Here is a 110,175-nt window from a genome sequence, read left to right on the forward strand (position 1 = left end):
CGGTCAGCATGCCCGAGTCCCTCGGACAAATGAGAGATGTAACGATTGAACTCCTTGGCTGCGTCCATAAAGCCTCCGGTCAGAATTGATGCTATTGAAATAATAGCATATTTTATGACACAGTAAGACTAGGAGCCTGTCACGTTGAAACGGGAGGCGAGGAACGCGATGGACGGGGTCCGATGCAAGACGCAAAGCACAACGATGTCCCAGGAGTGCGTTTTTGGAACAGGCTTGATCTTAGAAAAAATTTAGAGCACCGTTGGAACACGGAGGCTGCAAAAGAAAAAAGGGTTTGCTTCTATTTTCATAGCCGCAAACCCTGATGTCTGGCGGAGCGGACGGGACTCGAACCCGCGACCCCCGGCGTGACAGGCCGGTATTCTAACCAACTGAACTACCGCTCCTGGTAGTGACAACTTTCGCTCTTTCGAGCCAAGTCGCCTGCTTTCGCGGGCTTGTTGTCAACTTGTGCCTTGGCTTCACATTGCTGTGAAGAATTCTGGCGACCCCACGGGGATTCGAACCCCGGTACCTACCGTGAAAGGGTAGTGTCCTAGGCCTCTAGACGATGGGGTCTTAACCTTGGAACTTCCGGCAGCAGGTTTTTGCGTTAAACAATTACCTGCCGAAAAAATCTGAAAACTCTTCAACAATTGAATGGTGGAGGTAAACGGGATCGAACCGATGACCTCTTGCATGCCATGCAAGCGCTCTCCCAGCTGAGCTATACCCCCCGTATCAACCAAGCAGGTTCCCCTGCAACTGTCGAGCCTTGAATTATAGCCCGAAATTCAGGCGCTATTCAATCGCTCCAAACGCGAAATCACCTTGGCCCTGTCCATCAGTGACAAAAGCGCATCCAGCGACGGGGTTTGCGGACGCCCGGCCACCAGCACACGCACCGGCATGGCCAGCTGCGGCATTTTCAGGCCGGTCTCGCCCAGCACCTGCTTGATCACGGCGGAAATGGCCGGCTTGCTCCACTCAACGCCCTGCAGCAACTCGGCGAGCCGGGCCACCGCAGGATGAACCTCGACAGGCACGTGCGCCTGGATCTCTTCAGCGGCCACCGGCTCGTCGCTGACCAGCACAGCCAGCCACTCGGCCAGCTCGACCAGCGTGCTGCAGCGGTCCTTCAGCAGCGCACAGGCCGCCACGCGGCGCGGCGCATCGAGGCCGGCCAACGTGCGCTCGTCCATGAAGGGCACGACATGTCCGGCCAGCTTCTCGTCGGGCATGGCCTTGAGATGCTGGGCGTTGACCCAGCGCAGCTTGGCCTCGTCGAACTGCGCGGCGCTTTTGCCGAGGTGGTCAAGGTTGAACCACTGCAGGAATTGTTCGCGGCTGAAAATTTCGTCGTCGCCGTGACTCCAGCCCAGACGCGCCAAGTAGTTGACCATGGCGTCGGGCAGGTAACCTTCTCTGGCGTACTGCGTGACGGCCTTGGCGCCATTGCGCTTGCTCATCTTCTCGCCCTGCTCGTTGAGCACGGTCGGCAGGTGTGCGTACACCGGGACGTCCTTGCCCAGCGCGCGGAAGATGTTGATCTGGCGTGGCGTGTTGTTGACATGGTCGTCGCCGCGGATCACATGCGTGATGCCCATGTCCATGTCGTCGACCACCACGCAGAAGTTGTAGGTCGGCGTGCCGTCGGGCCGTGCAATCACCAGATCATCGAGTTCGTCGTTGCTGATCTCGATGCGGCCCTTGACCTTGTCTTCCCAGACCACCGACCCGCCCTGGGGGTTCTTGAAGCGCAGCACCGGCAACACGCCTTCGGGCACGGCCGGCAGTGTCTTACCGGGCTCGGGCCGCCAGGTGCCGTCGTAACGCGGCTTCTGTTTGTCAAGCATCTGCTGCTCGCGCAGCGCATCGAGCTCAGCCACACTCATATAGCAGGGGTACACATGGCCGGCGGCCTGCAACTCGGCCAGCACCGCCTTGTAGCGGTCCATGCGCTGCATCTGGTAGTACGGGCCTTCGTCATAGTTGAGGCCCAGCCAGCGCATGCCTTCGATGATCACATCGACAGCCTCCTGCGATGAACGCTCGACATCGGTGTCCTCGATGCGCAGGATGAAGTCGCCGCCGCTGGAACGCGCAAACGCCCAGGGGTAGAGCGCCGAACGGATGTTGCCGAGGTGAATGAAACCGGTGGGAGAAGGTGCGAAGCGGGTGCGTGTCTTGAGGGTCATGCCAGGGTGTCCAGACCACGCAGCAGGTCGGCCTTGATGTCGTCGATGTGGTCCAGCCCGACCGCCAGGCGTATCAGGCCCTGGCTGATGCCGGCGGCCTGGCGCTGCTCTTCGGAGAGCCGCCCGTGCGAGGTGGTACCGGGATGGCTGATGATGGTTTTGGTGTCGCCGAGGTTGGTGGCGATGCTGATGACCTGCGTGCTGTCGATCACGTGGAACGCATTCTTGTGCGCAGTTGCAAGGTCGTCGCCGCGCAAATCGAAGGACAGCACCGCACCGCCGAGGCCGGACTGCTGGCGCATCGCCAGATCATGCTGCGGGTGTGATTCGAGGCCGGGGTAATAAACACGCACCACCTGCGGCTGCTGCTCCAGCCACTTTGCCACGGCCAGTGCATTGGCCGACTGCGCCTGCATGCGAATGCCCAGGGTCTCCAGCCCCTTGAGCACCACCCAGGCGTTGAAGGGCGCCAGGGTCATGCCGGCTGTGCGCACCACCGGGCCAAAGACGTCAACGATCAGCTTCTTCGGGCCGCACAGCGCGCCGGCCATCACCCTGCCCTGACCGTCGAGGTACTTGGTGCCCGAATGCATGACCAGGTCAGCGCCAAACTCGATGGGTCGCTGTAGGGCGGGTGAACAAAAGCAGTTGTCCACGGCCAGCAGCGCGCCAACGCTGTGCGCCAGATCCGCCAACGCGGCGATGTCACACACCTCGGTCAGCGGATTCGTCGGCGTCTCGGCAAACAGCAGTTTGGTGGTCGGTCGCAGCGCGGCCTTCCATTCAGCCACATCGGTTTGCGACACAAAGGAGGTCTCGACACCGAACTTGCCGAACTCGCGGCCGATCAGCGCAATCGTCGAGCCGAACATGGAGCGTGAACACAGCACATGGTCGCCGGCCTTGAGCAGGCCCATACACATCATCAGGATGGCGCCCATGCCGGTGGAGGCGCCTATCGCGGCCTCGGTGCCCTCCATGGCTGCCAGGCGGCGCTCGAAACTCGTGACCGTGGGGTTGGAGGTGCGGCCGTAGGTGTAGCCTTCCTCGGTGCCGGCAAAACGCCGCGCCGAGGTTTCGGCATCGGGCTGCACAAAGCCGCTGCTCAGGTACAGCGCTTCGGAGTTTTCGCCATGCTGGCTGCGGTCCAGCGCAACACGCACGGCCAGCGTGTCGCGGTGCAGATTGTCGGGAAGTTTCCGCTCGCTCACGCTTATGCCTCCTGCGGGTTGGGCAGGGCCAGGCGCGAGACATCGACCTCGTTTTCTTCGCTGCTGTCGACGCGCCCGGCGTTCATTTTTGCGATGCTTTCGGGCGTGATGTCGCCGGTGATGTAGACGCCGTCGAAGCAGGAGGCATCGAAGCCGTCTAAGTTTTTGTTGAGCGAGCCGATGGCGCGTTTCATGCCTTCCACGTCCTGATAAATCAGCGCGTCGCAGCCAATCGCAACGCGGATCTCCTCGACCGTGCGGTCATGCGCGACCAGCTCGTCGACGGTCGGCATGTCGATGCCGTAGACATTGGGGTAACGCACCGGCGGCGCAGCGCTGGCGAGGTAGACCTTCTTCGCGCCGGCATCACGCGCCATCTGCACGATCTCGCGGCTGGTCGTGCCGCGCACGATGGAATCATCCACCAGCAGCACATTGCGGCCCTTGAACTCGCTGGCGATCACATTGAGCTTCTGGCGCACGGATTTCTTGCGCACGCCCTGGCCCGGCATGATGAAGGTGCGGCCGACGTAGCGGTTCTTTACAAAACCTTCGCGGTAGGGAATGCCCAGCAGGTGCGCCAGTTGCGTGGCGCTGGGGCGGCTGGACTCGGGGATCGGGATGATGACATCAATCTCGTTGGGCGGCACGGTGGACACCACGCGTTTGGCCAGGGTCTCACCGAGGTTCAGGCGTGCCTGGTAGACCGAGATGCCATCAAGCACCGAGTCGGGTCGTGCCAGGTAGACAAATTCAAAGATGCAGGGCTTGAGCTGCGTCTTGACGGCGCATTGCTCGGCGTGCACCGTACCCTGAAGGTCCACAAACACCGCCTCGCCCGGCGCGATGTCGCGCACAAACTGGTGCGAGGTGCCTTCAAGCGCCACCGACTCGCTGGCCACCATCACGGTGTTGCCGCTCTCGTTCTGGCCGCAGCCCAGGCACAGCGGGCGGATGCCGAAAGGATCACGGATGGCCAGCAAACCGTGGCCGGCGATCAGTGCGACCACGGCATAAGAGCCCTTGACACGTTTGTGCACACCGCGCACGGCGGCAAACACGTCAGCCGGCGTCAGCGGCAGGCCGCGCGTGGTTTTTTCGAGCTCGTGGGCCAGCACGTTGAGCAGCACCTCGGAGTCGCTGTCGGTGTTGATGTGGCGGTGGTCGGTGGTAAACAGCTCGGCCTTGAGCTCGGCAGCGTTGGTCAGGTTGCCGTTGTGCGACAGCACCAGGCCGAAGGGCGCATTCACGTAAAAAGGCTGGGCTTCGTCCTCGCTGTAGGCATTGCCAGCGGTCGGGTAACGCACCTGGCCCAGGCCCACGTTGCCGGGCAACGCGCGCATGTTACGGGTGCGAAACACGTCACGCACCATGCCCTTGGCCTTGTGCATGAAAAACTTGCGGCCCTGCTGCGTGACGATGCCAGCCGCGTCCTGCCCGCGATGCTGCAGCAGCAGCAGGCCGTCATAAATCAGCTGGTTCACCGGGGCGTTGCTGACAACACCAACTATTCCGCACATAGAGTTCCGTTCATAAAATCGATCGACACGAAGTGCGCCGCGCGGGGCCGCCCTAAGCAAGCATAGCCCCAGTACCGGGTGCCAGGGGCAGCGCACCGCCGAAGGCCCACGCAGTGACAAGCGTGGGGGCCCATCAACCCAGGTACTTTCCGAACTGTTCGGGCAGCACCGGCTTGAGCCCCTTGAGTGCGGCGGTCAGTACCTCGGCGCCACGTGACTCCTGCCACCACACGGCGCTTTTGAAGGCGGTCATGTTGATCACCACGGTCACCGCCAGCAGCAAAATCACCCCACGCACCAGGCCAAAGGCCGCGCCCAGTGTGCGGTCCACCGGCCGCAGACCGATGGCGTCCACCAGCTTCTTGATCAATACCGCCAGCAGGCCCGCCGCAAACACGGCCGCAATAAAAACCAGCACAAAAGCCGCCGCGTAGCGCACAGGTTCCGAGGCGCTCTGCAAGGGCAGCAGCAGCGCCACATCCGGCGCCATCCACTGCGCCAGGTAAAACGACGCCGCCCAGCCCAGCACCGACAACACCTCGTACACCAGGCCGCGCCAGGCGCCTATCAGCAGCGACAGCGCCAGCACCCCCAAAAAAACCAGATCGACAACGGCCACGCTACAAAGTCAGGATGGCCGCAGGCAAATCAAGGTCCTTGATCTTGCTGGCCGCCTTGTCGGCGTCCGCCTTGGTGGCAAACGGCCCGACCCGGACCCGGATGCGCTTGCCGTCCTTGGTATCGGCTACCTGGGTATAGGTTTTCAGCCCCGCTCTTTCGAGCTTCTGCCGCACTTCGCGCGCCTTGTCTTCATCGGCAAACGCGCCCACCTGCACCACCAGCCGGCCTTCGGTCTCGGGGCTGGCCACTTTGGCGCTTGCTGCAGGCACGGGCGCCACCGGCTTGCCTTCGAGCAAGGCCTTGGCACGCGCCGCTTCGGCGCCGGACGCAGGTACTTGGGTCACCGCTTTGGGCTCCGATTTTGCTTCTGTTTTGATAGCGGGTTGCGCAGGCGTGGCAGGGGCTGCAGGCTTTTCTGGCAAGATTTCTTCGCGCGGAGAGAGGCTGGACGGTAGCGCCACTTTTTCGCTGGCAGCAGCAGGCGCACTGGCCGCGACCTTGGACGCGGGCGCCGGCATCACCAGCGGCTTGACGGTGTTTTTGCCGGGGATTTCAATCGGGATGTCGACCGCCACCGGCCGCGGCTGGGTGTCGAACAGCAGCGGAAAACCAACCACGCCGATCAACACCAGCACCACGGCACCGATCAGCCGGTGCTTGGCGCGCTTGCGCATGGCTTCGACACTCTCGGCGGGGCCGGCCGCCCCGGCAGCGGTGGTGGATGAGCCCCGGCGAAAGTTGAAAAACGGCATGGTGGTGGCGGTGTCCGTTAGGTGTCGTTGGATGAGGAAGCGGGACGCCCAAGCATGGCGTGCGGGGCAAAAAGACGGGGCAGGCCCTCTTTCAACACAGCCCCCACCGTGTAGAACGATCCGAACACCACAATTCTATCAGCGGGGTCTGCGGCGGCCACTGCCGCCTGCAGGGCCTGGACCGGGTCGACGAACACCTGCGCGGCTGCGTCCGGACGCCGGTTGCCGGCCTGCCAGCGCGCCATCAAACCGGCACCGCTGGCGGCACGCGGCGTCGGCAAATCGGTGAAGTACCAGCGATCCACCATGGGGCCGACACGCTGCAGCATGGCCGCCAGGTCCTTGTCGGCCATGGCGCCGAACACCGCATGGGTGCAGGGGTAAAAACCCATGGCGTCCAGGTTTTCGGCCAGCGCTGCGACCGAGTGCGGGTTGTGCGCCACGTCCAGCACCAGCGTCGGCTGGCCCGAAATAATCTGGAAGCGGCCCGGCAACTCGACCATGGCCAGCCCGTTGCGCACCGCCTGCGCCGTCACCGGCAATCGGTCGCGCAGCGCCGTCAGTGCCGCCAGCACGCCCGAGGCGTTGACCAGCTGGTTGGCGCCGCGCAGGGCCGGGTAGGCCAGGCCCGCATAGCGCCTGCCGCGCCCCGCCCACGCCCACTGCTGCTGGTCGCCAGAAAAGTTGAAGTCCTGCCCCAGGCGCCACAGGTCAGCGCCCACTTCGCCGGCGTGCCTGATCACACTGTCCGGCGGCACCGGGTCGCTGATCACCGCCGGTTTGCCGGCGCGCATGATGCCGGCTTTTTCAAAACCAATGCTTTCACGGTCCTTGCCCAGCAGCTCGGTGTGGTCGATGTCGATGCTGGTGATCAACGCACAATCGGCGTCGATGATGTTGACCGAATCGAGTCGCCCGCCGACGCCGACCTCGAGGATGACCACGTCCAGCTTCGTCTCGGCCAGCAGGCTGAAAATCGCCAGCATGGTGAACTCGAAATAGGTGAGCGAGGTGTCGCCGCGCAGCGCCTCGACGCGCTCGAAGTGCGGCAGCAGCGCAGCGGCCTGCACCATCTCGCCGCGCACCCGACAGCGCTCCTCGAAATGCACCAGGTGCGGGGAGGTGTAGACCCCGGTGCGGTAGCCGGCCTGTCCCAGAATGGCCTCAAGCATGGCGCAGCTTGAGCCCTTGCCGTTGGTGCCGGCCACGGTGATCACCGGGCAGTCAAAGGCCAGGCTCATCCTGAGGGCCACCCTGCGCACCCGGTCCAGGCCGAGGGCAATCGCGGTGGGGTGCAGGCGCTCGCAGTACGCGAGCCAGTCGTCCAGGGTGTTGAGCTTGTCCATACAGGGCGCTATTGTCGCCGCTGGCGCCCCGGCGCTGTCTCTGCGTCAGAGTGTCACCTGTTCCGGCGCAGTTTAATTTGCTATAAAATTAATAGCTGCTTGCGCCCGTCGGTCATGGGCTGGAGCATGATTTGGTGCATAAATTATGCAAAAATCCCGGAATGATCACTGTTTACGGTATTTCCAACTGCGACACCGTCAAAAAGGCCCGCGCCTGGCTGGTGGCCCAGGGCCTGGCCCATCAATTCCACGATTTCAAGAAGCTGGGCGTTCCGGCCGGGCGGCTGCCGGTTTGGGAACAAGCCGTCGGCTGGCAAAAACTGCTGAACCGCCAGGGCACAACCTGGCGCAAGCTGGACGCCCCCGTACAGGCCAGCGCCACGGACGCTGCGGGCGCGCTGGCCGTGATGCAAACCCACGCCAGCGTGATCAAACGCCCGGTGGTCGAGTGGCCGGGCGGGCAGATCACGGTGGGTTTCGACCCGGAGACCTGGGTTGCCCTGGCCTGAGTCGGCACGGCCCGGCTTTACAGTGATTTACCTGAACTTGTGTCCACCCAAAGTGCTCTGAATCATTAAACTGGAAGCTGTTAGTTTGGCCATTGCCCCAAAGCACCTTCCCGCCGCCTGAAAAGTTTGAACATGAAAAAATTACTTGTTTTGTCGACAGTCGCGGCGGCCTCTGGCCTGTTTGCCGTGAATGCCTCCGCCATGGACATCCTGGCACGCGTCATTTCCAGCACGCCGGTGGTGCAGCAGGTCAGCGTGCCGCAGCAGGTCTGCACCACGCAGCCGGTGGTTACGCAGTCGCCAGGCTCAGGCGCAGGTGCCGTGATGGGCGCGCTGGCTGGTGGCGCCATGGGCAATGCCATCGGCGACGGCGGCGGTCGCGCGCTGGCCACCATGATCGGCCTCGTCGGCGGTGCCATGATCGGCAACAACATCGAAGGCAACCGCAACCAGGTGCAAAACCTGCAGCAGTGTGGCACCCAGACCAGTTACCAGAACCGCACCACGCACTACAGCGTGGTTTATGAATACGCCGACAAGCAATACACCATCCAGATGCCGAGTGATCCCGGCCCGTACGTCCGGCTGCAGGTCACACCCGTGGGCGCCATGCCGTCGCCGCAGGCCTCGATCCAGCCCGGTTTTACCCAGCCCCAACAGGTCCAGCCGGTGTATGGACAACCGGTTTATAACCAACCGGTGTATTCGCAGCCCGTGTATAGCCAGCCCGTGTATAGCCAGCCGGTGTATAGCCAGCCGGTGTATAGCCAACCGGTGTATTCGCAACCGGTCTACAGCCAGCCGGTCTATGTGCAGCAAGTACCGGTCGTGGCTTACCCCGGTTATTACTCGCGGCCTTATTACCCGCCCATCGGCCTGTCGCTTAATTTCGGCTACAGCCGTGGTGGCTACGGACATGGGCACGGTCACTGGCGCTGAATCGCCGATAAAGCAAAAAAAACGGGGCCTGCCCCGTTTTTTTACATCCAGGCTTTGTTGAGTTGATCGCCCACACCGGCCATCACGCTGTCCCAGTCGCCAGGCCGGAGCTGGCGGCACAGGGTGGCACTCGGGTACCACGGGCTGTCCGACCGCTCCAGCATCCAGCGCCAGTCCGGGTTGAAGGGCAAGAGCAGCCATAGCTTGCTGCCCAGCGTCCCCGCCAGGTGGGCCACGCTGGTGTCGACGCTGACGACGCCGTCCATCAGCGCGCACAGGGCGGCGGTGTCCGTGAAGTCATGCAGTTCGTCGCCAAAATTCAGCATCTCCGGATGCGCTTGGAGGGTTCTCCTGTCCGCATCGCGAACGTCCTTTTGCAGGCTCACGTACTGCGGGCCCGGCGGCAGGTGTTCAAGCAAATCGGCCAGCGCGATGCTGCGGTTCTGGTCGTTCATGTGGGAGGCATTGCCGCTCCATACCAGGCCCACGCGGGGAGCACGTTTTGGCGCCAGCCTGGCCTCCCAGGCGGTCCTCCTGTCGTAACTGGCAGGCCCGCTGGTCAAGATCGCCGCAGGCGGGGGAATGCCGGGCAGCCGGGTGTTGAAGGCCAATGGCAGGCTCAACAAAGGGCAGTGGAAGTCAAACAGCGGCAACGGCTGGCCCCTCGCGACCAGTTCATCCACCCCTTCCAGCCCCTGAAGCAGACTCGCCAATGTTTTTTGCACTTCGAGAATCACCCGCGCGCCCAGGCCACTCACCTCCCTGGCATACCGGCAAAACTGCAGTGTGTCGCCCAACCCCTGCTCCGCGTGCAGCAGAATCGTTTTTCCTTCCAGCGGCTGCTGTCCCAACCACAAGGGTTGCGCAAAGCCCCGCAGGTCGGCGGGTTCGAGTTTTTTTTGCTTCCACCGCCACTCATATTCGTGCCAGCCCCGCTCGAAATCGCCGAGTTGCAGTTTGCAGAGGCCGAGGTTCCAGTGCGCTTCCGCGTTGGCGGGATTGATCGCGATGGCCTGCTCGTAACTGGCCGGCGCTTCGGCATGGCGTCCCAGTTCGGTCAGCGCAACGCCGTGGTTGTTCCAGGCGTTGTACCAGGCCATGGCGCGGGACGGCGCCACTTCAATGGCGCGGTCATAACTTTCAATGGCCTCCGCATGGCGCCCCATCTCACTCAGCGCAATGCCGCGATTGAGATGCGCCGCAGCATGGTCAGGCTTGAGCGAAAGCGCGCGGTCGTAGCTCTCCACAGCCTCTGCATAACGCCCCAGATCGTGCAAGACCAGGCCGCGGTTGTCATAGGCGTCGACAAACGAAGGATTCAGGGCCAGGGCCTTGTCGCAACTCTCCAGGGCCTGCGCCTGCCACCCCATCTTCCTGAGAACATTGCCGCGGTTGCTGTAACAGTCGGGCGTCGGCTGGACATCAAGGGCCTTGTTGTAGCTGGCGAGTGCGGCCTCGGGCTGTCCCAACTCCGCCAGGGCATTGCCGCGGTTGGTCCAGACTTGCGCGTACGCGGGCCGGGCCACCAGCGCCTTGTCATAACTGTCCAAAGCCTCGCGGTGCCGCTTCAGCACGCTCAGCATAACCCCGGCCGAAGCATGCGCTTCGGCAAATCCGGGGTTCAACGCCCCGGCGCGAAGATAGCTGTCAGCAGAAGCCTCCTGTTGCCCGAGCGCGCCAAGGGCGATCGCATGGTTGTAGCGCGCGTTGGCGTTGTTCGGGTCAATCGCAAGCGCGCGGGCTATCAGCTCCGCCGCGCTCTGGAGTTGCCCTGTGTTGAGGTCCACCACGCCCATCAGGTGAAGCGCATCAAAATTATCTGACTGCACCTCAAGCACCTGTGCAAACAAGGCTCTGGCTTCTGCCATCTTTCCCTGCTGCTGCAAGCCAAGCGCCTGGACAAGTATGGCGTGAATCCGCGCCGCCTGACTCACGGGTTGTTGCGGCTGGGGAATAAGTGTCGGGGCTCGGCTCATACCGGATTGTGAGCATCGAAATGCCCAGGGGTCAAAATTCAGCGGAGAGGCCATACCCTCTCAGCTCAGTGCGCTGGCCAGGTCCTCGCCCACCGTCTTCAGCACCGCCTCCCAGTTTCCGGAGAGCTCCTGGCGGTAGAGAACGACATCGGGGTACCAGGGCGTGTCGGTGCGTTCCAGCATCCAGCGCCAGTCGGGGTTGAAGGGCAGCAGCACCCAGGTCTCGCACCCAAGCGTGCCGGCCAAGTGGGCGACGCTGGTATCGACGCTAATGACCAGATCCATCAACCCGCACAGTGCTGCGGTATCGGTGAAGTCCTGAAGTTCGTCGCCCAGGTGAAGGATGTCAGGATGCGCGGCCAGCGTTGCAGCGTCGGCTTCGCGCACTTCCTTCTGCAGGCTGACGTACTGCACGCCTTGCGGCAAGGCCGCCAGCAGGTCGCTCAGTGCGACGCTGCGGTTGTGGTCGTTTTTATGCGTCGGGCTTCCGCTCCAGGCCAAGCCCACGCGGGGACGGGTTTTCACCCCGAGCCGGACTTCCCAGGCCCCCGTCCTGCCGGCGACGGCTTTCGCGCCGGAAAGACCCGCCGCAGCCGGAGGAATACTGTGCAGCCGCGTTTTAAAAGCCAGCGGCAAGCTCATCAGGGCGCAGTGGCAGTCGAACGGCGGCAGCGGGTGACCCCTGCCCACCAGTTCGGTCACGCCCTCCAACTCCCGCAGCAGCCCGAGCAGGGCCGGCTGCACTTCGAGGATCACCCGCGCACCCAGCCCGGCCACTTCTTTCGCATACCGCTTGAACTGCAAGGTGTCGCCCAGCCCCTGTTCGGCATGCAGCAGGATGGTTTTTCCCTCCAGCGGCTCCGCACCCGACCACCGGGGCTGCGGAAAGTCGCGGATTCCAGCCGGGTCCTGCTGCGTGCACTTCAAGCGCCATTCGTACTCCGGCCAGCCCCGTTCAAAGTCGCCGGACTGCAATGCACAGATGCCCAGGTTCAAGTGCGCTTCCGGGTCGCTTGGGTCCATCGCCAGCACGCGTTCATAACTGGCGAACGCTTCGGCATGGCGCCCCAGGTCTGTCAATGCGACGCCGTGGTTGCTCCAGGCGTCCGCATAGGCCTGCCTGACGGCCAACGCGCGTTCATAACTCTCCAGCGCAGCCTGGTGCTGCCCCAGGCCGCGCAAGGCAATGCCCCGGTTGTTCAGCGCCTCGGGGTGCAGTGGCTGGAAGGCCAGCCACTGGTCGTAACTGGCCACGGCTTTCTCATACAGCTTCATCGCGAGGAGGGACAAGCCACGGTTGTAGTACGCCATGGCATAAGCCGGCCGCAAGGAGATGGCGCGGTCATAGCTGCCGACGGCCTCGCCATGGCGGGCCATGGCCTGAAGCGCACTGCCCCGTCCGAAATGGGCCTGAGCACGATCAGGGTTCAGGGCCAGGGCGCGGTCATGGCTTTCGACCGCCTGTGCAAGACGTCCCGCAGCATGCAACGCCAGGCCGCGGTTGTCGTGCGCATCGACGAAGTCCGGCTGGAGTTCGATGGCCTTGCCAAAACTGGCAAGTGCAGCCTCGGATTGCCCCAATGCCGCCAGGACATTGCCGCGATTGTTCCAGACCTGCGTCAAGTCAGGGCGGACGGCCAAAGCGCTGTCATAACTGTCGCGTGCCTCCTGGTGCCTGCCTAGCATTGCCAGCGCATTGGCGGCAGCGCAATGCGCGTCTGAAAAACCGGGATTGAGCGCTGCGGCACGCAGGTGACTTTGTGCGGACGCTTCGTGCTGCTGCAGTGCAGCCATCACCGTGCCATGGTTGTGGTGCGCAGGGGCATTGTTGGGGTTGACCATGATCGCGCGGCCAATCAGATCGGCCGCTTTTGCCGGTTGACCGGCGCTGAATTCCACCACCCCTAGCAGATGAAGCGCATCGAAATTGGCCGGCTGCATTTGCAGCACCTGGGCATACAGCGCGCGGGCTTTATCCAGTTTTCCCTGCCGCTGCAAGGCCACCGCCTGCATGAGCCTCTCCTGGACCTGCGCTGCCGGGCCGGCGGCTTTTTGCGGCTGGGGAATGAATTTCGGGGCTCGGCTCATACCGGATTCTGGGCGTCAGACGGCCCACGGGTCAACTTCATCCCCTCAACACTCAGCCGCGACATACCGACCGCCAGGCGTCAGAGCGGTGTCTGGATCAGTGCGCCCGAGAACAACACCGGGCCGGTCGGGCCGCTGCCAGCCGGCGCACCGCCTCTGGGCTCCAGGCTGACCGCCAGCGCAGGAACTTCCGCCAACGCATCACGGCCGGCGGGCAGGCGCACAACCTGGCCGTCGCCCAGCACACCCAGCGACTTCGGACCGCCGCCTTGAGGCAGCGCCCACAGCTGCAGGGACTTGTCTGCCGCCGCCTGGAAGCCGCCGACGCGCTTGAGCTGGAGCTGGCTGTGTTTTGGATCAAACGTGACCAGCATGGACGGCGCTGCCTTGCCGTCGGCCAGCACAGCCACGTAGCGGATTTCCGGCGTAGCGGCCAGCCGGGCGCTGAGTTCCTGCACCTGGCCGTTCAGCGCCGTATTCAGGTTCAGGCCGGTGACCACCGCCACCACGGCAGCCATCGCGCCGGCAGCCGTGGCGCCGCGCCACAAGCCGAGGCTGACCCACCAGCCACCCCCCGATACAGCGGCAGGCGCGCGCCGCGCGGCAAGCATGGCCTTGGACTCTTTTTCAGCGTTGACCAGATTTTCAATGCGCTTCCAGACCGCCGGGCTGGGCGCGGCCTGCGGCTGCAACTCGGCCACCGAAGCCATCCGGCCCTGCCAGATCAGCGCGGCCGCGCGCACCGGCGCATGGGTGCGCGCCAGTGCCTCAAAGCGGCGACGGGCACCGCCCCGCAGCGTACCCAGCGCGTAGCTGGCCGCCAACTGCTCGACCAGCGAGGGGTTGCGCGTGATATTCATACCTTACCTTCTTCCAGAAGTTTCCCGTCACCATCGGCGGAAACAAACAAAATCCAATCCATGCAGCTCATGCAAAGCGCGCCATGCAGCCGCGCAATTGCTCCAGCCCGCGGCGTATCCAGGTCTTCACCGTGCCCAACGGCAGCTTGAGCTGCTCGGCCAGTTCACCGTGGCTCAGGTCCCGCATGTAGGCCAGGCTCACGACCTCGCGCTGCTTGTTGTCGAGCTGGCTCAGGCACTGGTGCAGCGCCCAGGCCTGCTCTCCAGCCAGCGCGGTGTCCATCGGGTTGGGCGAATCGCCTTCCACCGTTTCGGACAACACATCGTCGAGTTCCAGCGCCGCATCGGCCCGCTCGGAGGTGCGGCGACGCAGAAAATCCAGCCCCCGGCTGCGCACGATCAGGCACATCCAGGCCATGGGCGGCGACAGGCTGGCCTTGTAGTCACCCGCGATGCGCCAGATGTTGATAAAAGCTTCCTGCAACACGTCCTCGGCCCAGCTTCGGTTGGTGACCACCCTCACCGCCACGCCATAAAGTTTGGACGAGGTCATCTCGTACAACTCTTTGAGCGCCGATTCGTCGGCCAGTGCAACGCGATCAATGAGCGCGATCAATTGGGTATCCGGGCTTTCTGCATTCATGGACAGCATTGTCCTGCATTACCCGATACGTCTGAAATCGGCAAACGGATTCAGGCGGCTACAGGCTTGGGCGGGCCGTGTGACCTAAAATCAATGGTTTTTCAGCCTCTGCCGCGCTGGCGGCCCACCCCTGACATTTGCCCACCACCCATGATCACCGACCACATCGCCAACATCAGCGTCACCACCCAGGCCAACGTCTATTTCGACGGTAAATGTGTCAGCCACGGCATCACCTTTGCCGACGGCAGCAAAAAGTCTGTCGGTGTGGTGCTGCCTTCAACGCTGACTTTCAACACGGGTGCCCCGGAGATCATGGAATGTGTAGCGGGCGCGTGCGAGTACAAACTGGCCGGCAGCGAGGCCTGGCTCACCTCCACCCCGGGTGAAAAATTCAGCGTGCCTGGCAACTCGAAGTTCGACATCCGCGTGACGCCTGCCAACGAGGCCTACCACTACATCTGCCACTTCGGCTGATCCCCGGACCTACCGCCATGAGCACCATTCTTCAAAACCTTCCCGTCGGCCAGAAAGTCGGCATCGCCTTTTCGGGCGGCCTGGACACCAGCGCTGCCCTGCACTGGATGAAACTCAAGGGTGCGATTCCCTATGCCTACACCGCCAACCTCGGCCAGCCCGATGAGCCGGATTACGAAGACATTCCGCGCAAGGCGATGCAGTACGGCGCTGAAAAAGCCCGCCTGATCGATTGCCGCAAGCAGCTGGCTGCCGAAGGCATTGCGGCGCTGCAATGCGGCGCCTTTCACATCTCGACCGCCGGTGTGACCTACTTCAACACCACGCCGCTGGGCCGCGCCGTGACCGGCACCATGCTGGTCTCAAGCATGAAACAGGACGATGTCAACATCTGGGGCGACGGCAGCACCTACAAGGGCAACGACATTGAGCGTTTTTACCGCTATGGCTTGCTGACCAACCCCGACCTGAAAATTTACAAACCCTGGCTGGACCAGCTCTTCATCGACGAGCTGGGCGGCCGCGCCGAAATGTCGGCCTTCATGACCGCGGCCGGTTTTGGCTACAAGATGTCGGCCGAAAAAGCCTATTCGACCGACTCCAACATGCTGGGCGCCACGCACGAGGCGAAAGACCTGGAGCATTTGAGCAGCGGCATGAAGATCGTCCAGCCCATCATGGGTGTGGCCTTCTGGAAAGATGAAGTCGAGGTCAGGCGCGAGGAAGTCACTGTGCGCTTTGAAGAGGGCCGGCCGGTTGCGCTCAACGGCAAAACCTGTGACAGCCTGGTCGACCTGATCCTGCAAGCCAACCGCATCGGCGGACGCCACGGCCTGGGTATGAGCGACCAGATCGAAAACCGCATCATCGAAGCGAAAAGCCGCGGCATTTACGAAGCCCCCGGCCTGGCGCTGCTGTTCATCGCCTACGAGCGCCTGATCACCGGTATCCACAACGAAGACACGATTGAGCAATACCGCATGAATGGGTTGAGACTAGGTCGCTTGCTGTATCAAGGCCGCTGGTTCGACCCGCAGGCCATCATGCTGCGCGAAACGGCACAGCGTTGGGTGGCGCGCGCCATCACCGGCGAAGTGACGCTGGAACTGCGCCGGGGCAACGACTACAGCATCCTGAACACCGAAAGCCCCAACCTCACCTACGCGCCCGAGCGCCTCTCCATGGAAAAGGTGGAAGACGCGCCGTTCAGTCCGCTGGACCGCATCGGCCAACTCACCATGCGCAACCTCGACATCATCGATACGCGGGCCAAGCTCGGCATCTATGCTCAGAGTGGCTTGTTGTCGCTGGGCAAGGATGGGGACTTTTTGAAACTCGGTGGCGGCAGTAGCAAGTAAATCGGGGTTCGCTTTAGCGGCGAGTGTTGCTTTGAAGCAGGCGGGTTGTGCCTGGCAGCCTGGCGCTCATACGCTTCGCTTTTTAAAATCGCGCCAGCCTGCCAGACCCAACCCGCTTTCGGGAATTGACCGTTCCGACCAGCTTCAATTGGCTGCGTGAGACTGGAAGCGGACGCCCAACGGACCAAGGTAACCGGCGCGCCAGCGAGACGCACAACGGAGCGAACACGCGGGCACCCGTGATACGGCAGAAGGGACGCCGACGGCGCGTCCGGGTTGACCGCCGGGTTAGGCCGCATCTTCGATCTCACCTTGCAATCGCCGCATAAGTCCGTAGACATCTCCTAACACCCAAAGGTCTCGAACGAGGTCGCCATCAAATGTAAAGATGGGTGTGCCGTACCACCAGACGTGACGTCCGGTTGGCGGAACCCCTAACAGTTCTCCTCGGTGGTATCCATGAAATCTGAGCTTGCCAAAGACCTGCGACCCTTCCTCACCGAGGGCCAGAATGTCAGACGTGTACTGACCGAGCGCGCGGGTTACAAGCTCGACGTATTCAATGAATTGCTGGTGACCGAGGAGCCGCGGGCCGAGAGATCCTCGGAACGTGAAGTCAGGATGAAAGATCTGAGGTACCAATGCGGTGTTGGCATGGTCCCACATCTCCTTGTAGAAGACGCGCACAACCTCCTTCTGCCTCGACCAGGCGACTTGTGTGAGATTCAGAGGCGAGTCGTGCATGCGCGTAGCGTCTTATGCGGCCTAACGTAAAGTTCAGCGGTGCGCGGTACCGGCGCGCGTCCGTTGGAACGGCAAGTTAGAAGCGGTCGCTTCAAGGCGTTCAGCAAGCCAAACCTTAATCACGGACTGCCGCGTAACGCCTAGTTTGCTGGCTTCGCGATCCAATGAGTCAATCATCCAAGTTGGAAAATCGACATTCACGCGCTTTTGCTCCTGCAAAACACGCTTGGCTTTGGATAAATCCAAAGAAGCTGTGAGGTCGACACCTTCATCAAACCGTTGCTCGAAGTCTTTAGCTTTCATACAGTGCCACCTCTTCTGCGCGTGCGCGACGGACGGATATCAATCGAATAGTTGTGCCTCGGTAGGTCATGACAGCTGACCAATGCTTCCCATCAATAAGCCCAATTACCAGATATCGAGGTTCATCTTCAGTTTTTGCCGCAATCTCCAGCAGCATCGGGTCGTTCCAAAGAAGCTGAGCCTCAACAAAGTCAATGGTGTGCTTAACGAGGTTGGATTTACTTTTTACTGGGTCAAACTCAAAAGCATGCATGGTATATAAATCATACCTTAATTGGTGCTATTAGAGAAATTGAATTGGGCTTCTAACGTTCGCCATAACCGGCAGTGAAAAGCGGGGCGACGAAGGCGCGCCGCTTTTCACTGTCCGTGTTGATGGCGTGGTTATGCCTCATTTTAATAGTTCGATTTGGCGTAACCAAAGTTTATTCTTGTGGCTATCCCAGGCCGTCATTATTAGGGCACTGCGATTCTTTAAAATGAAAAGGTAGGTCTTGATGTCATCGAAACCGTAAATGTTCTGAGTTGGTATTTCGCAGGCTGAAAGGAATTCCATCTCCTCTACGTTTTCAGACTTTGCTAAATCTGTAATGGCCTCTAAAAACAAGATTTCTATTGGAAGGGATGGCTTATCTCTTGTAATCCAATTCGCAAGCGCCCCAATTTCGTCTTTTATCTTTCCCCATTCCTCGATAGCCTCGCGAACTTTTTTGTGAGCAGCAGGAATACCGAAAAATACAACCCCACCGAGAGAGATCAGAGAAACGGTGATCGTTACTAGATCAGCTCCTCTTCCGTGATTTGTTTCACGAACGCGATGTTCAACAGCAGGGCCAGAATACGTTGCGAGTCTCGACTTGTATTCCGCAATTTTTCCAGCAACGGCTGACTTCCATTCGTCGTCGGGTAGTTCCCCAAATGGGCTATAGATAATGTCCATGCTTCTGCTCATGAGGCATAACGTTCGACATGAGCGGCGGGCCAAAGGGCGCGAAGCGGCCTTTGGAACGTCCGCTCGATGGAGGGTTGGGCGGCACGCCGCCAATGGCACACACAGGCTTGGCTATTGAGTGGAGGTCGGAAACATTAGCTCGAAGAGCGCCTTCGTCCGGGGCGTGAGGTTGTCCGGATCGGGGCGCAGCATGTCTCCCTCAGGCACGAGAACCTTCCCATAGACCGCCTCAAATATCCGCTTCACGGCACCATCCCTCCCAACCTCGCGGTCGTAGCCAGGAGCGAAGCCGACCAGTTGATAGCCGGCACGTTCCAGCGCAACCTGCATGTGCGGGACTTTGAGAGTGGCCATCGTGTAGACGAACTCGGCCCCGCAGGTACGACAGATGCGCTTAGTGCCCGACATGCAGCCAAGGGCCACCTTTGAGCCGCGGTGCTCCGGCGCCACAATCAGTAGTCGCCCATAGATCGACAAGGCATCGGGCTCACGCTCGTAAGACCACATGCCAACGATTTCGCCGGCGAACTTGATCAATAGGACGAAGACATCCCGTTCAGCCTCATTCGCGAGGAAGGCCTTGTCCAGATAGAACTGTTCTCGGATGTAGCAACTGCCTGCGCCAATCACAATGTCTGGGTGCCACTGCTGGACTTTCGCTGCCAGCTCCGGGATTTGGCTGCGGCTCAACTGCTCAAACGCGTACCCAGCGGGTAGCGGTATGAGGTCATTCGCTTCTGTGACGGTCGCCCACCTCATGTCTCGTCTCCTTCTGATTTGCACATAGTGCGTGACTTTGAGTCGCGGCAAGAATGCGACTGTTGGTTGTGCCGCCTAACGTCGGAGATAACCGGCGGCCCGACGGGCCGTCCGCGTTGATTGACCTGTTAGAGGTCTAGCGACTCTCATCGCCGATCAACAATGCTGGCTCACGACCACGCCAGCCGCCCTCGGACCGCTCAATCAAGCAACGAGTGAATGAAACGCGAGGCTTTTCACTTCCTGCTTTATAGAACTCCATTGCAGCGCGATGCGAGTCAGTCCGATAGGCCCATGTCTGCGCGGCGCGTTCGTTGCGCCAGATGGTGATCGTGAACAAATCAGTGGCCATAGGGGGATAGGGAACAAGCAGCATCTCGTGAAGAAGCCCCTCCGCCTGCAGCAAAGACGAACGGGAGCAGTGAGCCCGCTGGAACGCCGTCAGAGCATCTTCCTCCCGGGAATACGGGCCGATGGTGGTGATGATGACGATCGGTTCGTCGCTTCGTGGTCTCGTGTCATGCGGCGCAAGCGGCAATATCTCGGCACCTCGTTGCATGTACGGGACAAGCTTCAAGCGCCACAGTTCGCTCGCAATCCCCAGTGCGGGCACATGCGTGGTCGGAGCAGACAAGAACGAGTCGACCTCCGATTCGTTCGTCCAGGCCGACAACCAATGGCATTCGGTCCTTCGCCTCTCGAGCATGCCTGATTCCAGAATCTCCGCGTCTGTTCCGGCAAACCATGCAGGGAATTCGGCGGGAGCTCCTTCAATCACCATTTTCCGGTTCGCTCCCTCCGGAAACCGCGCGGAAATCAAAACAAGGTGTGTGCTGATCGTGCTCATGGAACCTCTAACAATTAGCGTTTATCTGCCGCACCACAAAGTCGGCACAAGGCGAGGACATAAATCGCGGCAGATAAACCATGTTGGACTGAACCGCCCGTGAGGCGGTAGTTTTTGGGGATTTTGGCATCAAAGGGGATTTGAAACGACCCCCCTGTTCTTCGCACAGATTATGGCGGATGCAGGCGTGTTTGCCCAACGTTCAATTACCCAAACCTCTTGCCCAAGTCCTGCCGGCGGCTGTGCAGGCGTTCCACCCGGTCATGGTTTTGGTCCGAATACGGCAACCGGCGCAGCCCGGAATAATGGGCGAATAATGGGGGTCAGATTCCAATTTAATCCACACGGAACCGACCCCGCGAACCGAGCAGAAAGTGCGGCGCAAGTGATATCTACTTTGATAGACACCACTCTTGAGCAAGGAGCCCGTCATGACCCAAGTCGCCAAAATTTTCACCAACGGCCGCAGCCAGGCTGTTCGCCTGCCTGCCGCTTATCGTCTTGATACCAAGGAAGTGTTTATCCGCCAGGACGCTGAAACCAGCGATGTCATCTTGTCGCGCCGGCCGACACCCTGGGATGATTCTTTGCGGCGCTCCAGGAGTTCTGGTCATTGCGCTTGAGGCGTATGTCTATCTGGTGCCTTACGTTGAAGAGCCAGACTATTACTTTTTGAAAACCGTGATTCCCAGCAGAAAAGCAACCCGGGACTACCTACTGCGGAGCAATCCAGATGAAAAAACCTGATCTGTTTGAACAAGACGTCTTGAATGCCTATGAGAAAGGCGAACTCAAGTCGACGTCTCCTTCCAGAGCCAAACTAGCCAAGTTCAAGGCTGCCGCAAGCGCTACGTTCCTGAAAGAAAAACGGGTCAACATTCGCATTTCAACGCCGGATTTGATGGACATTCAGGCTCGCGCGCTTGAAGAGGGAATGCCATACCAAACGCTGATTGCCAGCGTTTTGCACAAGTATGTGTCAGGGCGTTTTGTGGAACCGTCTTCGAGTTTGAAGTCACGCTCAAGTGGCGCTCGTGAGAAACGGCGTGCGCCGTGAGGCTTTGCCGGCCTGCAGCCTTTATTTAAGAGACAAATCACCCTCTAACCCTGGTATTACCTGCGCAAGCAGCTACTAAATTAATAGCGATTGTGGCGCGAACCGAAACCTCAAACCACGACCGGCTCATGCTCCAGCAGGATGCCGAAGCGTTCATACACACTGGTCTGAATCGCCTTCGCCAGCGTCATCACTTCGCCACCTGTCACCGGCTGCATCGCGCCGCCACGGTTCACCAGCACCAGCGCCTGCTTGTCGTAGACGCCGGCATTGCCGATGGTTTTGCCCTTCCAGCCGCAGGCGTCGATCAGCCAGCCTGCCGCCAGCTTGACCGAGCCATCAGCCAGCGAGTAATGAACGATTTTCGGTTCGCGCTGGATGATGTCTGCGCACTGCTCGGGCGTGACGGTGGGGTTTTTGAAGAAGCTGCCGGCATTGCCAATCACCTTTGGGTCGGGCAGCTTGGCGCGGCGGATCTCGCAGATCCAGTCGTAGATTTGCAGCGCATCGGGCTGAATGGACGGCGATTGCGCCATTTTTTTCTCGATGTCGGCATAACCGAGCACCGGCTTCCAGGCCTTCGGCAGCGCAAAACGCACGCGCGTGATCAGCGCCTTGCCGGCCAGACCCAAACCGTTGGGGCCAGTGCTGCCGTGTTTGAACACCGAGTCGCGGTAGCCAAACGCGCACTGCGCGGCGTCCAGCGTGAAGCTTTTTCCGGTGCTCAAGTCAATCGCATCCAGCGAATCAAAACGGTCCTGCAACTCCACGCCGTAAGCGCCAATGTTCTGCACCGGCGAGCCACCGACGGTGCCAGGAATCAGCGCCAGGTTTTCCAGCCCGGGGTAGCCCTGGTGCACGGTCCAGTCCACGATGTCGTGCCAGCTTTCGCCGGCGCCGGCCTCGACGATCCAGGCTTTGGCGGTCTCGCCAAGCAGCTTTTTGCCCATGATCTCGACCTTGAGCACCAGCGGCTTCACGTCGCCAGTGATCACGATGTTGCTGCCGCCGCCAAGCACAAACTTGGGCGCCCCCCGCAGCGCCGGGTCGGCCAGCACCGCAGCCACGTCGAGCTCGCTGCGGATGCGCACCAGGGTCAGGGCCTTGGCCATGATGCCAAAGGTGTTGGAAAACTGCAGGGGAACGTTTTTCTCGACTAACATCACGGGATTGTCGCACCCCGACATCTCCGCAACGCAACCCCGGAAGCCGGAAAACCATGCCCTCTTTTGACACCGTCCTCGAAGCTGATCTGGTCAAGGTCAAAAACGCCGTGGAAAACACCGGCAAGGAAATCGGCACCCGGTTTGACTTCAAAGGCACCTCTGCGGCCATCGAGCTCAAGGACAAGGAAATCACGCTGATCGGCGACAGCGACTTCCAGATCGACCAGATCACCGACATTCTGCGCAACAAGGCGACCAAAAGCGGCGTCGATGTGCGCTTCTTCGACGCCGGCAAGGTCGAAAAAATTGGCGGCGACAAGGTCAAGCAAATCACCAAGGTACGCAACGGCATCGAGACCGAACAGGCCAAGAAAATCTCGCAGCTCATCAAGGGCAGCAAGGTCAAGGTGCAGGCCTCCATCCAGGGCGACGCGGTGCGGGTGACTGGCAAAAACCGCGACGACCTGCAGGAGGCCATGGCCATGATCAAGGCCGAGCTGCCCGACATGCCCTTGAGCTTCAACAACTTCAGGGACTGAATATGGCCCCCACGCTCCCCACTGCGTGTGGTTCGCTGCACCTTGCAGGCCGCCGCTCGCCAGAGGCGTCGCTTCTGCCGCCAGTCCAAAGCTGCTCAAGCAGCATTGGAGCCGCAGGCTCCAGCCCCGAGGGGGCGCTGCGCCTGCGGCCCGGCGAAGCCGGTTCTGCGGCCCCGGCTGGAATGGGATGGGGATCTCACGCTCGCCACCTCGCGCTGTGGTTCGTAGCGCTGACGGCTTTTAGCGGCATGGCGCACGCCCAAAGCGTAGCTTTGGCCGGCATGCTGGGCAACAAGGCGCTGTTGGTCGTGAACGGTGCGCCGCCCAAGTCGGTGGCAGCCGGCGAAACCCACATGAATGTCAAAGTGATTTCCACCTCCGGCGATCAGGCTGTGCTTGAGCTCAACGGCAAGCGCCATGTGCTGCGGGTCGGCGACGCGCCGGTCAGCGTTGGCGCCGGCGGGGGGGCAGGCGGCGGAGCGGGCAAGAGCAACCGCATCGTACTGAACGCCGGCAGCGGCGGGCATTTCATGACGTCCGGCCAAATCAACGGCCGTGCGGTGCAGTTCATGGTGGACACTGGCGCCACCAGCATCGCCATGAGCGCGGCCGACGCTGAACGCACCGGCATCAGCTACAAGGACGGCCAGCCGGTCCGCATGAGCACCGCCAATGGCATCACCCAGGGTTTTCGTGTGAAACTCAATTCGGTACGGGTCGGGGACGTCGAGGTCTATGACGTGGATGCCGTGGTCTCGCCGCAGCCTATGCCCTACATGCTGCTCGGCAACAGCTTTCTGACACGCTTTCAGATGCTGCGCGAGAACGAGCAGATGATTCTGGTCAGGCGTTATTAGGCGTGACCCCGCCCCGGCTCAGCGTTTGGCCTTGCTGCCCAGTCTGGACTCCTCGCCCCTGAGCAGTTTGTTGATATTTTCGCGGTGCCGGTAAGCGAGACAGGCACTCATCACAAATATCGCCAGCGTCATGGTTTTGTCTGCGTACCAGAAGCTGCGGTCGCCCACCAGGTAATACCAGGGCGCAAACAGCGCGCAGGCCAGCGAGGCCAGCGACGAGTAGCGCGAAAAGAAGGCGACGATGACCCAGGTCGCGAGCGTGGCCAGCCCCAGCACCCAGTGCACACCAAACAACACGCCAGCTGCGGTGGCCACGCCCTTGCCGCCCTCGAACCTGAAAAACACCGGGTACAGGTGACCGATGAAGGCCGCCAGCCCGACCGCCGCCAGCGTGCCTTCCCGCAGGCCGTAGTCGCGGCCGAACCAGGTCACCAGCGCCATCGGCAACCAACCCTTGAGGCCGTCCAGCAGCAAGGTGGCAACGGCGGCCGCCTTGTTGCCCGAACGCAGCACATTGGTCGCGCCCGGATTCTTGCTGCCGTAGCTGCGCGGATCGTTCAGACCCATCAACTTGCTGACAATGACCGCAAACGACAGTGAGCCCACCAGGTAGGCCGCCACGACGGCGAGGGCGGAATAAAGGTAGTCCATGGTGTTCTCCAGATATTGTTATGGCGTCAGTCTTCGAGCGCGCAGTTGACGGATTTTGCACCCAGCAGCGCGACACACACCTGCGGGTCCAGTCCCACGAGGTAGCCGCGCCGGCCACCGTTGATGGCGATTTTAGGCAAGGCCAGAATGCTTTCCTCGATATACACCGGCATGAGCTTGCGCGTACCGAAGGGTGAGGTCCCGCCGACCAGGTAACCGCTGTGCCGATTCGCCACCTCGGGCTTACAGGGCTCGACCGACTTGGCGCCAATCTGGCGCGCCAGGTTTTTCGTCGAGACCTTGCGGTTGCCGTGCATCAGAACCAGCAGCGGTTTGGCGTCCTGGTCCTGGATCACCAGGGTCTTGACGACGGTGAAGGGATCAAACCCCAGCACCTCGGCGCTGTGCTGCGCGCCGCCGTGCTCCAGGTACTCGTAGGGATGCTCGGTGAAAAGTACTTTGGCGGCCTTCAGCAACTGCGTGGCCAGTGTCTCCGACACGTGGTCTTTTTTGCTCACTTCGGCGATTCCGTCAGAGCGCCGGGTCGCGCAACTCCCAGCGAATCCCGTCGATGGCGGCCAGCAGTTCCGGGGGCAGCTTGGTGCCCCAGGCGTCCAGGTTGTCGTCGAGCTGGGCGACCGATGTCACGCCGATGATGGTGCTGGCGACCTGCCACTTGGTATAGCAGAACGCCAGTGCCATCTGTGTGGGCGTCAGGCCGTACTCGCGAGCGAGCGCGTTGTAACGTCGCGCCGCGACCAGTGCCTCGGGCCGGCCCCAGCGCTGCTTGCGCACGCTTTCGAATTTGGCAATGCGCCCTTCGGCCGGCGCATCCGGACCGGTGGTTCCGCTCTTGTCATACTTGCCGGTCAGCAGGCCGAAGCCCAGCGGCGAGTAGGCCAGCAAGGACACGCCAAGTCGATGCATGCTTTCGTCCAGGCCGTTTTCCACGGTGCGGTTGACGAGGCAAAAAGGGTTTTGCACCGTCGCGACTTTGGTCAGGCCATGCTGGTCGGCCAGGCGCACAAACTCGTGCACACCATAAGGCGTTTCGTTGGACAGGCCAATGGCGCGCACCTTGCCGGCCTTGACCAGGCCGCTCAGAGCTTCAAGCTGGTGCTGAATGCTGCTGACCGGCTTGTCTTTGGCCGGGTCGAAATACACCATGCCAAAAGCCGGCACATGGCGTGCCGGCCAGTGGATCTGGTACAGGTCGATGGTCTCGATATGCAGGCGCTGGAGGCTGTCCTCGCAGGCCTGCACGATGTCTTTGGCCGTCAGGTCCGGGCTGCCCTGGCGGATCCAGTCCATGCCGCGCGCGGGGCCGGCCACTTTGGTCGCCACCACCATCTTTTTGCGCGCACTGGGGCGTTTGACCAACCAGTTGCCGATGATGGTTTCGGTCGCGCCAAAGGTTTCGGCGCGGGCCGGTACCGAATACATTTCCGCCGCATCGAGAAAATTGACGCCGCGCTCCAGCGAGCGGTCAAGAATGGTGTGGGCGGTGGCTTCATTGACCTGCTCACCAAAGGTCATGGTGCCCAGGCAAATGGGGGTGACCTGCAGGTCGCTGCTGCCGAGTTGGACTTTGTTCATGGGTTCAATACAAAACAGGTAGAAAACGGAGATGCGGAGGGGGTGGGACTAGTTTATAGGCACAGTTACGACCTCGGCGCTCAGTGGGTCGGGCATTTGCCCTACATGCGGAAGAAGCCAGCGGGCCTACCATCGATCAGCAAGCGGGCCACCGCGCGCTTTAAAAAATTCAAACACTTCTCCGGAGAATTTCCATGAAACTGGTCCTCACCACCCTCGCTTGCGCCGCCCTCTTCCTCAGCGGCTGCGCCAACATGAATGAAACGCAGCAGGGCACGGCCAAAGGCGCCGGCATCGGTGCTGTGGCAGGCGCTGTGCTCGGCGCAGCCACTGGCGGCTCCAAAGGCGCGGCCACCGGCGCTGTCCTTGGCGGCGCTGTGGGCGCTGGTGGCGGTTATCTGTGGTCGCAGCGCATGCAGCAACAAAAGGCTGCCATGGAACGAGCCACCGTCGGTACCGGTGTGGCCGTGAGCCAGACAGCCGACAACCGCCTGAAGCTGGACATTCCTTCGGACATCTCGTTTGCCACCGGCCGTTCGGAGATCAATTCCAGCTTCGCGCCCATCCTGACGCAGTTCGCCACCAGCCTGAACCAGAACCCGGTGACCACCGTGACCATCATCGGTCACACTGACAGCACCGGCAGCGATGCCATCAACAACCCGCTGTCGATGGACCGCGCCAACAGCACCCGCAACTACCTGGTCGGTCGCGGTGTGGCCGCCAACCGCATCGGCACCGACGGCGCCGGCTCACGCCAGCCTGTGGCCGACAACAACACCGCTGCGGGCCGCGACAAGAATCGCCGCGTGGAAATTTATGTGGCTGAACCCGTCCAGGCGGCTGCCCGCTGACCAACTGCGTTTCCAGACACCCCCGGTCCTGGGGGTACTGATGACAAAACTCTTCGGGCCACCGGAGGGTTTTTTTTTGCCGGTCAGACACGCACTGTGGTGCCTGACGCTTCTTCACCAAAGGGCTCATCATGCGACTTTCAACCCACCTGCGTGCGAACGCGCAAGACATTCTTGCGGCCTGGGACGCCTTTGCCGCCACCCTAGTGCATGACGGCAGCCTGCTGGACCAGGCTACCTTGCGGGATCATGCCGGCGAAATCCTCGCGGCGATCGCCGACGAGCTTGATCGCCCGCCCGCCAGCGAGAATCCGGACACACCCCCCGACGCGGGCAAAGGGCCCTCGGAAGATCTGGAGTCAGCCGCCGAGACCCATGCCGACACCCGCATGGTCTCGGGTTTTGCGATCGATACCATGATTACCGAATACCGGGCATTCCGGAGCAACGTGGTCCGGCAGTGGGTGGACGCAGGCGGCGGGCGGGACCAGCCTCGGGACATGGAGGACCTGGTCCGTTTCCACGACGCGATGGACCAGGCGATTGCCGAGTCGGTGGCCCGCTACACCGACCAGACCCGCAAATCCACCGACCTGTTCATCGGCATCCTCGGCCACGACATCCGCAACCCGCTGGGCACCATCTCCATGTCGGCACAGTACCTTGTGCGGTCCGGGCAACTCGCCGCCAACGCCGCAGAGCCCATCATCAATAGCGTGGTCCGCATCAACAGCGTGATCGAACACGTGGTCGACTTCACACGCGCGCAGTCAGAAGGATTGATGCCCATCAATCCCAAGCCAGGCAATCTGGTGACCCAGTTTTCCAAGATCATGGAAGAAACGCGCGTGCGCAACCCGCAAAGCATCCTGCGCATGGACAGCAGCGGAAGTTTCGAGGGCAGATGGGATGAAGGGCGCATGGGGCAACTGCTGTCCAACCTGCTTGCCAACGCCATCTCCTACGGCGCCCGAGGTGAGCCCGTTACCGTGCGCCTCTGGGAGCTGGCCGACCAGGTGGCTTTTTCGGTCCACAACTTTGGCGCACCGATTTCGGTTGAGGAGCAGGCGCGGATTTTCAAGCCCCTGGTTCGCGGCTCGGCGGCAGAAAGGGGCGAACGCAGGGTGCCCAACGGGCTGGGTCTGGGTCTGTTTATTTGTCAGGAAATTGTTCGCGCCCACGGCGGAACCATCCACCTCACATCGGACGAATCCAGAGGCACTTCCTTCATCGTCAAACTGCCGCGTGGCTAAGTTCACCCCTATCGGCGCTCACTGCGTGTAGCGCCCTCTCCCCTTCCAGGGGACGGCGCCTGCGGCCTGGCAAAGCCAGTTCTGCGGCCCCTGCTGGTAAACAAAAAAGCACCCTTGCTGGGTGCTTTTTATTCGGTGCGCATTGAATCTGCCAGTGGGGGCCATGGATCCGGCTTTGCCGGTCCATAGGCGCCCGCCCCCTTGAGGGGGAGGCACTCACGAAGTGAGGGCCACGGGGGTGTTTCTATATCGTTCTTCTTCCTGCAGCCTGAGCACACGCCGCTGCACCTTGCCGGTGGTGGTCATGGGCAAGGCATCAATGAATTCGATCTCTTTGGGGTACTCGTAAGGGGCCAGCAGCGCCCTGACGTGGGCTTGCAGTTCTGCCACCAGTTTCAAGTCAAATTGGCCTGTAGCCCCCGTCTGTTGTGCGCGAGCAGCTATGAAATCAGGAGCAAGTACCACATAGGCCTTGACCACCGCGCCGCGCTCGCTGTGCGGCTTGGGCACCACGGCGGCATTGGCCACCGCCGGGTGCTTGACCAGACAGTTCTCGATCTCGCCGGGGCCGATGCGGTAGCCCGCCGCCTTGAACACATCGTCGGCCCGGCCTTCGTACCAGAGATAACCGTCTGCATCACGCACGGCCAGGTCGCCGGTGCGGCACCAGTCACCTGTGAACTTGGCCTGCGTGGCGGCTTCTTTTTTCCAGTAACCCAGAAAAAAGATCGGGTCTGGGTCGCCGTGAATGTCAAAGCGGTTGACCGCCACATCGCCCGGCACACCGACCGGGCATTCATGCCCTTCATCATCGATCACCGCGACCCGATGGCCCGGGTAGCCCTTGCCCATGCTGCCTGGCTTGGCCGGCCAGAGCGCAGAACAATTGCCAATCACGTAGTTGATCTCGGTCTGGCCAAACATCTCGTTGACGGTGACGCCAAGTTCATCGCGGCAGTACGCAAACACTGCGTCGCCGACCGCTTCTCCCGCGCTCATCATGGCTTGCAGCTTGAGGGTGAACTGCTGGCGCGGCTGCGGGTAGGCCTTCATCATGGCTTTGAGCGCCGTAGGGAACAGGAAGGTGTGCGTCACGCCCTGCTCTTGCATCAGCGTGAAGGCCAGCTCGGGGCTGAAGCGCCCGTTGAAGGCAACGATGGGCCGGCCGAAATACAGCGTGGGCAACAAGGCGTCGATCAGCCCGCCGGTCCAGGCCCAGTCTGCGGGGCTCCAGAAGACAGCGCTGCTGTCGTCCCTCACCCCAACCCTCTCCCCCGGGGAGAGGGAGGTATAAGCTCCCTCTCCCTCACCCTCTCCGTCTCCGTCTCCTTCTCCCTCTCCCGCTTGCGGGAGAGGGTTGGGGTGAGGGTCAGGGTGAGGGCTGAACCCAAACCAGTTCTGGCTGCAAACAAAACCCGGCAGGTTGCCGATCAGCGCGCGGTGCGCCAGCAGCGCGCCCTTGGGCGGTCCGGTGGTGCCACTGGTGTAGATCAATATGGCCGCATCGTCGGCTTTGGTTTTGACGGCGGTGAAGGCACGCTGTTGCGCGGCCAGGGCAGTGTCGTAATCGAGGTCGCCCCGCCCCGCCGCCGCACCAGCGGCGATCACCGTGCGCAGGGCCGGGCAGCGGCTGCGTATCGCCTGGATGTTGGCCATCGAGCTCTCGTCGCAAATCGCCAGCACCGCGTCGCTGTCCTGCAGCCGGTATTCCAGCGCCTCGGGTCCGAACAGCATGGACAGCGGCATGGCCACGGCACCCATCTGGAACACCGCCATGTAGGCGACGGCAGTCTCAAAGCGCTGCGGCATCACGATGGCGACCCGGTCGCCGCCTTTCACGCCGAGCTGCACCAGCGCATGGCTCAGTGCATCGGCCCCCTGCTGAAGTTGCAAATAGGTATAAAAAGTGGTCTCCGCCCCCGGCTGGTGGGCGTGGATAGCTACTCTTTTAATAGCATTTTTACCACCATCGGTGTGCGCCCAGCGCCTGCAGCAGACCTCGGCAATGTTGAAGTCGTCATCGACCTGCCAGCGGAAAGCGCCGTGCAGGGCGGCGTAATGATCGGGTGGCGCTGCGGACGCGATGTCCCTGCCTTGACTGTGTTGCGTTGCAAGTCTCTTTATCATCACTCCAATGTACAAAGAAAAGCGCCTCTCCCGCAGCGAGTTAGTCCCTATACGCGGCATCGACTACCACGTTCGTCACTGGGGCGAGGCTTCAAGCAGCCTGCCGCCGCTGGTGCTGGTGCACGGCTGGATGGACGTGGCCGCGTCCTACCAGTTTGTGGTCGATGCCCTGTCCGATACCTTCGTGCAAGGCCGCAGCATCATCGCGCCCGACTGGCGTGGTTATGGAAAAACCGGCAACGGGGGCATCCTTCGACAAGCTCAGGACGAACGGACGGATGCAGTGGGGAGCGCGGGAGCACCCGATTGCTTCTGGTTTCCCGACTACCTGGCCGACCTGGATTTTCTGCTGGATCATTACGCCCCCGGCCAGGCTGTAGACCTGGTCGGCCACAGCATGGGCGGCAATGTGGCCATGTTGTACGCCGGCGTGCGGCCCGAGCGCATTCGCAAACTGGTCAACCTCGAAGGTTTTGGCATGCCGGCCACGCGGCCCAGCCAGGCAGCCGGGCGCTTTGCCAAATGGATGGATGAGCTCAAAAGCCTGCACAAGGGCGAGCTGGCGCTCAAACCCTATAAGGACGCCGACGGCGTGGCCAGGCGCCTGATGCGCACCAACCCCAGGCTGCCTGCAGACAAGGCCGACTGGCTGGCGCGGCATTGGGCTGCGCCGGACGCGCAGGGCCAATGGAACATCCTGGGCGATGCGGCCCACAAAATCGTCAACGCGCAGCTCTACCGCGTCGATGAGGTGCTGGAGATCTACCAGCGTATCAGCGCCCCCACGCTGGCCATTGAAGCCTCGGACGACTCGCTGGGCAAATGGTGGCAGGGCAAATACACCTTGGCCGAGTACCATGAACGCCTCAAATCCGTGCCGCAGGTCAGTACCGCCGTGGTTCAGGACGCCGGCCACATGCTGCACCACGACCAGCCCGAACAATTGGCCGAATTGATCACCGGTTTTCTGGGCGAATAAGGCTGAGTCACGCAGCCCTATGTGGGCCAGCGCACATAAGAAGTTTCGCGCTTAGCGCATACTCGAAGCTTTGCAGCGCCTGGCGCGGGGACCCACGATGAGCGAGCCAGTCCATAACCCGCAGGACCACCTGCGCCGCACTCTGACGCGCAACGTCAGCCTGCCGCTGGCGGTGGGCACTTTCAGTGCCGCCGTTTTTGTCAGCCTCATCTTCTACCTGCTGTCCGCGCTGAGCGGTGTAGGGCAGGCCGAACGCGCCATCAGCAGCGCCAACCAGATCGCCAAGCTGGGCGCCGACATGGAAGCCAGCATGTACGGCTACCTGGTCACGGGTGAAGAGCCCCTGCTGCAACCATTTGAAATTGGCAAACCGCGTATTGCCGCAGAAACCGCCACATTGGCCGAGCTGGTGCGCAACAACCCGCCGCAGGTCAGCCGGCTCAGGCGTATTGCCGCCTTGCAAACCCAATGGAACGAGTTTGCACAAAACATTGTGGACCTGCGGCGCAAGGACCTGGACTACCAGGCGCCGGTGCGGTCCGCAGGCGGCAAAAGCCTGACCGATGAAATCCGGCGCGAGTTCACCGGGTTCATCAGCACCGAAGAGCGCCTGCTGCAAGAGCGCAACGCACAGGCTCGCAACAACACCGCCTGGGGCATGGCAGGCTATCTGCTCCTGAGCCTGGGCATGAGCGGGCTGCTGGCGCTGTTGGGCCACCGTGAGTTGCAACGTTTGTCCGACTCTTACGGCGCGGCAGAACAAAAACAGGCGGCTACCGCACTGCTGCTGGACCAGCAGCTCTGGCTGCGCACCGGTCAGCGGCAACTGGCCGAACACACCATTGGTCAGCAGGCGCTGGAGTCCCTGGGCCGCAGCGTGCTCGAATTCGTGGCGCGGTATCTGGACGTTGCCGTAGCCGCGCTGTATGTGCGGGAAGACAATGGCGACCTGCGGCGCGTGGCGGGTTACGGCTTCAGTGCCGGCGACGAAGCCAAAGGGCACAGCTTTTACAGCGCCGAGGGCATGGTGGGTCAGGCAGCGCTTGCAAACCAGGTGATGCAACTTGACAACCTGCCTGACAACTACCTGAAAATTGTCTCCGGCCTGGGCAAGGGTTCACCGCGCCATGTGCTCTTGATACCCGTGCACAACGACGGCCAGGTCAACGGCGTGGTCGAACTCGGTTTTCTGCGCGCGCTGGGCGCGCGCGACCTTGAGTTCGTCAACATGATTGCCAACAACATCGGCAACTCCATCCACGCGGCGCTGTACCGAAGGCGGCTGCAAGACGTGCTGGCAGAAAGCCAGCAGCTCAATGAAGACCTGCAGTCGCAGCAGGAAGAGCTGCGCAGCGTCAACGACGAACTCGAAGAAAAATCGCGCGTGCTCAAGGAGTACCAGGTTAATCTGGAGAACCAGCAAGCCGAGCTGGAGCAGACCAATGAGCAGTTGTCCGAACTGGCCACCTCGCTGGACCAGAAAAACGGCGCTCTCAACCAGGCGCAGACCCTGCTGGAAGAACGCGCCGAAGAACTCAGCCGCGCCAGCCGCTACAAGTCGGAGTTTCTGGCCAACATGTCGCATGAGCTGCGTACACCGCTGAACAGCTCGCTGATTCTGGCCAAGCTGCTGGCAGACAACCCCAAGGGCAACCTGAACGAAGAACAGGTGCGGTTTGCACAATCAATTTACTCTGCCGGTAACGATCTGCTGAACCTGATCAATGACATTCTCGACATCTCCAAGGTCGAAGCCGGCAAACTGGAGCTGATGCCGGAAGACATCCTGCTGAGCCATCTGGTGAATTCGCTGAAAAACACCTTTGAGCCCATGGCCAACCAGAAGCAGCTGAAGTTCGAAATCACCATCAACCCCGGCACGCCCATCACCCTGGTCAGTGACCGCCAGCGCGTGGAGCAGGTGCTGAAAAACCTGCTGTCCAACGCAATCAAGTTCACCGACGCAGGCAAGGTCAGCCTGAATGTGTCGCAGCGAAGTGATGGGCAGATTGCTTTTGCAGTGCAGGACACGGGCATAGGCATACACCCCGATCAGCAAAGCATCATTTTCGATGCCTTCCACCAGGCCGATGGCACGACCAGCCGCCGTTATGGCGGAACCGGCCTGGGCCTGTCGATTTCACGCGATCTCAGCGGTTTGCTGGGCGGCTCCATCACGCTGCAAAGCCGAGAAGGCCAGGGCAGCTGCTTCACGCTGCTGCTGCCCACCGTCTGGACGCCAGCCCAGGTGCTGCCGTCTGCGCCAGCGCCGCGCCGCCCCGCCCCGCCCGCGCGCATGGCCATGCCCGCAAGCCCCTTCGGCGGCGCGTCCTCGGCGACGGATATCTCGCCCGTGCCGGTGTTCGCCGATGACAGGCACAAGCCGCTGACCAGCCGGCTGGTGTTGGTGATTGAGGACGATCCCACCTTCGCACAAATCCTCTACGACCTGGCCCATGAGCTGGGTTACGACTGCCTGGTCGCACATGGCGCAGAACACGGCCTTGCGCTGGCCACGCAGTTTTTACCGGCCGCCATTTTGCTCGACATGGGTCTGCCCGATCGCAACGGCCTGACGGTGCTGGAGCAGCTCAAACACAACCCGCTGACCCGCCATTTGCCGGTGCATGTGGTGTCGGGTGAAGAGCCACGTGAGCCCGCCTTGCAAATGGGCGCCATCGGCTACACCATCAAGCCCACCACACGCGAGCAGCTCCAGGCGGTGTTCAAGAAGCTGGAAGACAAACTCACGCAAAAGGTCAAACGTGTGCTGCTGGTGGAAGACGATGCCTTGCAGCGCGCCAGCGTGACCAGCCTGATCGGCGACGACGACGTGGAGATCACAGCGGTGGAAACCGGCGAAGAAGCGCTGGTGCTGCTGTCCCAAACGATCTACGACTGCATGATCATTGACCTGAAGCTTCCCGACATCCAGGGCTATGAGCTGCTGCAGCGCATGGCCACTGAAGAGATTTCATCGTTCCCGCCGGTGATTGTGTATACCGGGCGCAACCTGTCGCGGCAGGAAGAAGCCGATCTTCTGAAATATTCTCGCTCCATCATCATCAAGGGCGCGCGCTCGCCCGAGCGCCTGCTCGACGAGGTGACGCTGTTTCTGCACAAGGTCGAAGCCGACCTGTCGGCCGAGCGCCAGGTCATGCTCAAGGCCGTGCGCAGCCGCGACAAGGTGTTTGAAGGCCGCCGCGTGCTGCTGGTGGACGACGACGTGCGCAACATCTTTGCATTGACCAGCGCGCTGGAGCAAAAAGGCATATTGGTCGAGATCGGCCGCAACGGCTTTGAGGCGATCAGCAAGCTCAATGAAGTCGAGAGTATTGACCTGGTGCTGATGGACGTCATGATGCCCGGCATGGACGGCCTGGAAGCCACGCGCCGTATCCGCCAGGACCCGCGCTTCCAGAAGCTGCCCATCATCGCCGTCACCGCCAAAGCCATGAAGGACGACCAGGAGCAATGCCTGAAAGCCGGTACCAACGACTACTTGGCCAAGCCGATTGATCTGGACCGCCTGTTCTCGCTGTTGCGCGTCTGGATGCCTAACGTGGAACGGGTTTGAGCGTGCCCAGAAAGAGCGCTACGCCAAAGCCGGTTCTGGCCACAGCATCGGCCCATCATTCGCGGGCCAGCGTCAGCGAGTCCGAGCTGCACCTGCTGATGGAAGCGATTTACCTCACCTACAGCTACGACTTCAGAGATTATTCCGGCGCATCGCAAAAGCGCCGCCTTCTGCAGGCCATGGCCCACTTTGAGTGCCCCACCGTTGGGACGTTGCAGACCCTGGTGCTGAAGGACGCCACACTTTTCATGGAGTTGCTGCAGTACCTGACGATCCCGGTCAGCGAGATGTTTCGCGATCCTGCGTTTTTTCTGGCGCTGCGTCAGAAGGTCATGCCGGTGCTGCAAACCTACCCGTCGCTCAAGATCTGGATTGCTGGTTGCAGCACGGGGGAAGAGGTGTATTCGCTGGCTATTTTGCTGCGTGAGGAAGGTCTGCTGGACAAGTCGCTGATCTACGCGACAGACATCAATCCAATGGCGCTGGAAAAGGCCAGGCGGGGCATTTTCCCCCTTGGCAGTATCAAGGGGCACACGGTCAACTACCAGCAGGCTGGTGGCAAGCAGGCATTTTCTGACTACTACAGCGCCGCGTACGACGCCGCCGTTTTTGACCCCTCACTCTGCGAAAATGTCACATTCTCCGACCACAGCCTGGCCACCGACAGCGTGTTTTCCGAAACGCAGCTGGTGCTGTGCCGCAATGTGCTGATTTATTTCAACAAGACCCTGCAGAACCGCGCCCTCGGGCTGTTTCATGAATCGCTGAGCCACCGCGGCTTCATGGCCCTGGGCAGCAAGGAAAGCATCGAGTTCTCGGCTTATGCGGACCATTTTGCAGTGCTGGACAAGCCAGCCCGGATTTTCCGCAAGCTCAAGGTGGCGCCGATCTGAGCACCATGAAAGCCACGGCAAAAAAAAAGCAGGCCATCGAAGCCGTCGTCATCGGCGCTTCTGCCGGTGGTGTGCATGCCTTGCTGGTCGTGCTGGCAGATTTGCCGCGCAGCTTTCGCCTGCCGCTGATGGTGGTGATACATCTACCGGAAGACCGCGAGAGCCAGTTGGCCGAGATTTTTCAGTACCGGCTGCCCATCGCCGTTCGCGAAGCCGCCGACAAGGAAAGCATCGCCCCGGCCACCTTGTATTTTGCCGGTTCGGGGTATCACCTGTCGGTGGAGATGGACCGCACGTTTTCACTCAGTTGCGAAGAGGCCGTGCACTATTCGCGCCCCTCGATCGACGTTCTGATGGCGTCCGCGGCCGATTGTTATGGCTCCGCCTTGGCGGGTGTCGTGTTGACGGGCGCCAACGAAGACGGCGCTGCCGGCCTGGCACGCATCAAGCAGCAAGGCGGCCTGACTGTGGTGCAGGACCCCGCCGAGGCGGAGGTGTCTACCATGCCGGAGGCGGCTATCGCCAGGCTCAAACCAGATGTCGTTCTCAAGCTGGCTGGCATCCGTGATTTACTGTTTAGACTTGGCAGTCCATGATGTTTGAGCGCCGTACCTCAAATACCTTGTGTGTGTTAGCGCACAGACGGTCTATTTGCTAACTTGCACGCTTGGGAAAAACACCCATGAAACTTTTCATCCCTATTTTGGCCCCACAGGCCACGCAGTCCCCATGACAATGGCCAGTTTTGACACAGCGCCTACCCACTCACCGCCGGAGCCGCCTCTACACTCGAAGAAATATCTGCCCCCGTCTGAGTCTACGGACCCCCAGCTCATGGTCGAAGAAAATACCACCCGCATCCTCATCGTCGACGATTTGCAGGAGAACCTGCTGGCCCTGAACGCGCTGATCCGCCACAAGGACCGGACGATTGTCCAGGCCTCGCGCGGTGAAGACGCGCTGAACCTGCTGCTGGAGCACGAGTTTGCACTGGCGATTCTGGATGTTCAGATGCCAGGCATGAACGGGTTTGAGCTGGCCGAGCTGATGCGCGGCACCGAGAAGACCCGCCATATTCCGATCATTTTTGTGACGGCCGCCGGCAAGGAGTCCAACTACGCTTTCAAGGGTTACGAAACCGGTGCGGTGGACTTTCTGTACAAGCCACTGGACATGGAGGCCGTCAAAAGCAAGGTCAGCGTGTTCGTGGAACTTCATCGCCAGCGCAATGAAACCCGCCGGCAGGTGCAGGCCCTGGAAAAAAGCCGGCTGGCGCAGGAAGCCTTGTTGCAAGAGCTGCAAGCCTCCCAGGCAGAGTTGCAGGCATCCATACGCATGCGCGACGACTTCATGTCCATGGTGGCGCATGAGCTGCGCACGCCGCTCAACACCCTGTTTCTCGAAGCGCAGCTGCGCAAGATGCAACTGGACCGGGGGCGCACCGACCTGTTTGACCCCGCGTACCTGCAAACCATGGTGGCGCGCGACAAACGCCAGGTCCAGGCCATGATGCGGCTGATCGACGACATGATGGATGTCGCGCGCATTCGCAGCAACCGGCTGTCGATCCGGCCTGAAATGGTCGATCTGCCCGCCTTGCTGGCCCGTGTGGTGGACAACCTGTCCAACCAGGCCCTGGCTGCAGGCAGCGCCATCACGCTGCATGCCGATGTGCCAGTCACGGCCCTGTGGGATGAATTCCGGATTGAACAGGTGGTCATCAACCTGCTGACCAACGCCCTGCGTTACGGCGAAGGCAAGCCGGTGTCCGTCAGCCTGAGTTTGCTGCCGCAGGGCGCCTGTATCAGCGTGCGGGACCGGGGCCGGGGCATCTCCGCGTCTGACCAGCAACGGATTTTCGAGCAGTTCGAGCGCATCGCCATCAATGACGATACCGGTGGCTTGGGCCTGGGCCTGTACATCACCCGGCAACTGGTGGAAGCACACGGCGGCAGCATCAGCGTGCAAAGCACGCCCGGCGAAGGCTCTGTCTTCAGCATCATTCTGCCGCTGAATTCGAGCGTTGAACCCCCGGCCTGAAAAAGGCAGGCTGCAGCCTGCCGGCAGGGGCAAAATGCAGGCATGCAACACCTCCGTCGTCCCGCATCGCCGTCTCCACGCTCTGCAGTTTACTCACTTTTTGATAGCTATCTACGCCCACTGGATATGGGCAGGAGCTCGATTTGGCTTGTAATTGTGGCTCTGGCGGCGCTGACTGCCCAAGCCGCCGACGCATTTGACCTGCAGGGCCACCGCGGCGCGCGCGGCCTCGCGCCGGAGAACACCCTGCCAGCCTTCGAGCGGGCACTGGCTATCGGTGTCAGCACGCTGGAGCTGGACGTCGGCCTGACTGCGGATGGCGTGGTGGTGATCGCGCATGACCCCTACCTGAACCCGCTGATCACGCGCGACGCTGGTGGCCAGTGGCTGGCCGCCAGCCGCGGCCCGCTGATCCGTTCGCTGAGCTTCGCGCAATTGCAGGGCTATGACGTGGGCCGCATTCAGCCGGGCACGCCCTACGCCACCACCTTCAGCAACCAGCAGCCGCTGGATGGTGCCCGCATCCCGACGCTGGCCGCGCTGTTCGAGCGTGTGAAGTTGATGGGCGCTGGCAATGTGCGTTTCAACATCGAAACCAAGCTCAACCCGGAGCAGCCGGACGATACCGCGAGCCCTGAGTTGATGACGGAAGCACTGCTGAAGGTCGTGCGCGATGCCGGTGTGCTGGAGCGCGTCAGCATCCAGAGCTTTGACTGGCGCGCGCTGCAAATTGTGCAGCGGCTGGAGCCAAGCGTGCCCACGGTTTACCTGAGTCTGCAGAGCGCCAACAACGACACCATTCGCAACGGCGCCTGGACGGCGGGTTTCAAAATCGCCGAGCACCCCAGCGTGCCGGCCATGGTCAAAGCCGCCGGCGGCGCGGTCTGGTCGCCCAATGGCGGCGCGGTGACACAGGCGCTGGTGCAGCAAGCGCAGGCGCTGGGCCTGAAAGTCATTCCCTGGACCATCAACCAGGCGGCCGACATGGAGCGGCTGATAGGCTGGGGCGTGGACGGGCTGATCACCGATTACCCGGACCGCCTGCGCGACGTTTTGCGGCAGCGCCAATTGCCGCTGCCGCAACCCCTGACGCCATTGAAAAAATGAGGACTTGCGGAGCATGAGAAAATAGCTGGTTGACCCCAGACCACACAGGATTTCCCATGGAAGCAGAACGCATCAACACCATCGCCAATCAGCTCGCCGACCTGAGCAACCGGGTCAACGAGCTTCGGGGGTATCTTTGACTACCCTGCCAAAGAACGTAAATTAAACGAGGTCAACGCCGCACTGGAAGACACGAAAGTCTGGGACAACCCCAAACGCGCGCAAGAGCTGGGCCGGGAAAAGAAATCGCTGGAAGACGTGGTGTATGTGATCGACCGCCTGAGCGCCGAGCTGGCGGACAACAGCGAGTTGTTCGAGATGTCCAAAGGCGAAGGCGACGAAGCCGGCATGATCTCGATTGAAGGCGAGACGGCGCAGGTCGCGGTAGAAGTCGAAAAAATGGAATTCCGCCGGATGTTCAACAACCCGGCCGATCCGCTCAACGCTTTTCTGGACATCCAGGCCGGTGCTGGCGGCACCGAAGCCTGCGACTGGGCCAGCATGCTGCTGCGCCAGTACCTCAAATACGCCGAGCGCAAGGGCTTCAAGACGCAGATTGAAGACGAAACCGCCGGCGACACGGCGGGCATCAAAGGCGCCACCATCAAGATCGAGGGCGAATACGCCTTCGGCCTGCTGCGCACCGAAACCGGCGTGCACCGCCTGGTGCGCAAGTCGCCGTTTGACTCATCGGGCGGTCGTCACACCTCGTTTGCGTCGGTGTTTGTCTATCCCGAGATCGACGACTCGATCGAGATCGACATCAACCCCTCGGACGTGCGTGTGGACACCTTCCGCGCCAGCGGCGCCGGTGGCCAGCACATCAACAAGACCGACTCGGCGGTGCGCCTGACGCACATTCCGACCGGCATTGTGGTGCAGTGCCAGGACGGCCGCAGCCAGCACAGCAACCGCGACGTGGCCTGGAAACGCCTGCGCTCACGCCTGTATGACTTTGAGCTGCGCAAACAGCAGGAAGCGCAGCAAAAGCTGGAAGACACCAAAACCGACGTGGGCTGGGGCCACCAGACCCGCAGCTATGTGCTGGACCAGAGCCGCATCAAGGATTTGCGCACCAACTACGAGACCTCGGCCACGCAGAAAGTGCTGGACGGTGACTTGGACCCGTTCATAGAGGCTTCGTTAAAACAAGGCGTGTAAGACATACCCAGCCTATAATCGTGACACGATATTAACAATGGTGACACATTATGCAAACCATCAACGTCCGCGAGCTTCGCAACACCATTCCGCACTTGCGCGAAACGCTGGAACGTGAGCACGAGTTGCTGCTCGTGTCTAACGGCGAGCCGATTGCACGCATTTTACCGATCACAAAACGGCCAAAGCTTCAGTCACTCAAATGGTTGCGCGATCAGATGGGCGGCATGCAAACCGACTCCACCGCGATGATCCGCGAGGAACGTGACAGGCGCGGCACATGATGCCTGTGGCTTACGTGGATACGAGCGCGTTTCTTAAACGCTTTCTGTTAGAGCACCGCTCGGCCGAGATGGAGGCTTTTGCGACCTCCAGCCAGTATCAACTGGCAATCTCATCCCTGACGGTGACCGAGTTCCGTTCAGTCATGAAACGAGGCCAGCGTCTGGGGACCACAAGCGCCGAATTCACGCACAGGGCAACCGAGCAGTTACTGCAAGAGATAGCCAGCGGTGCCTTGCGTTTTCACACCATCGACGCGGCCATATTTAGCCTGGCGGGTGAGCTTATCGAAGGGCTGTCTTCTCCACTCGGCACGCTCGATGCGATCCACCTGGCTTGCGCCAAGGCAACCGGCGCTGTTCTGATGGTCTCCGCCGACCGTCAGTTGCTACGCGCCGCTGAGGAGTCTTCCATGGAGATTCTGGACTTGAGCCCGCAAGCTGCATCTTTCACCTGAGGCGCTCTACGCTTCAGGACACCCCTTCAGCGCTCCATCCGCACATCATCCGAAAGAAAAAAATGCTCCGAGAAGGCCAACCCGCCGTCATCCACCGCGCCGACTACACCGCCCCCGCCTACTGGATTGACACCGTCGATCTGTCATTTGACCTGGACCCAGCCAAAACGCGCGTACTGAACAAAATGACGCTGCGGCGCAATCCGGATGTTGCGATGCAGCCGCTCCAGCTCGACGGCGAAGAGCTCAACCTGGCGCGCGTGCTGGTCAATGGCCAGGGTGCGTCCTTCCGCATGGAAGGCGACAAACTGGTGCTGGACAATCTTCCGGATACTTTCGAGCTGGAAATTTTTACCACCTGCGCGCCTGCCAAAAACACCAAGCTGATGGGCTTGTACGTCAGCAACAACTCTTTCTTCACGCAGTGCGAGGCCGAAGGCTTCAGGCGTATCACCTACTTTCTGGACCGCCCGGACGTGATGGCCAGCTACACGGTGACGCTGCGCGCCGACCCAGCGGCCTACCCGGTGCTGCTGTCCAACGGCAACCTGGTCGAGCAGGGCACTCTGGATGATGGCCGCCACTTTGCCAAGTGGGTAGACCCGCACAAAAAACCCGCCTACCTGTTTGCCCTGGTGGCCGGTCAGCTGGTTGCGCGCGAACAGCGCATCACCTCACGCGCCGGCAAAGACCATTTGCTACAGGTCTATGTGCGGCCCGGTGACCTGGACAAAACCGAACACGCGATGGCCTCGCTGATGCATTCGGTGGCCTGGGACGAAGCGCGTTTTGGCCTGAGTCTGGACCTGGAGCGTTTCATGATTGTTGCCACCAGCGACTTCAACATGGGCGCGATGGAAAACAAGGGCCTGAACATCTTCAACACCAAGTACGTGCTGGCGAGTCAGGCCACCGCCACAGACACCGATTATTCGAACATCGAAAGTGTGGTGGGTCACGAATACTTTCACAACTGGACCGGCAACCGCATTACCTGCCGGGACTGGTTTCAGCTGAGCCTGAAAGAGGGCCTGACTGTTTTCCGTGATCAGGAGTTTTCGCAGGACCTTTGCGCGGCACCGTCGGCCCGCGCCGTCAAACGCATTGAAGACGTGCGTGTGCTGCGCACCGCGCAGTTCCCCGAGGACGCGGGCCCGATGGCGCACCCGGTACGGCCTGACAGCTATATCGAGATCAGCAACTTCTACACCGTCACGATTTACGAAAAAGGCGCCGAAGTTGTGCGCATGATGCAAACGCTTGTGGGCAGGGATGGTTTTGCAAAAGGCATGAAGCTCTACTTTGAGCGCCACGACGGCCAGGCCGTGACCTGCGACGACTTTGCACAGGCGATAGCCGACGCCAACCCCGCATCCGACCTGGCAGGCCTGTTGCCGCAGTTCAAGCGCTGGTACAGCCAGGCCGGCACGCCGCGTGTGTATGGCACGGGGGTGTATGACGCCGCCGCGCGCACTTACACGCTGACCCTGTCGCAAAGCTGCGCGCCCACACCGGGCCAGGCCGCCAAGGAACCCTTTGTGATCCCGGTTGGCCTGGGTCTGCTCGGCGCCGACGGCGCTGACCTGCCGCTGCAGCTCGAAGGCGAAGCCGCGCCAGTGGCCGCGCCGCGCACTTTTGTGCTGACCGAAGCCAGCCAGGCGCTGAGCTTCATCAACATGGATGCGCAACCCGTGCCATCCATCCTGCGCGGCTTCAGCGCGCCGGTGGTGCTGGAGTTCGACTACAGCGACGCACACCTGCTGCACCTGCTGGACAAGGACATCGACCCCTTCAACCGCTGGGAAGCCGGGCAACGCCTGGCGGTTCGCAGCGCTATCAAATCCATAGCTGCCAGTGCTTATCCGGCAGGGGCTGAGCCGCTGAATGATGCTTATCTCGAGGCCATGCGCAGCGTGCTGCGCGACCCTGCACTGGACGCCGCCTTCAAGGATCTGGTGCTGACGCTGCCGGGTGAAACCTACATCGCCGAACAGCTTGACGTGGTGGACCCGCAGCGCATTCACGCGGTGCGCGAAGCCATGCGCGCACAACTCGCCACCGCGCTGGCCGAGGACTGGGCCGTGGTGTACGCAGCCAACCAGGACAACGGCGCCTACACGCCCGACCCACTGTCTTCGGGACGGCGCGCGCTGGCCGGCATGGCGCTCACGCACTTGTGCCTTGCCGCCGTCGCCAGCGGCGATACCGTCTGGCCCGGCAAGACCTTCCAGCGCTTCAAGGACGCGGGCAACATGACCGACCGCTTCAACGCGCTGGCGGCGCTGGTCTCCAGCGGCCACCCGCTGGCGGACCAGGCCCTGCCCCGCTTCCACGCCATGTTCAAGGACGAAGCGCTGGTCATCGACAAATGGTTCAGCTTGCAGGCCGGCGCGCCGGACCGCAGCGGCAACATCCTGCCGGCCGTCAAGCAGCTCATGAAACACGCCGACTTCAGCCTGCGCAACCCGAACCGCGCGCGCAGCGTCGTCAGCACCTACTGCCAGGGCAACCCGGCGGCTTTCCACCGCGCAGACGCAGCAGGCTACGTCTTCTGGAGTGAGCGCGTGATTGAGCTCGACGTGATCAACCCGCAAGTCGCCGCCCGGCTGGCGCGCGCGCTGGACCGCTGGAGCAAGCTGGCTGAACCGTATCGCAGCGCCGCCCGCGAAGCGATTGCCCGGGTTGCCGCCAAGTCTGATTTGAGCAAGGACACGCACGAGGTGGTCTCGCGCGCTTTAGCCGACTAATACAACCCGTCAGTGCGGACTTGATCCGCAATCCATGGATCCCGGATCAAGTCCGGGATGACAAACCGAGGAGCTTCACGATGTCTTCAAAAGTATCTCTCACGCGTTATCTGGTCGAGCAGCAACGCATCGACGGCCACATTCCCTCGCAGCTTCGTCTGCTGCTCGAGGTAGTCGCCCGCGCCTGCAAAAGCATCAGCCAGGCTGTCAACAAGGGCGCGCTGGGCAGTGTCATGGGCAGCGCCGAGAGCGAAAACGTGCAGGGCGAGATCCAGAAAAAGCTCGACATCATTGCCAACGAGGTGCTGATCGAAGCCAACGAGTGGGGCGGCCACCTGGCCGGCATGGCCAGTGAAGAAATGGAAGGCATCTACGTGGTGCCCAACCGTTACCCGCAAGGTGAATACCTGTTGCTGTTCGACCCGCTCGACGGCTCCAGCAACATCGACATCAATGTCAGCATTGGCACCATCTTCAGCGTACTGAAGATGCCCGAAGGTGACCGGGGGGTGGACGAGTCTGATTTTTTACAAGCCGGCAACAAACAGGTCGCCGCAGGTTATTGCATCTACGGCCCGCAGACCACGCTGGTGCTGACCGTCGGTGACGGCGTCGCCATGTTCACGCTCGACCGCGAGCAGGGCTCGTTTGTGCTGATCGAAGAGAATGTGCAGATCCCGGAAGACACCAAAGAGTTCGCCATCAACATGAGCAACATGCGGCACTGGGACGAACCGGTCAAACGCTACATCGACGAGCTGCTGGCCGGCAAGGACGGTCCGCGCGGCAAGAACTTCAACATGCGCTGGATCGCCGCCATGGTGGCCGACGTACACCGCATCTTGTGCCGTGGTGGCGTCTTTTTATACCCGTGGGACAACCGTGAGCCCGACAAGGCCGGCAAGCTGCGCCTGATGTACGAGGCCAACCCCATGAGCTGGCTGATCGAGCAGGCCGGCGGCGCCGCCACCAACGGCAAGCAGCGCATCCTGGACATTCAGCCGACCAAGCTGCATGAACGTGTGAGCGTGATCCTGGGTTCGAAGAACGAGGTGGAGCGGGTGACGAGCTACCACGCCAAATAGCCCCAGCTATAATCGCAGGCTGTATTCAGGAAGCGCTGAATAAGTCCTTGTGGATGCGCGGCAGGCGGATTGGGATGGGATGCAAGGCGGATTTCGCAGCCAATAGTCAGCTATTGGCAAGAAGTTCAACGAAGCAGGCCGCCCAAGCCCGACTGATGGCGCGCCGCAAGGGGCTTGTTCAGCGCTTCCTCCAAAAACGCCGGTGTAGCTCAGTCGGTAGAGCAGCTCATTCGTAATGAGAAGGTCGGGTGTTCGATTCATCTCTCCGGCACCAATGAAAAGGGGGTAGGCTTCCGGGTCTATCCCCTTCTTCACGTAGTCAGTACGTAACCGCTGGCTAATTACGATCCCAACTCGATTTTTTGTTCAAGCCGAGCGTTCGACGTAAGGCTGAGCGGCGTACGTCCACTGAGACTCGGTGCGACGCAGGTTAGGCGTCAGCGCGTTATTGATCGCACAGTTCATTGTTTTCTGATTCTTTCGAACGGCGCAGCGCATTCGCCATTCCAAAAGCCCTTCAGGTCAAAGTCCTTGCGCTCGGAGTCCCACCACAATACAGCGTCAGATTTCCAAAGTTCGGATTTGGCCACCGGAACTTTAGAAATGCGTTCAAACTTCTCCAGAAGTTGATATGCATTCGGCTCGTATTTCATACTGAATCCAACAATGGCGCAGATGTAGACGTTTGAGATTCGACTATTTTTATCCATGAATTCGCTGGATTTGTAGTCAATGGCACCGCACACTGCCGATGTGAACAAGAGCGTAGCGATGGCGGCAAATCGAACACTTGGCAGAAGAATCAATTTCATTTCTACGACCTTTTATCCAATTTTTTGGATGCTGCAATCTAGAGCGTGAGCGTTAAGCTTTTTTTCCGGCCGCAATGAACTCGCCATCTGGCAAAGTCTTGCGCCAGCCATGATCAACATTCTGAGGGGGATAAATATTCAAATAGTGCCAAACGTGATATTTTGCGACCACCATTCCTTCTGCGTTTACTTCTTCGTAAAAGTCATCATCGTTGTCCATACCCTTTCGCTGTGCGGATTTCGCATCCGTGAGAACGAGCGTATTACCGGGTTCAACAGGCAGGAACGGTAGCGTCCTCGGATCGATTGCAGTCATATGATTTGGAGTATCTTGAGTCAAAACGTTGAAGAGGAACGAGTGCAGCTTTTTATCAGTGAGTCTAGCCGACTTGCTGTAAATTGAAGCCCTTCCAGCGCAACGTGTACATAACGCTCCACCATAGATTGGGTTTTCCAGCCGCCCAGCCGCTGAAGTTCATGCGTCGGCGTTCCGGCCTCGCGATGCCATGTCGCAAAGGTGTTCCGTAGGTCATGCCAGCGAAAATCCTCGATGCCCGCTCCCTGCAAAGGATTGCGCTATGTCTTCGCGTTGACTTGGATAATTGGATTACTCGCACCGGCTCAGCGGGGAAAGAATGATTGACAATACAGTAGTCTAAAAACTACAATATATCCCGATGATCGAGTTAAAGCAAACCGAAACATTCAAGAAGTGGCGGACAGAGCTCAAGGACGCACGGGTGGGCGCTTTGATCGCATCCCGCCTGGACCGTCTTGCTTTTGGATTTGTGGGCGATGCGGAGCCAGTGGGTCAAGGCGTCAGCGAATTGCGCGTCCATCATGGCCCGGGATACCGCATCTACTTCCGCAAAAGGGGGAACGCGATCATTGTTTTGCTGTGCGGGGGAGACAAAAGCACGCAGGCAAAGGACATCAAGATGGCAAAGCACCTGGCTGAAGAATGGAGTGAATGACATGGCTGAAAAACTGACCCCCTACGATCCCGCCGAGGACCTGACTTCTGACGAAGCGATTGCAAGCTTCATGGCGGAAGCGTTCCAGACGAACGATGCTGGCTACATCGCGCACGCGCTGGGGGTTGTCGCCCGCGCCAAAGGCATGACCCAAATAGCTGGGCAAACCGGGCTTTCCCGCGAACAGCTTTACCGCTCTTTCAGTGAGAACGGCAACCCTACCCTGAAGACCACTTTGGCAGTCATGCAAGCTCTGGGCATCGAGCTGACCGCCAAAGTTTCGGCTACCGCATAAGACCAGCGCGGCAGCAGGATCGTAGATCGTCAGTTTTTTTCAGTCATCTTGTTGACTCCGTTCTTTTGCACGCCCACGGGGATTTCGATCCAGTCCGGGCTGACACCCTAGAAAACCCTGGGACGGGCTTCCCCACTGACCTTACGAACAAAATCGACCTCCAGCCCTTATCTGACGGGCGTAGGCAGCTATTAATAATATAGCAACTGGCAACGCCCGCTCTGGCCAGCTACAGGCGCAGAAAGGCGAAATTTCACGCCTGCGCCCGCACCCAGCTTTTCAAGACGTCGTTCATGCGGGTTTGCCAGCCATCACCCGATGCCTTGAATTTCTCCACCACCTCCACGTCAATGCGCAGGGTGATCTGCGTTTTGCTGCCACTGCCCAGCGGGCGGCCACGACGCAGCAGTGGTTTGACTTGCAACCATTCGGCATCCGTGAAGGGGACGGCGTCAGGGTCTGCCAGGGCGGCGGCAGTGATGGCGGCGTCCTCGGCAGGAGTGGGAAGGATGATTCCGGTTTTAAGTTTTGGCATAACGTTTCACCTCTCGTGTGTTGGCTTTTCTCAAGCTGATGACGCGGCGCTCTGTGGGCAGCTCGGGTGGGCGGTCAACGAACACCACAACCATGATGCGCAGGCCGATGTAGCCCAACGCCACCATGCGGGCCTCGTCATACACGCGTCGCTTGTCAGGCCACACCACAGCAGCCTCCCATTCAAAGCCCACAGCGTCCAGCAATGAAAAGCCATGCTTGGCCAGATTCGCGGCATCTTTGGCTGGGTCAAACGTCACATTCACAATTTATTGTAGTTACGTTTATTTGAATTGCAAGGAATATTTGTAGTTACGATAGTTCCAGCCAGCCGTCAAGCGTGGTGCAACGCGGCCGGTGCGGCTTCGATACCTAAAACACGGCGTCGCGGTAGCCGCAAAGCAAAACGCCGAGGGCGTTTGCCCGCTCCTGGAAATATATCTGTCGATCAGATCCGACTAAACGCCGCGCGCCCGCCGCGCCAGCGTTTCCATGGCCGCCAAGCGCATCGCGCCGAGTATCTCCAGCTGCTCTGCGGAAACCTGCTTTGCTTTGACGTCATAGATACACAGCGTGCCGACGGTGTGCCCATCAAATGCCAGCCGCGCGGAGGCGTAGAAGCGGATGAAAGGTGCATTGACGACGAGGGGATGGTCGGCAAACTGTGCGTCGGCGGTGGTGTCGGGGATCACGAGGAAGTCGTCTTCACAATGAAAGAGGATTTCGCAAAATGAAGTCTCGGCCGGCGACTCGGTGAGGGACACGCCTATGCATGACTTGAACCAGTCGCGGTCTGCGTCCAGCAGACTCACCATGGCGATGGGGACATCGAAGGCCTTGGCAAGCGTACGGGTCAGGTCGTCATACGCCACCTCGGCGGCGGTATCTAGCAATGCAAGGCTTTTCAGAGCCTGTAGACGCTCAGGATTTTTACGCATGACAAGCGCAAACGGTGGGCGCCACGCGTCAGGCGTCGAGGCGCGCTGCGGCCTGTTTTTTGCTCAGGCTTCGCAGTGCGGCAATCGCCGGAAATTGGCTGGCACGGGGCCGTGTTTTGCCGTTTTCCCATTTATAAACCGACTGGTCCGACACGCCAAGCAGGAGGCCGGCTTCAGCCGCTGACAAGCCCAGGCGTTTTCTCTGCGCCAGCAGGCCGCTGGCGCTGAAACGGAAGGAACCAGCTGCCAGGTCGTCAGACAAAGCCTCTGCTGGCTTTTTGCCAGCAGCTTTGCCCAGGCGACCGACCAGTTGTTCCAGCGCGGCAATGCGGCGCTTCAGCGCGGCGATGTCTGACCGGAAGTGGGCCGAGGACTTTTTCAGCTGTTGTGTTTCAGCGCGTGCTTCTTTGCGGGAAACGCGGGCAATTTCTTCTTTCAAAACGCTTGCTATATTGGGCATGGGCCTTTGTTCCAGATAAAAGAAACACCTATCTTACGGTGCCAAGCTACCTCATCCTGATTCACGGGCTTCGCGCAAGGGGTTCAGGCCATCGCCCGGCCCGCTCAAACACACCTCTGACCAGAGCATACAACGCCCAGAGCAGCAGCAGCGGAATCACCAAAGTCTGTAGCAAAAAAATCACGATCAACCGGATGATGTGTTCGGTCGCCTGCTCGGCCGCCAGCTTCAGGGCTTCAAAGCGTGCCTTCACATCGGCAGTGTCGGACAGCCAGCCCTTCATCCGGTCGAGCACGCCGGGATTGTCCGGTACCGCCACGGGCGGGCCGAGGCGGGCGGCCTGGGTGGACGAGGTGTCGATCTGCAACTGGCTGGCTGCGTAGTCGGGCGCCAGGAATTTTTGCCACAGCAGGTCGGTACCCAGCGTCACCACGGGAACCGCGAAGCGCAGCATCAGCAGGATCACCAGCACGCGCGACAACCAGGGCGGCGGCGCTTGCCGCCTGAAGTGCACCCACGCCCAGCCCAGCGCCACGGCCGTCAGCGCCAGCGAGATCACCCAGTAGCCGCCCATGGCAATCAGCGCTTTCTGCACACCAAAAGCCACACTGGCCGCCAGCATCAGTGTGGAGAACTTCTCCACCAGGTCGTTAACCGGATCGAGCAACTGACCCGGCGTGAGCGTGACGCCCACACCCAGCGGCTGCACCGACAGTGCGGTGCCCTGCGCCACCGAGATCACGGCATTGAGGGCGCGTGCCGTGGCAAAACTGACCAAAGCGCGCTTCAAGCCGGCATCGACCTGCGCCATCGCTGGCGCATCCAGCGGCGCGAACCATGAACAGGCCACCGCAGCAAGCATGAACAGGGCCAGGACAAAACGGCGGATGCTGGGCATGAGAGCTCCTCGGAAAAAAGTCGGGCTGCTTCAGGATACCGCGTCCGCAGTGGCCCGTCGCAGGCTGGGCAGTGCGCACAGCCACCGCTACAATCGCGCTGCCTGAAGCGGCCCCGCACCAGGCCTCTTGCCACTTCCAAGGTTCAAGCCATGACCGCCATCAAAACCCTGTTCGTGTTGTCCACCGCTTGCCTGATGCTGGGCTGCAACACCCTGGGCAATGCGCCGATTGCCAACGACAGCACGGTCAGCGGCAACACCGCGAAACAACTGGCGGGTGATGTGCCGCTGCCGCAGGGCGCGGTGATCAAACAGCAGGACACGCTGGTGATGGGCACGGGCAGCTCCTGGACCGGGCGCCTGAGCCTGACGGTGGCGGGCGAGCCGCAGTCGGTGTTTGCCTACTTCCGCGACAGCCTGCCAGGCGCCGGCTGGACGCTGACGTCAAGTTCTTTTTCAAAACTGAGCCTGCTGACCTTCACCAAGGCAGAACGCATCGCCACGGTGCAGATGCAAGGCTCAGGTTTTGGCGGTGGCAACGAAGTGCTGATCACCGTGGCCCCGGCGGTCAAGCCGGCCAGCCCCACCAGCCGACCCTGATCCACCTGGTTTCAAGCCGCCTCGTTTTTGGGTGACCGCGCGTCGGAGATGCTGCTGACCAGCACCTTGTCGATGCGTTTGCCGTCCAGGTCCAGCACTTCAAAACGCCAGTCCGCCGCCTCGACGCACTCACCGACGGCCAGCAGCCGCCCCGACACGCTTTGGAGCAAGCCGGCCACGGTGTTGTAGCGCCCCTTGTCCTCGTCGGGCAGGTCCTTGATGTCCAACCTGGCCTTCAATTCGGACACCGGCATCACGCCGTCAATCAACCAGCTACCGTCGGGCCGCTGGGTGGCCCAGGCATCGACCTGGGCGCCGGGTTGCAACTCGCCGGTAATCGCCTCCAACATGTCCATCGGCGTCATCAGCCCCTGGACCACGCCGTATTCATCGACCACAAACACGATGCGGGTGGAGCGCTTGCGAAACTGCTCAAGCAACTCCATGCCGGTCAGGGTTTCGGGCACAAACACGGCGGGAATGGCATAGACATCGATGCGGTCGGCCAGCGTGGGCGTGGTGCCCGTGCCAGTGCTTTCACCCACCGGCTGGATCCGACCGCGCAGCGCCAGCAGCTTGGCGACGTTCACCACCCCGACCACATCGTCGAGGCTGCCGCGGCATACCGGGTACCACGAATGCCCGGTGGCACCGGCCTTGGCAATCGCCTGGGCCACGGTGTCGTTGGCGTCAATCCACTCAATGTCCGAGCGCGGCAGCATCAGTGACGTGAGAAGCCGGTCGTCAAGCAAAAACACGTTCTGCACCATCTGGTGTTCGTGCTCCTCGATCAGGCCGGCGTCCAGGCCTTCTTCCAGGCTGGCTGCAATTTCTTCATCGGTCACGGTGCGCTCGCCGGCGTTGTCCACCCGCAGCAGCTTGAGCACGGCATGGGTACTGAAGGACAGCAGGCGCACAAAAGGCTTGGTGCCGGTGGCCACCCACATCATGGGCCGTGAGACCAGGCGCGCGACGGTTTCGGGGTAAAGCTGGCCGATGCGCTTGGGCACCAGCTCGCCGAACACGATGGTGATGAAGGTGATGATGGTGACCACCAGTGCCGTGGCCGAAATGTCGGCGGCACGCACGGACGCGCCGAAAGACTGGATCCACGCCGACAGGTCGTCGCTGAAAGCCGCCTCGCCGATGATGCCGTTGAGCATGCCGATGGAGGTGATGCCGACCTGTACCGACGACAAAAACTGGGTCGGGTTGTCCAGCAGCGTCAGCGCCGCGCGTGCGCCCTTGTCACCCGACTCCGACATGGCATTAAGTCTGGCCTTGCGGCTGGAGGCCAGCGCCAGCTCCGACATGGCGAAGACGCCGTTGAGCAGCGTCAAAAAGGCAATGAGGATGAAATCCATGAATCCGGAGGCAGAATGAACACATGGCACTTTACATGATCGGCGACCTGCAAGGCTGCCATGACCCTTTGCAGCGCCTGCTGCGCAAGATTGACTTCTCCCCCAGCCGCGACACGCTCTACCTGCTCGGCGACCTGGTCAACCGCGGCCCTGACTCGCTGGCGGTGCTGCGCAGCCTTGAACAACTCGGCGACGCGGCGCAATGCCTGCTTGGCAATCACGACCTGAACCTGCTCGGCATCCGCCACGGCCTGCGCAAACCGCATCGCGGCGACACCGTGCAGCAGGTGCTGGACGCACCCGACAGCGAGGCGCTGCTCGACTGGCTGCGGCATCGCCGCATGGCCATGTTTGCGCGCGGCTGGCTGATGGTGCATGCCGGCGTGCTACCGCAATGGAGCGTGGCGCAGACACTGGCGCTGGCCGGCGAAGTCGAGCGCGCGCTGCGCGGTCCAGACCTGGCCGGTTTTCTGCACGGCATGTACGGCAACACGCCAGCCCGCTGGGACGATTCACTGGCAGGCGCCGAACGCCTGCGCGTGATTGTCAATGCGCTGACGCGTATGCGTTTTTGCACGGCCGACGGCGCGATGGAATTTGCCAGCACCGGCGGCACACAGACCGCGCTGCCCGGCTACCTGCCCTGGTTTGAGGTGCCGGGCCGGCAGACCACCGGCGTGCCCATCGCGTTTGGCCACTGGTCCACACTGGGTGCCGACACGGCGGCAGCCGGCGGCGGCCTGCTGGCCAACACCTTGCCGCTGGACACCGGCTGTGTCTGGGGCGGCTGCCTGACGGCCGCGCGTATCGGCGACGCGCCCGGAGCGTTCGAGCTCATTGCGGTGAGATGCGAGTGGGCACAGGCGCCAGGCTGACGGGTTTTCAGGCATTTTAGGCCTCCAGCCCATACCCGACGGGCACAAGCAGCTATGAATTCAATAGCGCTTTTGACTTGCCTGGGAGCTTGTTGCCAGCTCCCCCGCCTTGTTGGCCGCGTGCAGGGCGGCCTCGTCGGACAGGCTGCGCGCCACGCTGGCGGACAGCAGCAGCACCGCCGATGAGAAATAAATCCACATCAGCAGCACCACCAGCGAGCCGGCCGCGCCATAGGCAGACACCACGGCAGCGGTGGACAGGTACAGCGCCATCAGGTACTTGCCGAGCGAAAATAAAATACCGCCCGCAATGCCGCCCATGACCAGGTAACGCAGCGCAGGTTTGGGCCCGGCACTCATGCGCATCAGAGCCACAAACAATGCAGCCGAAAAGCCCATGGACACCAGCTCGTTGACCGCCACGGCAATGCGCTCCAGCGGCATGTAGGAGCCGGCCCAGGTCGTGAAGAAACTCAATATTGCGGAAATGGCCAGGGACACCATCAACAGAAAACCGAAAGCAAGGATGTAGGCAATCCCGCGCAGCCGCAGCGAGGCGCTGTACCACCACTTCTGCTGCGGCGCCACGCCGGTGTCATGGCGCCAGAGCCGTTCAAAGGCATCCTGCAACTCGGCAAACACCCCGGTCGCACCCGACAACAGCAAGACAAAGGCGATCAGCGACGCAAGAAGACCATCGGCGGGTTCCTGCGCACTTGCCAGCGCCTGCTTGATCAGCTCCGCGCCCTGCTCACCAATCACGCCGCCTATCTGCTGGATCAGGCCGGTCTCGATGTAGCTGCGGTCCAGCCACCAGCCCAGCACCGCGACCAGCAGCACCAGAAGCGGCGCGAGGCTGAGAATGCCATAGAAGGACATGGCGGCACTCATGCGCAGGCCGTCCGCATCGATCCACAAGCCAATCGCGCGACGCGCGGGGCGAATCAGCATGGGAACAGTAGACTTCTGGTAGGCCTGCCGCAGTGCAGTGAACTGGGTAATCATGGCAAGATCTTAGGCCGGCAGCGGGCCTCGGCGGCTCGGACGCCGACGCCGAAAAAAGTAGGTGCAGGCCGACGCCTGACTGCGGGGCGCAGGCCCCGCACTTCCTATTGAGCGTTTCAGAATTCATGACCGTCGGAACGCTCAATCCCTCACCCCATCCCTCTCCCAAAGGGCGAGGGTGAGAGCCGTCCAATTCACTGTCGTGTATTTGGAAAAGATCACAAAGCCGCAGTCTTGAACAGCGCGGCGACTTTTTTCTTGGGCTTGATGTTGGCCGACACGCTGCTGCGCGGCGCGGCGCCCTTGGCGCTGGCTTCCCAGGCGGGCTGTGTCTCGGCGGCCAGGGTGGACTCATAAGGCTTGTCAAAAAACGGATCGCGCGATACCGCATGGCGCTGCGGCGGGGCTTCACGGCGCTCGCGCCGCTCTGGACGCTCGGCCCGGCCCTGCGGCGCGTCTTCTGCGTCACGCACCGCCTGATCGCCGCTGTCGCGGTACATGCGGCGGCCGTCGTTGATCCGGCCCTGATCCTTGCGCGGCTGGTCTTCTTCGAACTCCATCGGTTCGATCTCGATTTTTGTCTTGATGAGCTTTTCGATGTCTGCCACCAGGCGCTGGTCGCTGCTGGCCGCAAAACTCACGGCCAGGCCAGACGCGCCAGCACGGCCAGTGCGGCCAATGCGGTGCACATAGTCTTCGGCATTGAAGGGCACATCAAAGTTGAATACCGCCGGTACGTCCTTGATGTCCAGACCGCGCGCAGCCACATCGGTACAGACCAGCAGATCGACCTCGCCCTTTTTGAAAGACTCGAGGGCCTTGAGGCGCTCGTCCTGGCTTTTGTCGCCGTGCAGGGCGGTGGTCTTCAGGCCTTCGCGCTCCAGCGAGCGGGCCAGACGCGCGCAGCCAAGTTTGCTGTTGACAAACACGAAGGCCTGCTTGAGACCGCGTTGTTTGAGGATCTGGTGCAGGGCCCGGCGTTTGTCGTCGGCGTTGACCGCATAAAAATGCTGCTCCACCGTGGAGGCGGTGGCGTTGGAGCGCGCCACTTCAATCGTCACCGGGTCCTGCAGGTAGCTGGACGCCAGGCGTTTGATCTCGGGGGAGAAAGTGGCAGAAAACAGCAGCGTGATGCGCTGCTTGGGCAAGTAACTGAGGATGCGCTGCAGGTCGGGCAAAAAGCCGATGTCCAGCATGCGGTCGGCCTCGTCGAGCACCACGTACTCAACCTGGTTGAGCACGGTGTTTTTGGCCTCGATATGGTCCAGCAAGCGGCCGGGCGTGGCCACCAGCACTTCCACACCTTTTTTCAGCTCGGCCGTCTGCGGCTTCATGTCCATGCCGCCAAACACCACCGTGCTGCGCAGATTGGTGTATTTGGCATACAGCTCCACCTGCTCGGCCACCTGAACCGCCAACTCGCGTGTGGGTAGCAGCACCAGGGCGCGCACCGGGTGCCGCGCTGGCGAGGTGGAAGCGTTTTCGTGTTTCATCATGCGCTGCAGCAGCGGCAAGGCGAAAGCGGCGGTTTTACCAGTGCCGGTCTGGGCGGCGCCCATCACATCCTTGCCCTGCAGCACGACCGGAATGGCCTGCTCCTGGATGGGTGTCATGGTTTCGTAGCCCATCTCGGCGACGGCGCGTGCCAGCGGTTCTGCCAGCGAGAGGTTGGAAAAAGAGGATGTCATAAGCAAGGCCCGGCGTAACTCCAGCGTTTGTAGGTAGCGGATGGTCGCGCGGGCCGGGACGGGTTTGCCGGGGCGCGTTGGGAGCCAACAGCACGGCTGGTGGCAAAGGGAGCGCTGCAGACTGCCGGAGCGCGATCATTGATCGCAGGGCGTGAGCAGCGCTTCCTCAAGCCCCTATTGTCGCACTTTGGGCGAAAACACCCGCCAAATGCCAAACAACACCCCGATGGCGCGCCGGGCACGCCGCGCCAGACTGCGGACGGATCACGGCATGCTACCAATTTAATAGCTACTTATCTCCGCCGGATATGGGCTAGAGTGCGATTTCTTATAAATTTCGGGCATTGAAGGTGTCGCAGGCCTTGACGCTGCCCTGTTGCAGACCGTTGTTGAACCAGCGCGCCCGTTGGGCACTGGTACCGTGGGTGAAACTTTCCGGGACGATCTTGCCTCCGCCGCCCTGCTGCAGCGCGTCGTCGCCAATCTTGGCTGCCGCGTTCATGGCTTCCTCGACGTCGCCCTGCTCCAGGATGGCTCGGGCGCGCTGCGCCTGGTTGGCCCAGACACCGGCAAAACAGTCGGCCTGCAGTTCGAGCTTGACGCTCATTGCGTTGTACTCGACCTTGCTGATGCGCCCGCGCATCTGGTCCATCTTGCCGGTGATGCCGAGCAGGTTCTGCACATGGTGGCTGACCTCGTGCGCAATCACATAGGCCTGGGCAAAGTCGCCGGGCGCGCCCAGCCGTTTCTGCAGGGTTTCATAAAAACCGAGGTCGATGTAGACCTTCTGGTCGGCCGGGCAGTAAAACGGCCCCATCGCCGCCTGGCCCTGGCCGCAGGCGGTCTGCGTGGCACCACGAAACAGCACCAGGGTCGGTTCCCGGTAGGTGCTGCCGCCCTTGGCAAACACATCTTTCCAGACGTCTTCGGTGTCCGCCAGCACGGTCGAAACAAATCCCGCCATGCGGTCATCGGCTGGCGGCCGCTGGGCCGGACCCTGCTGGACCTGTGCCGTGGGCGTGCCGCCGCTAAGCAGGCTCAGGATGGTCATCGGGTTGATGCCGAAGATCCAGCCACCCACCAGCGCGATCACAATCGTGCCTATGCCTATGCTGCGGCCGCCCAATATGCCGCCTCCGCCAAAACCCCCGCCGCTGCGACGGTCTTCGACATTGTCAGACTGGCGGTTGCCTTCCCATTTCATGTGCGGCTTTCAGTAAGTGGGAGCGGGCGGTCGGATGCGGGCCGCCACTTTACTTGCCGGCGCGGCGTCAGGGGAACGATTTCTTGCTTCAAAATGTCTATCCCTCATGACTACACTTCCCCGCTTGCGCGTTTGGCTGGCTGTACTGGTGGCAACGCTGCTCACAGCATGTGCCAGCCCCATCGTCACCCAAGTCAGCAATTTCAACCAATGGCCGTCAGACGCGACCGGCAGCAGCTTCACCTTCATCAAGCCACCGTCCAGCCCGTCGCAGCCGCCACCCGAGCTGGAATTGGCAACTTACCAAGCCTATGCGCAACAGGAGCTCGAAAAACTGGGCCTGCGGCGCGCGCCCACTGGTCAGGCCGCGCGCCTGCTGGTGGAGCTCGGCTGGATCACCCAGCCGCAAGATCGCACCTACCGCCAACCGATTTACGATGATCGGCTGGTGTTCTACCCGCCCTACCGCAATGCGGCCGGCCAGGTGTTTCCGGGTTACTGGGCGCCCAGCCGCTTTGGCCCGGCCTACCTCGGCGACCGGCTGGTGGCCTACACCGTGCAGTTCAACCAGATCAACCTGCGCATACTCGACAAGCAGGGCAGCCCGCCGGGCCAGCCCCGCGCTGTGTTCGAGTCGCATGCGGTGTATGAGGGCCAGGCCACGCTGCCCACCATGGCAGCCTACCTGGTGCGCGCGGTGTTCGACGGCTTTCCGGGCCAGAACGGGCAGGTCCGGCGCGTCAACTTTGATCGGGAAACCGGTGCGGTGATCCGGAAGTAAACCGTCAGTCGAACCGGACAGACAGGCCTTCGAGCTGGCCGGCGACCGGCCCGGAAGCTTCCAGCGCGGTGTGCCAGGTCTGCCCCGACAACACCGGCCAGGCGTCGGTCAGCGTGCCGGTGGTGATGATGTCGCCCGCCTGCAACGGCGGTGTGCCGGGCGTGGCGCGTAACTCCTGCACAAAATGCAGCAGCGCCTGCAGCGGGCCGTCGAGCACGTTGGCGCCGAATCCTTCGTCTTTCAACACACCGTCGCCATAGAGTTTGAGGCGGATGCCGGACAGCGCCTGCGCGAGCGCGTCGGGCGCGGTGCCGCGCGGCATCGCCACCGGTCGCCCCACCAGCAGACGCCCGTGCAGGCCTTCGTCGGCCACGGCCTGCGCGGCGCTGAATTTCCAGCCCGGAAAATGCGTGTGCACAATCTCAAAGCCATGCGCCACCCAGGCCATCGCATCGACCAGTTGCGTCAAGGTACAGCCGGGCATCGGGGCGGCACGCAGGCCGAACACAATCTCGGGTTCGATGCGCGGCTCGCACAGCCCGGTCAGAGACACCACGCCGGCATTCGGTCCCGCCGCATCAACGCGGCTCAAGGTGCTTTGCCAGACCGTCCCCCAGATCGGTGCAAACACCCCGTAACGCGGCCAGATCGTGCGGTTGGTGAACCCAACCTTGTAGCCGACAGCTTGCTCACCCGCAGCGATACGCTCCGCGCGCACGGCCAACGCAGCGGTGTAGGCGGCTGGCAAATCGGCAGGAACACCCGGCGGCCAGGTGAGGGGACGGGCTTGCAGGCGAGCTTGAGAAATATCAGCCACAAGGCCGGCCAGTGGTGTTGAAATGGTCATGCGCCCATATTAGCCAAAAACCGCACCGGCCCAGAGCACGGATCATGCAAGCTGCGCACAATACCAGCATGAGCACACCTACCGCAACCACGTCGCCTCCAACGGTCTTGCTGACCGGTTTCGATCCGTTCGGGGGCGACAGCCTGAACCCGAGCTGGCTGGCCGTCGAGACGCTGCAAGGCCGACGCATCGCCGGCCACAAGGTCGTTGCGGCGCAACTGCCCACGGTGTTTGGCTCTTCGCTGGTCGAGCTGGCGCGTTTGCTGCGCGAACATCGGCCCACGCTGGTGATTTGCGTGGGGCAAGCCGGCGGGCGCGCCGCGATCTCGCTGGAGCGCATCGCCATCAATGTCAACGACGCGCGCATTGCAGACAACGCTGCCGCTCAACCGGTGGACACGCCGGTGGTAGCCGGCGGACCGGCGGCCTATTTCACGACGCTGCCAATCAAGGCCATGCTGTTGGCGCTGCAGGGCGAGGGCATTCCCGCCGAGGTGTCGCAAACGGCCGGCACCTTCGTCTGCAACCATGTGTTTTACGGATTGATGCACCACCTCTCGACGCGGCGGGGCTTCAAGCGCACACGCGGCGGTTTTGTCCATGTGCCCTGGCTGCCCGAACAGGGCCAGCCCAGCATGACCACCGATGAACTGGTACGCGGCCTGCGGCTGCTCATTGCCACAGCACTGGCCACGCCAGAAGACATCGCCCAAGGCGCGGGTGCGATCAGTTAGGAGGGCTTCGGAGGCTCAGGTTCGTCGCGCACAAGCCGCCACATCAGCCAGGTGCCTATCAACGCGTTGCAAAGCGCAAACACACCCACCACGATCATGGCAAAAGTATTGAGGGGACGGTTATGGACAATCCAGGCCAGCGCAGCCGATAAAGCGTTGAGCGCCAACATCATCCAGAACAGGGGATTGCGCGGTTGAATCAAGCGGGACAATTTCATGGCGGTCATGCTAACCGCATTTCTGCCCTGCCTCGCTGCGACCCGGACAGTTAGCGGTGCGTGCTGAAGGAAACCGGGATGAACCCCTGGCTACCGCCAGCCGCTACCGCTGTGCTGCGGCTGAAGCTGCCACTGTTGTCCGCCAGCGTGGTGGTACGGCCGACAGCATCGGGCGCGGCTTGCGCCTGGATCATGCATTTGTTGAGTTGCGCGCCACCGAGCGTTTCGATGCACTGAACCATCGCGGTCCGCTGCGAAGCCAGCATGGCTTCACGCAGTTCAGCCTTTTTCACCTGACCGCTCGCCACCATCGCAATGCCGACCAGCAGGCTGACCACCAGCAAGAGCCCGGCGCCGGCAAAAATATATTCGCGTGGCACGGTGTGGACTTTGGGCAAGTGGCTGGAAAACATGGAAGGCTCCTGGTGACGACAGATGTGATGGTAGGCCGGCAGGGGGCGTGGACAACCCGGTGCACGGCCCGTTGCGCTGTAGGAAAAAATCGCCTGGCCCCCTGCGCCTTCCGGCTTAACATCCGGGCATGAAAGACGCATCCCCCCAGCTCGACGCCGCGCAAACCGCAGACCGTCTGCCTTACCCTGCGCTGGTCGCAGAAATTGTGAGACTGCTGGACGATGACTCGGTACAGGTGCCGGAGCGGCTGGTGCAACCGCTGGCCGGTGGTGGCAGCCTGTTTGTCATGCCGGCCATGGACAGCCAGGTGGCTATCACCAAGCTGATCACCTTCACACCGGCCAACGCGGGCACGCCGCGCGCGACCATCCAGGGCGATGTGGTGGTGTTTGACATTGCCAGCGGCGCGCGCCGGCTGGTGCTGGACGGCCCGACCGTCACGGCCAGGCGCACCGCTGCGGTGTCGCTGCTCGCGGCGCAGCGGCTCGCGCCCAATCAAAATGGCCCGCTGCTGATCGTCGGCGCCGGCGTGCAGGGCCGGGCGCACCTGGAGGCGTTTGCCGAAGGCCTGGGCATCACCGAAGTGGTGATCGCTTCGCGCAGCTCCGCCAGCGCGCAGGCGCTCGCTGCACAGGCGCAGAGGCTGGGCCTGCATGCGCGGGTCACGCAGGATGCCAACACCGCGTTGGCCGACTGCCCGCTGGCGGTGACCTGCACACCGGCCTGCGGCGTGGTGCTGGAGGCCTTGCCGCGTCGGGACGGTTTTATCGCTGTGGTCGGCGCCTTCACGCCGATGATGGTGGAACTCGGCGCCGGCCTGTGCCGCCATGTCGCAGAGACCGGCGCGGTGTTTGTGGATACAGCCGACGCCCTGCACGAAGCCGGCGACCTGCTGCAAGCCGGGCTGGCCGTGGGCCGCTTCGCCACCTTGGCCGCCGTGGTGCGCGGCGGTCTTCCCCCGTCTGCAGGTCCCGTGCTGTTCAAAAGCTGCGGCTGGGCCGGCTGGGACCTGGCAGCCGCGCGCACCGCGTTACGGTCTGGCGCCACAAGCTGAACTCAAACTCGGGCGGGTATTGCCGCTTCAGGCCAGCCCGCACCATTCGGCAAAGCGGTGAAAGGCATCGGCCCACAGCGCCCAGGCCGCCGCAAGAACCAGCAGCCCACCAGCCGCGCGTGTGCCCCAGTCCTGGCGCAGCCGGTTGCCGCGGTCCTGCAGCTTGTCATACAGCCAGGGCACCAGCATCAGCGAGACGCTGCTGCCGGCGGCGAACAGCGCCATGGACAAGGCCCCGGCCAGTGGCCCACCACTGAGCGAAGCCACCAGCAGCGCCGAATACAGCAGGCCGCAAGGCATGAAAGCCCACAGGGCGCCGGTGGCAAAAACCCCGCCGCGCGCGCTGGCCAGGGGGCGGATGCGCGCCCAGACCGAGCGGCCCGCTGCACTGACCCACTCCGGCTGGCGCGCCTGGGCCAGCAACATCAGCCCCCAGAGCAGCACCAGCAAATGAAACAGGGTCCAGACCGGTCGCAACGCTGAGGTCGCAGAGCTGAGCCAGGCCAGGCTTTGCACGGCCAGCGCTGCGGCCGCACCGGCCAACGAATACCCCACCAGCCGGCCTGCCTGAAAACCCAGCAGCGAACGCATACGCGAAGCCCCGCCTTCGCGCGGCCCCAGCCGGGAGATGCCGGCACAGGCGGCGCCACACATGGCCGCACAATGCGGCCCGCCGGCCAGCCCCATCAACAGGGCGGTGACAGCCAGCGTGGTGGACATGCCCGGCGCGTCTTCTAGATGATGCGCGAAAACTTCGCGCGGTGGCGGTCTGCTTGGAGATAACGGTCAAACACCATGGCCACGGCCCGCACAAAAAACCAGCCCTGGGCGGTCACCTCGATGCCCGACTCGTCAAGCACCACCAGCCCCAATTCTGCAAACTCACGCAACTGTTCGAGCTCAGCCGTGAAATAGCTTCTGAAGTCCAGCAGCCAGGCCTGCTCGATCGATTCAAAAATCACCTGCCCCTGGCACATCAGCGCCATGATCACGGCCCGGCGCGCCAGGTCGTCGCGGTTGAGCGCCAGCCCGCGAACCACCGGCAGGCGCCCCTGGTCCAGATGGTCGCAGTACTCGTCCAGAGTCTTGGCGTTCTGGCTGTAGGTGGCGCCTGTGCGCCCAATGGCCGAGACGCCCAGACCAATCAGGTCGCAATCGGGCTGGGTGCTGTAGCCCTGAAAGTTGCGGTGCAGGCGGCCCTGGCGCTTGGCCACTGCCAGTGCATCATTGGGCAAGGCAAAGTGGTCCATGCCGATGTACGCATAACCCGCCGCCAGAAACGTCGCCAGCGACTCGGACAACATGGCCACCTTGGCGGCACCGCCCGGCAGGTCGGCCGAGACAATACGGCGTTGCGGTTTGAAACGCTCGGGCAGATGGGCGTAGGCATACAGCGCGATGCGGTCTGGCCGCAATTGCACCACCTGGGCCAGCGTGCGCGCAAAAGACTCGGGCGTCTGGCGCGGCAGGCCATAAATCAGGTCCATGTTGATCGAGTCAAAACCAATCTCACGCGCCTGCGCCATCAGAGCGCTGACCTGCTCAAACGGCTGTATCCGGTGCACGGCTTTTTGCACCTCCGGATCGAAATCCTGCACGCCGAAACTCAGGCGGTTAAAACCAAGATCAGCCAGCGTGCGCAAACGCGAGGCATCGACGGTGCGCGGGTCGATCTCTATCGAATATTCGCCCCCGGGGGCCAGCGTGAAACTGCGCCGCAACATGGCCATCAGCTCGCGCAATTCGGCGTCAGTCAGAAAAGTCGGGGTGCCTCCGCCCAGATGCAGCTGGGTCACCGTCTGGCAAGTGCCAAGCTGCGCTGTGGTCAGGTCTATCTCGCGGGCCAGATAACGCAAATAGCTGGTTGAGCGGCTGTGGTGCCTGGTGATGATCTTGTTGCACGCGCAGTAGTAACACAGCGACTCGCAAAACGGAATGTGCACATACACCGACAGCGGCAACGCCAGCGCAGAAGGCCCTTCGCGGCGCTGGGCCAGCGCCTGCCCGTGGTCGGCGGCAGAAAATGCTTCGACAAAACGGTCGGCGGTCGGATAAGACGTGTAGCGCGGTCCGGCAACGTCGAAGCGGCTCAACAGCTTGGGAGATACCTGGGTCAGGGTGGCGGTGGCATGGGACATTGCAGACTTCTCAGGGTGATGCCCGACTGTGACGCGCCCGCTCACATGGCGGTTTGATCTGGATCAATCCCGCCCGCGCTGTGCCCGGGACAATTTGATGCAGATCAGAAAGCACTGTAATGAAGGACGTGCACCGTGAACCAGCACTCTCCCCTGGATAAAACGCCAATGGACCTACCGGCCATGAAAGTGGCCTGCTCTAACTGCAATCTGCGCGAGCTGTGTATGCCGGTGGGCCTGAGCCCGCAAGACCTCGCCCACATCGACACCCTGGTGAGCACACGCCGCAAAGTCAAGCGCGGTGCCACGCTGTTTCGCAGCGGTGAAGCCTTCGACGCCCTGTTTGCCATCCGCAGCGGTTTTTTCAAAACCTGCCTGAACGCCGAGGATGGCCGGGACCAGGTGACCGGCTTCCAGATGGCCGGCGAGATCATCGGGCTGGACGGCATTGTCAACGACCGGCATAGCTGCGATGCAGTGGCCCTGGAAGATGCCGAGGTCTGCGTCATGCCGTTTGCCCGCATTGCTGAGATGGCACGCGAGATCGCGCCTTTGCAGCAACACCTGCACCGCGTCATGAGCCGCGAAATTGTGCGCGAGCACGGCGTGATGCTGCTGCTGGGCAGCATGCGCGCCGAAGAGCGGCTGGCCGTGTTTTTGCTGAACCTGGTGCAGCGGCTGCATGCGCGCGGCTTTTCCAGCTCTGAGCTGGTGCTGCGCATGACACGCGAAGAGATCGGCAGCTACCTTGGCATGAAACTCGAAACCGTAAGCCGCACCTTCTCGCGGTTTGCCGATGACGGCATTCTGGATGTCAGGCAGCGCCAGGTGCGCATTCTGGACCTGGCCGCGTTGCAACGCATCGTGAACCAGCAGGCAGGCTGACAGCCGCGTCAGCGCAGCAACAGTCGCATGGCAATGGCCTCCGGCAGGGGTCCGGTCGACACCTCGAAACCGGCCTGCCGCGCCAGAGCCGCCATGCCCGAGTTCTCCGGCAGACATTGCCCCACCACTTCCATGGTGCCGCGCTCCCGCAGGTAAGCTGTCAGTTTGTCAAGCAGCACGCGGCCCAGGCCCTTGCTCTGCCACTCGGTGGCCACCTGAATCGCGAATTCCGCCACCCGGTTGTCAGGGTCGCACACGGCCCGGGCTTCAGCCACCATACGCGGCGCAGCGCCGGCGTGGTCGATGATCGCCACAAAAGTCATTTCACGGTCGTAGTCAATCTGGCTGTAACGGGCGAGCTCTGAATGCGGCACTTCCCGGCGCGCCATGAAAAAACGTAGCCGCATGTCGCCGGGCGAGGCCCCGGCGTAAAAGGCCATCAGGCGCTGGCCATCTTCTGGCCGGATTGGTCGCAGCAGCAATTGCTGTCCCGCCAGCTCAACACGCTCTTCCAGCGCCGACGGATACGGGCGGATGGCCAACCGGCTAACCTCGTTGGGCGGCACCCGCCGCAGCTTGATGCGGGCATCAACTGCGAGCACGCCGCGCTCATCCACCAGCAGCGGGTTGATGTCGAGCTCAACCAGCCAGGCCAGGTCACAAGCCATCTGCGACACCTTCAGCAAGGTGGCCAGCAAGGCCTGCTCGTTGGACGGCGGGCGCCCTCGGTAACCCGCCAGCAGGGTCGACAGCCCGCTTGCGGCAACCAAGTCACGCGCCAGCGGACTGTTGAGCGGCGGCAGGGCGACGGCGTGTTGCCGGTTCAGTTCAACCGCAGTGCCCCCGCTGCCGAACAGGAGGACCGGTCCGAACACGGCATCGGTGGCAATTCCCACTATCAATTCATGGGCGCCGGGGCGATGCGCCATCGCCTGCACGGTGAAGCCCAGCACCCGCGCCTGGGGCAGAAGGCGTGTGAGCTGCTGGCACATGTTGGCCGCTGCAGCCCTGAGCTCGTCGCCAGATGCCAGACCCAGCGCCACGCCGCCCACATCGGACTTGTGGATGACCTGGGGCGAAATGATCTTCAGCGCCACCGGATAGCCGATTTTTTCAGCCGCCACCACCACCGCCTCCTCCACGTCGCGGGTCTGCACGGTTTCCACCGTGGGAATGCCATAAGCCCGCAGCACCGCCTGGGCCTGGGCATCGCCCAGCCACTCACGGCCTTCACGCAGCGCGTCTTCCAGCAGCGTCTGCACAAGCCCCCGGTCGGGCGTGAAGTCATCCAGCGTGTCGGTGGCAAGCTGCTGCAGCGCCTGCTGATTTCGCGCATAAGTGGCCAGTTGCAGCCAGGCTGCTGTCGCGCGTTCGGGCGTGTCATAACTGGCGACACCCGATTCAGCACTGGCTTTTCGCGCTGCCGCTACCGCTGCACCGCCCAGCCAGCAGGTCAGCACCGGCTTGGGCGCCGTCTGCATCAGCGGCAGACAGGCGAGCGCAATATCGGCTGCCGGAACAATGGCAGTGGGGGCATGGATGAACAGCACACCATCGACCTCGGGCGCTGCCAGCAACACCCGCAGGCTGTCGACGTAGCGGCCAACAGGCGCGTCACCCACGATGTCCACCGGATTGCCGTGCGACCAGGTGGACGGCAGGCATTGGTCGAGCAGATGCAAGGTGTTGTCTGTGAGTAGCGCCAGCACACCACCCCCCATCGAAAGTGCATCAGCAGCCAGCACCCCGGCACCACCGCCGTTGGTCAGCACGGCCAGCTGCTCGCCGTGCCAGTGTTTCGCGTGGGTTAATGTTTCGGCCGCGTCGAACAGCGACTCCAGGGTGTCCACCCGCAACATGCCGGCGCGCCGGACGGCGGCGTCAAACACGGTGTCCGACCCCGCCAGGGCGCCGGTGTGCGATGCAGCCGCCCGGGCACCGTCCGGGGCGCGCCCGGCCTTGACGATGATCACCGGCTTGTTGCGTGCCGCCGCCCGCGCCGCCGACATGAACTTGCGCGCCGCCTTGACAGACTCCATGTAGAGCAGGATGGCCCGGGTGGTGGGATCGCTGGCGAGGTAATTAATCACGTCACCAAAATCCACATCCGCGCTGTCGCCCAGCGAGATGAAATGGGAAAACCCGATACCCCGCGTGTTGGCCCAGTCCAGCATCGCCGTCGCCAGCGCACCAGACTGCGTCACAAAGGCCAGGCCTCCGGGAAGGGCGTTGCCGGGCGCAAAACTGGCATTCAGGCCGACGCCAGGGACCAGCGCACCGATGCAGTTCGGCCCGAGGATGCGCAGCAGCCAGGGACGCGCCGCATCAAGCATCGCCTGCTCCAGCGAAGGGCCACCGCCCACGGAAGGCTGCTTCAGTCCGGCGCTGAGTACGATGGCGGCCTTTGTGCCCTTGCGACCCAAGGCGTCAATCAGTTCTGGCAGCGTCGCTGCGGGGGTACAGATCACCGCCAGGTCCGGGGCCTGCGGCAGCGACGCGACATCGGGCCAGGCCGGTCCGCCGTCCACAAGCGTATGCCGGCGATTGACAGGCCAGATCGCGCCCTTGAAACCGCCGAGTTTGAGGTTGCGCAGCACCACAGACCCCACGCTGCCCTTCCGGTCTGAGGCGCCGATGACAGCTACCGATCCGGGATGGAACAGGGCTTCGAGATGGCGTACGCTCATGAAAATCCTTGCACACACGCAGGGTTTCCGCATGACGAAAGCAGCTTAGCGCGGGGCAAGGGCTTGCAGTTGTTTTAGATCAAGCAGACCGACGCTGGCGCCCCACAGAATGACAGTCAGCACACCGATCCAGCCGAGAAACATACAGATACATCAGCCAGCCGACACGGCGCCTCCTGCGATCCGCTGGGGAACCGCCGCCCAATGATCAATAAGGACACCCCATGAAAGCCCTTGTGTACAACGGCCCCGGCCAAAAAAATCTGCAAGAACGCCCCAAACCCGTCATTGAGGCGGGCACCGACGCGATCATCCAGATCACCCGAACGACCATTTGCGGCACCGACCTGCACATTCTCAAGGGCGACGTGGCCACCTGCCTGCCCGGCACCACCCTGGGGCACGAGGGCGTCGGCGTGGTGGAAAGTGTGGGTGCCGGCGTGACCACCTTCAAGCCGGGCGACAGGGTGTTGATCTCCTGCATCAGCGCTTGTGGCCGCTGTGAGTACTGCCGCAAAAGCATGTACTCGCATTGCACCACCGGCGGCTGGCTACTGGGCCACCGCATCAACGGCACGCAGGCCGAATTTGTGCGTATTCCGCATGCCGACACCAGCTTGCACCCGATTCCGCCCGGCGCCGACGAAGAAGCGCTGGTCATGCTCAGCGACATCCTGCCAACTGGCTTCGAGTGCGGTGTGCTGAACGGCAAAATTTCTCCCGGCGCCAGCGTGGCCATCGTCGGCTCCGGGCCTATCGGGCTGGCTGCCCTGCTCACTGCGCAGTTTTATGCACCTGCCACCTTGATCATGGTGGACATTGATGACAACCGCCTGGCCGTGGCCAAGCGCTTTGGCGCCACCCACAGCGTGAACAGCTCTGCCGGCGACGCGGCCCGGCAGGTGATGGCGCTGACCGGCGGGCGCGGGGTGGACACCGCAATCGAGGCGGTGGGCATACCGGCAACCTTTGGCCTGTGCCAGGACATCGTGGCACCGGGCGGCACCATTGCCAACGTCGGTGTGCACGGGGTCAAGGCAGACCTGCACCTGGAGCGGCTCTGGTCGCACAACGTGACCATCACCACCGGGCTGGTGGACACCTTCTCGATCCCGATGCTGCTTAAAACCGTGCAATCAAAACGTATTGATGCAGCCCAACTCATCACGCACCGCTTCAAGCTGGACAACATCCTGCAGGCCTACGACACCTTTGGCAAAGCTGCCGACACCAAAGCACTGAAGGTGATCATTGAAGCGTGATGAACAAACGCCGGGGACTTGTTTGCCGCCGACATGGCCCGCAGGTGTGGGTCAATCTGCGTGGCAGTGGCAGTCAGTCTGCTATTGTTTTTATAGCTGCTGACGCAGGTAATACATGGGCTGGCGGCCTAAAACACTTCTGCCCGACCGCGCCGTTTGACTCTTCCCGGTGCATCGGTCACGCATCGGCCTGATGTCTCCAACGCAGAAAATGAAAATATCCGATGAGCGTTGATCAGAACAGTGACGGGGCGACCGGCAAGGACCCGTCGGTAGCGCCGCATGTGCTGGCGCTTGACGCGCTCGTCGCGCAACTTCAGGTTCAACCCGACGAGGGCCTGTCGGGTGAGGATATTCGCCAGCGCAAAGAAAAATACGGTCCCAATCAACTGCCCGAGGCGCCGCCGCGTTCGGCCTGGCGGGTGTTCCTCGCGCAGTTCAAAAGTATTTTGATCATGATTTTGATCGGTGCGGCGACGCTGGCGGCGCTGATTGGCAACACCAAAGATGCACTCGTGATCCTGGCCGTCGTCCTGATCAATGCCACCGTCGGCTTTTACCAGGAGTACCGCGCCGAGCAAAGCCTGGCGGCCCTCAAGGCCATGTTGCCGGTGCGGGCGCGTGTGCGCCGCGAAAGCAAAAAAATTGAAGTCGCTGCCGAAGACCTGGTGCCCGGGGACGTGGTGCTGCTGGAGGCGGGTGACCCGGTGCCGGCTGACGGAAGATTGCTCCTCTCAGCGGGGCTGGAGGTTGACGAGTCGGCCCTGACGGGCGAGTCGCAGCCGGTCGGCAAGCAGCTTGACGCGCTACAGGCGACTGACCTGCCGCTGGCCGAGCGCAGCAACATGCTCTACATGAACACCTTGCTCACGCGGGGCCGGGCAGAAATCATCGTCACGGCAACGGGCGCGCAAAGCGAGATGGGGCAGCTGTCGCAAGAACTTGCCGCCACGCCCGAAGTACCCACGCCGCTGCAGCTTCAACTCGACCAGTTGGGCAAACGGCTGGGCGCCATTGCGTTAACGCTGGTTGGCCTGCTGTCCGCCCTGGCGCTCTGGCGCGGCGACACCCTGGCGCACATTGCGCTGGACGCGATTGCGCTGGCCGTTGCGGCCATGCCCGAAGGCCTGCCGGTGGTGGTGACGGTGACGCTGGCGCTGGGCATGCGCAACATGGCGCGCCACCAGGCCATCGTCAAGCGCCTGGCCAGTGTGGAGACCCTGGGATGCACCACGGTGATCTGCTCGGACAAGACGGGCACGCTGACACTTAACCAGATGACGGCGCGCGCGTTTTTTTACCGGGAGCAACGCTTCAACGTTTCTGGTGAGGGGTACGCGACAGATGGCGAAATCAGCGCGACTGGCTCTGCGGGCTCGGCTTCGAGACTTCCCGATCTGCAGGCGCTGCTGCTGCCGCTGGTCGCCTGCAACGACAGCCGGGTTGACCATGGCAAAGTCATTGGCGACCCGATGGAGGCGGCCTTGCTGGTGCTGGCGCACAAGGGTGGCCTCGATCCCGGCACGGCCACCGAGGCACTGCCGCGTCTGGCGGAAATTCCTTTCGATGCGGCCCACAAGTTCATGGCCACTTTCCATCAGGAGGACGGTCAGGTCCGGATGTTCGTCAAAGGCGCGCCCGACGTGTTGCTGGCGCTCTGTACGCAGGCGCTCAACGCAAGCACTGAAGGCCCGCTGGACGGGGCCGCCCGCCAGCAGATCGAGGCGCACTACACCGAGCTCGGCAGCCAGGGCCTGCGCGGTCTGCTGGTCGCCTCGCGCAGCATTGCCAACAGCGCGTTTGATGCAGCAGGCGATCTCTCTGCATGGGTCAGCGACCTCAGCTTCGTCGGCTTGATCGGGCTGATGGACCCGCCACGCGCAGAGGCCAAGGTGGCCATCGCCGAATGTCGGGCGGCGGGCATTACCGTCAAGATGATCACTGGCGACCACCAACTCACCGCATCGGCCATCGCGGCTGAACTCGGGCTCAAGGGCACAGCCATGACGGGCGCAGAGCTGGAGCGCCTGAATGCAGAACAGCTGGCCGCCGCCATCGACGATGTTGCCGTGTTCGCCCGCGTGACACCCAGCAACAAGGTCAAGATCGTGCGCGTGCTGCAAAAAAAAGGCGCGGTGGTGGCCATGACCGGCGACGGTGTAAATGACGCGCCGGCTTTGAAAAGCGCCGACATTGGCGTCGCCATGGGCAGCGGCACAGCAGTCGCCAAGGCCGCCGCCACCATGGTCTTGCTTGATGACAACTTCGCGACGCTGGTCAGCGCGGTACGGCAGGGGCGCACGCTTTACGACAACATCGTGAAGTTCGTGCGCTTCCAGCTGTCCACCACCATAGGCGCCATCCTGTGCGTGTTCTTTGCGCCTTTACTGGGGCTGCCCGAACCTTTTACGGCGGTGCAGATTTTGTGGGTCGCCATCATCATGGACGGCCCGCCTGCCGTGTCACTCGCGATGGACGCCGCACGCCCTGGCCTCATGCACGAGCCGCCGCGCAGCCGCAGCAAGCCGCTGCTGACGCTCAGGCGCCTGGGCAAAATCATCGCCTACGGCGTCACCATGATGATGGGAACGCTGGCGGTGCTGCACTTCGGCCTGCAGGCCGGCATGGCGCAGCAGGCCCCCACCCTGGCATTCACCACCTTCGTGCTGTTTCAGTTTTTCAACGTGTTCAACGCGCGCGTCGAGCGCGGCACGGCGTTCAACCGGCATTTCTTCAAAAACACGATGCTCTGGGCCTCACTGGCGGGTGTGATCGGCTTGCAGGTCATTGCCGTGCATTGGCCACCCGCCCAGTCCATTTTTGGGACCCAGTCCCTGTCTCTCGGTCAATGGGGCATCGCCACCGGCACAGCAGCCACCATCTTGCTGCTGGAAGAAGGGCGCAAGCTGGCGGTGGCCCTGTTTGAACGCCTGCGTTCGGGACCCAAGGCGCCTGAACCCCTCGCACCGAAGGAGGCGGCCCAATGACGGCACTTGGTCATTCATCGTGCCGGTACAGCCATCCGACGACACTCGCCGCCCTTACTTTCTGGCGGTCGGGCTGATGGTGGACATCGCCATGGGGCTACTGGTCTGGCCATGCGCGCGCACTCCCGGCATCCACCACCGCGCCAGAGATCACGCCCGAACCGCCAAGCTGGCAGCCGCTGGCGTCGCATGGGGGGCAAGGCGCGCTCTATGTGTTCATGATCCTCATGCCTCTGGCCGGTTGGCCTGCGCTCAGCGCGGAGGGACAAGCCACTGCGTTCTTCGGCCTGCAACTGCCGACATTGATGGCGGCAAACGAAAATTTTGCAGAGATCATCAAGGAAGTTCACGAAACTGGCGCCGTCGTCGGCTACTTGCTGATTGCTCTGCACGCCGCTGCCGCCTTGTTTCACCCCTATGCCGTGCGGGACAATACGCTCAAGCGCATGCTGCCGGGGCGACGTTAAACGGGGCCACTTCAGCATCAAAACAAGCTGTAACCCAATGAGCACCTGCGCAAACAGCTATTACTTTGATAGCGTTTAACCTGAACACGCCACCCCCAACCAGCTTTCTGCGCTTTCATAAACCTGAGGAAACACCATGCGCCACCTTGAGCGACACCGCACCGAACGCATCGGCTGGCTGCGCGCCGCCGTGCTGGGCGCCAACGACGGCATTGTGTCCACTGCAAGCCTCATCGTGGGTGTGGCGGCGGCGAGTTCCGATCAACACACCTTGCTGCTGACCGGGGTTGCCGGCCTGGTGGCGGGCGCCATGTCGATGGCTGCAGGAGAGTACGTGTCGGTGCACTCACAGGCCGATACGGAACGCGCCGACCTGTCGCGCGAACGCGCCGAGCTTGCCAACGACGCCCTGGCCGAGCAGCGCGAGTTGACGGCCATCTACGTCAAGCGGGGCCTTGACGGCGCCCTTGCAGCACAGGTCGCCAGCCAGTTGATGGCGCACGATGCCCTCGGCGCCCATGCCCGAGATGAGCTGGGTATTTCGGAGGCCTTCAGTGCACGACCGATTCAGGCCGCAGTGGCATCGGCCGTCAGCTTCGCGGTGGGCGCGGCGCTGCCGCTGGCCGTCACCGCGCTGGCGCCAGCGCAAAACCTCCCGGCGTGGGTTTCGGGCACCTCACTGGTCTTTCTGGCGGTGCTGGGCGTGGTCGCCGCGCGGGCGGGTGGCGCGCCGGTGCTGGCTGGTGCGTGGCGGGTGACATTTTGGGGCGCACTTGCCATGGGCATCACGGCGGCCGTGGGCTCGCTTTTCGGCGCGACACCTTGATTGCGCCGCACATGACTGACACTGTTTCGTTGCCCGCTGGCGCAGAACCCTGCACCCAGAACGCTGGTCACGTTGTCAAACCGGTAGCAGCCGAGATCGACCAGGGCGTGACCAGCGCCGCAAAACACCGATAGTTTCCCTGGAAGCAAGGAGAGCCCCATGAACCCACTGTTGAACCCCACCCCTTCCTCCGGCACCGCCGCAGCGGACGGCACGGGTGCCAAAGGCAGCCGGTTCAAACAGGCGGGGCTGCTGGCGGCAGTGGCTGCCCTGCTGGCGGTGCTGTGGATGCCCAGCGCGCAGGGCCTGCCTGCCGCCGGGCAGGTGATGCTGGCCATCCTCGCTTTCGCCGTGATCGTCTGGATGACCGAGGCGCTGGACTATGCGGTGAGCTCGGTCGTGATAGGCGCCTTGATGGTCTTTCTGCTGGCCTACGCGCCCGATGCGGCCAAACCCGCCGGGGCAGACATGGGCACCGTGGCATCAACGTGATTGGCATGACCATGCTGCCGCAGTTTGTGGTGAGTTTTGGTTTCATCCTGCCGGTGAATGCGCCACAAAACATGATCGCCTACGGCACCGGCACTTTCGACGCGCGGGATTTCATTTGCACCGGCTTGGTGATCACACTGGCAGCAGCGGTGCTGCTGGTCATCTTTGCGCTGACCTACTGGCCGTGGATGGGGTATATGACGCAAGCTGCTTGATCCAGGTCAACGCGCTGAAGGCGACTAAGCGGTAGTCTGTAGTTGTGCTTCCGTCCGCACCCTCCGTACCAATAGCCGTTCTTCAATCGAAAAGGAATCTGAAAATGAAAACCAATGAAGGTGTGATCGACCGCAGCCTGCGTGTCATCCTGGGTCTGGTTCTGATTGGACTGGCTGCCACTGGAACCGTCGGACTCTGGGGCTACATCGGCATCATCCCGCTGATCACGGGGGCTGTCGGCATGTGCCCTGTTTACAGCCTGCTGGGCATCAACACCTGTCCAGCATCACGGAAGTAGGAGCCTGGGCGGCAGAAGGCACGTCGGCTGCAAAGCGGCCGCGCCGGTCCACTTTTCGCTTCGACGCCTTCTGCCGCCCAGACTCCTAGAGAGCGCTGACGTGCTTACCGGCACGCCAAAGACAACCAGAACGCAGGCAGCACGAGCAGACGCACTCGCCATATCCCTGGTCCTAAGGTGAATCGACGAGCCTTGCCGCGCTGGCCGGCGGAGAACCGATAGTCGTCAATCTTTGGGCCAGCTGGTGTCCCCCATGCCGGCGCGAGATGCCGGTCCTTGCTCCCGCGCAGAAAAAGGAAGTTGGCGTGCGCTTTGTTTTTGCCCACCAAGGCGAAGGTGCATTGGCAGCTCAGCGCTATCTCATGGCAGGGCAGCTCAGCCTTGTCAACGTTGTACTCGATCCGGGCGCCAGTCTTGGCCGCGAGATCGGCTTGAGGGCGTTGCCCACCACCCTGTTCTACGACGCCAACGGCCGCTTGGTCGACACCCATCTGGGTGAGCTGTCGGCAGCCTCATTGGCGAGCAAACTCGCGCTGCTGCGCAAAAATACAAACCGTCCGTGATACGAACACGGCCCCAATCGGGGAGGTAAGGCACGCCTGCCGCGGCTGTCATACGGTCGTACAGTGGAGAAACGGGCGAAGGAAAAAGGCATCACGCTGCCGAAGCACAGCGGCCACCACGCTGGCATAGGCGGGAGCGGTAAAGCGGGCGCTGCTGGACACGCACACTGACCGCAAGGGAGGTCTCCACCCCAGGCGGTTGGTCACGGTCCGGTGCCATCGACCAGCCGCCCTGCCGACACTGCCACCAGTTCGCCTTCATCGAGCGGGCGCCATACCTCACCCGTTAGCGGAACACTGGCCACCAGCACCATCTCCTGGAAACCGGGCGCGACCGTCACGCCGCTGGCGTGGACCGGCTCTTGCGGATCCGGGCAGTGGCACGACATGAGAAAAAGACCGGGCGGCGCGATACGGCCAGTGGCGGCCTGGATGCGGCGATGTCCGTGGGCGAACAGGACTTCGCCATCGGCATAGAGGAAGTTGGCGGGTCCGAGCTTGCACAGATCGGCAGCGAATGCCGCTACCACCGAACGCCGTTCCTGCAAAGTGGGCGGCGGGGATGCCGGGTTCCACAAGCTGTGAAGGCGCTCCAGCAGCGCGCAGAAAGCGTGTTCGGAGTCGGTCGCACCTACGGGACGGTAGCGGTCGTAAGCCATGTTTGCGGCGCCTTCGATATTCGGCAGATTGCCGTTGTGCGCGAACACATGCATTCGCCCGCCCAGTTCGCGCAGGAAGGGCTGGGTATTGGACAGATTGAGCACCCCGCGCGTGGCATGCCGGATGTGCGATATCGCCAGTGTCGTGCCTAAATTCTGCGATTGGAGGAAGTGCACGAGAGGACTGTCGCTGGCCGCCTTCGGTTCCCGAAACAGGGCGACATCGCTGCCTTGGTAGAAGGCGACTCCCCAACCGTCGCGGGTTGTGCTGCCGTCGCCGCTGTGATCGGCCAGCGTCTGCAGCGAGAAGTTTAACTGCGTCGAGCGCCGGCTCGACATGGCGAGGAGTTCACACATGAGAGACGGAGAATGTCGCGACGGCGAGCAGGCGCACTCAGCGTCCACCCGGCGCGTGCAAAGAGGCGTTAACGGACTGCAACCATGCCTCGTCGAGCCGGCCAGCCACAGCCGCCAGTCGCAGGCGATTCATCAACAATTCGATCCGGGCTTGCAGCAATGTCAGCTCGGCGCTGGCGGCATCGTTCTCGGCATTGAGCAGGTCCAGCGTGGTACGGTCGCCGACTTGGCGGCCCAGACGCGTGGCGTCCAGGCGCGACCGGCTCGACACCAGCGCCTGCGACAGCGCCGCGACCCGGCCGCCACCTACCGTCAGCCCCAGCCAGGCAGCGCGGGTTTTCTGCGTGACCTGCTGGCGGGTGCGGTCGGCTTGCGCCTGGGCCTTCTCGATCCCGTACAGCGCCTCTTGCTGGCGCGCACTGCGCATGCCGCCAGTGTAAAGCGGCACCGAAAGTTGCACCCCGATCATCCGGTTGCCGGCCCGATTGCTGGCGCTGCCAAAGTCGCCGCTGCCGCTCAGGCGATCGCGGCCAACCTGCGCAACCAGCTCGACGCTGGGTGACAGCACTCCACTGGATTTGGCGGCCTCTTGCCTGGCCACCTCCACGGCAGTGATCTGCATGCGCAGTTGTGGATTGCGAAGCTCGGCTTCGGACAGCCAGAATTCCAGCGCCTGTGCCTCGGCTGGCGTTGCCTCCCTAGACGGCAGCAGCAGCTGCACGGCCGCTGGGGGCATGCCCGTGGCGTCAGCGATATCTGCCTGCTTCAGGTGTAAATCAGTTTCAAGCGCGAGCCGCTGGGCTGCAATGGCCCCGGAGCGGGCTGCGGCCTCGTGCGTGTCCGTCACGGGCGCATCGCCGAGGCGAAAGCGGTCCTGCGTTTCCACCAGCGCCTGCTCGACTGCGGCCTGCTGCTGGCGCAGCACCCGCAGTGAATCGCTGGCCAGAACGACATCGAAATAGCGCTGTGCGGTGTTGAGCATCAGCGTTTGCTGGGCGTTCTGCCACTCGAGGTCGCTGACGTCTGCCGACAGCTCGAGCTGCCGGCCCTGCGCATCGCGCTCGCGGCTGAGCAGCGGCAGGCTCGCCGCCAGCGCCCAGCGCCCCAACGCGCCGCGGTTGACCGAGGTGTCAAAAGCCACGTCCGTCGAAGTACCGAGGCCCGGCGCCGAGAACTGCGCCCCGGTGGCGCTGGTGTCGCTGCCGCCCACGCCGGCCGTGCCCGTCAGCATCACGCTCGGTCGCCACAGTGCAGCCGCCTGGCTGCGCTTGGCGGCGCTGGCCTGCTGGGCGGCACGTGCGGCGGTGTAGTCCAGGTCATGCTGCTGGGCTGCGCGCCAGGCGTCGATCAGGTCGGTGGCCCCTGCAGGCAGGGCCATGGCGAGCAGCCAGGCTGCAGACACGGCCACGGCAGACCAGCGTGCCCGGCGCATCACGCGCGTCCCTGCCGCAAAGGCTGTCGAATGAAAAGACGCATGGCGTCGCTCCTTCACGAACCGGTGCGGGCGCCCAGCTTGCGCACGATGACTTCCATCAGGCACCATTTCGTCAGCCCGCTTTGCAACAGGTTGACTCCGACAAACGCGGTAAAGGCCAGCCACCACGGGCTGACATACAACGGGCTGCCAGGAATGCCCAGGGCCAGCGACAGCAGGATAAACGCGCCGGCGATGATGCGAACGATTTGCCAGGAACTCATGAAGATTTTCCTTGATGGGTAATGAAAGCGAGACGGTTGCGGTATGCCATGAAATACAGCAGCGGGATCACCACCAGCGTCAGCACGGTGGACACCAGGATGCCGAAGATAAGCGAGATCGCCAAGCCATTGAAGATCGGGTCGTCGAGGATGAAAAACGCACCCAGCATGGCAGCCACGCCGGTCAGCATGATCGGTTGTGCGCGCGTGATGGCCGAGTTCACCACCGCGTCTTTGAGGGGCAGCCCGGCACGCACCTGCAGGTTGATGAAATCAACCAGCAAGATCGAATTTCGCACAATGATGCCGGCCAGCGCGATCATGCCGATCATGCTGGTGGCGGTGTACTGTTCGCCCAGCAGCGCATGGCCTGGCATGACTCCGATGATGGTCAGGGGAATCGGCGCCATGATGATCAGCGGCGTCAGGTACGAGCCGAACTGCGCCACCACCAACAGATAAATCAGAATCAAGCCGACGGCATAGGCCGCACCCATGTCGCGGAAGGTTTCGTAGGTGATTTGCCACTCGCCGTCCCACTTGATGGCGTAGTCGCGGTACGGATCTTCGGGTTGCCGAATGAAGTATTCGGCCAGCGTTCCGCCTCCGGGTGTGGCAATGGCTGCAATCTCCTGGCGCATGCTGAACATGCCATACAAGGGACTGTCGACTTTGCCGGCCATGTCAGCCACCACAAAGTTCACCGGCAACAGGTCTTTGTGATACACCGGCTGCTCGCGCAGCGAGTCGCTGACGTTGACCAGTTCGCGAATGGGCACCAGACTGCCGGAGGCCGAGCGCACCGCCAGTTGCAGCAAGGCGCCGAGGTCGCCGTGCTGCTCGGCCGGCAATTGCAGCAGGGCCGCCGCCGGGTACTTGGCGCCGTCGTGCAGATAGGTGGTTGCCTCGCCGGCCAGACCGGCGCGCAAGGTGCTCACGATGGCCTGCTGCGACACACCCAGCATCGCCGCTTTTCGCCGGTCCACCAGCAGCACGGTTTTGGGCGCCGCGGCAATGCTGCTGTCGTCGACGTCGACCACGCCGGCAGTTTTTTCGAACACCGCGCGCACCGCCTTGGCCATCTGCTGCCGCCCTTCGGCCTCGGGTCCGTATATCTCGGCGACAATTGGCGCCAGCACGGGCGGACCGGGCGGGACTTCAACCACCTTCACATTGGCGCCGAAGCGCTGGCCGATTTTCTGCAGCGCCGGCCGCACGCGGGTCGCGATCTCGTGGCTCTGCGCCGAACGCTGATGCTTGTCGACCAGATTGACTTGCAGGTCGCCCACTTCGCCGCCGGCGCGCAGGTAGTACTGGCGCAGCAAACCATTGAAATTGATCGGCGCGGCCGTGCCGGCATAAGCCTGGTAGTCGGTGACCTCGGGCACGCTGGCCAGGTACGCACCCAGCTCGCGCAGCACTGCGGCGGTTTGCTCGACCGGCGTTCCCGCAGGCATATCGACAACCACCTGGAATTCCGACTTGTTGTCAAAGGGCAGCATTTTCAGCAGCACCAGGCCCAGCGCTGGCAGAGCCATCGACACGGCGATCAGTGCTGCAACGCCCAAGCCCAGCCAGCGGCGATTGCGTGCGCCGCGCGCATCGTCCAGCAAGGGGCGGAAAATGCGCTTGAACAGCGGGGCGAGCCTGGCGCTTAGTCCATGGAGTTGTGGCGTGGCGATTTCATTTTCGGCCTTGGCATTGGCATTGGCGTTGACGGCGTGAGCGGTGGCAGGCGCAGCCTTCATCCACAGCCGCGCCAGCCACGGCGTGACCGTGAAGGCGATGGCCAGCGAAATCAGCATGCCCATGCTGGCGTTGATGGGGATCGGGCTCATGTACGGCCCCATCAATCCCGAGACGAAAGCCATGGGCAGCAAGGCCGCGATGACCGTCAGGGTCGCCAGGATGGTGGGGCCACCGACCTCGTCAACCGCGCCGGGAATAATTTCTGTCAGGGTCTTGCCAGGGAACAACTGCTGGTGCCGGTGAATGTTCTCGACCACCACAATCGCGTCGTCGACCAGAATGCCGATCGAGAAGATCAGCGCAAACAGCGAAACCCGGTTCAGCGTGAAACCCCAGGCCCATGAAGCGAACAAGGTGGCGGCCAGCGTCAGCCCCACCGCCGCCCCGACGATGGCGGCCTCGCGACGACCCAACGCGATGAAAACCAGCGCCACCACCGACAAGGTGGCGAACAGCAGTTTTTGAATCAGTTTTTGCGCCTTGTCATTGGCGGTGGCGCCGTAGTTGCGCGTTTCAGCCACCTGCACCTCGGGCGGAATGACGGTGTTTTTCAGGGATTCGACACGCGCCATCACTGCGTCGGCAACGTCGATGGCGTTTTCACCCGGCTTTTTTGTGACGGTAATGGTGACTGCGGGGAACTCGCCGTCCCCCTTGCCGACCTTACCGTGCCAGACATAGCGTGCCGCCGGCAGCGGACCGTCGCGCACGGTGGCAAGGTCCTGCAAAAACACCGGCTTCCTCTCGCGCACGGAAACCACCAGTTCGGCGACGTCGCGCGCGTCCCTGAGAAAGGGCCCCGATTCGATCGCCACCGAGCGGTTGCCCGTCAGCAGTTCGCCAACCGGCAGGCCAAGATTGGCCGCCTGCAGCGCCGCCCGCAAGTCTGGCACGGTGACCCCCGTGCTGGCCATACGCGTTGGGTCCATCTCGATCAGCACGGCGCGCCCTGGGCCACCCATGGTGCTGACCTCGCGCGTGCCCGGCACCCGCTTGAGGTCGGCTTCAAGGCTGTGCGCGATGCGTTCGAGATCGTAAGCACCGGTGCTGTCGTTTTGGCTGTAGAGCGTCAACGCGACGATGGGTACGTCGTCGATGCCCTTGGGCTTGATCAGCGGCTCGCCCACCCCCAGCCCTTTGGGCAGCCAGTCGGCGTTGGAGTTGACCGTGTCATACAGCTTCACCAGCGCCTCGGTGCGCGGCACGCCGACCTTGAACTGGACCGTCAGCACCGCGATGCCGGGGCGCGACAGCGACATCACATGCTCGACGCCGGCGATCTGCGAGAGCACCTGCTCGGCGGGCGTAGCAACCATCTGCTCGACATCGCGCACCGATGCGCCCGGAAAGGGGATCAGCACATTGGCCATGGTCACATTGATCTGCGGTTCTTCCTCGCGCGGTGTGACGATGACGGCAAAGGCGCCGAGCAACAGTGCCGCCAGTGCCAGCAGCGGCGTGATGCGCGCAGTCTGGAAGAAGGCCGCGATACGGCCGGAAATTCCAAGCGTTGGGATCATCGCCGGTCTTTCGCCGCCGCTTGCGGATCGAGCGCCACGCGTTCGCCTGCGGCGACGCCGGCCAGCACCTCGACCAGGTCGTTTTGCGTGCGCCCAAGACGCACCTGCCGCAACGCCGGCCGGCCAGTCGAATCAATCACATACAAGCCGGTCATTTCCGCGCGCCGCACGATCGCCGCGGCCGGCACATACAGGCGGCTCGCAGTCCCGCCTTCAGTCGGCAGCCACACGCGGGCAAACATGCCCGGCGTCACGCCCTTGATGCCGCCCGGCAGATTGATGCGCACCTGCGCCGAATGGGTGCCGACGTCAATCGTCGGCAGTACCTGCACCTGCAGACGCGTCAACCATTGGCGTTCGGCTGGCAGGCCGGGCAACTCGACCCGGGCCGACTGTTCGGCGGCCAGGCGTGCCAGCGCGGTTTGCGGCACCGGGGCCGTCACGCGCAATGCCGCCGGGTCATACAGCGTCAGGAGTGGCCGGCCCGGCATGGCCATGTCGCCCAGCGCAACGGGCAGGTCGGCGATCACGCCCGCGTACGGGGCCTTGACGACGAAGAAATCCGACTGAATATGCGCGGCACTGGCCTGCGCGCTCTGGGCGGTCAACTGCGCCGAGCTTGCGCGAAACTGCGCTTCTGCACGTTCCAGCGCGGCCTGGCTGATGTATTGCTTCTGGAAGAGCTGCCGCTGCCGCTCATAGTCCCTGGTTGCGACGTCGAGCGCCGAACGCGCCGCCTGCACCTGCGCCGCGCTCGCCGCGCTATTCTGGGCGGCGGCACGCGCATCGATGCGCAGCAGCACCTGGCCTTGCCTGACCGTATCGCCGACCTTGACCGCAAGTTCGACCACCCCGCCCGGCACCTGCGCGGCGAGGACCGTCTGCCGCACCGCTTCCACCACGCCGTCAAAGCCGGCGCTGTCTGCGGCGCCGCCGGTCTGCACGGACGCGCTCGCCAACTCACCAGCCGCCGCCAGCACCACGGACGCGTGCAAACAAGCCGCCACGATGACTGCGCCAAATCGAAACGTCCTTCGCATGGTCCCTCTCCCATTCCAGTGTGCCGAAACCGCCAAAACAAGCACGGCCTGGTCGCGCGCGACCATCGCGGCACCAGCGTGTATTACCGCATCGCCGATGATTCGGTGTACGCGCTGTGCGATCTCGTGTGCGGCAGCATCGCCCGTCAATTCGAGCAGACTGCACGCGAACGACAGACCTTCATCCAGACGGCCCGGTCCACCAGGGGTTGGCGATGATGAGCCCCGGCGTCCCTGCGCCCCCGTCGGGGGAAGACGCTGCGCCGATGAACGCCGCGACAGCGTGGAGTAATCTAATCTTCAGTTTCAAAACTTAGTTCGACCTTGCTGCCACTTTTTTAGGAAAGACCCGATTAATAAGACCGTTTGCTCTCATTTGGCCGGATAGATACCTTTTTCGCGCGCCTCCAAAATCGGCTGCCAGGGGCCGAACTTGTGCTGCTCTGCCGAGAAGCCCGGGGTGTATGGCGGGAACGCGGCATCCACCGGCTTGTTTTTGCGCGCCGGGAAATCGGCTTCGAGATTCGCCTTGACTGGCCGCGGCTGGCTGTTGATGTAAGCTGCCACGTCGAAGGCCTGCTCATCCGTTAACACCGTACTGGTGTGGGTGACCCCGCTGGGCATATTGCCCTTGATGAACCCCGCGGCCAAGGTTACCCGCGCCATGCCGGCGCCGTTGTTATAGCTGTCGGCGCCCCATAGCGGCGGAAACAGATATCCGTTGGCATCCCCCGCCTTGCCGCGCCGCACACCCTGGCCGTTATCGCCATGGCAGGCCACGCAGGTGGCCGCGTAGACCTGCTTGCCCGCCACAGGGTTGGCAGCGCGAGCAAGGGTTTTAAGCCGCAAGGTGCCGCCTCCCTCGAGTTTCGCCCCAACTGGAACGCCGGTCGAAAGAAATTGCAGATACGTCGTCATCAACTTCATTTCTTCGCTATCGAGCGGCAGCTTCTTGCCGTTCATGCTGCGCTCCATGCAGCCGTTGATACGCTCCTCAGTGGTGGAGATCGCGTCTTCGCGCCCGCGGTACTGCGGGAAACTCACAAACGTACCTACCCACGGATTTCCGAACTTGCGACCGCCCGCATCTACATGGCATGAAACACAGGCCAAATTATTGCCGGCATAACGCTTGCTCACGTCCTTCACCTCGGGCCCGATGTGCTTGTAGGTTTCTTCCATGAGGGCTTTGCCCTTGCGTACCGCCTGGCCGTACTTGTCGTCGGGAAGCTTTGTAATGTCGGGCGCCTGCCAGTCCTTGGGGACTTGGGCAACCGCGCCTACAGTTACCCCGCAACCAATGACCAACGCAATAAGAAGTCTGCCGGTCTGTTTCATGTCAATCTCCAAAGATAGTTGAAAGCTTAAGTAGCTGCCCCGCAGGTGAGCTTGCGAAAGATCAATGCCTTGCCAAAAAATGTGCATGCGTCACAGGGTCAACAGCATTCCAAGCGCAACGCCGACGGGCAGCCTCTGCGGCAACTCATGCAGTCCCTTGGCAGCGCTTGACCCAGATGCCGTATTGAAGGCTCATACGCCCGGCCCCAGACAAGGAATGAGCCGTGCGAAGGCGGCGCCACAGGTCATTTCACCCGTACGCCGCTCGCGTCGTACACCTCAACTGTGACCGGTATCCCTTGTCTCACGCTCTGGGTGACGGTGCAAAACTCCTCGAACTGGTCTAGCGCGCGTTGCAGGTGTTCAAGTTGAGCGGCGGCGACCCCCAGCGTCAGCACCGCCTTCATGCGCAGCACCCGCATGCGCCCTTCAGGGTTGCGGCCCACGTCCGCCTGCACCTCACAACGCATTGGCTCAGGGTTCTGTTTGAACTTGCGCAAGGCAAACAGCAAGGAGTCTGACAGGCAGCTACCCACGGCCGCCGTGAGCAACTGCACCGGCGACGGCCCGGTTGCGCCACCCAGCGGTGGCGGCTCGTCAACTGCCAGATCAGGTACACCATCGTCAAATGCAATCTGGAAACGGTAGTTTTTTTCTTGTGTGAGATGAACCAGAACTTGCTTGTCACTCATGGTATTGGCCTTTCTTCGCCCAGGCTTCTGGGCGCGGATGATGGGTTGCAGCGCTCACAGCGCATTGATCGGAATCTTCAGGCAAGACACGCCATTGTCTTCCGAGGGTGGCATCTCGCCGGTGCGGATATTGATCTGCACTGAAGGCAGAATCAGCACGGCTGTGGGCATCGCCCCCGGAAAAGCCGCAGCGCGCCGTACCGACGTCAGGCAGTTTTGCAACACCTCGAAAAGGAAAAAAATGACCATTGACTTGAAACAGCTCGCGCTGAACCGCCGCGCTGCTACTGAGCGGCTCTGCCGTATGGCGCCAGGTCTGACGGGCTACATCCTCATAGCCGGGGGGACCGTCTGCGGGAGAGCGCCCACTCCAGACCGATGGTCCCCACGCTGCGACTGCGCCCGAGTAGATCAATTGCCTACTTCTGATCATGTGAGTCTCCTGAGTTGAACAGCGCGCACACAGGTCGTTGCCACTCAGCGCGCTGAAGGCAAATGCGCCTGAAGTGACCGCACCTGCCGTTCCAGCGCTTCGATGCGGTTGAGGTAGCCCAGCAGCATGGCCACCGAGAACATGTCGAGATCAAAATCCAGCCTGAGCTTGCCCGCCGTGCGCAAGGGCGCAATACACTGGGCGCTGAAGACAAGCTCCTCGCTTCCCTGCGGCAGCGGCAGCAGGGCACCGTACTCGACGAGTTCATCCACCTCGGTCGGGCTCATGGCGCAAAACCGCGACAACTCGGACAAGGTCACCGTGGTGCGCTCGTCCAGCCACATCCATTCAGCTTGCTGCTGGGCTGTCATGCTCATTCTCCTTCGGCGATGCCCGCGGTTGAAAGCGCGAGGTGCGCGCCAGTTCTTCAAACAATTCACGTTCACGGTCGGTCAGGCTGGCCGGCACGTCGATGCGGATTGCAGCGTACAGATCACCGGCAGCGCCTTGACCCTTGGCCAGCCCCCGACCCCGCAGCCGCAGTTTGCGGCCTGCGCGGGTTCCGGCCGGTACCGTCAGCAGCACCGGCCCGTCCAGTGTGGGGACCTCTACCTCAGCACCCAAGGCTGCTTCCCAGGGGGTCAGCACCAGGTCGAAATACAAATCGTGGTGGTCCGGACGAAACACCGGATGTACCTGCAACAGGATGTGCAAGTAGATGTCGCCATCGGCCCCGCCGTTGATGCCCTTGCCGCCCTTGCCGCGCAAGCGCAGCTTCTGGCCTTCATGAACACCAGGCGGAACGGTGACCTCTAGCAGCGAGTCTGCGCCCTCGCCGGCCAGGCTCAGGCTGATGCGCTTGCCCCGATGGGCGTCTTCGAGGCTGATCTGCACCGAGGTGTCGTAGTCACGGCCATCCATCGGCACTGGACCTCGCTGGCCGCCGCGCTGACCCCTGCCCATGGCTGCCAGCAGGTCGGCAAGGTCCATCTCGTCGAACGCCTGCCCGGCCGATGCATGCGCCTGCCGCCACTGCGGCGGCGTGAAGTCTTCACCAGCGGGATGGCGCCCGAGCTCGTCATAGGCAGCGCGTTTGTCGGCATCTTTCAGCGTGGCATAGGCCTCGCCGGCTTCCTTGAACTTGGCTTCGGCGTCTGGCGCCTTGGACATGTCCGGGTGGTGCTGGCGCGCGAGCTTGCGGTAGGCCTTCTTGATCTCTTCGGTATCCGCGTCGCGCGCTACGCCCAGCTCGGCGTAGTAGTCCTTGTACTTCATTGCGCTGGGTGTTGTCAGTGCTCGCGCGTCTCGAAAGCGCGGGTCAGGCCTTCCAGGTCGGTGATGCGGATGTGGCGCTTGTCCACCTCCAGCAGGCGCTGCTGCTGAAAAGCGGAGAAGGTCCGGCTGACCGTCTCCAGCGTCATGCCCAGATAGCTGCCAATTTCTGCGCGCGACATACGCAGATGAAATTCACTGGCCGAGTAACCGCGCGCCTTCAGCCGCTGCGACAGGTTCAGCAAAAAGGCTGCCAGCCGCTCTTCTGCGTTCATGCTGCCCAGCAGCACCATCAGGCTGTGCTCGCGCACAATCTCGCGGCTCATGAGCCGACTGACCACATGCTGCATGCCCGAATTGGCGGCCGCCATCTCGGTGAAGTGGGTGTACGGGATCGAGCAGACCTCAGCGTCTTCCAGCGCAATCGTGCTGCTGGCATGGGCGCCGTGGGCCACGCCGTCCAGGCCCATGAGCTCACCCGCCATATAGAAACCGCTGACTTGCTCACGCCCGTCGCTCAGCATCAGGCTGGACTTGAAGGTGCCGCTGCGCACCGCAAAGATGAACTGAAAGCCATCACCTTCACGGTACAGCGTCTGACCGGCCATGACCCGGCGCCGGCCGAACATGAGGCTGTCCAGACGTTCCACGTCGCCGCCTGTCATGCCGCAGGGAAGACAGAGGTCACGCAAGTGGCATTTGGAACAATGTGTCACCAGGGGTGTAATCGCCGCGCTGCTGCCCGTCGTCAGGCGCGCCACCATGCGGACGGGAGAAACGGGAGCTTCCAAAGTGGCTGTGGACATGGTGTTTTCCTTTGCGGGATGTGCGGGGATCAAAGTGGGAGATGGAACCAAGTCCGGGCTACAGCGAGCGCGGAGCCGGACAGGCAATTGCAAAGAGGACGTTGCTTTCACGGTGCGCCCGATGCCGGCCAGCGTCTGTACGCCAGCGCACCCAAACCCGCACCGGACCGCAGCACCGCGCAACACTTGACCGTGGATACTGGCGCGTGTGCATGGGCGTCGTCGCCAGGGTGGCGAGAGCATCTGAATCAATGAACATGCTGCGATGCATTTGTTACAGCCTGTACAAGCTGATCAAATTGCGTGCTTTTGTCGAGAAAGGTCTCAGCGCCTGCGCCAAGATACAGCTTGCGGTAGGCTGGGCCCGAGTTGCCGCTGAACACCACAAAAGCAATGTCGGGCGCGGCATGCCGCACAGCGCGCAGCACCTGCAAGCCCGAACCACCTTCTAGCTGAACGTCCAGCACCACCACATCGGGGGAGCTGGCAAGAATGCCTTCAATCGCGCTCTGCGGCGTTGCCGCGTGGCCCGTGACCGTGATGCCGCCGGCCGCAAGCAAGCCGCAAACCCGCTCGCGAATCAGCGCGGAGTCTTCTGCAAGAAAGACCTTGAACTTGAAGCGGTGTGACTCTGGCATGCCTCTACTGTGGCTGCCAGTACCTCTTCACGCCATAGGCGCCGGCTGAAAAGCGCTGCCCGTGTTGTCTTAAAAACCGCGTCAGCCGATACCATGACCGACTAGGACTTTTCCGAAGGTCCCGTACAGTACAGCAGCCTACAGCGCGTCGGTCAGCCCATGCTTGAGGGCATATCGGATCAACTCGCTCTGGTTATGCAGACCCATCTTCTGCGTCAGGTTGGCCTTGTGGGAGCTGACTGTTTTCACCGACAGCTTGAGCCGCGCTGCGATGTCCGTCACCGACACCCCCGCCACGAGCAGGCGAAACACCTCGAACTCGCGGTTGGACAGATGTTCATGCGGCAAAGTCTTGCTGCCTGGCATTGCGCCCAGGGCCAGCTGTTCGGCGACTTCGGCACTGATAAAGGCACCGCCGCCCGCCAGTTTGCGAATGGCTTGCTCCAGCAGCGCCGGTGCGCTTTCTTTGGTCAGGTAGCCGCTGGCCCCTGACTTGATGGCACGCACTGCGTATTGCAGCTCCTGGTGCATGCTGAGCACCAGAATACGCAGCTTCGGCTTTTCGGCGTGAACCAGCTTGATCAGCTCCATGCCACTACGCCCCGGCATCGACAAATCCAGCATCAGTACATCAAACGACAACTCACGCACCCGCTGCATGACTTCGGTGCCGTCGGCCGCCTCAGCCACCAGTTCCATGTCCCCCGCCGCAGAGACAATCCGCTTGAGGCCCTCGCGCACAATGGCGTGGTCGTCTGCAATCACGATCCGGATCACGGCGACTCCTGGGGGTCTGGCACGGGGATGAAGACATCGATACGTGTGCCCTGCCCGGTGGTGCTGGTGATGGACAGTCTGCCCTTGAGCAGCACCGCGCGCTCACGCAGACCCATCAGCCCCAGCGACTGGGGCTTGCGCGGTGCGTCTGCCACAAAACCGCGACCGTTGTCACTCACGGCAAGCTTGATGGCGTCCGGCAGCCTTTCCAGGGCCACACTCACCGCCGACGCCCCGGCGTGTTTGGCCACGTTGGCCAGCGACTCCTGCACGATGCGAAATATGGCAGTGGCGTAGGGCTCCCGCAGCTCCAGTGCTTCGTCGGCGGTCAGTGTGCAGGCCACCCCGGTACGCTGGCCAAAGTTGTGCACCAGCCATTCGATGGCGGGCACCAGCCCCAGGTCATCGAGCAACAGCGGGCGCAAGTCAGCCGCGATGCGGCGCGTGGCGGCAATGGTGTGATCGAGCATCTGCAGCATGTCGGTCAAGCGTGTATCGGCCACTGCGGGAACCCCGGCAAAGTGATTGCGCAACCACATGGTGTCCATCTTCAGCGCGGTCAGCGACTGCGCCAATTCGTCATGTAGTTCACGGGCGACGCGGGTTTTTTCTTCCTCACGCGCGGTATTGACGGCAGCGACAAAGGCGCTGCGCTCTTCCTGGGCACGGACGCGCTCGGTCACATCGCGCAGGATCACGGTGTAAAGCTTGCCGTCGGCGGTATCCAGCTGCGAGATGGATGCATCCATCGGAAACTCCTCCCCGCTGGCACGCAGTCCGTAAACCACGGTGCCGTCACCCATGCGGCGGGAGGTCACGCCGGTACTTGCAAAACGGTGGATGTGCTGGCTGTGGGTGGCCTGAAATCTGGCCGGCATCAGTTGGTCCAGCGGCTGGCCCAACACCTGCGAACTGGGCCAGCCGAACATTTTTTCGGCCGTGCGGTTGTAGAGCACGATGCGCTGCGTGTGGTCCACCGTGACGATGCCGTCCATTGCCGAGTCCAGCACGCCGGCAAGCATGGCCGCCGCATCGGCGGGATGGCTCTCAAAAGAAGTCGCGGCCAGGCTGCCGGGAGGAGAAGGATGCATGTCGCAGTGTAGCAAGCTGCGCTGCTGCAACTGCGACCTGCTAAGCAGAGGGGTCGCTTCGGCCCTCGCCAGAAAGAGCGACACGATTGAGCTCTGCCGACGAGCTGCACAGCAAGGCGGTCAGGGCGCTTGAGGCCATGCAGACGGCCCAGAACACGAAGAAGGCGGCGGTATACACAGCCTGTCGCGACCAGCCCAGGGCATGACCCGACCAATGCAGATCCTGCGGATCGATCAGCGCGAACACCAGCAACTCAAGGCCACAGGCCGTCAAAAAAGCGGGCCATGCCACCCACATCAATTTTTGCTTGAACATGCTGCCTTCCTTCAACGACCGGTGGGTGCGGGTACCGGCGTGGCCGCATGGTTGCGGCCCTGCACTGCGGGCATCAGCGCCTTGTCTCTCTCGGCCAATGTCTTGTTGATTTCCATCCCGCGCCGGTAGTAGTCCCCGGCCACCAGCGGGTCGGATGCGCGCAGCGCCAGCCAGAGCGTGACAAAACCCGCCACCACCACGATGGCCGGCCCGGCGATCACCATCCACACCAGCGGAAACTTCCACCAGGGTGCGCCCGGCTCTGAGGATGGGTCAGTTTGCATCTTGTCTCCTTGGGGGTCAGCGGGGTACGAGGAAAGCGGCTTTTTCTGAAACCCGCGCGTTGCCAGTGGTCGAATAAACATCGATATCAACAGCATGTGAACCAGCCGACGCGCTGCCGTAAGGCAGTTGCAGGCGTACCGCGACCCAACGCGACTGGGCCGCCTCCACCTCTACCGGCTCTAGCGGAAAAACACTCAACCCCGGCAAGCCGCTGGCCTCAATGCGGTAGCGCTGCAACTGCTCGGTCGCATTCATGATCTGCAGCCGATAGACGTTTTCGACTTGCCCCCCTTCGGCAATGCGGGCCAGCGAGGCGCGGTCACGCACCACATCGACCTTGAGCGGCGTACGCACCACCAGGCTGGCCAGCAGGCCGACACACAGAAGGGCCAGCACCCCGGTGTAGAGCAGCACCCGCGGCCGCAACACGCGGCGCATCACCTGCGCTGGCGTCCAGCGCGCAGCCATGCTGTTTTGTGTGGCGTAACGAACCAGACCGCGCGGCGTGGCCATGCGGTCCATCACAGTGTCGCAGGCGTCAATGCACAGGCCGCAACCAATGCATTCGTACTGCAGCCCGTCGCGGATGTCGATGCCGGTGGGGCAGACCTGCACGCACAGGCCGCAGTCTATGCAGTCGCCCAGGCCCTGGGCCCGCGCATCGCTGCCTTTGGCATGCACACCACGCGGTTCGCCGCGCGCCGTGTCGTAACTGACGATCAGCGTGTCGCGGTCAAACATGGCGCCCTGGAAACGCGCGTAGGGGCACATGTACTTGCAGACCTGCTCGCGCATGAAGCCGGCGTTGCCGTAGGTGGCCAGGCCGTAGAAAACCACCCAGAACACCTCCCAGGAGCTCATGCCTGTCTGCAAAAATTCCATGCCAAGCTCCCGGATCGGAGAGAAGTAGCCGACAAAGGTGAAGCCGGTCCACAGGGCAATGCCCAGCCAGACCATGTGCTTGAACCATTTTTTGACCAGCTTTTTGGCCGAAAAAGCCTCGCCGTCGAGGCGCATGCGCGCCACCCGGTTGCCCTCTATCTTCTGCTCGACCCACATGAAGATTTCGGTGTACACCGTCTGCGGGCAGGCATAACCGCACCACAGGCGGCCAGCGACCGCCGTGAACAGGAACAAGGACAGCGCCGACACCACCAGCAGCCCGGTCAGGTAAATCAGATCCTGCGGGTACAACACCAGCCCGAAGATGTAGAAGCGGCGGGCCGCGAGATCGAACAACACCGACTGGCGCTGCCCCCACTCCAGCCACGGCATGCCGTAAAACACCAGTTGCGTCAGGAACACCATGGCCCAGCGCCAGCGTGCAAACAGGCCTTGAACGGTGCGCGGGTAAATCTTGCGGTGCGCCGCGTAGAGCGCGCTGCCGGCATCCCCCTCGGCCGGGGCCACGGCAATGGGAATGACCTTGCGCGGGCGCGGGATGGGGTTGGGCATGAAATCCGTCGGTGCCTGGGTTAGCGGGCCGGTAGCGGTCCGGTAGAGAGACTCCAGACATAGGCGGCCAGCACATGGATCTGCGCATCGGTGAGCCGACCCTGCTGCGCCGGCATCGGGTTGGTCTTGCCGGTGTTGATTATGGCGATGATGGCTTCCTGGCCATAACCATGCAGCCACACCTTGTCGCTCAGGTTGGGCGCGCCCAGCGCCGGGTTACCCGCGCCGACGACGCCATGGCAGGCGGCGCAGGCGTTAAATTTGCTCTTGCCCAGGCCCGCGCGCAGGGAATCATGCGGGCTGCCCGACAGGCTCAGCACATAGTTGGCGAGGTTTTTGACATCGTCGGGCGTGCCCACGGCAGCGGCCATGGGTGGCATGACGCCGATGCGCCCCTTGTGAATGCTCTCGCTGATTTTTTCCGGAGAGCCACCATACAGCCAGTCGCTGTCGGTCAGGTTCGGAAAACCCTTGCTGCCACGGCCGTCGGAGCCGTGGCACTGCGCGCAGTTGTTCAGGAACAAGCGCTCGCCGATGGCCATGGCTTGAGGATCGGCTGCCACCTTGTCAGCCGACAATGCCGTGTAGGCGGCGTAAACGGGTTCGAGTTCGCGCTTGGCGGTGGCCATGTCCTTCGCATACTCGCCGTCTGTGCTCCAGCCAAGTTTACCCTGGTAGCTGCCCAGGCCCGGGTAGGCCACGAGGTAGCCGAGCCCAAACACGATAGTGAGCACGAACAGGCCCATCCACCAGCGCGGCATCGGGTTGTTGGCTTCGCGCAGGTCTTCGTCCCAGACATGGCCGGTGGTGTTGTCGGCGCTCGGCTTGGCACGCACGCGTGCCGTGAGCCACAGCAGCAGGCCGCAGGCCAGAATGCTGGCCAGCGACAGCACGGCCACGTAATACGACCAGAAGTCGTTGAAAAAATCGCTCATGGTGCTTTCTCAATCCTGTTCAAAAGGCAAACGGGCCGCTTCGTCGAAACCGGCCGAGTTGCGGCGCGCACAGGCCCAGACAAGGATGCCGATGAAGGTCAAAAACGAAACCAGCGTGGCCGCGATGCGCAGGATGGTGATGTCCATGTCCGGCTCCTTATTTCAGCGCTAGGCCGAGTGATTGCAGATAGGCGACCAGGGCATCCATCTCGGTCTTGCCCTTGATGTCGGCCGGCGCTGCGGCGATCTGTTCGTCGGTAAAAGGCACGCCAACCTTACGCAGCGCGCGCATGTGGGTTGCGGCTTGGTCCCCGCTGAGCGGCGCCTTCTCCAGCCACGGGTAGGCCGGCATGTTGGACTCGGGCACCAGGTCGCGCGGGTTGACCAGATGGAGGCGGTGCCACTCGTCGCTGTACTTGCCGCCCACGCGGTGCAGGTCCGGTCCGGTGCGTTTGCTGCCCCACTGGAAAGGATGGTCGTAGACAAATTCACCGGCGACCGAGTAGTGGCCATAACGCAAGGTTTCGGCGCGAAACGGCCGGATCATCTGCGAGTGGCAGGTATAGCAGCCTTCCCGTACGTAGACGTCGCGGCCCAGCACCTGCAGCGAGGTCGGAGGCAACATGCCGGTGATCGGCTGCGTGGTGGATTTTTGAAAAAACAGCGGAACGATTTCCACCAGACCGCCGACGGCGATCACCAGCAGGATCAGCACGATCATCAACAGGTTGTTGGTTTCGATCTTCTCGTGCGAGAAACCGGTTTTTGTTTTCGGGGTGTTGGGGCTCATTTTTTTTCCTCAGGCGGCGGCAGCGGACATCAGGGGGATCGGCGCATCGGCCTTCTTGCCGGAAAGCACGGTCATCCAGACGTTCCAAGCCATCACCAGCATGCCGCCCAGGTACAGCAGGCCACCCAGCAGGCGCACCACGTAGTAGGGGTAGGTGGCTTTCACGCTTTCGACAAAGGTGTAGGTCAAGGTGCCGTCGGCGTTGACCGAGCGCCACATCAGGCCCTGCATCACGCCGGCAATCCACATCGCGGCGATGTACAGCACGATGCCGATGGTGGACACCCAGAAATGGACCTCAATGGCCGGGATGCTGTACATGGTGGTGCGGCCATACATGCGGGGGATCAGGTAATACAGCGAGCCCATGGTGATCAGCCCGACCCAGCCGAGCGCCCCGGCATGCACATGGCCCACGGTCCAGTCGGTGTAGTGGCTCAGCGCGTTGACGGTCTTGATCGACATCATCGGTCCCTCGAAGGTGGCCATGCCGTAGAAGGACAAGGCAACAATCAGGAAACGCAGGATGGGGTCGGTGCGCAGCTTGTGCCATGCGCCCGACAGCGTCATGACGCCGTTGATCATGCCGCCCCAGCTCGGCGCCAGCAGGATCAGCGAGAACACCATGCCGATGGACTGGGTCCAGTCCGGCAGCGCGGTGTAGTGCAGGTGGTGGGGACCAGCCCACATGTAGGTGAAGATCAGCGCCCAGAAGTGGACGATGGACAGCCGGTAGGAATACACCGGCCGGCCCGCCTGTTTGGGAATGTAGTAATACATCATCCCGAGGAACCCCGTGGTCAGCAAAAAGCCGACGGCATTGTGCCCGTACCACCACTGAACCATGGCGTCCTGCACACCGGCATACGCGGAGTAACTTTTCATCCAGCCGGCGGGAATCGCCGCGCTGTTGACAATATGCAATAGCGCCACAGCGATGATGAACGAGGCGTAAAACCAGTTGGCCACGTAAATGTGGCGGACCTTGCGCGTGCCGATGGTGCCAAAAAACACAATGGCGTAAGCCACCCAGACCAGCGTGATCAGAATGTCGATTGGCCACTCGAGTTCGGCATACTCCTTGCCGGACGTATAGCCCAGCGGCAGGCTGATGGCGGCCGCCACAATAACGGCCTGCCAGCCCCAGAACACAAAAGAGGCCAGCGCCGGCGCAAACAGCCGCACCTGGCAGGTGCGCTGCACCACATGCAGGCTGGTGGCCATCAAGGCGCAGCCGCCAAACGCAAAAATCACCGCATTGGTGTGCAGCGGCCTGAGCCGTCCGTAACTGAGCCAGGAGATGCCGAAGTTCAGCTCCGGCCAGGCCAATTGCGCGGCAATGATGACGCCGACCAGCATGCCGACCACCCCCCATACCACCGACATCAGGGCAAATTGCCGGACAGCGGTATCGTGGTACATGGCCGCTGGAGTTATTTGATCGTTCATGAAGCACCTTTTTCTTGACGCTTCGAGTGTCTGTGCCGCGGACAGCCGACAGCTTGATGCAAGTCAATCCGAATGCAGAATGCGTTCGCCTTCGGGCTCCAGTGACTCAAACTGGCCGCGCCACACCGCCCAGCCGAGCGCGACCACGATCAGCAGCGCCAGCACGACTGAAAAAGGAATCAGCAGAAACAGGATGTCCATTCAGCCTCCTGCGCGCGTGCGGGACAGGCGCGCGGAATTGAGTACCACCAGCAGCGAACTGCCGGCCATACCCAGGCCGGCCAGCCACGGCGGCATCAGGCCGGCGATGGCCAGCGGCACACACACGGCGTTGTACAGCGCGGCCCAGGCCAGGTTCTGTCGCACGACACTGCGGGTGCGGCGGGCTAGCTGTAGCAATGCGGGCACGGCAGACAACTGGCCGCCCAGCACCACGAAGTCGGACTTCGCCTGCGCCAGCGGAACGGCCTGGCCCATGGCAATCGACACATCGGCACAAGCCAGCACCGGCCCGTCATTCATGCCGTCACCGACCATGAGTACGCGGTGACCCTCTTGTTGCAACTGCCGCACATGGGCGAGCTTGTCTTCCGGCGAATGCTCGCCGAAGCAGTGTGCGATGCCCACGCGCGCCCCCAGGCGCGTGACCGCGCCCTGCTGGTCGCCCGACAGCAGTTCAACCCGGTAGTCCTGCGCAAGCAGCGCGCGGGCGGCGGCAGCCGCGTCCGGACGCAGGCCCTCGTCAAGTTCGAAGCTGGCCAGCCAGTGCTGCGTATCGGCCAGATGCACCTGGGGTCCCTCGGACTGCCGCGCAGCGGCAGGAAAACCGCAAAATGCCGCCGAGCCGAGGAGCATCTGTCGCGACGCGCCGCCGTCGGCCAGGCTGACCCTGGCCTGCACGCCGCCGCCGGCCACTTCTTCGACCCCGGTGACCAGAACCTCGCCTGCGGCATAACTGTCTGCGATAGCGCGTGACAGCGGATGCAGCGACTGCCGGGCCAGCGCCGCCGCCAGCACCCCCATGGCGGAGGCATCCACGCCGACAGGCGCAAACACCCGCACCACCTTCATTCGGTCGTCGGTCAGCGTGCCGGTTTTGTCGAATACCACCGTGTCCACCGCCGCGCAAGCTTCAAAAGCTTGCAGGCGGCGTACCATCACGCCGCGGCGTGCCAGCGCACCGGCAGCCGCCAGCGTGGCGGCCGGCGTGGCCAACGATAGCGCGCAGGGGCAGGTGACAATCAGCACCGCCACCGCCACGCCGATGGCGTGTGCCGGATCATGCGGCCACCACCAGGCAGCCGCTGCCGCGCTGGCCAGCAGCACCCCCAGTAAAAAAGGGCTGGCGATGCGGTCGGCGATCTGCGCCAGCGCTGGCTTCTGCACCGAGGCCTGCTCCATCAAGGCCACCATCGCGGCATAACGCGTGTCGCGCCCGGCGCAGCCCACCCGCACCAGCAGCATGCCGGTCAGGTTGTGGCTGCCGGCGATCACGGCGTTGCCCGCCGCGCGCAGCAAGGGCGTGGACTCGCCGGTCAGCAGAGCTTCATCAACGCGACTTTCACCAGCCGTCACCTGGCCGTCGGCGGGGATCACCTCGCCGGGCAGCACCCGGATCAGGTCGCCGGCAAGCAGGCGCCGCACCGCCACGCGCTCGAAGCCGCCGGCGGCTCCTTGCCGCTCCACGCTGTCCGGCAGACGCCGCATCAACGCCTCAAGCGAGCCTGCGGTGCGCTCACGCAGGCGCTGCTCGAGCAGCCGGCCCGACAGCAGGAAGAACACAAACATGGTGACCGAGTCGTACCATACCTCTGTGGCCCAGGACGAGGACGAATCGAAAGTAGCAGCCGAACTGGCGCCGAAGGCGATCAGGATGCCGAGCGCCACCGGCACATCCATACCGATACGCCAGTGGCGCAGGTCGCGCAGCGCCGACGAGAAAAACGGCGTGCAGGAAAACAGCAGCACCGGGAGGGTCAGCACCCAGGAAGCCCAGCGCAGCAGGGCCTGCATGTCCGGCGTGATCTCGCCGGGCGCGGCCACATAGGCTGGCGTTGCATACATCATCACCTGCATCATGCAGAACCCGGCCACCAGCCAGCGCCAGAGCAGCAGGCGTTGTGCCTGCAGGCGCGGCGCCGCCGACAACATGTCTCCGGCAGGCAGGGCGCCGTAACCGGCGCGTTGCAGGGCGTCGACCCAGGCCGAAGGGCGGCTGACGCCAGCCTGCCACAGCAGGCGCGCGGTCGCAGCGGCGCCATTGACCTGCACGCCATCCACGCCGGGCAGGCCGCACAGGGCCTGCTCCACCGTGAGCGAGCAGGCCGCGCAATACATGCCGTTGATCGACAAGTAAGACTCCCACCAGCCTTCCCGCCCGACCACGGGACGGCTAAAGCCTGTCCATTCCGCAGGATCGTCGAGTACCGCCCGTTGCGCTACCGCTCCGGCCAGGGCAACGGCCTTTTCGGCACCTGGAAAAGCAAGGACATTGGGCATACCCAAGGCTAACCAGCGCAAGCACAGTTTGACTTGACATGGATCAACGCAGCGCAGGCGCACTGGCTTAAGCTCAGGTCCTAATCAGTTCACACTAGGAGTCAGACATGTACCAGCGCATTCTTGTCACCACCGACGGTTCCACCCTCTCGAAAAAAGCCGTGCGTAGCGCGATTGACCTCGCGGCGGCCACAGGCGCCAGCTTGGTGACGCTCAACGTGGTTCCGCGTTACCCCATGAGTTATTTCGAAGGCGGCGTGTCCATCTCCAGTGAGGATGTCGGCCGCATCGAGAAAAGGTGGGCCGAGGACGGCCAGGCCATCGTGAACGCCGTCGAAAAAACGGCACAGGCCGCAGGTGTCAAGGTCAAGACCGTGATCACGCGCTCCGACTTTGTGGCCGAGTCCATCATGGCCGCAGCCAAAAAACACAAGTGTGACCTGATCGTCATGGCCTCGCATGGGCGCAAGGGCATCAAGCGCCTGCTGCTGGGCAGCGAGACCCAGCATGTTCTCACGCACAGCAGCGTGCCTGTACTGGTGTTACGCTGAACACTTTACGACCCAGGAAAACTCATGAAAATTCTGTTCGCCGCCGATGGCAGCAAATACACCAAAAAAGCGTTGGCTTTTCTTGTTACCCATGACAGCCTGGCGGGCCCTGACGGTGAAGTGGTTGTGCTCAATGTGCAGGCACCGGTGCCGGGACGCGTTAAGTCCATGCTCGGATCCGCCGAAGTCGCCGCCTACCATGCGGAGGAATCTCAAAAGGTGCTCGCGCCCATCGAACGCTTTCTCAAGCGCCACGAGATGGCATTCAAAACATTGGCGGTGGTGGGTGCGCCCACCGCCGAAATTCTGCGTGCGGCCAAGCGCGAAAAGGCGCACCTGATCGTCATGGGCACCCACGGTCACGGCCTGCTCGGCCGCGCCATCATGGGCAGTGTGGCGCAGCGCGTGGTGACGGATGCCGAGGTGCCGGTGCTGCTGGTGAAGTAGGTGGCAGGCCCTTCCGGGAATTAAGAAAAAAAGCTGACGTTGTCAGCTTTTTTTGTAAGTGCAAGTTCTTGCTATTTGACAGCCACCGGCGTGGGCATTTCCACACCGCGATTGGGTTGGCCTTCGACATCAGCCCTGCGGTCAAAGGTGAGTAGTTTTCCCATCACGACCTGCACCCACATCGGGTAGGTGTAAGCCGTGCCTTTGTTGTGGTCGATGATGGCGCCGATGCCGCCACCAAAAATAATGTTGCCGGCCATGCCCGCGTTGGCGCGCGAAATGGCAACACCGCGGCCGTCAGATTCACCAGCCTTGACACAGGTGATCTGCAGGTCTTTCGACGAGCGGCGAACATTGACGGTTGCAGGCGTCTTGACAACTTGCATGCCATAGTCATTCTCGTATTTGCATTCCGCGTCCTTGATCTCGGTACCGTTGGCGCCGTAGGTTTCAAACCGGACAGGATTCGTCGAGTCGTTGACGATGGACGCGCAGCCGGTCATGGCAACACAGGCCACAAGCGTGGCATAAAGACGGATGGACATGGAAATCTCCCTTGGGAATTGTTTTTAAGAAAATGCGCGGATGAATGAAACATGGGTTGACACCCCGATACACCGCGCTTTCCTGTTTCCCAAAGCAGAGCCATTCGGCCTCTCAGGCCTTCGGCAGCGTCACTCCCACCTGCCCCTGGTACTTGCCACCACGGTCCTTGTAGCTGACCTCGCAGACATCGTCCTTGTCGCTTTCAAAGAACAGCACCTGCGCACAGCCTTCGCCAGCGTAAATCTTCGCGGGCAACGGCGTGGTGTTGGAAAACTCCAGCGTCACATACCCTTCCCACTCGGGCTCGAAGGGTGTGACGTTGACGATGATGCCGCAGCGGGCATACGTGCTTTTGCCCAGGCAGATGGTCAGCACGTTGCGCGGGATGCGAAAGTACTCCAGCGTGCGGGCCAGCGCGAAGCTGTTGGGCGGAATGATGCAACTGTCGCCGTGGAAGTCGACAAAACTCCTTTCATCAAAGTTTTTCGGGTCGACCACCGTGCTGTGGATGTTGGTGAAGACCTTGAACTCGGGCGCGCAGCGGATGTCGTAGCCGTAGCTGCTGGTGCCGTAGCTGATGATCTTTTTGCCCTCGCTTTCGCGGATCTGACCTGGCTCGAAAGGTTCGATCATGCCGGTGCTCTCGGCCATGCGGCGTATCCATTTGTCGCTTTTGATGCTCATTGCGGTGTTTCCCTCGGTGTGGCTAGGAGTCTGGGCGGCAGAAGGCGTCGAAGCGAAAAGTGGTCCCGGCGAGGACAGTTTTTGCCGGCGCGGCCGCTTTGCAGCCGACGTACCTTCTGCCGCCCAGGCTCCTAGATTGTAGGCAAGCGAGAACAGGTACCGATCAACGGCTGACTCGCTATCGTTTTAATAGCTGCATGTGCCCGCCAGTTATGGGCCCGAGGCCGATTCGGCTTGAGAAATCACGGTGTTCTCGATCACCCGGTCGTCGCCCAGCACAATCAGCGCAAACAACAGCTCGTCCAGGCTGGCGGCCTGCGCGGTCTTGCGTGCCAGCAGCGGCGTGGCCTGCGGGTTGAGGACCACGAAATCGGCCTCGCAGCCAGGCAACAGGTTGCCGACCACACCTTCGAGGCCCAGCGCGCGCGCCGCGCCGCCGGTGTGTTGCCACCACAGGTGCTGCGGGCTCAAGGACAGGCCGGCCTTGGTCTGCCCCTCGCGGCCCACGTAATAGGCGGCCAGCATGGTGTGAAAAGGGCTGAAACTGGTGCCACCGCCGACATCGCTGGCCAGGCCGTACAGAAAACCGGTCCGGTCCGCTGCCTGGTAGTCGAAAAAACCACTGCCCAGAAACAGGTTGCTGGTCGGGCTGACGGCTGCGGCCGTGCCGGTACCGCGCATCAACGCGCGGTCCTCGTCGTCGATGTGGATGCAGTGCGCATAGACGGCGCGCGGGCGCAGCAGGCCGAACTGCTCGTACACACTGAGGTAGCTGCGCGCCTGCGGATACAGCGCACGCACCCAGGCGACCTCGTCCTTGTTCTCGGCCACATGCGACTGGATCCAGACATCGGCGTAACGCGCAGCCAGCTCGCCGGCGCCACGCAATTGCGCCTCGCTGCAGCTCGGCACAAAACGCGGCGTGATCGCGTAGCCGAGGCGGTCCAAACCGTGCCAACGCGTAATCAACGCCTCGGAGTCGAGCAGGCTTTGTTCGGTTTCGTCGCGCACGCCATCTGGCGAATGCTGGTCCTGCAGGACCTTGCCGGCAATCATGCGCAGGCTGCGGCGCTGCGCCTCGCCCAGCAGCGCGTTGACCGAGGCCGGGTGCGAGGTGGCAAAAGCCAGCGCCGTCGTCACGCCGTGGCGCAGCAGCTCGTCCACGAAGAAGGCGGCCGCTTCGCTGTTGTGCGCGGCATCCGAAAAACGGCTTTCATGCGGAAAGGTGTAATTTTCCAGCCAGGGCAGCAGGCCTTCGGCGGGCGAGCCGATCACATCGAGCTGCGGGTAATGGATGTGCATGTCTACAAAACCCGGCGCGATGATGCGGCCAGGCAGGGGGCTGATGTCCAGATCGGGAAAGCGTGGCGCCAGAGCGCTGTACTTGCCTGCAGCCTGCACCACCTGGCGTCCGGCGCTGTCCGGGCCGACCACCAACAGGCCGTCGGTCTCCAGCACAGCCTGCGCTGGCTCGGGAAAACGAAGAAGGGAGGCGCGCCAGGCTTTCATGCTTGCAAGAATACTGCAGCAGCCGGCCTAGTTCATAAGCCCGAGCCTATAGGCACTATAGGCTCAGTGTGCAGCTGTCACCCGCCGACTCGCGCCAGACACGCACGGCACTCAGGGCGGGCAGGCGCGGCTGGAGATTTTCAAGAATAAAGCGGCACAGGTTTTCCAGCGTGGGCGGGCCCAGGCCGGCAACGTCGTCGAGCAAATGATGGTCCAGTTTCCCGCGAAGCTGCTCGACCTCGCGCCGCACCCGTCCCAGGTCCATCACCATGCCCGTCTGCAGATCAGGCTGCCCGCACAGAAACACTTCCGCGTTGTAGGTGTGGCCGTGCACGCGGCGGCTGCTGTCGGCCTCCATCTCACGCTTGAGAGTGTGCGCTGCGTCAAAGAAAAATTTCTGGCTGATGGTGTAGTTCATTAGCGTATGCCGGTGATTTTGTGGGTCTGCAGGCTGAGCCGCCAAGCCGGTCGTTCCAGGCACAGCTGGATGCAGGCTTCGGTGTTGCGCTGCCGCTCGGGGTTGTCCATGGGCTGTAGGTAGCGATGGGTGAAACGTGCTGCTTCCAATTCGTCAAGCGCCAGTTGCGGCTGCGGCCACACCACCTTGAGCTCCTGACCCTCACGCTGCACCCAGGGTGCACCGGTCTTCGGACTGACGCAAAGCCAGTCGATGCCGGCCGGCGCCGCGAGGGTTCCATTGGTTTCCACCGCAATGGCAAAGTCCCGCGCATGTAAAGCGTCAATCAATGCGGCATCCACCTGAAGCAGGGGCTCACCACCGGTCATCACCACGAAGCGATGTCGGGCACCGAGGGGCCACAAGGTTTCGATCCGGCGCGCAAGTTCATCAGCCTCGGTGAACTTGCCGCCCAAGGTGCCGTCCGTGCCGACAAAGTCCGTGTCGCAGAACCGGCAGACCGCTGCCGCCCGGTCCTGTTCACGGCCCGACCACAGGTTGCAACCGGCAAAGCGGCAGAAAACCGCAGGTCGACCGGCGTTGGCCCCCTCCCCCTGCAGCGTGTAGAAAATCTCCTTGATCTGATAGCTCATGGTGTGTGGCCCGCTTATTGGGCCAGCTTGCCCTGAACGCCGTGCACCAGAAAGTTCATGCCCAGGATCTGCGCATCCGACAGCGTCTGGCCGGCGGCCAGCACTTCGCGGCCCCCGTTGTCCCGCAGCGCGGAGTGTGTCCGGAACGGATGCAGCCTACCGGCAGCGATGTCCTTCTGGCGTGCCAGTACCTCGTCGGCGACCTTCTTCGGCACTTTGGGGCCAAAGCTGTCGACGCGGACCATGCCCTGCTTCACACCGCCCCAAAGCGCCGCGCTTTTCCAACTGCCGTCCAGCACCGCCTGCGCGCGCCGGGTGTAGTAGTCGCCCCACTGATGTGTCACGGCCAGCACCTGAGCGTCGGGCGCGACCTTGCGCATGTCCGAGTGGTAGGCAATCGCGAGTTTGCCGCGCTCCTGCGCAGCAGCCATGACAGCGGTGGAGCCGGTGTGAAAAGCGATCAGCTCCACGCCCTGATTGAACAGCGTCATCGCCGCTTCGCGCTCACGCGGCGGGTCGAACCAGGCGCCCAGCCAGACCACCTTGACCTCGGCCGCCGGATTGACCGAACGCATGCCCAGGGTGAAGGCGTTGATGCCTTGGATCACCTCGGGAATGGCGAAACCCGCGACATATCCGGCGTTGGACGCCAGGCGCCCGGCGGCGATGCCAGCCAGGTAACGGCCTTCGTAATAACGCGCATTGGCGACGGCCACATTGGCGGCGGTCTTATAGCCGGTGATGGACTCGAACTTCACGTCGGGAAAGTCTTTGGCGACCTTGAGCGTGGGCTCCATGTAGCCAAAGCTCGGCGTGAAGATCAGCTGGTGGCCCTGCTGGGCCAGATCGCGGATCACCCGTTCGGCATCCGCGCCTTCAGCCACGTTCTCGACATAACTGGTTTTGACCTTGCCGCCCAGCGCGGCCTCGACGGCCTTGCGGCCCTCCTCGTGCTGGCGCACCCAACCGGCCTCGGTGATCGGTGCGACATAGACAAACCCGATCTTCAGCGGCGGTTTCGCAGGCGCCGCAGCCTGGGGGAAAACGGGTGACATAAAACAGGCAGCCGCAAGCGCAGCAGCGAGGTTTTTATACATGGTGGTCCTCTACATGGCCCCGGAAAATAAAAAACACCAGCGCGCCGGGACAGCACGCGGGTGAAGCGCTATTTTAACGGGTGAGGCAACACACAGCCAGCGAACGTGGGGACCATGGGATTTCCGGAACTAACAGCCCTCACCCCAGCCCTCTCCCAGAGGGAGAGGGAGTAAGACGAACACGGAGGCCGGTATTTTCAAGCCGGGGCCGCAGAACCGGCTTCGCCGGGCCGCAGGCGCAGCGGCCCCCTCGGGGGGCAGCGACCCACACACAGTGGGGGAGCGTGGGGGCGCTATATCTGCGGGGCTAATAAGCCACGCAGGCAATATCCCGGAGCGCGTCCTGAAAAGACTGATCCTGCACCGGCGTCCATTTGCGCGGTACCGGGTCTTCGAACACGACATCACCGTGGCCCATGCGCTCGGACAACAGCGCCACCGACAGCAGGCGCATGCGCTGGCCCTTGCAGTCGAATTCGCTGTGATGAAGCCTGGAGAAGTAGCCCCTTTCATCGGCGATTTGCACCAGTTGGTAGTCCATCAGCCACCACATCCGGACCATGCCGCTTTTGTCGCGGGGGCCCCGCAAGGTATTGCGGTCAATATAGGTTATGACCATTTCGTCGACAATCACTGGCGTCCACTGGGCCAAGGCAGTCGCACTCATGCACAGCAGGACAAGGGACAGAATCAGGCGTTTCATGCGGTTTGTGGTAAATGCGAATTATCATAATCCGATGTTGCGAGTCGTAACAGCCCCCGGATGACCGCGCGCCGCAGGGAACTTGTTCAGCGCTTCCTAAACTGCACATCAAGAACGATAATTGGCAACTTCCCCCCGCCCTCCAGGAGAGTCCGAGACAATGCAAAACAGCAGTATTTACGCGCTGACTCCTGCGGGCCATCAGGAGCTGCATGGCAACGCAACCACCCTGGCGCCCGACGAGATTGAATTGCTGGTCCGAATAGATGGCCTTTTGACGCTTGCGCAAATCGAAGCAGGTATGCCGGCGGTTTCACATGCGGCGTTCACATCGGCATGCCAACGCCTGCTGACACGGGGCATGCTCGCACCAGCAGAGACTGACCCTTTTGCCGCGCAGTTCCAGATACAGCTCAACAGGATGGCCTTGAGCCAAGCCGAAAATGAGGCCGATGCGGGGGCCGCTTCACTCAAAAAGGCCGGCTACTACGTCAGCATCGCGCGCCAGCGCGGTCCTGCACGCACGCTGGCACCAGGCGAGGTGCTCTCGGCGATTGTGGTCGACGACGAACCCATGCTCGCCAAATTTATTCAGACCTACCTGTCTTTTGAAGGCTTTAATGTCCGCTTGGCCGGCAACCGCGCGGAGGTGGTGGCCGAGTTTCGCAAGCAGCCAGTTCCCGACCTGATTTTGCTGGACGTGGTGCTGCCCGACGCCGACGGCTTTGACATCCTGCTCAGGCTGCGCCAGCACCCGGCACTGAAAAACGTACCTGTCATCATGCTGACCGGAAAAGCCACACGCGAAGCCGTGATCAAGGGCCTGGCCGGCGGCGCCGACGGCTACATCACCAAGCCTTTCGAGGCGGATGCGCTGATGGAGGCAGTCAGGACCGTGATCGGATTGCCCAAACCGCGAACCGGCTCCAGCGACCCCTGGGTTAACAAAGACGCCAAGCCCTGACGGTTTTTCAGCGGAACGACTCGAAGCAGGCGTCTAGCTGACCGATGTAGCGGCTTAGCGTCGTCTCGTCGATAAAACTCGCCTCGAAACTGTTGCGTGCCAGCGTGTAGGCGTGCCGCGCATCCATGCCGGTGGCTGCAAAAACCTGCGTGAAGTTGTCGTTCATGTAGCCGCCAAAGTAGGCCGGGTCGTCCGAATTGACGGTCGCGGCCAGCCCGGCATCCAGCAGCTGGCGCAGGTTGTGCTGCGCCAGCTCCGGAAACACACAGAGCTTGAGGTTGGACAGCGGGCACACCGTCAGCGCGATGCGTTCCTGCGCCAGCCGCTGCATCAGTGCCGGGTCTTTGATGGCCTGCACGCCGTGGTCGATGCGCTCGACCTTGAGAACGTCCAGCGCCGTCCAGATGTATGCAGGCGGGCCCTCCTCACCGGCATGCGCCACCAGGTGCAGGCCGAGTTCGCGGCAGCGTGCAAACACGCGGGCAAACTTTTCCGGCGGGTTGCCGACTTCACCGGAGTCCAGGCCGACACCGATGATTTTGTCCCGGTACGGGAGTGCCTGCTCCAGCGTTTCAAAGGCTTCTTCTTCGCTCAGATGGCGCAAAAAACACAGGATTAGCGAGGCACTGACACCCAGTTCGGCCTGCGCATCGGCGCAAGCGCGGTGCAGGCCCTTGACGACCGTCTCCATGGCCACGCCACGGGCCGTGTGGGTCTGCGGGTCGAAAAAAATTTCGGTGTGGATCACGTTATCCTGCGCGGCCCTGAGCAGGTAGGCCCGCGTCATGTCGTAAAAGTCCTGCTCGGTGACCAGCACGCTGGCACCGGCGTAATAAATGTCCAGAAAACTCTGCAGGTTGGTAAACGCATAAGCGGCGCGCAATTCGTCCACACTGGCATAAGGCAGCGCCACGCCGTTGCGTTGGGCCAGCGCAAAAATCAGCTCCGGCTCGAGCGAACCTTCAATGTGAATGTGCAACTCGGCCTTGGGCATCAGGCGCAGCAGTTCGGGCAAGCGCTCAGGTGCAAGGGGGGGGGCGAAGGTGTACATGGCTGCTTTCTTCAATGGCGTTTTCCAAGAAAAAAGGGCCGCCCAAGGGCGACCCTGTGTGGCCAGTGGCTGCTTACTTTTTCTCGCCGCCGGGTACTTTGCCTTCCACGCCCTTGACATAAGTCTTGAGCCCACCGAGAAACTTGTCGTCAGCGACCGTGTCCTTGGCAATCAGCTCTTTGCCGGTGTTGTCCATGATCGGGCCTTTCCAGATCGAGAACGAGCCGTCTTTCAGGCCCGCCCGGATCTCGTCAACCCGCTTTTTGGTGTCGTCCGGCACGTCGGCAGCAACCGACACCATGTCGATCGCGCCTTCTTTCACGCCCCACCAGGTCTGACCGGTGGTCCATTTACCGTCCAGCACCTCGCGCGTGGTTTTGATGTAATACGGCGCCCAGTTGATGATGGCCGAACCCAGGTGGGCCTTGGGGCCGTAAGCGGTCATGTCCGAGTCCCAGCCGAAGGCGCGCTTGTTCATCTTCTCGGCCGTCTGCAGCACGGCCGACGAATCGGTGTTCTGGAACAACACGTCAGCACCGCCATTGATCAGGGCAGTGGCGGCTTCGGTTTCCTTCGGTGGATTGAACCACTCGTTGACCCAGACCACCTTGGTCTTGATCTTGGGGTTGACCGACTGCGCGCCCAGCGTGAAGCTGTTGATGTTGCGCACCACCTCAGGAATCGGGATGGAGCCGACCACGCCCAGCGTACCGGTTTTGGTCATCTTGCCGGCAATCACACCGGCCATATACGCGCCTTCGTAAGTGCGGCTGTCATAGGTGCGCATGTTGTCGGCGGTTTTGTAGCCGGTGGCGTGTTCAAACTTCACGTCCTTGAAGTCGGGCGCCACTTTGAGCATGGGCTCCATATAACCAAAGGTGGTGCCAAAAATCAGCTTGTTGCCCTGGCCTGCCATGTCGCGGATCACACGTTCGGCATCGGCCGACTCGGGTACTTTCTCGACAAAGCTGGTGACCACCTTGTCGCCAAACTCTTTTTCAATCGCCTTGCGTCCATTGTCGTGCGCAAAAGTCCAGCCGCCGTCGCCGACCGGGCCGACATAGGCAAACGCAATTCTCAAAGGTTCGGGCTTGGCCGGTGCCGGGGCAGCCACGGGCGCTGGGGCAGGCGCGGGTGCGGGCGCTTCTTTTTTGCCGCAACCCATCAGTGTGGCCGAAGCAACTGCCGAAAGGGCAGCCAGCTTGAGCCAAGAACGTTTTTGCAAGTCAGTCATGTCGTCTCCTGTTGCGACGGTTAAAAATCCCGATTATGTACCGGGGTAGAAAGATTTTCCAATCGAAGTTGGCATGTTCAGCCTGATCCAGCGCGGGTTGCGCGAGATCAGCACCAGCACCACGATGGTGGCCAGGTAGGGCAACATCGTCAGGAACTGGGGCGGCACATCCACCCCCAGGCCCTGCAGATGAAACTGCAGCATGGTCACGCCACCAAACAGGTAGGCTCCAAGCAACACCCGTGCCGGGCGCCAGGTTGCAAAAGTGGTCAACGCCAGCGCGATCCAGCCCTTGCCGGCGATCATGCCTTCGACCCACAGCGGCGTGTAAACGACCGAAACATAAGCGCCGGCCAGGCCGCACAGCGCGCCGCCCGCCACCACTGCCGCCAGCCGGATACGCCGCACCGGGTAACCGAGCGCGTGCGCCGACTCCGGACTTTCACCGACCGAACGCAGCACCAGGCCGGCGCGGGTGCGGTACAAAAACCAGATCAGTCCCGCTGTCAGCGCCATGGCGATGTAGACCATCGGGTGCTGGCGGAACAGCGCCGGTCCGATAAAGGGCAGATCACTCAACCAGGGAATCACGTGCTGCGCCTGTTCAGGCAGTTTTTCCTGCACGTACTTGATGCCGGCAAAGGCTGAAAATCCCGCGCCAAACAGGCTCAGCGCCAGCCCGGTCGCGTACTGGTTGGTGTTCAGCCAGATCACCAGCACCCCGAAGATCGCGGCCAGTACCGCGCCGGCGGCCATGCCGGCGGCAAAACCCAACCAGCTATTGCCGGTGTGCACCACGGTGGCAAAACCGGCGATGGCGGCGCACAGCATCATGCCTTCGGCGCCGAGATTGACGATCCCGGCCTTTTCATTGATCAGCAGGCCCAGCGCGGCAATCGCCAGCACGGTGCCCGCGCTCAGCGTCGCGGCCAGCAGCAATGCGGTGGCGTCCATCAGCGTGCTCCCTTGCGCAAAGTGATGCGGTAGGCGATCAGCGTGTCGCAGGCCAGCAAGCTGAACAGCAGCAGGCCCTGGAACACCCCGGTCAGCGACTTGGGCAGGCCCAGCCGCGACTGCGCAAGCTCCCCGCCGATATAAAACATGCTCATCAGGATGGCCGAAAACACCATGCCCGCCGGATGCAGGCGCCCGACAAAGGCCACGATGATGGCAGCAAAACCATAACCGGCCGGCACATAGGGCGTGAGCTGGCCAATCGGCCCGGCCACCTCCAGTGCCCCGGCCAGCCCGGCAGCGCCACCCGAGCTCAAGAGCGCGACCCACAGGGCCTTGCGCGACGAAAAGCCCGCATACCGCGCGGCGCTGGGGGCCAGGCCACCGACCTGCTGGGCAAAACCGGCGTAGGTACGAAACAGGAAGATCCACAGCGCCGCCGCGCCAGCCAGGGCGATCAGCAAGCCGATGCTGACGCGCGAACCGTCCATCAGGCGCGGGATCTGCGTGACCGCCTCGAAGGTTTTGGTCTGCGGAAAGTTGTAGCCCTGCGGGTCCTTCCACGGCCCAAAGACGAGGTAGCTCAGCACCATGTCGGCCACATAGACCAGCATCAGGCTGACCAGAATTTCATTGGCATTGAAGCGGTCGCGCAGCAAGGCGGTGATACCGGCCCAGACCATGCCGCCCAGCACGCCGGCAACGATGATGGCCGGGACGATCCATGGACCCGTCGTCTTGTCGGCCAGCAGCGCGACACCGCCGGCAGCCACGGCGCCAATCACAAACTGCCCTTCGGCACCGATGTTCCAGACGTTGGAGCGAAAACACACGGCCAGCCCGAGCGCGATGATCAGCAGCGGCGTGGCCTTGACCATCAGTTCGCCCAGCGCATATGGCGACTTGATCGGCTCCCAGAAGAATATCTGCAAACCGCGCACCGGGTCCTTGCCGAGCGCCATGAACAGGACCACGCCTATCAGCACCGTGATCAGCAACGCCAGCAGCGGCGAGCCAAAACTCCAGAGCTTCGAGGGCTGCGGGCGCGCTTCAAGCTTGAGCATGGCCGACCCCGCTTTCAGTTGCCGCCAGCGGGGCGTCATGCCACAGCCCACTCATCCACTGCCCCACCAGCGCCACCGTGGCTTCGGCACGCGGCAGAGGCGGAGAGATCTGGCCCTTTGCCATCACGTAAAACCGGTCGCAAATGTCAAACAACTCTTCCAGCTCCTCGCTGACCACCAGCACGGCGCAGCCGCTGCCGGCCAGCTTCAAGATTTCGCCGCGGATTTGCGCGGCCGCGCCCACGTCCACGCCCCAGGTCGGTTGCGAGACGATCAGCAGCGCCGGGTTCGCCGCGATCTCGCGGCCGACGATGAACTTCTGCAAGTTGCCGCCCGACAAGGATTGCGCGGCCGCGCCCGGCCCGCCGGCCTTGACCTTGAAGCGCTCGATGATGGCCGCCGCCTGCGCGCGCAGCGTGCTCAGTTGCAACCAGCCGCCGCGTCCGACCGCGTTCTTGCGCGTGAGCAGCAGGTTGTGCGCCAGGCTCAGCGCCGGCACCGCGCCGCGGCCCAGCCGTTCTTCAGGCACAAAATGCAGACCCAGTGCGCGGCGCTGCGCCGGGTTGAGCCGACCCGCGCCCTGCCCCGCGAGCTGGATGGCCGCTGCTGGAGCGCGCGTGTCTTCGCCAGACAGCGCGTACAGCAGCTCTTTTTGCCCGTTGCCCGAGACGCCTGCGATACCCACCACCTCACCGGCGCGCACATGCAGCGCAATCTGCTGCAAGTCCACGCCAAACTGGTCTTCGCGGCTCAAGCTCAAATCGCGCACATCGAGCACGGTCGCGCCCAGCGCCACCTCGCGGTGCTCCAGTGCCGGCGGCTCGGCGCCAATCATCAGCCGGCTCAACGAGGCATTGGACTCCTGGCGCGGGTCGCAGACGCCAGTGACCAAGCCGGCCCGCAGCACGGTGCAAGCGGTGCACAGTTCGCGTATCTCATGCAGCTTGTGGCTGATGTACAAAATACTGCAACCGCGTGCGGCGAGCCGTCGCAAGGTGACAAACAGGTTGTCCACCGCCTGCGGCGTCAGCACCGAGGTCGGTTCGTCAAGGATCAGCAGCCGGGGGTCGGTCAGCAGCGACCGGACAATTTCCACGCGCTGGCGCTCACCGACGCCCAGCGTATGCACCGGCCGCATCGGATCGAGCTGCAGGCCATATTCCCGCGTGGTGGTCGCTATGCGCCGCGACACCTCCGCGAGGCTCAAGCTTTTGTCCAGGCCCAGCCAGACGTTTTCGGCCACGGTCAGGGTGTCAAACAGGCTGAAGTGCTGAAACACCATGGCGATGCCGAGTGCGCGCGCTTCCTGCGGGTTGCGCACCACCACGTCCCGGCCATCCATGCGCACCGTGCCGGCATCGGGTTTGACGGCGCCGTAGATGATTTTCATCAGCGTCGATTTGCCGGCACCATTTTCACCCAGCACGGCGTGGATCTCACCGGGCTGCACCGTCAGCGCGACATCGCTGTTGGCAACCACCGCCGGATAGGCTTTGGTGATGCCAGTGAGCTGAAGGCGCGGTACCGTGCCAGCAGCTATCCCGGCTGAGGGGGTGAAAGGGGTCAAAGGGGTCATTGTCTCGTGTGGAATAGTTTTTATGTGTGTTTTAGGGCTCTAGCCCTTATCTGGCAAGAATAAGTAGCTATTGTTTTTGTAGCGATGCCGCCACCGCCTTGACCCGTTCGCGCAACCATTTGGCCGATGCCGAGGCGTGCGTGCGTTCATGCCAGAGCTGGTAATACACCATTTGCGGAAAGGCGATCGGGCAGGGCAAAACCTTCACCGCCAGCGTGTCCGTGAAGCGCTCGCAATACTGCCGGCCCGTCGTCAGCACCAGCAGGCTGAAAGCCACCATGGCCGGGATCAGGCCGAAATGCGGGCAACGCGCGGTGATGTTGCGCTGCAGGCCCAAGCCGTCCAGGTACACATCAATCACCCCTTTGGCGCCGGGGTGCGTCGGTGTCGGCGCAATATGTTCGGCCGCCAGCCAGGTGGCACTGTCCCAGCCGCGGCGCATGGCCGGGTGATGACTGGCGACCAGGCAGACCACCTCGTCAGCAAACAGCCGCGCCATGTGCAGGTCGTCGGGCGGTGCCGGCCAGTTGCCCACCACCAGGTCAAACTCGCCCTGGGCCAGACGCGCACGGTAGTCGGACTCGCCGGACAGCGCATGGATGTCGATCTGGCACAGCGGCGCCTGCTGTTTGATCTGCGCCACCAGTTGCGGCAGGAACAACGGGTCCATGTAGTCGCTGCAGGCCAGGCTGAAAGTGTGGGTGGCCGTGGCGGGATCAAACCCGCGCGCATCGCTGAACATCACTTCGGCGGCACGCAAAATGCTCGCCGACGGTTCGATCATGCGCAAACCGGCGTCGGTGGGCACCATGCCGGCACCCGAACGCACCAACAGTGGGTCACCAGCCAGCTCGCGCAAGCGCTTGAGCGCCGCACTGACGGCGGGTTGGTACATTCCCAGGCGGATGGCGGCGCGCGAAACGCTGCGTTCGGTCAGCACGATGTTCAAGACCCTTATCAGATGGAGGTCTATCTTGTCGAATAAGGCCTGATCTTTCATACCTTTTTGCACATTGGCCTGATATGACGATCGGTATACCGGCTGAAGGCAAATAGTCTTACCCTAGTGCGCATGGACATTCAATCGCCTCTCAAAATCATTCAATTTATCAGGGGTGGCGAGCTGGTCTCGCTCGCCAATGTACCACCCAGCCGCACGCTGCTGGAGGTGCTGCGCGAAGACCTCGGACTCACCGGCACCAAGGAAGGTTGCGGCGAAGGGGACTGCGGTGCCTGCACCGTCGTGGTCGGCCAGGCCGAGGGCGGGCGCATGGCTTACCGGGCTGTCAATAGCTGCATCAAGTTGGCGCATTCGCTCGACGGCCAGGCGTTGTGGACGGTGGAAGACCTGGCTGCCACGGACGGCAGCCTGCACCCGGCTCAAGAGGCCATGGTTCAGTGCCACGGCTCCCAGTGCGGCTTTTGCACGCCCGGTTTTGTCATGAGTTTGTTCGGCATGTACCAAAACCATGTTTGCCAGGGCAAGGCCATCACACGCGAGCTGGCGCAGCAGGACCTGTCGGGCAACCTGTGCCGCTGCACTGGTTACCGGCCAATTCTTGACGCCGCGCAGCAGATGGCGGCACTGCCTCCCGTCAAGCTTGATGAAGCCGATTTGCTATCAAAACTGGAGCTGCTGACGCCCACCAGTCATAGGCTGGACGCCGATTTGGCTTATAAGTCCCCGCGTTCTCTGGCTGCACTGCTGGAAGCGCGCGCCGCCCACCCAGAGGCTCAGCTTGTCGCCGGCTGCACCGACGTGGGCCTGTGGGTCACCAAGATGCACCGACAGTTCGACCAGGTGCTGGACATCACCCAGGTGCAAGAGCTCAGGCATGTGGAGCACTACCCCCATCACATCGCCATAGGCGCAGCCGTCACGCTCAGCGACGCTTTTGC

At 62.3% G+C, this 110,175-nt stretch carries 115 protein-coding genes, 4 tRNA genes and 2 pseudogenes (1 of these 121 only partly in view); 43 read left to right on the top strand and 78 right to left on the bottom strand.

Annotated elements, in window-relative coordinates; genetic code table 11:
- Positions 1-330 precede the first annotated feature (330 nt).
- The 9 genes from Q8O29_RS00800 to folC form a co-directional block, all read right to left on the bottom strand.
- Positions 331-407, bottom strand: a tRNA-Asp gene (locus Q8O29_RS00800).
- Between the two features lie 96 nt (positions 408-503).
- Positions 504-579, bottom strand: a tRNA-Glu gene (locus Q8O29_RS00805).
- Between the two features lie 82 nt (positions 580-661).
- Positions 662-737: transfer RNA gene (locus Q8O29_RS00810), tRNA-Ala, on the bottom strand.
- Positions 738-794: 57 nt separating this feature from the next.
- Positions 795-2,198, bottom strand: coding sequence for a glutamate--tRNA ligase (gene gltX / locus Q8O29_RS00815; RefSeq protein ID WP_305560156.1), 1,404 nt, complete (start codon positions 2,196-2,198; stop codon positions 795-797).
- On the bottom strand, positions 2,195-3,409 hold the full coding sequence (locus Q8O29_RS00820) for an O-succinylhomoserine sulfhydrylase (protein ID WP_305560157.1): 1,215 nt from the start codon (positions 3,407-3,409) through the stop codon (positions 2,195-2,197). Before Q8O29_RS00820 ends, gltX begins: the two co-directional genes overlap by 4 nt.
- Before the next feature lie 2 nt (positions 3,410-3,411).
- Positions 3,412-4,929, bottom strand: coding sequence for an amidophosphoribosyltransferase (gene purF, locus Q8O29_RS00825; protein ID WP_305560158.1), 1,518 nt, complete (start codon positions 4,927-4,929; stop codon positions 3,412-3,414).
- Between the two features lie 133 nt (positions 4,930-5,062).
- On the bottom strand, positions 5,063-5,548 hold the full coding sequence (locus Q8O29_RS00830) for a CvpA family protein (protein WP_305560159.1): 486 nt from the start codon (positions 5,546-5,548) through the stop codon (positions 5,063-5,065).
- A gap of 1 nt (position 5,549) precedes the next feature.
- Entirely contained in the window at positions 5,550-6,302 is a 753-nt protein-coding gene (locus tag Q8O29_RS00835) for an SPOR domain-containing protein (RefSeq protein WP_305560160.1), read from the bottom strand.
- A 17-nt stretch (positions 6,303-6,319) separates the two neighbouring features.
- Entirely contained in the window at positions 6,320-7,648 is a 1,329-nt protein-coding gene (folC, locus tag Q8O29_RS00840) for a bifunctional tetrahydrofolate synthase/dihydrofolate synthase (RefSeq protein WP_305560161.1), read from the bottom strand.
- Positions 7,649-7,809: 161 nt separating this feature from the next.
- On the opposite strand from folC, the gene Q8O29_RS00845 reads away from it, so the two are divergent.
- Together Q8O29_RS00845 and Q8O29_RS00850 are read left to right on the top strand one after the other, a co-directional pair.
- Positions 7,810-8,157, top strand: a complete 348-nt coding sequence (locus tag Q8O29_RS00845) for an arsenate reductase (RefSeq protein ID WP_305560162.1) — start codon at positions 7,810-7,812, stop codon at positions 8,155-8,157.
- A gap of 132 nt (positions 8,158-8,289) precedes the next feature.
- On the top strand, positions 8,290-9,096 hold the full coding sequence (locus Q8O29_RS00850) for a glycine zipper 2TM domain-containing protein (protein WP_305560163.1): 807 nt from the start codon (positions 8,290-8,292) through the stop codon (positions 9,094-9,096).
- 41 nt (positions 9,097-9,137) lie between these two features.
- Here Q8O29_RS00850 and Q8O29_RS00855 read toward each other — a convergent pair whose 3' ends face one another.
- From Q8O29_RS00855 to Q8O29_RS00870, 4 genes are all read right to left on the bottom strand, one after another.
- Positions 9,138-11,072 (bottom strand): tetratricopeptide repeat protein, encoded by a 1,935-nt coding sequence (locus Q8O29_RS00855; RefSeq protein WP_305560164.1) that lies wholly within the window; start codon positions 11,070-11,072, stop codon positions 9,138-9,140.
- A 60-nt stretch (positions 11,073-11,132) separates the two neighbouring features.
- Complete coding sequence (locus Q8O29_RS00860; protein ID WP_305560165.1) at positions 11,133-13,160, bottom strand: tetratricopeptide repeat protein; 2,028 nt, start codon at positions 13,158-13,160, stop codon at positions 11,133-11,135.
- Between the two features lie 80 nt (positions 13,161-13,240).
- The gene (locus Q8O29_RS00865; protein WP_305560166.1) at positions 13,241-14,020 is read right to left on the bottom strand and encodes an anti-sigma factor domain-containing protein; all 780 of its coding nucleotides are present in this window, start codon (positions 14,018-14,020) and stop codon (positions 13,241-13,243) included.
- Positions 14,021-14,087: 67 nt separating this feature from the next.
- Positions 14,088-14,663, bottom strand: coding sequence for a sigma-70 family RNA polymerase sigma factor (locus Q8O29_RS00870; protein WP_305560167.1), 576 nt, complete (start codon positions 14,661-14,663; stop codon positions 14,088-14,090).
- Positions 14,664-14,813: 150 nt separating this feature from the next.
- Between Q8O29_RS00870 and Q8O29_RS00875 the strand changes: the two genes are divergently transcribed.
- The gene (locus Q8O29_RS00875) at positions 14,814-15,140 is read left to right on the top strand and encodes a pyrimidine/purine nucleoside phosphorylase (protein ID WP_305560168.1); all 327 of its coding nucleotides are present in this window, start codon (positions 14,814-14,816) and stop codon (positions 15,138-15,140) included.
- 17 nt (positions 15,141-15,157) lie between these two features.
- On the top strand, positions 15,158-16,498 hold the full coding sequence (gene argG, locus Q8O29_RS00880; protein ID WP_305560169.1) for an argininosuccinate synthase: 1,341 nt from the start codon (positions 15,158-15,160) through the stop codon (positions 16,496-16,498).
- 288 nt (positions 16,499-16,786) lie between these two features.
- Here argG and Q8O29_RS00885 read toward each other — a convergent pair whose 3' ends face one another.
- The 6 genes from Q8O29_RS00885 to Q8O29_RS00910 all read right to left on the bottom strand — a co-directional run bounded on the left by Q8O29_RS00885 (position 16,787) and on the right by Q8O29_RS00910 (position 20,103).
- Positions 16,787-17,185, bottom strand: a complete 399-nt coding sequence (locus Q8O29_RS00885; RefSeq protein ID WP_305560170.1) for an ester cyclase — start codon at positions 17,183-17,185, stop codon at positions 16,787-16,789.
- Positions 17,186-17,275: 90 nt separating this feature from the next.
- Positions 17,276-17,545, bottom strand: a complete 270-nt coding sequence (gene brnA / locus Q8O29_RS00890) for a type II toxin-antitoxin system BrnA family antitoxin (protein WP_305560171.1) — start codon at positions 17,543-17,545, stop codon at positions 17,276-17,278.
- Positions 17,535-17,798, bottom strand: a complete 264-nt coding sequence (locus tag Q8O29_RS00895) for a BrnT family toxin (protein ID WP_305560172.1) — start codon at positions 17,796-17,798, stop codon at positions 17,535-17,537. Before Q8O29_RS00895 ends, brnA begins: the two co-directional genes overlap by 11 nt.
- Positions 17,799-17,936: 138 nt before the next feature.
- A complete protein-coding gene (locus Q8O29_RS00900) occupies positions 17,937-18,485 on the bottom strand; it encodes a hypothetical protein (RefSeq protein WP_305560173.1) in 549 nt (182 codons plus the stop codon).
- A gap of 123 nt (positions 18,486-18,608) precedes the next feature.
- Positions 18,609-19,256 carry a GNAT family N-acetyltransferase gene (locus Q8O29_RS00905; protein ID WP_305560174.1) on the bottom strand — a complete coding sequence of 216 codons (648 nt, stop codon included), beginning with the start codon at positions 19,254-19,256 and terminating at the stop codon, positions 18,609-18,611.
- Between the two features lie 136 nt (positions 19,257-19,392).
- On the bottom strand, positions 19,393-20,103 hold the full coding sequence (locus Q8O29_RS00910; RefSeq protein WP_305560175.1) for a hypothetical protein: 711 nt from the start codon (positions 20,101-20,103) through the stop codon (positions 19,393-19,395).
- Between the two features lie 431 nt (positions 20,104-20,534).
- On the opposite strand from Q8O29_RS00910, the gene Q8O29_RS00915 reads away from it, so the two are divergent.
- Positions 20,535-20,726 carry an antitoxin gene (locus Q8O29_RS00915; protein WP_305560176.1) on the top strand — a complete coding sequence of 64 codons (192 nt, stop codon included), beginning with the start codon at positions 20,535-20,537 and terminating at the stop codon, positions 20,724-20,726.
- A gap of 110 nt (positions 20,727-20,836) precedes the next feature.
- Positions 20,837-21,160, top strand: coding sequence for a hypothetical protein (locus tag Q8O29_RS00920; protein ID WP_305560177.1), 324 nt, complete (start codon positions 20,837-20,839; stop codon positions 21,158-21,160).
- A 110-nt stretch (positions 21,161-21,270) separates the two neighbouring features.
- Here the strand turns inward: Q8O29_RS00920 and murB are convergent, their stop codons facing one another.
- The gene (gene murB / locus Q8O29_RS00925) at positions 21,271-22,323 is read right to left on the bottom strand and encodes a UDP-N-acetylmuramate dehydrogenase (RefSeq protein WP_305560178.1); all 1,053 of its coding nucleotides are present in this window, start codon (positions 22,321-22,323) and stop codon (positions 21,271-21,273) included.
- 56 nt (positions 22,324-22,379) lie between these two features.
- On the opposite strand from murB, the gene Q8O29_RS00930 reads away from it, so the two are divergent.
- On the top strand, positions 22,380-22,865 hold the full coding sequence (locus Q8O29_RS00930) for a YajQ family cyclic di-GMP-binding protein (protein ID WP_305560179.1): 486 nt from the start codon (positions 22,380-22,382) through the stop codon (positions 22,863-22,865).
- 248 nt (positions 22,866-23,113) lie between these two features.
- Complete coding sequence (locus Q8O29_RS00935) at positions 23,114-23,722, top strand: TIGR02281 family clan AA aspartic protease (RefSeq protein ID WP_305560180.1); 609 nt, start codon at positions 23,114-23,116, stop codon at positions 23,720-23,722.
- An 18-nt stretch (positions 23,723-23,740) separates the two neighbouring features.
- Here Q8O29_RS00935 and plsY read toward each other — a convergent pair whose 3' ends face one another.
- Genes plsY through Q8O29_RS00950 form a run of 3 tightly spaced genes read right to left on the bottom strand, consistent with a single transcriptional unit; the run spans position 23,741 to position 25,969 of the window.
- On the bottom strand, positions 23,741-24,373 hold the full coding sequence (gene plsY / locus Q8O29_RS00940) for a glycerol-3-phosphate 1-O-acyltransferase PlsY (protein WP_305560181.1): 633 nt from the start codon (positions 24,371-24,373) through the stop codon (positions 23,741-23,743).
- Between the two features lie 26 nt (positions 24,374-24,399).
- The gene (locus Q8O29_RS00945; protein WP_305560182.1) at positions 24,400-24,891 is read right to left on the bottom strand and encodes an aminoacyl-tRNA deacylase; all 492 of its coding nucleotides are present in this window, start codon (positions 24,889-24,891) and stop codon (positions 24,400-24,402) included.
- Positions 24,892-24,904: 13 nt separating this feature from the next.
- Entirely contained in the window at positions 24,905-25,969 is a 1,065-nt protein-coding gene (locus Q8O29_RS00950) for an aldo/keto reductase (RefSeq protein WP_305560183.1), read from the bottom strand.
- Between the two features lie 194 nt (positions 25,970-26,163).
- On the opposite strand from Q8O29_RS00950, the gene Q8O29_RS00955 reads away from it, so the two are divergent.
- Positions 26,164-26,823, top strand: a complete 660-nt coding sequence (locus Q8O29_RS00955) for an OmpA family protein (protein ID WP_305560184.1) — start codon at positions 26,164-26,166, stop codon at positions 26,821-26,823.
- A 131-nt stretch (positions 26,824-26,954) separates the two neighbouring features.
- The gene (locus Q8O29_RS00960; RefSeq protein WP_305560185.1) at positions 26,955-28,076 is read left to right on the top strand and encodes a sensor histidine kinase; all 1,122 of its coding nucleotides are present in this window, start codon (positions 26,955-26,957) and stop codon (positions 28,074-28,076) included.
- Positions 28,077-28,292: 216 nt separating this feature from the next.
- On the opposite strand, the gene Q8O29_RS00965 is transcribed toward Q8O29_RS00960, so the two are convergent.
- Positions 28,293-30,203, bottom strand: coding sequence for an acyl-CoA synthetase (locus Q8O29_RS00965; protein ID WP_305560186.1), 1,911 nt, complete (start codon positions 30,201-30,203; stop codon positions 28,293-28,295).
- A 7-nt stretch (positions 30,204-30,210) separates the two neighbouring features.
- Between Q8O29_RS00965 and Q8O29_RS00970 the strand changes: the two genes are divergently transcribed.
- The 12 genes from Q8O29_RS00970 to Q8O29_RS01025 all read left to right on the top strand — a co-directional run bounded on the left by Q8O29_RS00970 (position 30,211) and on the right by Q8O29_RS01025 (position 44,805).
- Positions 30,211-31,182, top strand: a complete 972-nt coding sequence (locus Q8O29_RS00970) for an alpha/beta fold hydrolase (protein ID WP_305560187.1) — start codon at positions 30,211-30,213, stop codon at positions 31,180-31,182.
- A 97-nt stretch (positions 31,183-31,279) separates the two neighbouring features.
- The gene (locus Q8O29_RS00975; protein WP_305560188.1) at positions 31,280-34,759 is read left to right on the top strand and encodes a response regulator; all 3,480 of its coding nucleotides are present in this window, start codon (positions 31,280-31,282) and stop codon (positions 34,757-34,759) included.
- A 35-nt stretch (positions 34,760-34,794) separates the two neighbouring features.
- Entirely contained in the window at positions 34,795-35,652 is an 858-nt protein-coding gene (locus Q8O29_RS00980; protein WP_305560312.1) for a protein-glutamate O-methyltransferase CheR, read from the top strand.
- Between the two features lie 5 nt (positions 35,653-35,657).
- Positions 35,658-36,248: a chemotaxis protein CheB gene (locus tag Q8O29_RS00985; protein WP_305560189.1), complete on the top strand. Its 591-nt coding sequence runs from the start codon at positions 35,658-35,660 to the stop codon at positions 36,246-36,248.
- Between the two features lie 238 nt (positions 36,249-36,486).
- Positions 36,487-37,692, top strand: a complete 1,206-nt coding sequence (locus Q8O29_RS00990) for a hybrid sensor histidine kinase/response regulator (RefSeq protein ID WP_305560190.1) — start codon at positions 36,487-36,489, stop codon at positions 37,690-37,692.
- Positions 37,693-37,848: 156 nt separating this feature from the next.
- Positions 37,849-38,799 carry a glycerophosphodiester phosphodiesterase gene (locus Q8O29_RS00995; protein ID WP_305560191.1) on the top strand — a complete coding sequence of 317 codons (951 nt, stop codon included), beginning with the start codon at positions 37,849-37,851 and terminating at the stop codon, positions 38,797-38,799.
- Positions 38,800-38,855: 56 nt separating this feature from the next.
- Positions 38,856-39,960 (top strand): peptide chain release factor 2 gene (prfB, locus tag Q8O29_RS01000; protein WP_305560192.1). Its coding sequence is split into 2 segments (ribosomal slippage): positions 38,856-38,936 and positions 38,938-39,960, totalling 1,104 coding nucleotides; the frame shifts between segments, so codons are not numbered across the junction.
- Between the two features lie 50 nt (positions 39,961-40,010).
- Positions 40,011-40,244 carry a type II toxin-antitoxin system Phd/YefM family antitoxin gene (locus Q8O29_RS01005; RefSeq protein ID WP_305560193.1) on the top strand — a complete coding sequence of 78 codons (234 nt, stop codon included), beginning with the start codon at positions 40,011-40,013 and terminating at the stop codon, positions 40,242-40,244.
- Complete coding sequence (locus Q8O29_RS01010) at positions 40,241-40,699, top strand: type II toxin-antitoxin system VapC family toxin (protein WP_305560194.1); 459 nt, start codon at positions 40,241-40,243, stop codon at positions 40,697-40,699. The genes Q8O29_RS01005 and Q8O29_RS01010 overlap by 4 nt, the downstream gene beginning before the upstream one ends.
- Positions 40,700-40,761: 62 nt before the next feature.
- Entirely contained in the window at positions 40,762-43,446 is a 2,685-nt protein-coding gene (gene pepN / locus Q8O29_RS01015; protein ID WP_305560195.1) for an aminopeptidase N, read from the top strand.
- 80 nt (positions 43,447-43,526) lie between these two features.
- Positions 43,527-44,531 (top strand): class 1 fructose-bisphosphatase, encoded by a 1,005-nt coding sequence (locus Q8O29_RS01020; RefSeq protein WP_305560196.1) that lies wholly within the window; start codon positions 43,527-43,529, stop codon positions 44,529-44,531.
- Positions 44,532-44,729: 198 nt separating this feature from the next.
- Positions 44,730-44,805: transfer RNA gene (locus tag Q8O29_RS01025), tRNA-Thr, on the top strand.
- 187 nt (positions 44,806-44,992) lie between these two features.
- On the opposite strand, the gene Q8O29_RS01030 is transcribed toward Q8O29_RS01025, so the two are convergent.
- From Q8O29_RS01030 to Q8O29_RS01040, 3 genes are read right to left on the bottom strand one after another with little or no spacing between them, the layout of a single operon-like run.
- Positions 44,993-45,343 carry a hypothetical protein gene (locus Q8O29_RS01030; RefSeq protein ID WP_305560197.1) on the bottom strand — a complete coding sequence of 117 codons (351 nt, stop codon included), beginning with the start codon at positions 45,341-45,343 and terminating at the stop codon, positions 44,993-44,995.
- A gap of 52 nt (positions 45,344-45,395) precedes the next feature.
- Positions 45,396-45,659, bottom strand: a complete 264-nt coding sequence (locus tag Q8O29_RS01035; RefSeq protein WP_305560198.1) for a hypothetical protein — start codon at positions 45,657-45,659, stop codon at positions 45,396-45,398.
- 20 nt (positions 45,660-45,679) lie between these two features.
- Positions 45,680-45,910, bottom strand: a complete 231-nt coding sequence (locus tag Q8O29_RS01040; RefSeq protein WP_305560199.1) for a tyrosine-type recombinase/integrase — start codon at positions 45,908-45,910, stop codon at positions 45,680-45,682.
- 110 nt (positions 45,911-46,020) lie between these two features.
- Here Q8O29_RS01040 and Q8O29_RS01045 point away from each other — a divergent pair, with 110 nt between their 5' ends.
- The gene (locus Q8O29_RS01045) at positions 46,021-46,317 is read left to right on the top strand and encodes a type II toxin-antitoxin system RelE/ParE family toxin (RefSeq protein ID WP_305560200.1); all 297 of its coding nucleotides are present in this window, start codon (positions 46,021-46,023) and stop codon (positions 46,315-46,317) included.
- A 1-nt stretch (position 46,318) separates the two neighbouring features.
- Positions 46,319-46,612: an addiction module antidote protein gene (locus Q8O29_RS01050; RefSeq protein ID WP_305560201.1), complete on the top strand. Its 294-nt coding sequence runs from the start codon at positions 46,319-46,321 to the stop codon at positions 46,610-46,612.
- A 253-nt stretch (positions 46,613-46,865) separates the two neighbouring features.
- On the opposite strand, the gene Q8O29_RS01055 is transcribed toward Q8O29_RS01050, so the two are convergent.
- The 5 genes from Q8O29_RS01055 to Q8O29_RS01075 form a co-directional block, all read right to left on the bottom strand.
- On the bottom strand, positions 46,866-47,147 hold the full coding sequence (locus Q8O29_RS01055; protein ID WP_305560202.1) for a BrnA antitoxin family protein: 282 nt from the start codon (positions 47,145-47,147) through the stop codon (positions 46,866-46,868).
- Complete coding sequence (locus Q8O29_RS01060; protein WP_371134119.1) at positions 47,134-47,406, bottom strand: BrnT family toxin; 273 nt, start codon at positions 47,404-47,406, stop codon at positions 47,134-47,136. Before Q8O29_RS01060 ends, Q8O29_RS01055 begins: the two co-directional genes overlap by 14 nt.
- Before the next feature lie 198 nt (positions 47,407-47,604).
- Positions 47,605-48,039 carry a GAF domain-containing protein gene (locus tag Q8O29_RS01065; RefSeq protein WP_305560204.1) on the bottom strand — a complete coding sequence of 145 codons (435 nt, stop codon included), beginning with the start codon at positions 48,037-48,039 and terminating at the stop codon, positions 47,605-47,607.
- 73 nt (positions 48,040-48,112) lie between these two features.
- Complete coding sequence (locus Q8O29_RS01070; protein WP_305560205.1) at positions 48,113-48,544, bottom strand: DNA-binding transcriptional regulator; 432 nt, start codon at positions 48,542-48,544, stop codon at positions 48,113-48,115.
- Between the two features lie 61 nt (positions 48,545-48,605).
- Positions 48,606-49,442: a hypothetical protein gene (locus Q8O29_RS01075; protein ID WP_305560206.1), complete on the bottom strand. Its 837-nt coding sequence runs from the start codon at positions 49,440-49,442 to the stop codon at positions 48,606-48,608.
- Positions 49,443-49,592: 150 nt separating this feature from the next.
- Here Q8O29_RS01075 and Q8O29_RS01080 point away from each other — a divergent pair, with 150 nt between their 5' ends.
- Positions 49,593-50,042, top strand: coding sequence for a hypothetical protein (locus Q8O29_RS01080; protein WP_305560207.1), 450 nt, complete (start codon positions 49,593-49,595; stop codon positions 50,040-50,042).
- An 11-nt stretch (positions 50,043-50,053) separates the two neighbouring features.
- Here the strand turns inward: Q8O29_RS01080 and Q8O29_RS01085 are convergent, their stop codons facing one another.
- On the bottom strand, positions 50,054-51,406 hold the full coding sequence (locus Q8O29_RS01085) for a hemolysin family protein (RefSeq protein ID WP_305560208.1): 1,353 nt from the start codon (positions 51,404-51,406) through the stop codon (positions 50,054-50,056).
- Between the two features lie 23 nt (positions 51,407-51,429).
- Between Q8O29_RS01085 and Q8O29_RS01090 the strand changes: the two genes are divergently transcribed.
- Positions 51,430-52,281, top strand: coding sequence for a symmetrical bis(5'-nucleosyl)-tetraphosphatase (locus Q8O29_RS01090; RefSeq protein WP_305560209.1), 852 nt, complete (start codon positions 51,430-51,432; stop codon positions 52,279-52,281).
- A 60-nt stretch (positions 52,282-52,341) separates the two neighbouring features.
- On the opposite strand, the gene Q8O29_RS01095 is transcribed toward Q8O29_RS01090, so the two are convergent.
- The 3 genes from Q8O29_RS01095 to Q8O29_RS01105 form a co-directional block, all read right to left on the bottom strand.
- On the bottom strand, positions 52,342-53,286 hold the full coding sequence (locus Q8O29_RS01095; protein WP_371134120.1) for a YihY/virulence factor BrkB family protein: 945 nt from the start codon (positions 53,284-53,286) through the stop codon (positions 52,342-52,344).
- Between the two features lie 218 nt (positions 53,287-53,504).
- Positions 53,505-54,974: a DEAD/DEAH box helicase gene (locus Q8O29_RS01100; protein WP_305560210.1), complete on the bottom strand. Its 1,470-nt coding sequence runs from the start codon at positions 54,972-54,974 to the stop codon at positions 53,505-53,507.
- Positions 54,975-55,302: 328 nt separating this feature from the next.
- The gene (locus Q8O29_RS01105; protein WP_305560211.1) at positions 55,303-56,178 is read right to left on the bottom strand and encodes a neutral zinc metallopeptidase; all 876 of its coding nucleotides are present in this window, start codon (positions 56,176-56,178) and stop codon (positions 55,303-55,305) included.
- 106 nt (positions 56,179-56,284) lie between these two features.
- On the opposite strand from Q8O29_RS01105, the gene Q8O29_RS01110 reads away from it, so the two are divergent.
- On the top strand, positions 56,285-56,959 hold the full coding sequence (locus Q8O29_RS01110; RefSeq protein ID WP_305560212.1) for a DUF4136 domain-containing protein: 675 nt from the start codon (positions 56,285-56,287) through the stop codon (positions 56,957-56,959).
- 4 nt (positions 56,960-56,963) lie between these two features.
- Here the strand turns inward: Q8O29_RS01110 and Q8O29_RS01115 are convergent, their stop codons facing one another.
- Positions 56,964-57,806: a 2-keto-4-pentenoate hydratase gene (locus Q8O29_RS01115; protein WP_305560213.1), complete on the bottom strand. Its 843-nt coding sequence runs from the start codon at positions 57,804-57,806 to the stop codon at positions 56,964-56,966.
- Positions 57,807-57,874: 68 nt separating this feature from the next.
- Between Q8O29_RS01115 and pcp the strand changes: the two genes are divergently transcribed.
- Entirely contained in the window at positions 57,875-58,540 is a 666-nt protein-coding gene (gene pcp, locus Q8O29_RS01120) for a pyroglutamyl-peptidase I (protein ID WP_305560214.1), read from the top strand.
- On the opposite strand, the gene Q8O29_RS01125 is transcribed toward pcp, so the two are convergent.
- Both Q8O29_RS01125 and Q8O29_RS01130 read right to left on the bottom strand, forming a co-directional pair.
- Positions 58,537-58,767 (bottom strand): hypothetical protein, encoded by a 231-nt coding sequence (locus Q8O29_RS01125; protein WP_305560215.1) that lies wholly within the window; start codon positions 58,765-58,767, stop codon positions 58,537-58,539. The genes pcp and Q8O29_RS01125 overlap by 4 nt on opposite strands.
- A 41-nt stretch (positions 58,768-58,808) precedes the next feature.
- Positions 58,809-59,171 carry a hypothetical protein gene (locus Q8O29_RS01130; RefSeq protein ID WP_305560216.1) on the bottom strand — a complete coding sequence of 121 codons (363 nt, stop codon included), beginning with the start codon at positions 59,169-59,171 and terminating at the stop codon, positions 58,809-58,811.
- 128 nt (positions 59,172-59,299) lie between these two features.
- Here Q8O29_RS01130 and Q8O29_RS01135 point away from each other — a divergent pair, with 128 nt between their 5' ends.
- Positions 59,300-60,226 carry a delta(1)-pyrroline-2-carboxylate reductase family protein gene (locus tag Q8O29_RS01135; RefSeq protein ID WP_305560217.1) on the top strand — a complete coding sequence of 309 codons (927 nt, stop codon included), beginning with the start codon at positions 59,300-59,302 and terminating at the stop codon, positions 60,224-60,226.
- A gap of 27 nt (positions 60,227-60,253) precedes the next feature.
- On the opposite strand, the gene Q8O29_RS01140 is transcribed toward Q8O29_RS01135, so the two are convergent.
- The gene (locus Q8O29_RS01140; RefSeq protein ID WP_305560218.1) at positions 60,254-60,946 is read right to left on the bottom strand and encodes a sulfite exporter TauE/SafE family protein; all 693 of its coding nucleotides are present in this window, start codon (positions 60,944-60,946) and stop codon (positions 60,254-60,256) included.
- A 14-nt stretch (positions 60,947-60,960) separates the two neighbouring features.
- Complete coding sequence (gene hemN, locus Q8O29_RS01145) at positions 60,961-62,364, bottom strand: oxygen-independent coproporphyrinogen III oxidase (RefSeq protein WP_371134121.1); 1,404 nt, start codon at positions 62,362-62,364, stop codon at positions 60,961-60,963.
- A gap of 168 nt (positions 62,365-62,532) precedes the next feature.
- Between hemN and Q8O29_RS01150 the strand changes: the two genes are divergently transcribed.
- Positions 62,533-63,249 (top strand): helix-turn-helix domain-containing protein, encoded by a 717-nt coding sequence (locus Q8O29_RS01150; RefSeq protein ID WP_305560315.1) that lies wholly within the window; start codon positions 62,533-62,535, stop codon positions 63,247-63,249.
- An 8-nt stretch (positions 63,250-63,257) separates the two neighbouring features.
- On the opposite strand, the gene Q8O29_RS01155 is transcribed toward Q8O29_RS01150, so the two are convergent.
- Positions 63,258-65,936, bottom strand: a complete 2,679-nt coding sequence (locus tag Q8O29_RS01155; protein WP_305560219.1) for a bifunctional acetate--CoA ligase family protein/GNAT family N-acetyltransferase — start codon at positions 65,934-65,936, stop codon at positions 63,258-63,260.
- Positions 65,937-66,160: 224 nt separating this feature from the next.
- Between Q8O29_RS01155 and Q8O29_RS01160 the strand changes: the two genes are divergently transcribed.
- The 8 genes and pseudogenes from Q8O29_RS01160 to Q8O29_RS01195 all read left to right on the top strand — a co-directional run.
- Positions 66,161-67,198 carry a zinc-dependent alcohol dehydrogenase family protein gene (locus Q8O29_RS01160; RefSeq protein ID WP_305560220.1) on the top strand — a complete coding sequence of 346 codons (1,038 nt, stop codon included), beginning with the start codon at positions 66,161-66,163 and terminating at the stop codon, positions 67,196-67,198.
- Between the two features lie 224 nt (positions 67,199-67,422).
- On the top strand, positions 67,423-70,185 hold the full coding sequence (locus Q8O29_RS01165; protein WP_305560221.1) for a calcium-translocating P-type ATPase, PMCA-type: 2,763 nt from the start codon (positions 67,423-67,425) through the stop codon (positions 70,183-70,185).
- A 149-nt stretch (positions 70,186-70,334) separates the two neighbouring features.
- On the top strand, positions 70,335-70,652 hold the full coding sequence (locus tag Q8O29_RS01170; RefSeq protein WP_305560316.1) for a cytochrome b: 318 nt from the start codon (positions 70,335-70,337) through the stop codon (positions 70,650-70,652).
- 136 nt (positions 70,653-70,788) lie between these two features.
- Positions 70,789-71,478 carry a VIT family protein gene (locus Q8O29_RS01175; RefSeq protein WP_305560222.1) on the top strand — a complete coding sequence of 230 codons (690 nt, stop codon included), beginning with the start codon at positions 70,789-70,791 and terminating at the stop codon, positions 71,476-71,478.
- A gap of 159 nt (positions 71,479-71,637) precedes the next feature.
- Positions 71,638-71,970 carry an anion permease gene (locus tag Q8O29_RS01180; protein WP_305560223.1) on the top strand — a complete coding sequence of 111 codons (333 nt, stop codon included), beginning with the start codon at positions 71,638-71,640 and terminating at the stop codon, positions 71,968-71,970.
- Between the two features lie 5 nt (positions 71,971-71,975).
- Positions 71,976-72,185, top strand: coding sequence for an anion permease (locus tag Q8O29_RS01185; RefSeq protein ID WP_305560224.1), 210 nt, complete (start codon positions 71,976-71,978; stop codon positions 72,183-72,185).
- A gap of 104 nt (positions 72,186-72,289) precedes the next feature.
- Complete coding sequence (locus tag Q8O29_RS01190) at positions 72,290-72,484, top strand: DUF2892 domain-containing protein (RefSeq protein WP_305560225.1); 195 nt, start codon at positions 72,290-72,292, stop codon at positions 72,482-72,484.
- 188 nt (positions 72,485-72,672) lie between these two features.
- Positions 72,673-73,047, top strand: a pseudogene (locus tag Q8O29_RS01195) (TlpA family protein disulfide reductase); the annotation flags it as partial.
- A 203-nt stretch (positions 73,048-73,250) separates the two neighbouring features.
- Here Q8O29_RS01195 and Q8O29_RS01200 read toward each other — a convergent pair.
- Genes Q8O29_RS01200 through Q8O29_RS01220 form a run of 5 tightly spaced genes read right to left on the bottom strand, consistent with a single transcriptional unit; the run spans position 73,251 to position 80,070 of the window.
- Positions 73,251-74,063, bottom strand: coding sequence for a class II glutamine amidotransferase (locus tag Q8O29_RS01200; RefSeq protein ID WP_305560226.1), 813 nt, complete (start codon positions 74,061-74,063; stop codon positions 73,251-73,253).
- Between the two features lie 37 nt (positions 74,064-74,100).
- The gene (locus tag Q8O29_RS01205) at positions 74,101-75,495 is read right to left on the bottom strand and encodes a TolC family protein (protein ID WP_305560227.1); all 1,395 of its coding nucleotides are present in this window, start codon (positions 75,493-75,495) and stop codon (positions 74,101-74,103) included.
- A 56-nt stretch (positions 75,496-75,551) separates the two neighbouring features.
- Positions 75,552-75,761, bottom strand: coding sequence for a DUF2892 domain-containing protein (locus tag Q8O29_RS01210; protein WP_305560228.1), 210 nt, complete (start codon positions 75,759-75,761; stop codon positions 75,552-75,554).
- Positions 75,758-79,030: an efflux RND transporter permease subunit gene (locus tag Q8O29_RS01215; RefSeq protein WP_305560229.1), complete on the bottom strand. Its 3,273-nt coding sequence runs from the start codon at positions 79,028-79,030 to the stop codon at positions 75,758-75,760. Before Q8O29_RS01215 ends, Q8O29_RS01210 begins: the two co-directional genes overlap by 4 nt.
- The gene (locus tag Q8O29_RS01220) at positions 79,027-80,070 is read right to left on the bottom strand and encodes an efflux RND transporter periplasmic adaptor subunit (RefSeq protein WP_305560230.1); all 1,044 of its coding nucleotides are present in this window, start codon (positions 80,068-80,070) and stop codon (positions 79,027-79,029) included. The genes Q8O29_RS01215 and Q8O29_RS01220 overlap by 4 nt, the downstream gene beginning before the upstream one ends.
- 18 nt (positions 80,071-80,088) lie before the next feature.
- Here Q8O29_RS01220 and Q8O29_RS01225 point away from each other — a divergent pair, with 18 nt between their 5' ends.
- Complete coding sequence (locus Q8O29_RS01225) at positions 80,089-80,289, top strand: hypothetical protein (protein WP_371134122.1); 201 nt, start codon at positions 80,089-80,091, stop codon at positions 80,287-80,289.
- Between the two features lie 153 nt (positions 80,290-80,442).
- Here Q8O29_RS01225 and Q8O29_RS01230 read toward each other — a convergent pair whose 3' ends face one another.
- The 18 genes and pseudogenes from Q8O29_RS01230 to Q8O29_RS01315 form a co-directional block, all read right to left on the bottom strand.
- Positions 80,443-81,408: a c-type cytochrome gene (locus tag Q8O29_RS01230; protein WP_305560231.1), complete on the bottom strand. Its 966-nt coding sequence runs from the start codon at positions 81,406-81,408 to the stop codon at positions 80,443-80,445.
- Between the two features lie 245 nt (positions 81,409-81,653).
- Complete coding sequence (locus Q8O29_RS01235; RefSeq protein ID WP_305560232.1) at positions 81,654-82,100, bottom strand: OsmC family protein; 447 nt, start codon at positions 82,098-82,100, stop codon at positions 81,654-81,656.
- Positions 82,101-82,154: 54 nt separating this feature from the next.
- A pseudogene (locus Q8O29_RS01240) lies at positions 82,155-82,271 on the bottom strand (MBL fold metallo-hydrolase); the annotation flags it as partial.
- A 306-nt stretch (positions 82,272-82,577) separates the two neighbouring features.
- Positions 82,578-82,904, bottom strand: a complete 327-nt coding sequence (locus Q8O29_RS01245) for a chaperone modulator CbpM (protein ID WP_305560233.1) — start codon at positions 82,902-82,904, stop codon at positions 82,578-82,580.
- Positions 82,882-83,808 (bottom strand): J domain-containing protein, encoded by a 927-nt coding sequence (locus tag Q8O29_RS01250; protein WP_305560234.1) that lies wholly within the window; start codon positions 83,806-83,808, stop codon positions 82,882-82,884. The genes Q8O29_RS01245 and Q8O29_RS01250 overlap by 23 nt, the downstream gene beginning before the upstream one ends.
- A 14-nt stretch (positions 83,809-83,822) precedes the next feature.
- The gene (locus Q8O29_RS01255; RefSeq protein WP_371134123.1) at positions 83,823-84,611 is read right to left on the bottom strand and encodes a helix-turn-helix domain-containing protein; all 789 of its coding nucleotides are present in this window, start codon (positions 84,609-84,611) and stop codon (positions 83,823-83,825) included.
- A gap of 248 nt (positions 84,612-84,859) precedes the next feature.
- A complete protein-coding gene (locus Q8O29_RS01260; protein WP_305560235.1) occupies positions 84,860-85,249 on the bottom strand; it encodes a response regulator in 390 nt (129 codons plus the stop codon).
- A 138-nt stretch (positions 85,250-85,387) separates the two neighbouring features.
- Positions 85,388-86,026 carry a response regulator transcription factor gene (locus Q8O29_RS01265; RefSeq protein ID WP_305560236.1) on the bottom strand — a complete coding sequence of 213 codons (639 nt, stop codon included), beginning with the start codon at positions 86,024-86,026 and terminating at the stop codon, positions 85,388-85,390.
- Positions 86,023-87,117 carry a PAS domain-containing sensor histidine kinase gene (locus Q8O29_RS01270; RefSeq protein WP_305560237.1) on the bottom strand — a complete coding sequence of 365 codons (1,095 nt, stop codon included), beginning with the start codon at positions 87,115-87,117 and terminating at the stop codon, positions 86,023-86,025. The genes Q8O29_RS01265 and Q8O29_RS01270 overlap by 4 nt, the downstream gene beginning before the upstream one ends.
- Positions 87,118-87,157: 40 nt before the next feature.
- Complete coding sequence (locus Q8O29_RS01275) at positions 87,158-87,433, bottom strand: hypothetical protein (RefSeq protein ID WP_305560238.1); 276 nt, start codon at positions 87,431-87,433, stop codon at positions 87,158-87,160.
- An 11-nt stretch (positions 87,434-87,444) separates the two neighbouring features.
- The gene (locus tag Q8O29_RS01280; protein WP_305560239.1) at positions 87,445-87,717 is read right to left on the bottom strand and encodes a FixH family protein; all 273 of its coding nucleotides are present in this window, start codon (positions 87,715-87,717) and stop codon (positions 87,445-87,447) included.
- A gap of 16 nt (positions 87,718-87,733) precedes the next feature.
- The gene (gene ccoG / locus Q8O29_RS01285; protein ID WP_305560240.1) at positions 87,734-89,173 is read right to left on the bottom strand and encodes a cytochrome c oxidase accessory protein CcoG; all 1,440 of its coding nucleotides are present in this window, start codon (positions 89,171-89,173) and stop codon (positions 87,734-87,736) included.
- A gap of 20 nt (positions 89,174-89,193) precedes the next feature.
- Positions 89,194-90,108, bottom strand: coding sequence for a cytochrome-c oxidase, cbb3-type subunit III (ccoP, locus tag Q8O29_RS01290; RefSeq protein ID WP_305560241.1), 915 nt, complete (start codon positions 90,106-90,108; stop codon positions 89,194-89,196).
- Positions 90,109-90,117: 9 nt separating this feature from the next.
- Positions 90,118-90,255 (bottom strand): cbb3-type cytochrome c oxidase subunit 3, encoded by a 138-nt coding sequence (locus Q8O29_RS01295; protein WP_305560242.1) that lies wholly within the window; start codon positions 90,253-90,255, stop codon positions 90,118-90,120.
- 10 nt (positions 90,256-90,265) lie between these two features.
- Entirely contained in the window at positions 90,266-90,898 is a 633-nt protein-coding gene (ccoO, locus tag Q8O29_RS01300) for a cytochrome-c oxidase, cbb3-type subunit II (RefSeq protein WP_305560243.1), read from the bottom strand.
- Positions 90,899-90,907: 9 nt separating this feature from the next.
- Positions 90,908-92,347, bottom strand: coding sequence for a cytochrome-c oxidase, cbb3-type subunit I (ccoN, locus tag Q8O29_RS01305; RefSeq protein ID WP_305560244.1), 1,440 nt, complete (start codon positions 92,345-92,347; stop codon positions 90,908-90,910).
- Between the two features lie 63 nt (positions 92,348-92,410).
- Entirely contained in the window at positions 92,411-92,548 is a 138-nt protein-coding gene (gene ccoS / locus Q8O29_RS01310) for a cbb3-type cytochrome oxidase assembly protein CcoS (RefSeq protein WP_305560245.1), read from the bottom strand.
- On the bottom strand, positions 92,549-94,846 hold the full coding sequence (locus Q8O29_RS01315; RefSeq protein WP_305560246.1) for a cation-translocating P-type ATPase: 2,298 nt from the start codon (positions 94,844-94,846) through the stop codon (positions 92,549-92,551). It lies immediately after the preceding gene.
- 107 nt (positions 94,847-94,953) lie between these two features.
- Here Q8O29_RS01315 and Q8O29_RS01320 point away from each other — a divergent pair, with 107 nt between their 5' ends.
- Both Q8O29_RS01320 and Q8O29_RS01325 read left to right on the top strand, forming a co-directional pair.
- Positions 94,954-95,397: a universal stress protein gene (locus tag Q8O29_RS01320; protein ID WP_305560247.1), complete on the top strand. Its 444-nt coding sequence runs from the start codon at positions 94,954-94,956 to the stop codon at positions 95,395-95,397.
- A gap of 24 nt (positions 95,398-95,421) precedes the next feature.
- Positions 95,422-95,844, top strand: a complete 423-nt coding sequence (locus Q8O29_RS01325) for a universal stress protein (protein ID WP_305560248.1) — start codon at positions 95,422-95,424, stop codon at positions 95,842-95,844.
- Between the two features lie 71 nt (positions 95,845-95,915).
- Here the strand turns inward: Q8O29_RS01325 and Q8O29_RS01330 are convergent, their stop codons facing one another.
- The 7 genes from Q8O29_RS01330 to Q8O29_RS01360 form a co-directional block, all read right to left on the bottom strand.
- Positions 95,916-96,389: a hypothetical protein gene (locus Q8O29_RS01330; protein ID WP_305560249.1), complete on the bottom strand. Its 474-nt coding sequence runs from the start codon at positions 96,387-96,389 to the stop codon at positions 95,916-95,918.
- A gap of 112 nt (positions 96,390-96,501) precedes the next feature.
- A complete protein-coding gene (gene dcd, locus Q8O29_RS01335) occupies positions 96,502-97,074 on the bottom strand; it encodes a dCTP deaminase (protein ID WP_305560250.1) in 573 nt (190 codons plus the stop codon).
- Between the two features lie 210 nt (positions 97,075-97,284).
- Positions 97,285-98,583 (bottom strand): guanine deaminase, encoded by a 1,299-nt coding sequence (guaD, locus tag Q8O29_RS01340; protein ID WP_305560251.1) that lies wholly within the window; start codon positions 98,581-98,583, stop codon positions 97,285-97,287.
- A 55-nt stretch (positions 98,584-98,638) separates the two neighbouring features.
- Complete coding sequence (locus Q8O29_RS01345; protein WP_305560252.1) at positions 98,639-99,001, bottom strand: 6-carboxytetrahydropterin synthase; 363 nt, start codon at positions 98,999-99,001, stop codon at positions 98,639-98,641.
- A complete protein-coding gene (gene queE, locus Q8O29_RS01350; protein WP_305560253.1) occupies positions 99,001-99,633 on the bottom strand; it encodes a 7-carboxy-7-deazaguanine synthase in 633 nt (210 codons plus the stop codon). The genes Q8O29_RS01345 and queE overlap by 1 nt, the downstream gene beginning before the upstream one ends.
- 14 nt (positions 99,634-99,647) lie before the next feature.
- Positions 99,648-100,730, bottom strand: a complete 1,083-nt coding sequence (locus Q8O29_RS01355; protein WP_305560254.1) for a BMP family ABC transporter substrate-binding protein — start codon at positions 100,728-100,730, stop codon at positions 99,648-99,650.
- A gap of 307 nt (positions 100,731-101,037) precedes the next feature.
- Positions 101,038-101,433: a surface-adhesin E family protein gene (locus tag Q8O29_RS01360; protein ID WP_305560255.1), complete on the bottom strand. Its 396-nt coding sequence runs from the start codon at positions 101,431-101,433 to the stop codon at positions 101,038-101,040.
- A gap of 160 nt (positions 101,434-101,593) precedes the next feature.
- Here Q8O29_RS01360 and Q8O29_RS01365 point away from each other — a divergent pair, with 160 nt between their 5' ends.
- Positions 101,594-102,397, top strand: coding sequence for a response regulator transcription factor (locus Q8O29_RS01365; RefSeq protein ID WP_305560256.1), 804 nt, complete (start codon positions 101,594-101,596; stop codon positions 102,395-102,397).
- Positions 102,398-102,404: 7 nt separating this feature from the next.
- Here Q8O29_RS01365 and Q8O29_RS01370 read toward each other — a convergent pair whose 3' ends face one another.
- The 6 genes from Q8O29_RS01370 to Q8O29_RS01395 form a co-directional block, all read right to left on the bottom strand.
- The gene (locus tag Q8O29_RS01370) at positions 102,405-103,448 is read right to left on the bottom strand and encodes an adenosine deaminase (protein ID WP_305560257.1); all 1,044 of its coding nucleotides are present in this window, start codon (positions 103,446-103,448) and stop codon (positions 102,405-102,407) included.
- Positions 103,449-103,521: 73 nt separating this feature from the next.
- Positions 103,522-104,682 (bottom strand): BMP family ABC transporter substrate-binding protein, encoded by a 1,161-nt coding sequence (locus tag Q8O29_RS01375; RefSeq protein ID WP_305560258.1) that lies wholly within the window; start codon positions 104,680-104,682, stop codon positions 103,522-103,524.
- Positions 104,683-104,715: 33 nt separating this feature from the next.
- Positions 104,716-105,636, bottom strand: a complete 921-nt coding sequence (locus tag Q8O29_RS01380; protein ID WP_305560259.1) for an ABC transporter permease — start codon at positions 105,634-105,636, stop codon at positions 104,716-104,718.
- Positions 105,636-106,700 (bottom strand): ABC transporter permease, encoded by a 1,065-nt coding sequence (locus tag Q8O29_RS01385; protein WP_305560260.1) that lies wholly within the window; start codon positions 106,698-106,700, stop codon positions 105,636-105,638. Before Q8O29_RS01385 ends, Q8O29_RS01380 begins: the two co-directional genes overlap by 1 nt.
- Entirely contained in the window at positions 106,687-108,276 is a 1,590-nt protein-coding gene (locus Q8O29_RS01390; protein WP_305560261.1) for an ABC transporter ATP-binding protein, read from the bottom strand. Before Q8O29_RS01390 ends, Q8O29_RS01385 begins: the two co-directional genes overlap by 14 nt.
- A gap of 67 nt (positions 108,277-108,343) precedes the next feature.
- Positions 108,344-109,276: a LysR family transcriptional regulator gene (locus Q8O29_RS01395; RefSeq protein WP_305560262.1), complete on the bottom strand. Its 933-nt coding sequence runs from the start codon at positions 109,274-109,276 to the stop codon at positions 108,344-108,346.
- Positions 109,277-109,348: 72 nt separating this feature from the next.
- Here Q8O29_RS01395 and Q8O29_RS01400 point away from each other — a divergent pair, with 72 nt between their 5' ends.
- Positions 109,349-110,175, top strand: partial view of a xanthine dehydrogenase small subunit gene (locus tag Q8O29_RS01400; RefSeq protein WP_305560263.1) — the 5' portion only. 790 nt of this gene lie beyond the right edge of the window; the window shows 827 of its 1,617 coding nt (coding positions 1-827); it begins with the start codon at positions 109,349-109,351; its stop codon lies off the right edge, out of view.

Origin of the sequence: Polaromonas sp., from assembly GCF_030689685.1 — a bacterium.
Taxonomy (GTDB): domain Bacteria; phylum Pseudomonadota; class Gammaproteobacteria; order Burkholderiales; family Burkholderiaceae_C; genus Polaromonas.

What these genes read in the sequence shown, in the direction of transcription:
- gltX (WP_305560156.1), bottom strand. Translation starts at nt 2,198, where the DNA reads ATGACCCTCAAGACACGCACCCGCTTCGCACCTTCTCCCACCGGTTTC.
- purF (WP_305560158.1), bottom strand. Translation starts at nt 4,929, where the DNA reads ATGTGCGGAATAGTTGGTGTTGTCAGCAACGCCCCGGTGAACCAGCTG.
- Q8O29_RS00835 (WP_305560160.1), bottom strand. Translation starts at nt 6,302, where the DNA reads ATGCCGTTTTTCAACTTTCGCCGGGGCTCATCCACCACCGCTGCCGGG.
- folC (WP_305560161.1), bottom strand. Translation starts at nt 7,648, where the DNA reads ATGGACAAGCTCAACACCCTGGACGACTGGCTCGCGTACTGCGAGCGC.
- Q8O29_RS00845 (WP_305560162.1), top strand. Translation starts at nt 7,810, where the DNA reads ATGATCACTGTTTACGGTATTTCCAACTGCGACACCGTCAAAAAGGCC.
- Q8O29_RS00850 (WP_305560163.1), top strand. Translation starts at nt 8,290, where the DNA reads ATGAAAAAATTACTTGTTTTGTCGACAGTCGCGGCGGCCTCTGGCCTG.
- Q8O29_RS00855 (WP_305560164.1), bottom strand. Translation starts at nt 11,072, where the DNA reads ATGAGCCGAGCCCCGACACTTATTCCCCAGCCGCAACAACCCGTGAGT.
- Q8O29_RS00860 (WP_305560165.1), bottom strand. Translation starts at nt 13,160, where the DNA reads ATGAGCCGAGCCCCGAAATTCATTCCCCAGCCGCAAAAAGCCGCCGGC.
- Q8O29_RS00865 (WP_305560166.1), bottom strand. Translation starts at nt 14,020, where the DNA reads ATGAATATCACGCGCAACCCCTCGCTGGTCGAGCAGTTGGCGGCCAGC.
- Q8O29_RS00870 (WP_305560167.1), bottom strand. Translation starts at nt 14,663, where the DNA reads ATGAATGCAGAAAGCCCGGATACCCAATTGATCGCGCTCATTGATCGC.
- Q8O29_RS00875 (WP_305560168.1), top strand. Translation starts at nt 14,814, where the DNA reads ATGATCACCGACCACATCGCCAACATCAGCGTCACCACCCAGGCCAAC.
- argG (WP_305560169.1), top strand. Translation starts at nt 15,158, where the DNA reads ATGAGCACCATTCTTCAAAACCTTCCCGTCGGCCAGAAAGTCGGCATC.
- brnA (WP_305560171.1), bottom strand. Translation starts at nt 17,545, where the DNA reads ATGAAAGCTAAAGACTTCGAGCAACGGTTTGATGAAGGTGTCGACCTC.
- Q8O29_RS00895 (WP_305560172.1), bottom strand. Translation starts at nt 17,798, where the DNA reads ATGCATGCTTTTGAGTTTGACCCAGTAAAAAGTAAATCCAACCTCGTT.
- Q8O29_RS00900 (WP_305560173.1), bottom strand. Translation starts at nt 18,485, where the DNA reads ATGGACATTATCTATAGCCCATTTGGGGAACTACCCGACGACGAATGG.
- Q8O29_RS00905 (WP_305560174.1), bottom strand. Translation starts at nt 19,256, where the DNA reads ATGAGGTGGGCGACCGTCACAGAAGCGAATGACCTCATACCGCTACCC.
- Q8O29_RS00910 (WP_305560175.1), bottom strand. Translation starts at nt 20,103, where the DNA reads ATGAGCACGATCAGCACACACCTTGTTTTGATTTCCGCGCGGTTTCCG.
- Q8O29_RS00915 (WP_305560176.1), top strand. Translation starts at nt 20,535, where the DNA reads ATGACCCAAGTCGCCAAAATTTTCACCAACGGCCGCAGCCAGGCTGTT.
- Q8O29_RS00920 (WP_305560177.1), top strand. Translation starts at nt 20,837, where the DNA reads ATGAAAAAACCTGATCTGTTTGAACAAGACGTCTTGAATGCCTATGAG.
- murB (WP_305560178.1), bottom strand. Translation starts at nt 22,323, where the DNA reads ATGTTAGTCGAGAAAAACGTTCCCCTGCAGTTTTCCAACACCTTTGGC.
- Q8O29_RS00930 (WP_305560179.1), top strand. Translation starts at nt 22,380, where the DNA reads ATGCCCTCTTTTGACACCGTCCTCGAAGCTGATCTGGTCAAGGTCAAA.
- Q8O29_RS00935 (WP_305560180.1), top strand. Translation starts at nt 23,114, where the DNA reads ATGGCGCACGCCCAAAGCGTAGCTTTGGCCGGCATGCTGGGCAACAAG.
- plsY (WP_305560181.1), bottom strand. Translation starts at nt 24,373, where the DNA reads ATGGACTACCTTTATTCCGCCCTCGCCGTCGTGGCGGCCTACCTGGTG.
- Q8O29_RS00950 (WP_305560183.1), bottom strand. Translation starts at nt 25,969, where the DNA reads ATGAACAAAGTCCAACTCGGCAGCAGCGACCTGCAGGTCACCCCCATT.
- Q8O29_RS00955 (WP_305560184.1), top strand. Translation starts at nt 26,164, where the DNA reads ATGAAACTGGTCCTCACCACCCTCGCTTGCGCCGCCCTCTTCCTCAGC.
- Q8O29_RS00960 (WP_305560185.1), top strand. Translation starts at nt 26,955, where the DNA reads ATGCGACTTTCAACCCACCTGCGTGCGAACGCGCAAGACATTCTTGCG.
- Q8O29_RS00965 (WP_305560186.1), bottom strand. Translation starts at nt 30,203, where the DNA reads ATGATAAAGAGACTTGCAACGCAACACAGTCAAGGCAGGGACATCGCG.
- Q8O29_RS00970 (WP_305560187.1), top strand. Translation starts at nt 30,211, where the DNA reads ATGTACAAAGAAAAGCGCCTCTCCCGCAGCGAGTTAGTCCCTATACGC.
- Q8O29_RS00975 (WP_305560188.1), top strand. Translation starts at nt 31,280, where the DNA reads ATGAGCGAGCCAGTCCATAACCCGCAGGACCACCTGCGCCGCACTCTG.
- Q8O29_RS00985 (WP_305560189.1), top strand. Translation starts at nt 35,658, where the DNA reads ATGAAAGCCACGGCAAAAAAAAAGCAGGCCATCGAAGCCGTCGTCATC.
- Q8O29_RS00990 (WP_305560190.1), top strand. Translation starts at nt 36,487, where the DNA reads ATGGTCGAAGAAAATACCACCCGCATCCTCATCGTCGACGATTTGCAG.
- Q8O29_RS01005 (WP_305560193.1), top strand. Translation starts at nt 40,011, where the DNA reads ATGCAAACCATCAACGTCCGCGAGCTTCGCAACACCATTCCGCACTTG.
- Q8O29_RS01010 (WP_305560194.1), top strand. Translation starts at nt 40,241, where the DNA reads ATGATGCCTGTGGCTTACGTGGATACGAGCGCGTTTCTTAAACGCTTT.
- pepN (WP_305560195.1), top strand. Translation starts at nt 40,762, where the DNA reads ATGCTCCGAGAAGGCCAACCCGCCGTCATCCACCGCGCCGACTACACC.
- Q8O29_RS01020 (WP_305560196.1), top strand. Translation starts at nt 43,527, where the DNA reads ATGTCTTCAAAAGTATCTCTCACGCGTTATCTGGTCGAGCAGCAACGC.
- Q8O29_RS01030 (WP_305560197.1), bottom strand. Translation starts at nt 45,343, where the DNA reads ATGAAATTGATTCTTCTGCCAAGTGTTCGATTTGCCGCCATCGCTACG.
- Q8O29_RS01035 (WP_305560198.1), bottom strand. Translation starts at nt 45,659, where the DNA reads ATGACTGCAATCGATCCGAGGACGCTACCGTTCCTGCCTGTTGAACCC.
- Q8O29_RS01045 (WP_305560200.1), top strand. Translation starts at nt 46,021, where the DNA reads ATGATCGAGTTAAAGCAAACCGAAACATTCAAGAAGTGGCGGACAGAG.
- Q8O29_RS01050 (WP_305560201.1), top strand. Translation starts at nt 46,319, where the DNA reads ATGGCTGAAAAACTGACCCCCTACGATCCCGCCGAGGACCTGACTTCT.
- Q8O29_RS01055 (WP_305560202.1), bottom strand. Translation starts at nt 47,147, where the DNA reads ATGCCAAAACTTAAAACCGGAATCATCCTTCCCACTCCTGCCGAGGAC.
- Q8O29_RS01070 (WP_305560205.1), bottom strand. Translation starts at nt 48,544, where the DNA reads ATGCCCAATATAGCAAGCGTTTTGAAAGAAGAAATTGCCCGCGTTTCC.
- Q8O29_RS01075 (WP_305560206.1), bottom strand. Translation starts at nt 49,442, where the DNA reads ATGCCCAGCATCCGCCGTTTTGTCCTGGCCCTGTTCATGCTTGCTGCG.
- Q8O29_RS01080 (WP_305560207.1), top strand. Translation starts at nt 49,593, where the DNA reads ATGACCGCCATCAAAACCCTGTTCGTGTTGTCCACCGCTTGCCTGATG.
- Q8O29_RS01085 (WP_305560208.1), bottom strand. Translation starts at nt 51,406, where the DNA reads ATGGATTTCATCCTCATTGCCTTTTTGACGCTGCTCAACGGCGTCTTC.
- Q8O29_RS01090 (WP_305560209.1), top strand. Translation starts at nt 51,430, where the DNA reads ATGGCACTTTACATGATCGGCGACCTGCAAGGCTGCCATGACCCTTTG.
- Q8O29_RS01095 (WP_371134120.1), bottom strand. Translation starts at nt 53,286, where the DNA reads ATGATTACCCAGTTCACTGCACTGCGGCAGGCCTACCAGAAGTCTACT.
- Q8O29_RS01100 (WP_305560210.1), bottom strand. Translation starts at nt 54,974, where the DNA reads ATGACATCCTCTTTTTCCAACCTCTCGCTGGCAGAACCGCTGGCACGC.
- Q8O29_RS01105 (WP_305560211.1), bottom strand. Translation starts at nt 56,178, where the DNA reads ATGAAATGGGAAGGCAACCGCCAGTCTGACAATGTCGAAGACCGTCGC.
- Q8O29_RS01110 (WP_305560212.1), top strand. Translation starts at nt 56,285, where the DNA reads ATGACTACACTTCCCCGCTTGCGCGTTTGGCTGGCTGTACTGGTGGCA.
- Q8O29_RS01115 (WP_305560213.1), bottom strand. Translation starts at nt 57,806, where the DNA reads ATGACCATTTCAACACCACTGGCCGGCCTTGTGGCTGATATTTCTCAA.
- pcp (WP_305560214.1), top strand. Translation starts at nt 57,875, where the DNA reads ATGAGCACACCTACCGCAACCACGTCGCCTCCAACGGTCTTGCTGACC.
- Q8O29_RS01125 (WP_305560215.1), bottom strand. Translation starts at nt 58,767, where the DNA reads ATGACCGCCATGAAATTGTCCCGCTTGATTCAACCGCGCAATCCCCTG.
- Q8O29_RS01130 (WP_305560216.1), bottom strand. Translation starts at nt 59,171, where the DNA reads ATGTTTTCCAGCCACTTGCCCAAAGTCCACACCGTGCCACGCGAATAT.
- Q8O29_RS01135 (WP_305560217.1), top strand. Translation starts at nt 59,300, where the DNA reads ATGAAAGACGCATCCCCCCAGCTCGACGCCGCGCAAACCGCAGACCGT.
- Q8O29_RS01140 (WP_305560218.1), bottom strand. Translation starts at nt 60,946, where the DNA reads ATGTCCACCACGCTGGCTGTCACCGCCCTGTTGATGGGGCTGGCCGGC.
- hemN (WP_371134121.1), bottom strand. Translation starts at nt 62,364, where the DNA reads ATGTCCCATGCCACCGCCACCCTGACCCAGGTATCTCCCAAGCTGTTG.
- Q8O29_RS01150 (WP_305560315.1), top strand. Translation starts at nt 62,533, where the DNA reads ATGGACCTACCGGCCATGAAAGTGGCCTGCTCTAACTGCAATCTGCGC.
- Q8O29_RS01155 (WP_305560219.1), bottom strand. Translation starts at nt 65,936, where the DNA reads ATGAGCGTACGCCATCTCGAAGCCCTGTTCCATCCCGGATCGGTAGCT.
- Q8O29_RS01160 (WP_305560220.1), top strand. Translation starts at nt 66,161, where the DNA reads ATGAAAGCCCTTGTGTACAACGGCCCCGGCCAAAAAAATCTGCAAGAA.
- Q8O29_RS01165 (WP_305560221.1), top strand. Translation starts at nt 67,423, where the DNA reads ATGAGCGTTGATCAGAACAGTGACGGGGCGACCGGCAAGGACCCGTCG.
- Q8O29_RS01175 (WP_305560222.1), top strand. Translation starts at nt 70,789, where the DNA reads ATGCGCCACCTTGAGCGACACCGCACCGAACGCATCGGCTGGCTGCGC.
- Q8O29_RS01180 (WP_305560223.1), top strand. Translation starts at nt 71,638, where the DNA reads ATGAACCCACTGTTGAACCCCACCCCTTCCTCCGGCACCGCCGCAGCG.
- Q8O29_RS01185 (WP_305560224.1), top strand. Translation starts at nt 71,976, where the DNA reads ATGACCATGCTGCCGCAGTTTGTGGTGAGTTTTGGTTTCATCCTGCCG.
- Q8O29_RS01190 (WP_305560225.1), top strand. Translation starts at nt 72,290, where the DNA reads ATGAAAACCAATGAAGGTGTGATCGACCGCAGCCTGCGTGTCATCCTG.
- Q8O29_RS01200 (WP_305560226.1), bottom strand. Translation starts at nt 74,063, where the DNA reads ATGTGTGAACTCCTCGCCATGTCGAGCCGGCGCTCGACGCAGTTAAAC.
- Q8O29_RS01205 (WP_305560227.1), bottom strand. Translation starts at nt 75,495, where the DNA reads ATGCGCCGGGCACGCTGGTCTGCCGTGGCCGTGTCTGCAGCCTGGCTG.
- Q8O29_RS01210 (WP_305560228.1), bottom strand. Translation starts at nt 75,761, where the DNA reads ATGAGTTCCTGGCAAATCGTTCGCATCATCGCCGGCGCGTTTATCCTG.
- Q8O29_RS01215 (WP_305560229.1), bottom strand. Translation starts at nt 79,030, where the DNA reads ATGATCCCAACGCTTGGAATTTCCGGCCGTATCGCGGCCTTCTTCCAG.
- Q8O29_RS01220 (WP_305560230.1), bottom strand. Translation starts at nt 80,070, where the DNA reads ATGCGAAGGACGTTTCGATTTGGCGCAGTCATCGTGGCGGCTTGTTTG.
- Q8O29_RS01230 (WP_305560231.1), bottom strand. Translation starts at nt 81,408, where the DNA reads ATGAAACAGACCGGCAGACTTCTTATTGCGTTGGTCATTGGTTGCGGG.
- Q8O29_RS01235 (WP_305560232.1), bottom strand. Translation starts at nt 82,100, where the DNA reads ATGAGTGACAAGCAAGTTCTGGTTCATCTCACACAAGAAAAAAACTAC.
- Q8O29_RS01245 (WP_305560233.1), bottom strand. Translation starts at nt 82,904, where the DNA reads ATGACAGCCCAGCAGCAAGCTGAATGGATGTGGCTGGACGAGCGCACC.
- Q8O29_RS01250 (WP_305560234.1), bottom strand. Translation starts at nt 83,808, where the DNA reads ATGAAGTACAAGGACTACTACGCCGAGCTGGGCGTAGCGCGCGACGCG.
- Q8O29_RS01255 (WP_371134123.1), bottom strand. Translation starts at nt 84,611, where the DNA reads ATGTCCACAGCCACTTTGGAAGCTCCCGTTTCTCCCGTCCGCATGGTG.
- Q8O29_RS01260 (WP_305560235.1), bottom strand. Translation starts at nt 85,249, where the DNA reads ATGCCAGAGTCACACCGCTTCAAGTTCAAGGTCTTTCTTGCAGAAGAC.
- Q8O29_RS01270 (WP_305560237.1), bottom strand. Translation starts at nt 87,117, where the DNA reads ATGCATCCTTCTCCTCCCGGCAGCCTGGCCGCGACTTCTTTTGAGAGC.
- Q8O29_RS01275 (WP_305560238.1), bottom strand. Translation starts at nt 87,433, where the DNA reads ATGTTCAAGCAAAAATTGATGTGGGTGGCATGGCCCGCTTTTTTGACG.
- Q8O29_RS01280 (WP_305560239.1), bottom strand. Translation starts at nt 87,717, where the DNA reads ATGCAAACTGACCCATCCTCAGAGCCGGGCGCACCCTGGTGGAAGTTT.
- ccoG (WP_305560240.1), bottom strand. Translation starts at nt 89,173, where the DNA reads ATGCCCAACCCCATCCCGCGCCCGCGCAAGGTCATTCCCATTGCCGTG.
- ccoP (WP_305560241.1), bottom strand. Translation starts at nt 90,108, where the DNA reads ATGAGCGATTTTTTCAACGACTTCTGGTCGTATTACGTGGCCGTGCTG.
- Q8O29_RS01295 (WP_305560242.1), bottom strand. Translation starts at nt 90,255, where the DNA reads ATGGACATCACCATCCTGCGCATCGCGGCCACGCTGGTTTCGTTTTTG.
- ccoO (WP_305560243.1), bottom strand. Translation starts at nt 90,898, where the DNA reads ATGAGCCCCAACACCCCGAAAACAAAAACCGGTTTCTCGCACGAGAAG.
- ccoN (WP_305560244.1), bottom strand. Translation starts at nt 92,347, where the DNA reads ATGAACGATCAAATAACTCCAGCGGCCATGTACCACGATACCGCTGTC.
- ccoS (WP_305560245.1), bottom strand. Translation starts at nt 92,548, where the DNA reads ATGGACATCCTGTTTCTGCTGATTCCTTTTTCAGTCGTGCTGGCGCTG.
- Q8O29_RS01315 (WP_305560246.1), bottom strand. Translation starts at nt 94,846, where the DNA reads ATGCCCAATGTCCTTGCTTTTCCAGGTGCCGAAAAGGCCGTTGCCCTG.
- Q8O29_RS01320 (WP_305560247.1), top strand. Translation starts at nt 94,954, where the DNA reads ATGTACCAGCGCATTCTTGTCACCACCGACGGTTCCACCCTCTCGAAA.
- Q8O29_RS01325 (WP_305560248.1), top strand. Translation starts at nt 95,422, where the DNA reads ATGAAAATTCTGTTCGCCGCCGATGGCAGCAAATACACCAAAAAAGCG.
- Q8O29_RS01330 (WP_305560249.1), bottom strand. Translation starts at nt 96,389, where the DNA reads ATGTCCATCCGTCTTTATGCCACGCTTGTGGCCTGTGTTGCCATGACC.
- dcd (WP_305560250.1), bottom strand. Translation starts at nt 97,074, where the DNA reads ATGAGCATCAAAAGCGACAAATGGATACGCCGCATGGCCGAGAGCACC.
- guaD (WP_305560251.1), bottom strand. Translation starts at nt 98,583, where the DNA reads ATGAAAGCCTGGCGCGCCTCCCTTCTTCGTTTTCCCGAGCCAGCGCAG.
- Q8O29_RS01345 (WP_305560252.1), bottom strand. Translation starts at nt 99,001, where the DNA reads ATGAACTACACCATCAGCCAGAAATTTTTCTTTGACGCAGCGCACACT.
- queE (WP_305560253.1), bottom strand. Translation starts at nt 99,633, where the DNA reads ATGAGCTATCAGATCAAGGAGATTTTCTACACGCTGCAGGGGGAGGGG.
- Q8O29_RS01355 (WP_305560254.1), bottom strand. Translation starts at nt 100,730, where the DNA reads ATGTATAAAAACCTCGCTGCTGCGCTTGCGGCTGCCTGTTTTATGTCA.
- Q8O29_RS01360 (WP_305560255.1), bottom strand. Translation starts at nt 101,433, where the DNA reads ATGAAACGCCTGATTCTGTCCCTTGTCCTGCTGTGCATGAGTGCGACT.
- Q8O29_RS01365 (WP_305560256.1), top strand. Translation starts at nt 101,594, where the DNA reads ATGCAAAACAGCAGTATTTACGCGCTGACTCCTGCGGGCCATCAGGAG.
- Q8O29_RS01370 (WP_305560257.1), bottom strand. Translation starts at nt 103,448, where the DNA reads ATGTACACCTTCGCCCCCCCCCTTGCACCTGAGCGCTTGCCCGAACTG.
- Q8O29_RS01375 (WP_305560258.1), bottom strand. Translation starts at nt 104,682, where the DNA reads ATGACTGACTTGCAAAAACGTTCTTGGCTCAAGCTGGCTGCCCTTTCG.
- Q8O29_RS01380 (WP_305560259.1), bottom strand. Translation starts at nt 105,636, where the DNA reads ATGGACGCCACCGCATTGCTGCTGGCCGCGACGCTGAGCGCGGGCACC.
- Q8O29_RS01385 (WP_305560260.1), bottom strand. Translation starts at nt 106,700, where the DNA reads ATGCTCAAGCTTGAAGCGCGCCCGCAGCCCTCGAAGCTCTGGAGTTTT.
- Q8O29_RS01390 (WP_305560261.1), bottom strand. Translation starts at nt 108,276, where the DNA reads ATGACCCCTTTGACCCCTTTCACCCCCTCAGCCGGGATAGCTGCTGGC.
- Q8O29_RS01395 (WP_305560262.1), bottom strand. Translation starts at nt 109,276, where the DNA reads ATGAAAGATCAGGCCTTATTCGACAAGATAGACCTCCATCTGATAAGG.